This is a genomic window from Pelobacter seleniigenes DSM 18267, from assembly GCF_000711225.1.
Classification (GTDB): Bacteria; Desulfobacterota; Desulfuromonadia; order Desulfuromonadales; family Geopsychrobacteraceae; genus Seleniibacterium; species Seleniibacterium seleniigenes.
Map to the genome: position 1 here is coordinate 516,363 of NZ_JOMG01000004.1, position 115,343 is coordinate 631,705.

Below are 115,343 nucleotides of genomic sequence, written 5' to 3' on the forward strand. Positions count from 1 at the left end.
CGTGCGGTGATCTTGTTGGTCAATAAATGGGACTTGCCGGAAAAAGACGATCAGACCATGGGAAAATTCGTCGAAGAAGTGCGTCGGCGGTTTAAGTTTTTGCCGTTTGCCCCGCTACTGTTTGTTTCCGCCCTGACTGGTCAGCGGGTGAACAAAGTGATGGCCCTGGTTGAAAGTGTTGCTGCCGAGTTCAATCGGCGGATTCCGACTCCGGCGCTTAATCAGGGGCTGGAGGAGATCGTCTCCAAGCATCCGCCGGCTATGGTTCACGGGCGCAGAATAAAATTCTATTATGCGGCCCAAAGTGCCGTTCGTCCGCCGACTTTTGTTCTGTTTACCAACAACCCGGATGACATCCATTTTTCCTATCAACGTTATCTGACCAACGGCTTCCGGGAAAAGTTCAAGTTTAACCAGGTGCCGTTGCGGCTGGAGTTTAAGGGCCGCTGAACCGGACCGGGATGAGAAGGAAACAAAGCGCGAGAAATGACCGATCGACTTGATGGATATTTAGAAGATCTGGGTATCCGCGATATTCTGCAGATCCTCAGCCTCAGTAAAAAGTCGGGAACTTTGCGCCTCGAATCTCAGGGCCATGCCGGGCAGGTGATTTTTCATGCCGGGCAGATCATTCGGGCCTCCTCCAGTCAGACCCCGCTTGAGCTGGGGCAGATGCTGATCGCCGCGGGACTGATTTCCGACAAACAGCTCGAAGATGCCTTGCAGTATCAGCAGGGACCGGGCTGTCATCGACCGCTGGGGGATCTGCTGAGCGAGCTGTATCAGGTTCCTGCCGCGACTATTGAAGAGATCGTCGCTCAGCAGATCGAAAAAATCGTCATCAGCTTCTTCTCCTGGCGTAAGGGGCGCTTTCATTTCAAGCTGGAAGAGCCGCAATCCTTCGGCTCGGCACAGTTGAACCCCCTCGACATCATCCTTGAAACCGGACTCAGCCCACAGCGGCTTGCTTTAAAAGGGCAGCGCTTTATGGAGCATAGTCCGGTCGATGAGGATAGCCTTGAGTTGGAACTGGCTGAAATCAACAAACGCCAGGCGCAGCAGGGGCATCATCTGCTGCGTGGCATGTTGGCGGAATTGCGGCATCCGGAAATGGGCGGGGGGATCATCCTGCTCATTCTCCGCTATGCCAGCGAAATCATGCAGCGGGCGGTTGTTTTTGATGTTCGCGGCACCAATCTGGTCGGACTGGGACAGTTCGGTGTTGACGAGTACAATAATCGGGCTGACGAGATCGTTCGGAAGATGCGCCTGCAGGTTGAGCCAGGTTCCTTGTTTGCTCGAGTCATGATAGAGAAAAAGGCGATTCGGGGGGCACTGGGGCAGAGCCGGGCAGAGTCGATGCTAACCAATTTCCTGGGGCACCCGAAGGAGCAGGTTCTCCTGGCACCTCTGCTTAGCGACGATAAGGTCGTTGCCCTTTTGTACGGCGAGTTAAACGCTGAGGATGGTGATTCCCAGCGCCTGCAGGCCTTTGAAGTTTTTCTTTCCCAGGCTGGTCTGGCCATGGAGCAGGCCTTGTCGGGAAGCTGAGGTTCTTTCGCCTCGGTTGCCATGCCTGTTTGTTTCGTCACCGCGACATGTATAGATCTTCTGTTATACTTGATGCAAAAAAGAATCTGATCTCAGGAGGTCAAGCCCATGCAGAAAAAAATACTCATTGTCGAGGATGAAGAAAGTCTGTTGAAGCTGGAGAGCATCCTGTTGACCACGAAAGGCTATCTGGTGAGGGGTGCGACCACCGGTCCTGCAGCCCTTGAAGCGATTGCCGAAGAACGACCCGATCTCGTTCTTTTGGATATCATGCTGCCGGGATTGGATGGGTTTGAGGTCTGTGAACGCATCAAGGGCAACAAGGAGACCCGGAATATCCCGGTCATCCTGTTGACAGCGAAAAAAACTCCGGAAGATGTGGCCCGGGGTGTTGAGGTCGGCGCTGAGCAGTATATTACCAAACCTTTCAAATCCGCCAAAGTGATGGAAACGATCGAAACCCTCCTGAGCCGGAATTAAGATTCGACAATTCAAAACCTTGCCCGGTTGCTTAACCTGGCCGGCTGCTGAGTTCCGCGACTGGGCATGACTCTCGGTTAAGTATCGTCCCGCTGTTGTTGAACTGAACCTGGAGGACCCGGCAACGGGCCGACCAACGGGCAGTGACGGTTCGCTGCCCGGTTACTTCTTTAACTGGTAATTGTCTGCACTTATTGATAAAATGAGCAGGTTTGCATATCTTAACCCAGTATTGAACGGAGTCCGGACAGATTATGTATGCCGCACGGGTTTTGGTTGTAGATGACTCCCCGACCATGAGACAGTTTGTCATTTTCGCCCTGCAGCGGCTTCCCGGTCTGCAAATTGACGAAGCTGAAGATGGTGTCAGTGCCCTGAAAAAACTGGCAGAAGAAAAATATGATCTGTTATTGACCGATCTGCACATGCCGTTGCTGGATGGACTCCGCCTGATCGGCCTGCTGAGAAACGATCATAGTTATAAAAGTCTGCCGATAGTTGTTATTACCACCGAAAACTCCCAGCTGACCAGGCAAAAGGCCCTGGCTGCAGGCGCCGACGAATACCTGACCAAGCCTCTGCAGACGGCGGGTTTGATCAATGTGGTCAGGAAACTGTTGGATCCGGAAAAGCGCAGGCCTTAGCTGTGGAAGCGCTTCGGGTCGGGACTGGCCTGAGGAGCTATGCGAGAGGGGTTTTTTCGACCGGGTGATGGTTGGCGGTCCGCCAGACTTGACAGCTTGCAGTGAACATGTAATAAGTCGCCAGTATAAAATTATCAGTAACTATTTTCAGGAGGCACAGTTGGCAAAAGAAGAAGCAATAGAAGTCGAAGGGACAGTTGTCGAGCCGCTCCCGAACGCCATGTTTCGGGTTAAACTCGACAATGATCACGTTGTTCTTGCTCATATCTCCGGCAAAATGCGGAAGTATTATATTCGGATTCTTCCTGGTGACCGGGTGACGGTTGAACTGTCTCCTTATGATTTGACGCGCGGGCGTATCACTTACCGGTCCAAATAAACGACCCAGGCTGCGAATCCGGGCGGTAAATACGTAACGCCGGGAAACGGGAGCTGTTTTGCCCCTGAAAATTTTGATTGGATACGATGCCGGCCTGCGCCGGTTTTCGTGTATCTGCTGCAGAGATATTTTTTGAATTTAAGTGGCGAAAGCGAGGCTCGCCACGGAGGATTTATGGAAAATCACTACAACCCCAAAGACGTCGAGGCCAAATGGCAATCATTTTGGCAGGAACAGCAAACTTTTCGTGCCGGCGAAGATCCAGGCAAGAAAAAATACTATCTGCTGGAAATGTTTCCGTATCCGTCAGGCCGTATCCATATGGGGCATGTCAGAAACTATGCCATCGGTGATGTGGCCGCCCGTTTCAAACGGATGCAGGGGTTCAATGTGCTCCATCCCATGGGCTGGGATGCTTTCGGGATGCCCGCTGAGAACGCGGCCATCGAACACGGCATTCATCCGGCCAAATGGACCTATGAAAATATCGACAGCATGCGGCGGCAGCTGAAAAAAATTGGCCTTTCCTATGATTGGAAACGTGAATTTGCGACCTGTGATGCGGACTATTATCGCTGGGAGCAGCTGGTCTTTTTGAAAATGTTCGAGAGGGGGCTGGCGTATAAAAAAGGCTCCTCGGTGAACTGGTGTGATGACTGTCAGACGGTCTTGGCCAATGAGCAGGTTGAGGATGGCTGCTGCTGGCGCTGCCACAACCCGGTGGAGCAGAAAGAGCTCGAACAGTGGTTTTTCAAGATCACCGACTATGCCGACGAACTCCTCGAATGTGCAGACAATCTGCCCGGCTGGCCGGAGCGGGTGCTGGCCATGCAACGCAATTGGATCGGCAGGAGTTACGGGTGTGAGATCGTTTTTACGGTCGTCGACAGCAGCTGTCAGATCAAGGTCTTTACCACCCGGCCGGACACTCTTTTCGGAGCCACCTTCATGAGTCTGGCGCCGGAGCATCCGTTGGCGGAAACTCTGGTGACCGAAGAACAACGCGCAGCGGTCAGCCAGTTCATGGAAGAAGTCGCCGGCCAGGACAAGACTGCCCGGATCAGCGGAGATCTGGAAAAGAAAGGTGTCTTTACCGGCTCGTACTGTTTGAATCCCCTGACCGGCCAGAAGATCCCGGTCTTTTTGGCTAACTTTGTGCTTATGGATTATGGGACCGGTGCGGTTATGGCGGTTCCGGCCCATGATCAGCGGGACTTCGAATTTGCCCGGAAATATGGTCTGCCCCTGCAGGTTGTCATTCAGCCGGAAGGCGAAGACTTAGCTGCCGAGCAGTTGCCGGAAGCCTATGTCGGCTCCGGTGTGCTGGTCAATTCCGGCCAATTCGATGGCCTCGACAATGAGGCGGCCAAGGAGAAGATCGCTGAATATCTCGATTCCCGCGGGGAAGGACGTAAAACCGTCAATTATCGGTTACGCGATTGGGGGGTCTCCCGGCAGCGCTATTGGGGTACACCGATCCCGATCATTTATTGTGACAGCTGTGGTGCCGTGCCGGTCCCGGAAAAGGATCTGCCGGTCACGTTGCCGATGGATGTTGAATTAACCGGAGAGGGTGGATCCCCCCTGGCCAAGCATCAGGAATTCATGCAGGTAGCCTGCCCGAAATGCGGCCAGCCGGCCCGCCGGGAGAGCGATACCTTCGATACCTTCGTGGAGAGTTCCTGGTATTTCGCCCGCTATGCCTGCCCGGACTATCAGGATGGACCGCTGGATAAAGCGGCTGCAAATTATTGGTTGCCCGTCGACCAGTACATCGGCGGGATTGAGCATGCGGTCATGCATTTGCTCTATGCCCGGTTCTATACCAAAATTCTTCGTGACCTCGGGATGATCGATGTCGACGAGCCCTTCACCAATCTGTTAACCCAGGGGATGGTGTGCAAGGAAACCCAACGCTGCAACGAGCACGGCTGGCTGTACCCGGAACAGGTCGTGGATGGGAAGTGTGTGCTTTGCGAACGTCCGGTGAGCTTCGGCCGCACCGAAAAGATGAGCAAGTCCAAAAAGAACGTCATCGATCCCAACCAATTGATCGAGCAATACGGGGCAGACACTGCGCGGCTGTTTTCACTTTTTGCGGCTCCCCCGGAGAAGGATCTCGAATGGAATGAGCAGGGGGTGGAAGGGTGCTCCCGTTTCCTCAGCCGGGTCTGGCGTGCCGTCGGCGACAACCTCGAAGCGATTGCCGCGGCCGATATGCCCGCCGAGGTGTCCGGTGAAGCGGCCGAACTAAAGCGCAAAATCCATCAGACAATTAAAAAGGTCAGTGAGGACATCGACGGTCGGTTCCATTTCAATACCGCTATTGCGGCAGTGATGGAGCTGGTCAATGCCATCTATGCATTCAAGTCGACGGCTAATAATCCCGGGATCATGCGGGAAGCTCTGGAAACGGTGGTGCGGTTGCTGAACCCCTTTGTTCCGCATATCTGTGAGGAGCTTTGGCAGCAGTTGGGGCATACCGATGGTATCGAAGCCGCCGGCTGGCCGAGCTGGGATGACCAGGCGCTGGTCGCCGATGAAGTGACCATGGTGGTTCAGGTCAACGGCAAGGTGCGTGGCAAGCTGGCTGTGGCAATTGATGCCGAGCAGGCCGCTATTGAACAGGCCGCGCTAAGTGAAGCCAATGTCCAGCGGTTTATCGAAGGCAAACAGGTGCGGAAAATAATTGTTGTCCCCGGCCGCCTGATCAACGTCGTGGTCGCTTGATGAGACCCTTCGCGCTTGTTTTTGTTACCCTGTTGTTGCTCAGCGGCTGCGGTTATCATTTTGCCGGGCAAGGAGGACACTTGCCCGGCGGGCTCAGTAAGATTTATGTCGCACCGATCAATAACCTGACCAGCGAACCTTATCTGGAAACGAGACTGATCAGTCGTGTGACCGATGAATTTGCCCGGAGCAGGCAGATTGCCGAGGTTTTTAATTCTGCCGCTGCCGAAGCGATTTTGACTCTGACCATCCGCACATATTCCAGGCAGGCCATCTCCTATGACAGCCATGACGACATCGCCGAATATGATTCTGCCATGACGGTGGATGCCCGGTTAACTCGTGTCAAGTCCAATCAGGAACTTTGGCAACAGCGCATCAGCTGGAAAAGCTCCTATTCCGTTTCCAGTGATAAGGCGGCTCAGGACAGTGCCGAGGCCAAGGCGATTGCAGAAATCTGTCAACGACTGGCGGAAGAGTTGCGTTTTCGTTTGCTGAGTAACTAGCCTATGACAGTTGAGGAATTCAATCGCCTGTTGCGTGAAAAACGAGTTCCAGAACTGCTCTGTCTGTATGGCGAGGAAAGCTTTTTAGTGAACCAGGCCGCCAAGCGGGTGCGCCAGGTTCTTTTTCCGACCGGGGTTGATGATTTTAACGATCATCGCTTCGAAGGGAAAAGCTGTCGGGCCGAGCAGGTTCTTGATGCCGCCGAAACCCTCCCTGTTTTTGCGGCCCGAAGACTGGTCACCATCAGTGATGCTCATTTGCTGCCTGCTGCTGAACAGGATCGGCTGATGGACTACCTGGGTAATCCCGTGCCCGAAACCTGCCTGCTGCTGGTTGCCGAAAAAATCGATGGTCGGCGGAAATTTTTCCAGCAATTCAAAAAAGTCGGTGTTCTGGTTGAATTCAAAGGGCTCTCTGAAAGGGACCTGCCCCGGCATGTGAAAAATTATCTTGATGAGAAGGATATCGAAATCTCGGCCGATGCGCTCAGCCTGTTCTGTGCGACCGTTGGTGAGCGATTGCAGGAAGTCCATTCTGAGCTGGATAAATTGATCACTTACATTGGGCGGGCGCGCTTGATTGACAGTAAGGATGTCCAGGCTGTGGTCTCCAGGGGGCGCGCTGAGAATATCTTCAATCTTGGCAATGCGGTTGGCCGTGGAGATACTGCGGGGGCCCTGGAGCTGGCTAAACGGCTGGGTGGGGCGGGGGAGGCTCCGCTACGAATCCTGGCGCTGCTGGTCAGGCATTTTCGCCAGCTCTGGAAGGTCAGGGAGCTTAGTGCTCAGGATTGTCCCCAGAAAGAGATCGCGAGTATTGCCCGGATTCCCTTTTTTGTGGTCGATGGACTTATTCAGCAAGCCAAACGGTTTTCCCGTCAGGATTTCATGACCGCTTTTGAACTGTTTCTGGAAACCGATCTGGCCATGAAATCGAGCGGCGCGGATGCGGATGCTTTACTGGATAGTTTGATCCTGCGGCTGACCAAACGAAAGACGAACTAAAAAAACAAGGAGATTGAGATCTCCTTGTTTTTCAATCGTTCATTGCGGGACAGCGGCCTGGTGACAGCGCCGAATGTCCCTATGTCATCCCGGTTCAGGCCAGGCTGTTGACCAATTTGCTCAGGCGGGAAATTTTGCGGCTTGCGGTCGCTTTATGGATAACGCCTTTTGCTGCGGTTTTGTCGATATAGGGAATTGCTTTGGCCAAAGCGGCCTGGGCAGCGTCTTTGTCCTCAGCCGCAGCAGCTTCCCGGATATTTTTGACCAGGGTCCGCATGGTTGAGCGAATATGGGTATTGCGGGCGTTACGGATCTGGTTCTGCTTATTGCGTTTAATTGCCGATTTATGGTTTGCCACGAAAAAAATCTCCTTACGCGTTGAAATGGGATATTGTCACAAGTGGCGGCGATATTATGCGTCTTATCTCTTCCTGTCAAGTTAGAAAATTTTTAATTTAAATAAAAAGTAACGCTTCTCCAGGAACTTATCTTCTGTATAAAAAGGATTAAAATAGAATAATGACAAGTCGAAGAACCATAGGCTGGTCGACCGTCACCATGGCGATGGCGACCCTGCTCAGCCGCATCGGCGGTTTGGTGCGGGATGTCCTGGTGGCACGCCTGTTCGGTGCCGGCCTGGCAACGGATGCTTTTTTTGTTGCCTTTACCATCCCCAACCTGTTACGGCGCTTTTTTGCCGAAGGCTCTTTGAGTGCGGCTTTTGTCCCGACCTTTTCCGAAGTTCTGCACCAGCGAGGCGAGGAGGAGGCCCAGCGGCTCGCCAATCGCTGCATGACCCTGCTGTTGCTGGTCATGGTTGCCATTGTTGCCCTGGGGATTATCGGCTCTCCCTGGATCACCAAAGTGATCGGTTACGGTTTTTCCGAAATTCCCGGCAAGCTGGAATTAACGGACCGGCTTAATCGCATCATGTTTCCTTATATCGGGCTGGTTTCCCTTTTGGCTCTGATTACTGGCATTCTTAATGTCCGGGGGCATTTTTTTCTGCCCTCCTTGTCGCCACTGTTTTTGAATCTGATGATGATTATGGCGGCATTGAGCCTGCGCCAGCTGTTCAGCGTGCCGATTTATGCTCTTGCCATCGGCGTTTTGCTGGGCGGGGTCCTGCAGTTGCTGCTGCAATATCCGTTGTTGCTGCGCTATAAGATCGTCCTCAAGCCGGATTTCAGATTCAGGAATGATCCGCAATTGAAAAAAGTCATGACCCTGATGATTCCGGGGATCCTCGGGGTCGCCATTTATCAGATCAATATCATCGTCAGTCGCTTGCTGGCCTCTTTTCTGCCCGACGGCAGTGTCAGCTATCTTTATTACGGACAGCGGCTGTTTGAGTTCCCGCAAGGGATATTTATCGTTTCCCTGGCCCAGGCAGCGCTGCCCATGATGAGCCGGCAAATTGCCGAAAAGGATGTTGCCGGGATGAGGGACTCCCTGGCTTTTTCTTTGAGTCTGGTCACGCTATTTACTCTGCCGGCGATTACCGGGCTGATTCTCTGTGCTAAACCGATCTATGCACTGTTTTTTTTCGGCGGTGAATTCGCAATGACCGATGTCGCCAATACTGCGACGGCATTGGTCTGCTACGCCCCGGGCTTGCTCTTCGTCGGTTTCAGCCGTATTGCCGCACAGACATTTTACGCTCTCCAGGACACCCGAACCCCAGTGATCGTGTCCTTTTGGACGCTTTTGGTCAATGCGGTAGCGGGGTACTTGCTGATGCTGTGGTACGGCTACAGCGGCCTGGCCATTGCCCTGACTATTTCCTCTATATTCAATGCTCTGTTGCTGGTCTGGCTGTTGCAGCGGCGGGTCGGTGGATTTTTACACAAAACTTTCTGGCTGCCGGTGGTCAAGGTGGTTCCGGCCTGTCTGCTGATGGCAATCGCTGTTGATCAGGCGCTTGGCTTTGCGGATTGGCAGGCGGCAGGGAACCATCTTCAGAAGGGGCTGGTGCTTGCTGCCGCGGTCGCTAGCGGCTCATTGGTATATTTCGGTTGTTGCTACCTGTTCAGGATTGAAGAAGTCAGAAGCGGCTTGCAGGCTCTGCGCAGAAAGCGACGCGCCTAATGACCTTTCATAAGTCCCATGGCAGATTGCCCGTCGGGGCGGCACTTAAGTCAACAACTCCTTCCCGGTCGTCAGGGCCTCCTCTTCCCGCGAGGAGACCTCTGTCGGCTGTTAAGGGGAGGCTGTCCGCAAGGTGACGATCAGTTAAGGCGACAGTCTTTCTGCGGCTGGCGGATTCTGAGTTGCCTTGCAAATGCTTTTCCCCGGCCATCAACCGTACCCACGGATGAATCATGTCATGAGCCGGTCAAAGCCGGTTGATACGGATCTCGCCCCGCTGGATTTTCTTGGTAAACCAGTCCATCAGCCATCTTTTAATAAACTTTCGAGTAAAAGGCGCCAATAGGCAAAAACCGAACAGGTCGGTGCAAAAACCGGGAGTGAGCAGTAATAATCCGCCGGCCAGGATAATTGCACCATCGGTGAGTTCATCGGTAGGCAGCCTCCCCTGATTCAGCTCGGTTTGTATCTTTTGTAACAGAGAGAAACCCTGTGACCTGGCCAGGTAAGCGCCTGCAATTCCGGTTAAAAAAATCATGGCGATGGTTGCACCGGCCCCGATCTGCCGACTGGCTTCAATGAGGACGTAAAGTTCGATGGCCGGTATCAGAATGAAGACGCCAAGCAGCTTTATAAACATGTATACACCTTTCATAAAAAATCATAAATTAAGAAATGTACAAATTTTAGGTCATTGTTTTCAGAAAAAGACGACTCCTGTAACTGCCTGGAATTACGCTAAAATAAAATTGAACAAAAAATAGGCAACGTGGTGCCTCATGCAGTTTTTACTAACTCTCGGATAATTTCAACAGGTTTTTATACAGGTTTTCCACAGCCGGTGTGGACGGTGCTCAAAACCGATTGTTTTTCACGAACTTTGCTATTGATGACCTTCTTGGGTTTGTTTTTTGTGGTCAGCGGCAGCGATCAGGGTATTGTTTTTCTGGCGCAGGGCATCCTCTGCGTCGACGCCCAATGTTGTTGCGAGCTGAACCGTTTGATACAAAATATGACCAATGATTGCGGCCGGTGATTCTCCACCGTCCCGAGGTTCGTCTTGCTCCATTTGACCGGATAAGCTGACCCAGCTGTTCTGAATCTGCTCATGCAGCAAGATTGCCGTCGGCAGGGGACTCTTTTTGCTGATTTTCTGGGCCGTTTTCAGGGCCGGCAGTGTCTTGGGAAGCCGCTCGGCCAGGCTGTGCCCCTGACCGCGGGTTTCCCTTTCCTGATGTTTGATGGCTTCCCAGCGTTCGGCATGGTGTGCCTGATCGGCCTCGCCGAAGACATGGGGATGGCGGCGAATCAATTTGTCGGCTATGGATTTTGCCACGTCGGCAAAGTTGAACAGGCCTTGCTCCTGATAGATTTGGGCAAGAAAGACGACCTGGAGCAGCAGGTCGCCAAGTTCGTCGCAAACCTCGGTTGGGTTGTGGTGGTCGATGGCGTCGAGGACCTCGTAGGCCTCTTCGAGCAGGTATCCTTTTAAGCTCTGCGGAGTTTGCTGGCGGTCCCACGGACAGCCTGTTTCAGAGCGCAACGTGGACATGATGTTGATGAGACGGTTTATTTCCATATCGTTTGCGGGGTTGGACATTGATTCGTCAAATCCTTTAAGAGAGTTGATGGCATTTTTGCTGTGATGTTTCGTACTTGGTATAAATTACCAGTCTTCGGCAGTTCCTGGGGGAAAATAAAAAAAACCTTGCAAAACAAAAATGAATGGGCTAGAAAGTGCGCCATTCTGAACAGTTGGGAGCATCCCTTTTAGCTTGACATGATTTGATCGCTCTTTATACTGTTTCTTTCGCCCTGGTGAGGATGGATTGTGCGTCTGGAGTTGAAAGATATCAAGGGCGGAGTCCTTGAACAAGATTATGTTTGCTCGGCAGAGGATTTCCCCGATTTGGTTGCGGTTGCAGAAGAGGGCGGCCCGGTCTATGACGGGCCGATCCGGTTTTTTCTGAGATTGCAACGCAGTGGGCAGATCGTTGAGGTCGATGGGCGGTTTGAAGCTTCGCTCCTTATGCAATGCGGACATTGTCTGCAGCCTTTTCAGCGCGCTCTGGCCGAATCCTTCTCGCTGACCTTTACCCCTTGTGAGGGGCGTGAGCAAGAGTTGGAGGAGGAGGTCGAACTGGAGGCTTTGGAACTGGACATGATTCCGTACCATGATGAGGTGCTTGAGCTGCGTCACCCTCTGCAGGATCAATTAGTCATGACGATACCGATCAGTCCGCTTTGCTCGGAAACCTGCAAAGGACTCTGTCCGGAATGCGGCGCTGATCTTAATCAGAAGCAGTGCGGCTGTACCAAAAAACCGTTTAACAGCAAATTTTCAGTGTTGGCGGGGATTAAACTGAAGGAGTAACAGGGATACAACTTTCGGCAGCGAGGCCGTCAGAAGATCTTTGTTGAATCTACTAGGCATATAACCGCCGGACAGGATGTCAATCCGCTGGATGTCCGGCTGAAGGAGAAAGATCATGGCAGTACCAAAGAAGAAAACTTCTAAAGCGAAAAAAAATATGCGTCGCGCTCATGATGCAGTGACCGCTCCAGGGATCTCCACTTGCCCGCAATGCCAGGAGCCGAAACGTCCTCATCGGGTCTGTTCTAATTGTGGAACTTATAAGGGCAAAGAAATCGTTAGCAGCGACGAAATCTAAGCCGGCCGCCGTCAATGACCGTCAAAATTGCTGTTGATGCCATGGGTGGGGATAACTCACCTGTTGCTGAAGTAACCGGCGCTGTTGCTGCTTGTAAAGAATGGGGATGTCAGGTTGTCCTCGTCGGCGATACGGAAAAGATTCAGGCTGAGCTGGCAAAGCATGACACTGCCGGTTTGAGCTTGGAAATTCAGCATGCCAGTGAAGTTGTCGGCATGCACGATTCACCTTCCGATGCTGTACGAAAAAAAAAGGACTCTTCTATTCGAGTCGCTTTTGATCTGGCCAAGCAGGGAGCGGCATCCGCCGTTGTCAGTGCGGGGAACTCAGGTGCGACAATGGCCGCCGGAATGGTGGTTTTTGGACGGGTCAAAGGCATTGAGAGACCTGCCATCGGCACCTGTCTCCCCAACCTGAATGATCAGACCATGGTCCTTGATATGGGGGCCAACGTCGATTGTAAGGCCTCGCATCTTTATCAGTTCGGACTGATGGGCAGCGTTTATGTCGAACATCTGTTCGGTAAACCGCGACCTCGGGTCGGGCTCCTGTCGAATGGTGCTGAAGAGAAAAAAGGGAATGAGCTGACACGCGAAGCTCATTGTCTGCTCCGGGACTCACAGCTGAATTACCTTGGCTATGTCGAGGGTGGTGATGTCTATAACGGTGCAGTCGATGTTGTCGTCTGTGACGGGTTTGTTGGGAATGTTCTGCTGAAAGTTTCCGAGGGGCTTGCGGTCGCTGTGGGCACAATGCTCAAACAGGAAATTGAAAGACGCTTCCTGGCCAAGGTTGGTTATCTCCTCAGCCGCTCTGCGTTTTCAGCTTTTAAGAAAAGAATTAATCCTGCCGAGTATGGTGGTGCGCCCCTGCTGGGTATCGCCGGAACGGGAATCGTCTGTCATGGCAGTTCCGACCCTGTTGCAATCAGTATTGCAATTCGGCAGGCAGGTGAGTACGCTCAGGTTCGCTTTGAAGAGAGACTGGCAGCGTTGCTGTAAGTTTTACTTTCAGGAACCGAAAACGGAGACTCTAATAAAATGAAAGCTCGAATCATTGGAACCGGTTCTTATCTGCCGGAAAGGATCATGACTAATTTCGACTTGGAGCAAATGGTCGATACCAGTCATGACTGGATTGTCGCCAGAACCGGCATCAAGGAGCGTCGGATTGCCGCTGAAGGTGAGTGTACTTCGGATATGGCGACCATCGCTGCTCAGCGCGCCCTCGATATGGCCGGAATCAAAGCCGAAGATATCGATCTGATTGTCATGGGAACGATTACCGGAGACTATCCCTGGCCGGCCACGGCATGCATCATCCAGGCTAAGCTTGGGGCGCAAAATGCTTTCGCTTACGACCTGTCCGCTGCCTGCAGTGGCTTCCTTTATGCTCTGTCTGCTGCCAATGATTACCTGGCCAATGGCCGCGGTAAGCGGGCGCTGGTTATTGGTGCGGAAACCCTCAGCCGAATTGTCGACTGGACCGACCGGAACACCTGCGTCCTGTTCGGGGATGGGGCTGGTGCGGTTGTGCTGGAAGCTCAGGACGGCGAGTCCGGTATTCTGTCTACCCACCTTCATTCTGACGGCAATTACCTTGAACTGCTTTATCAGCCTGGATTCGGCTCGCGAAATCCTTCCTCTCCTGAAGGAGTTGATGCGCGCTTGCCTTACCTGAAAATGCAGGGGAACGAAGTGTTCAAAGTGGCTGTGCGCTCATTGACTGATGTCTCCAAAGAAGCCCTTGATGCCAACGGCTTTTCCAGCGCGGATGTCGGGCTGTTCATTCCCCATCAGGCCAATCTCCGCATCCTCGAGGCCACGGCCAAACGGCTGGAACTGACTGAAGAGCAGAATTTTATCAATGTTGATAAATACGGCAACACCTCTGGAGCGACCATTCCGATTGCCATGGATGAAGCCTTCCGGCAGGGACTGCTCAAAGAGGGGGATCTGCTGTTGTCTGCAGCTTTTGGTGGCGGTTTTACCTGGGCTTCAGCTCTGATTCGCTGGTAATCTGACTATTTATTTAGGTGTTGAAATGATTGCATTTGTTTTTCCGGGCCAGGGGTCACAGTTTTCCGGAATGGGAAAAGACCTGGCCGATAATTTTGCTGTTGCTAAAGATATTTTTGCCGAAGCCAATGATGCCCTCGGCTTCGATATCGCTGGAATGTGTTTTTCCGGTCCCGATGAGGCTCTGAAGCTGACCGCCAATACCCAGCCGGCCATCTTGACGACCAGTGTCGCGGCATTGCGCGTGCTGCAGCAGGAAAAGGGACTTAAACCAGCCTATGTGGCCGGCCATTCCCTTGGCGAATATTCAGCCCTGGTTGCAACCGGTGCGTTGGCTTTTGCCGACGCGGTTAAAACTGTTCATCAGCGTGGTACTTTTATGCAGGAAGCTGTGCCGGTTGGTACCGGGGCTATGGCCGCGGTCATCGGCATTGATGCTGCCGAACTGGATCAACTCTGCCGAGAGGCCGCACAGGGCGACGCCGTTGCTCCCGCCAACTTTAACAGCCCGGGGCAGATCGTTATTGCCGGCCATGCCGCTGCGGTGGAGCGGGCCCTTGAACTTGCCAAGGAACGCGGGGCCAAAAGAGCCATGCTGCTCCCGGTGAGTGCACCGTTTCATTCCAGCCTGATGGCTCCGGCAGCGCTTCGCCTGCAAGAGGTTCTGGCACCGTTATCCGTCAATCCTCTCAGCGTTCCCTTAGTCAGTAATGTCGAAGCAGCCCCCTACCAGGATCACTCGCGAGTCAAGGAACTGCTGGTCGAACAGGTCTGCGCTCCGGTGCGTTGGGATGAATCAGTACAGTGCATGCAGCGCCTGGGGGTGACCCGCTATGTTGAAATAGGCCCCGGTAAAGTGCTGACAGGTCTTATCAAGCGGATTGATCGCCAGGCTGAACTGGTTAATATCTGCGACCTCGACAGTTTAGCCAAGGCCTAGAAAGAGTGCTATATTTATTCAATATCTTGATTTAGGAGAGTCGATTATGGTTAAAGAAAGAGTTGCTCTGGTGACTGGTGCTTCCCGCGGTATCGGGCGGAGTATTTCCCTGGCCCTTGCTGCTCAGGGTGCAAAGATTGTTGCCGTGGATATCGATCTTGCAGCGACTGAAGCCTTTGTTGCCGAGTTGAAAGCCGCTGGGACCGAGGCGATTGCCGTACAGGGCAACGTTACCGTTGCCGACGATGTCGAGCGGATGGTGAATGCCGCTAAAGAAGCTTTTGACCGTATCGATATCCTGGTCAATAATGCCGGGATTACCCGTGACGCACTGTTGCTGCGCATGAAGGATGAAGATTGGGACGCTGTTCTCAATGTCAATCTCAAAGGGGCCTTCCTTTGTACCCGTGCGGTCGCCAAGGTCATGACCAAGCAGCGCAGCGGGCGGATTATCAATATTGCGTCGGTGGTTGGCCAGATGGGCAACGCCGGACAAGCGAATTATTGCGCCAGTAAGGCCGGCTTGATGGGGCTGACCCGATCGAATGCGCGTGAACTGGCAAAACGCAATATCACTGTCAATGCCGTAGCACCCGGATTTATTGCCACGGATATGACCGATGCCCTGCCGGAGCAGAAGCGCCAGGAATTGGCTGCGCAGATTCCTCTGGAGAGGCTCGGTTCCGCCGATGATATTGCCTATACTGTTCTTTTCCTGGCGTCGGACCAGGCCGGGTACATTACCGGTCAGGTGGTCGGCGTTAACGGCGGAATGTACATGTAAACAAGTTGGCTTACAAAGTTGGGCCGAAATAACACACGAGGAGGAAAGCAAATGGCTTCTATTGATGAAAGAGTTAAGCAGATTGTAGCAGAGCAACTGGGTGTTGATGAAGATCAGGTCACGACCGATGCATCGTTTATGGACGACCTCGGTGCTGATTCCCTGGATACCGTTGAGCTGGTTATGGCTCTGGAAGAAGAGTTTGATGTCGAGATCTCTGACGAGGATGCTGAAAAAATCCAGACCGTCAAAGACGCTATCGAATACATCAGCAAAGCTTCCTGATCTTTTTGATTTGATGGCGCCGGATTGCGGTTCGGCGCCATCTGAAGCTTCCTGCCGTTAAAAACATGTATATTCCATCCAAGCAAACGTCAATGAATTATCAAGGTGAGATGACTTATGCGTAGAGTTGTAGTCACCGGCCTGGGAGTTGTCTCCCCCTTGGGCACCGGTGTTGAGAAGAACTGGGCCGCACTGACCAATGGCCAATCAGGGATCGCTACCGTGACCCGGTTCGATGCCTCTGATCTGGCCACACAGATCGCCGGCGAGGTCAAGGATTTCGTCGCCGAGGATTTTATTGAGAAAAAAGAGATCAAGAAAATGGATCTCTTCATCCAATATGGTCTTGCCGCGGCTGATATGGCGCTGAAAGATTCCGGCCTGGAGATCACCGAAGAGAATGCCGAACGAGTCGGGGTTTTGGTTGGCTCTGGTTTGGGCGGGCTGCCAGCCATCGAGCAATATCATAAAGTCTTGCTTGAGCGGGGCTACAAGCGGATCAGCCCGTTTTTCATTCCGATGCTGATTATCAATCTTGCGCCTGGTCACATTTCTATCAAGTTTGGCGCCAAGGGACCCAATCTTTCCTCGGTTTCAGCTTGCGCGACCGGAACCCACTCCATCGGCGACGCCTACCATATGATTGCTCGCGGTGATGCCGATGCCATGTTTGCCGGTGGCACGGAATCGACGATCACGCCGCTGGGCATCGGTGGCTTCAATGTCATGAAAGCCCTGTCGACCCGGAATGACGATCCGCAGACCGCCAGTCGTCCGTTCGAGAAAAACCGCGATGGATTTGTTATGGCTGAGGGTGCTGGTATTCTTATCCTCGAAGAGTACGAAAGTGCTAAAAAACGCGGTGCAGACATTTACTGCGAGGTGGTCGGTTACGGCCTGAGCAGCGATGCGTTCCATCTGACCCAGCCTGCTGCAGGCGGGGAGGGGGCTGCGCGTTGTATTGCCATGGCTCTGAGAACCGCTGGTTTAAACCCCGAAGATATAGACTATATCAACGCCCATGGGACCTCGACCTATTTTAATGATCTTTACGAAACCATGGCGATCAAATCGGTTTTGGGTGATCATGCCAGAAAAACCCTGATCAGTTCCACCAAGAGTATGACCGGGCATGGGCTTGGTGCCGCCGGTGGTATCGAGGCGGTGTATTCGGCTCTGACCTTGAAAACCGGGGTGGTGCCGCCGACCATCAACTATTTTGAGCCCGATCCCGAATGCGACCTCGATTATGTCCCGAATGAAGCGCGTGAAGCCGATTGCCAGGTCGCGCTGTCGAACTCATTTGGCTTCGGAGGCACTAACGCCACTTTGGCTTTTAAAAAGATCTGAGGCTCTCAATGATTGCAATTGCCAGCGACCATGGTGGGTTGGAACTGAAGACAGCTATTGTTGAACTTCTTCAACAGCGCAACATGGCCTATGTTGATCATGGTACTCATGGTCAGGATTCGGTCGATTATCCGGACTATGCCGCTTTAGTTGCCAAAGCTGTGACCAGCGGAACTGCCGAGGCGGGGATCCTGATTTGCGGCACCGGAATCGGGATGTCCATTGCGGCGAATAAATTTCCGGGGATCCGTGCCGCCCTGGTCCACGATGAGTTCACGGCGCAGATGGCTCATGAGCATAACAATGCCAATATCCTGGTGCTGGGGGGGCGTTTGCTGAGCCCTGAGCAAGGGCGGAAATTGGTTGAAGTCTGGCTTGATGCGGACTATGAAGGAGGACGGCACCAAAACCGTCTGGATAAAATCGCGGCTCTTGAACAGCCGTAAAGGGAAATGGTTCATCACGACGGGGCAGGCTGCAGCGCCCCGTTTTTTTTATCTTTGCCGGCGAGGAGATTTATTTTCCTGGAAGAGTTTTTTCTGCTGGCTTATAAAAGAGCGTACTATTAAAGCATAGTTTTTATGGAGGAAGCATATGACCGGTCCGAATTTAGCATCTTTTGATCCCGAAATTGCCCAGGTTGTGGCGGATGAAACCCGTCGCCAGGAATATAATCTTGAATTTATCGCCTCGGAAAACTTCGTCAGTGAAGCGGTTCTGGAAGCACAGGGTTCTGTCCTGACCAATAAATATGCTGAAGGCTATCCGGCGAAAAGATATTACGGCGGTTGCGAATGTGTTGATGTTGCAGAACAACTGGCGATTGATCGGGCCAAAGAGCTATTCGGTGCTGAACATGCCAATGTTCAACCTCATTCTGGTTCTCAGGCGAATATGGCTGTTTACATGACGGTTTGCCAGCCTGGCGATACGGTTTTAGGGATGAACCTTGCCCACGGCGGACACTTGACTCATGGTTCGCCGGTCAACTTTTCCGGCAAGCTCTACAATATTGTTCCCTATGGACTCAAGGCCGAAACCGGGACCATCGACTATGACGAAGTCGAAAAACTCGCCAAGGAACACCAGCCCAAACTGATCGTGGTCGGAGCCAGCGCCTACCCTCGGAAAATCGATTTTCCGGCCTTTCGCAAAATTGCCGATGCGGTTGGTGCCGTCATCATGGTCGATATGGCACATATTGCTGGCTTGGTTGCCGCCGGGGTCCATCCGAATCCCGTTCCTTATGCAGAATTCGTCACCACCACGACCCATAAGACCCTGCGTGGTCCCCGCGGTGGAATGATCCTTTGCACTGAAGAGTGGGGCAAAAAACTCAACAGCAATATTTTTCCGGGTATTCAGGGGGGGCCGCTGATGCATGTTATTGCAGCCAAGGCCGTGGCTCTGAAAGAAGCCCTCTCTCCGGAGTTCAAAAGCTATGCCGAGCAGGTGGTGAAAAATGCCCAGGCCCTGGCCGGCGGACTGGTGGAGCGCGGCTATAAACTGGTGTCCGGCGGGACGGATAATCACCTGATGCTGGTTGATTTCACCGGTACCGAGATTACCGGAAAGGTCGCCGAGCATACTTTGGAGGAAGCCGGTATCACGGTAAATAAAAACGCGGTTCCCTTTGACACCCGGTCGCCGTTTGTGACCAGTGGAATTCGTATCGGCACCCCGGCGACCACGACCCGCGGGCTGAAAGAGGGGGAAATGGTCAAAGTTGCCGAGTGGATCGATCGCGCCTTGAAAAATATTGATAACCAAGCGGAGCTTGAAAAAATCAGAGGCGAAGTCAAGGACCTGTGCCTGCAGTTTCCACTTTACGCTCATCGCTTGAAGTAACGAGGACCATGATGCACCGACCTGGCTGGGACGAGTATTTTATGGATATCACGCATTTGGTGGCGACTCGCTCCACCTGTATGCGTAGGCAGGTCGGTGCTGTTCTGGTTAAGGAAAGAAATATTCTGGCGACGGGCTATAATGGCGTACCGAGCGGCATTACCCACTGTGACGTAAGCGGCTGTCTGCGGGAGAAGTTGAAGGTCCCTTCCGGGGAACGCCACGAGCTTTGTCGTGGACTGCATGCGGAACAGAACGCCATCATCCAGGCCGCGCGTCATGGCGTCAATATTGCCGGCGCAACAGTGTACTGTACTGATTCGCCATGTATTATCTGTAGTAAAATGCTGATTAATGCTGGGGTCGCCGAGGTTGTTTATGCACGCGGTTATCCTGATGAGTTATCTTTGGAAATGCTTGGAGAAGCGGGAATAAAATTCCGCCTTCATGGGAAGAGTAGCGACGGATGAATTGTCCATTCTGCGGTTATGACGATACCAGGGTTGTTGATTCCCGGCTCGGCAAAGAAGGGAATAACGTGCGCAGGAGACGGGAATGCCCATCTTGTGAACGGCGCTTTACGACTTACGAACGGGTCGAAGAAATTTTGCCATGGGTGATCAAAAAAGATGGTCGTCGGGAGGCTTTCGACCGCTCCAAAATCATTGCCGGAATGCAGCGCGCTTGTGAAAAAAGGCCGATTTCCATTGAAGAGATTGAAGCCATGGTTGACCAGCTTGAGCGTCAATTTCAGGAGTGCGGAGACAAGGAAATCGCCGCCAGCCAGATCGGTAAGGCAGTCATGGATATTCTGCATGATGCCGACGAAGTTGCTTATGTTCGGTTTGCATCGGTCTACCGGCAATTTAAAGATATTAATGAATTTATGGCTGAACTGAACGATCTACTCAAAAACTCCAAATGAATCACCCTGTCCTGTTGCAACAACCGGGATCCCAATTCCTGTACGGTCATTAGGCAGACAGGACTTCAGGGTATTCCGGTTTGTTTTTTTTTGAGTGACGGATAACAATGATGGTTAGCGACCAGCAGTTATATTATATGCAATGCGCCTTGGACCTCGCTTGCCAGGGCGTGGGCAGAACGGCACCTAATCCGGCGGTTGGTGCAGTCATCGTTAAGGATGGCGAAATCGTCGGTCGCGGTTTCCATCCCCGGGCCGGTGAGCCGCACGCTGAGGTTTTTGCGCTCAGGGATGCTGGCGCGCGTGCTCGGGATGCCGATGTCTATGTGACCCTGGAACCCTGTTCCCATTTTGGAAAAACCCCGCCTTGCGCGGAAGCCTTGGTTGCTGCCGGGGTTAAAAGAGTGTTTGTCGGCGTAACCGATCCGAACCCGCGGGTTGCCGGTGCCGGGGTCGCCAGGCTGGAACAGGCGGGTATCGAAGTTCGGGTTGGGGTGCAGGAAGAGCAATGTCGGAGACTGATTGCGCCATTTAAAAAACATATCCTGAGCGGTCTGCCGTTTACCATCTATAAAACCGCCATGACTCTTGATGGCGCGACCGCAACCTGGAGTGGAGATTCGCAATGGGTCTCCTCCGCTGCGAGCCGGCGGCATGTTCACCATTTGCGGGATCGGGTGGAGGCAATCATGGTCGGCATTGAAACGGTCCTCCACGATGATCCGTTGTTGAATACCCGCTTGGATGACGGGGCAGGACGGGACCCGCTCAGGGTTGTTGTCGACAGCCGCTTGCGGATGCCACCCAGCAGCCGGATGTTGAAGCAGTCCTCGGCCGCGGCCACCCTGATCGCCACTGGAGCTGAAGACGCAGCCAAAATCAGGCGACTGGAGGAGGCCGGTGCCGAGGTTTTAGTGCTGCCGTTGAACGGTGCCAAAGTGTCGTTACCGGCGTTGTGGCGGGAACTCGGGCGGCGTCAGGTTCAGCGGTTGCTGCTGGAAGGCGGGGCGACCCTTGCCACGGCGGCATTGAAAGAGCGGCTGATTGATCAACTGATGCTGTTTGCGGCTCCAAAAATACTTGGCGGTTTACCGACCCGGGGCATTTTTGCCGGCCCAGGTTGTGATAAAATGGCAACTGCCGAGGTTCTTACGGATATCCGTTTTGAACAGATCGAAAACGATTTATTGATAACAGGAGACTTGAATCCATGTTTACCGGACTGATTCAAGCGGTTGGAACCGTGAGCAAGCTTGACCGTCGCGGTCATTCAGCCCAACTGCATATTTGCAGCAGTATGGCGGCTGACAACCTGGAATTGGGAGAAAGTATCGCTGTTAACGGCGCCTGTCTGACCGTGGTCAGTTGGAACGCTGAGTGCTTTTGTGTTGATGTCTCGCCCGAAACCCTGGACCGTACGACCCTTGGTCAGCTGCGCCCCGGCAGTGAGGTCAACCTGGAGCGTGCATTGCGCCTGGCCGATCGCCTTGGCGGCCATCTGGTCAGCGGTCACATCGATTGCACTGCTACGGTGCGCCGCCGCTACCAGGATCAGAACTCCATCCGCTTCGAATTTAACGTTCCGCAGTCGGCCCTGCCTTATCTGGTTGAAAAGGGGTCGGTCGCCATTGACGGGATCAGCCTGACCGTCAATAAAGTTGATGGCAATGGCTTTGCGGTTGCGATTATTCCACATTCTCTTGCCCACACCACGTTACGCTCATGTCGGGAAGGGACTTCGGTGAATATCGAAACCGATATCCTTGGGCGCTATGTTGAACGGTTGCTGCGGTTTCAATCTGGTAAGGACGAGCCGCAAGGCGTTAGCCTTGACTTCCTTGCCAAAAACGGATTTCTGTGAGATAACAGCCGACTACGACCGCGGGTCATTCTGCTGATTGAATTCTGCTGCAAAGATGATGGGTGTCGGCGCGCCGGCACAAAAAAAAGGATAACGTCATGCCGATTTCAAAGATAGAAGCTGCTCTGGAAGATATCCGTCAGGGCAAAATGGTGATCCTGGTTGACGATGAAGATCGCGAAAATGAAGGCGATCTGGTCGTCGCTGCCGAGTTGATCACCGCGGAAAAAATCAACTTCATGGCCAAAGAAGGGCGTGGGCTGATCTGCTTGTCCTTGACTGAAGAACGTGCGGACGAACTTGATCTGCCGTTGATGGTCTCGGACAACAATTCGTCTTTTGGGACCGCTTTCACCATTTCCATCGAGGCCCGGCGCGGCGTCACGACCGGTATCTCGGCTGCAGACCGAGCCCATACCATTCAGGTTGCCGTTGCCGATGAGACCACTGCGCGCGATTTGGCCAGGCCGGGACATGTCTTCCCGTTGCGGGCTAAAAAGGGCGGTGTCATGGTGCGGGCCGGGCAAACCGAAGGGTCAGTGGATCTGGCTCGCTTGGCCGGTTTGAAACCCGCCGGGGTGATCTGCGAAATAATGAATGAGGACGGGACCATGGCCAGGATGCCGCAATTGGAAGTTTTTGCGGCCCGGCATGATCTGAAAATCATCTCCATCGCTGAACTGGTGGCTTACCGGATGCGCAAGGAACTACTGGTGCGGCGCGCGGCGGAAACCACCCTGCCAACCCCCTTCGGCGGTGATTTCAAGGCCATTGTCTATGAAAACGATGTTGATCATGCTCAGCATATGGCTCTTGTTAAAGGTGAAATCAATCCCGAGGAACCGGTTCTGGTCCGGGTGCACTCCGAATGTCTGACCGGTGACGTGTTTGGTTCGCAGCGTTGTGACTGTGGCGAGCAGCTGCATGCCTCCATGGCTCAGATCCAGAAAGAGGGCAAGGGGGTGGTCCTCTATATGCGCCAGGAAGGCCGTGGCATCGGCCTGGTGAACAAGCTGAAAGCTTATGCGTTGCAGGATCAGGGGCATGATACGGTTGAAGCCAATCATGTGCTGGGGTTTGACGACGACCTGCGTGATTATGGGCTGGGTGCGCAAATCCTGTCTGAACTGGGCATCCGAAAATTACGTCTGATGACTAATAACCCCAAAAAGATTGTCGGGCTGGAAGGCTACGGCCTGGAAATCGTGGAGCGGGTCGCCATCGAAATGCCGCCCCACAGCAGCAATTTGAAATATTTGAAGACCAAACGTGAAAAAATGGGCCACCTGCTGGAAAATCTCTAGCAGAAGGCAAAGTCTGGAGGAATATATGCCTGAGATTATTGAAGGAAAACTTGATGCCAAGGGCTTTCGGTTCGGCCTGATTGTCAGTCGTTTCAACAGTTTTATCTGTGATCGGCTGGTGGAAGGAGCGCTTGATACCCTGGTTCGCCATGGCGCAGAAGAGACCAGCTTGACGGTCGTTAAAGTGCCCGGTGCTTTTGAACTGCCCTTGGTGGCAAAAAAAATGGCCGGTTCCGGGAAATACGATGCGTTGATCTGCCTGGGGGCAGTGATCCGTGGCGGAACTCCTCATTTTGAATACGTCAGTTCTGAAATGACCAAAGGGATTGCCTTGGCTTCTCTGGAGTCGGGGCTGCCGGTCGCCTTCGGGGTGCTGACCACGGATTCAGTTGAGCAGGCCATTGAACGGGCCGGGACAAAGGCCGGGAACAAGGGCGTTGAAGCTGCTATGAGCGCCATTGAAATGGTTAACCTTCTGGGAGCGGTCTGAGACGATGTCCTATAATCGGCGCGTAGGGCGCGAGTGCGCGTTAAAAATGCTCTATGCACTGAAGTTAGAGCGTGAGCAGGTAGATCCGGGGCGTTTGCTGGATTCTTTTTGGGATCATTTCCGTTTTGCCGATGACGCCCTTGGCGAGCCTCTGGACAGCATAGAGGAGCCCCTGGCCACGTCGACACGGATTTTTGCGGAGACCCTGGTCAAGGGGGTTGTCGAGTATCGGCCGGTTCTGGATCGCAAGATTTCCGAAGTTGCCAAAAACTGGTCCTTGGAGCGAATGACTCCGGTCGACCTGTCGATCCTGCGGATGTCTGCTTACGAGTTGCTCTATCTCCCGGAAATTCCGGTCAGTGTCTCGATCAATGAAGCGATTGAAATAGCCAAGCGCTATGGAACGGAAGAATCGGCAGCCTTTATCAACGGGTTGCTGGACAAGATTGCCAGGAATGTTGAAAAGGGAAGCCTTTAACACGTCCTTTAGACGAGAGAAATTTTCAGAATTGAGGTTGTCATGAAATCCATCAAGGTGGGATTGCTTGGCTTCGGAACGATTGGAACCGGGGTCGTCAGGGTTTTTCAGAACAATGCGGATGTTATTGAAAGTCGACTCGGGCACAGGCTTGAGCTGATCAAAATAGCGGATCTGGATATCACCACCGATCGTGGCGTTCAACTTGATGCTGGTATCCTGACCACGGATGTTGAACAGGTCATCAGTAACCCGGAGGTTGATATCGTTATCGAATTGATCGGCGGTTACGAGCCGGCAAAAAGCTTTATTCTGAAAGCGATCAGCCAGGGCAAGCATATTGTCACTGCCAATAAGGCGCTGATGGCTCTGCATGGTCAGGAAATTGTTGCGGCGGCCAATGAAAACGGGGTCTCGGTCATGTTTGAAGCCGCTGTCGGGGGTGGCATTCCGATTATCTCGGCGATCAAGGAAAACCTCTGTGCCAATCGGTTCAGTTCGGTGCTTGGGATTCTCAACGGTACCTGTAATTTCATTCTTTCCAAGATGACCGATGAGGGGGGCGACTTTGCGCCGGTCCTCAAAGAAGCCCAACAGTTGGGCTATGCTGAAGCCGACCCGACCTTTGACATCGAAGGAGTGGATACGGCCCATAAAATAGCCCTGCTGTCGGCCTTATGTTTCGGCACCACTGTCGATTTCAATCAGGTCTATAGGGAAGGAATCAGCAATATCGACGGGATCGATATTCGCTTCGCCAGCCAGATGGGGTACAAGATCAAGCTGCTGGCCATCGGTAAGAATTATGGCGACCAGATTGAGGTTCGGGTCCATCCCACCATGATTCCCGACACCTACCAGCTGGCGGAAGTCGACGGGGTTTTCAATGCGGTGCGGCTGACTGGAGATTTTGTCGGTCCGACCTTGTTGTACGGCAGCGGAGCCGGAATGGATGCCACCGCCAGCGCGGTGATGGGCGATGTCATGGCGATCAGCCGTGACCAGATTGCCGGGGCGCGTCCCCGAATTCCCATCATGGGCTATTGTGCAGAGCAGATCCGGACATTGCCGGTCAAAGCCATGAGCGAAATTGAAAGCCACTATTACCTGCGCTTTACTACCGTCGATCGTCCCGGTGTGCTGGCCAAGATCGCCGGTTGCCTCGGTCGGCATAATATCAGCATCCAGTCGATGCTGCAGCCGGAAAGCCATGAAGCCGATTCCGTGCCGATTGTGTTGATGACTCATGCTGCATTGGAAGCGGATATCTCTCAGTCCCTTGCTGAGATCGAGGAGCTTGACATTATCGTTCAACCGACCCGCCTGATCAGGGTTGAAAACGACCTCGGGTAAATTGTGGCCGGACAGGCCTGCGGGAATGCGCGGCTTGTCGGCTTCAATCCATGGTTTTGCACACCAAGAGCGCGCTGCACTTCTGTAAATCCAGACCAGCTGAAATCACGTTGCTGTCAAATAAAAAGCCCCGCTTGGAATGAGCGGGGCTTTGGCGTATTTTGGCGACCGGTTACGGTGACGGTCAGGTGGTGGAAATTTCCGGCTCCACAATGTAGCGCTTGATTTTGCGCGTTGTTGTTTTCGGGAACTCATCTTCCCGAAGGGTGAATTTTTTGACCCTTTTATAGTCGGCCAGGGCCTTGCCGTAAGTCAGGATTTCCTTGCGAATCAAATTCTCGATTTCGGCCGCTGACATCGGTTTGTCGTCGCGATCCTTGACCAGGGTGAACAGGGCCTCTTCATCCGGGTAAATGACGGCATAGACCTCTTCCGCGGTCCGCCCGACTTTGTGCCCGTAGACCATGATCTCAGCGATATAAGGGCTTTTCAGAAGTTGGTTTTCCACTTCTTCCGGATAGACATTTTTACCGTTCGGGGTGACGATGAGGTTTTTGACCCGCCCGCAGATGGAAAGCATGCGGTCCTCATCAAAGCGGCCGAGATCTCCGGTGTGATACCAGCCATCGCGCAGCACATCTTCCGTGGCCTCGTCGTTTTTGTAATAGCCGAGCATGACGTTGGGACCTTTGACCAGAATTTCGCCTTCGCCATCCTGGTTGGGATTCTCGATCCTGACTTCTACATCGTCCAGCACTTCACCGACGGTACCCGGTTTCCCTTTAAATGGACTTTCCGCAGAGATGACCGGGGAGGTCTCGGTAATGCCGTAGCCTTGGAGCAGGTTGAGACCGAGTGCTTTGAACCCCTCCGCAATATCAGGATCAAGGGCGGCCCCGCCGCTCACAAAAGTGGTCTCCTCACCAACCGCTTTCTGAACTTTTCCGGCTACGATTTTTCTGGTCAGACTGAATTTGTAGAGCAGCCGTGACGTCGGGTTGGCGTTGATGTTTTTGATGATACGGTCATAGAGCAGGCGAAAAACGGCCGGTACGCCGAGCAGAAAAGTGGGTTTGATTTCGTTGAGATTGTCACCCAGCTTTTTAATGGATTCGGCAAAGGTGACTTTACCGCCCAGGGACAGCGGAAGCAGAACCCCGCAGACCTGCTCGAAAACATGGTTGATAGGCAAAAAGGAGAGGGTTGCGATGTTGTTTTTGAGTTGAAACCGCTGGGTGACAGCTTCAATGTTGCTGACAATATTGCGATGACTGAGCATGGCCCCTTTGGCTCTACCGGTCGTGCCTGAGGTATAGAGGATAATGGCGACATCGGTGGCTTTGACGGTGCTGGGGGGAAGCCTGTCCGGATTGAGGATATCCTTATAGGCAAACAGACGTTTTTCTTTCCGCAGGCGATTGCGCAAGCGTTCGGATTCGGAGAGGAAATTGGGTTTCTTCTTTTCGGTGGCGGTGGTCTCGTCCCTGCGAGTCAGCAATGCGTGGGCGTGAATGACCGCCTCTTCGATTTTATTTCTTCGCGCGGCCGGGATGTCGAGATCAAGCACCAGATCGTGCCAGAGGGTGGACAGGTCTTCAAGGGCCTTGGCGATGTCCCCCTTCTCACTCAATTCGGACAATGGAGTGTCGAGGAGGATGATTTTTTTCAATTGAGGCAGATCGTCGATCACATCAAGCAAGGTCTCAAACTGTGGCTGGGCGACGAATACCGCCTCAGCGTCCGAATCGTTAAGAATATGGCGCAGCTCAGCCGCCTTGAGTTCCTTGTCGACCGGGACGGCGATGCAGCCCGCCCGCATGATTGCCAGGTAGGAGGTCACCCAGCGCGGGGAAGAAGGGCCGAGCAAGGCGATGTGTGAACGTTCCGCTATTTCCAGCTGGCGCAGCCCGGAAGCGATTTTTTCGACTGTGTCCCAGAGCTTTTGATAGGTTAGCGGGGTCCAGCGGTTTTTATGTTTGTGTTGCAGGGCAACTCTATCTTGATGCTGGCGGCAGCTCAGCTGAATCAGTTGGTCGATTGTTTGCACCTTGGTGACTCCCTTGTCTTGTCTGCTTCCCCACAGGTAGAAAGATGAAAAACCGATATTGTTCTATTGCTATTCAGTCAAAACAGTGATTTACTTTATCTTTGTCCTCTAAATCAGGCAAGCGTGAAATGTTTTACTTCGTTAAAGGTTGCGATTCGTTTGGTATGTATAAAAAAACGAAGTGAAGTTAAGAAAACAGCTTGACAGTTTATCTGGCGATTTGATACAAGAACGCCGCAGCTGGTTGCAGGCACGTAGCTCAGTGGGAGAGCACTACCTTGACACGGTAGGGGTCGGCGGTTCAATCCCGCCCGTGCCTACCAGAACCTGGCAATCAGATAAAACTGTCCTGACACGAGGCATCGCTTAGATGCCTTTTTTCGTTTAGGGAGATTGATTATGTCATTACTGGAGATAGAACTTCCAGACGGGACCAAGAAGGAAGTGGCGCCGGGAACCACTCCCTATGATGTGGCCGCCTCTATTGGTGAAGGCCTCGCCCGGCAATCGATTGCAGCAAGATTCAACGGCCGATTGGTTGATGTTGGCAGGCCGCTGGAGGAGTCCGGGAGTTTATCTCTTATCACTCAGAATTCCCCCGAAGCTCTTGAGATTATCCGTCATTCATGTGCTCACTTGATGGCTCAGGCGGTCAAAGAACTTTACGGAGATGAGGTTCAGGTCACCATCGGCCCCGCTATCAAAGATGGTTTTTACTACGATTTTTACAGCGAAACCAAAAAGTTTGTTCCCGAGGATTTCCCGGTTATTGAAAAGAAAATGGCGGAACTCGCCAAGGCCGATCTCCCGGTCACCCGAGAAGTGATGACCCGGGATGATGCCATTGCCATGTTTCGTGGAATGGGTGAGTCCTACAAGGTCGAGCTGATTGAAGACCTGCAGGAACCGACTGTATCGCTGTATCGACAGGGTAACTTTGTCGACCTTTGCCGGGGACCGCACGTGCCGCGTACCGGTGTCCATAAGGCCTTTAAACTGACCAGTCTGGCCGGAGCTTATTGGCGTGGTGACGAACATAACGCGATGTTGCAGCGGGTTTATGCAACCGCCTTTCTCAACAAGAAAGACCTGAACATCCATCTGGAAAGATTGGAAGAGGCCCGTAAGAGGGATCACCGCAAACTCGGTCGTGAATTGGACCTGTTCTCCTTTAGTGAAGATGCCGGCGGCGGGCTGGTGCTCTGGCATCCGAAGGGGGCCATGCTCAGGACCATTATTGAAGATTTTGAGCGCAAAGAGCACTTGAAGCGTGGTTATGACATTGTCGTCGGTCCGCAGATTCTAAAGACCGAGCTCTGGAAGATGTCCGGGCACTATGAGAACTACCGTGAAAATATGTATTTCACGGAAGTGGATGAGCAGGGTTACGGCATCAAGCCGATGAACTGCCTGGCTCATATGCTCATTTATAAGTCCAAGCCGCGCTCTTACCGGAATCTGCCGGTTCGCTATTTTGAGTTGGGCACGGTTCATCGCCATGAGAAGTCAGGCGTTCTTCATGGGTTGTTGCGGGTTCGCGGATTTACCCAGGATGATGCCCATATCATCTGCCGACCAGACCAGATCGACGAAGAAGTCAAAGGCGTCATGCGTTTTGTCCAGGATGTGGCGGCGATTTTCGGCTTCCAGTACACCATGGAGCTGTCCACCCGTCCGGAAAAATCCATCGGCAGTGACAGCGACTGGGAGCAGGCGACCAGTGCTCTGCGCAGTGCCCTTGAGGACAGCGGTCAGCCGTATGATATCAATGAGGGGGATGGAGCGTTTTACGGGCCCAAGATCGACGTCAAGCTGAAGGACGCGCTTGACAGAGAGTGGCAATGTGCTACAATCCAGTGCGATTTTACCCTGCCGGAACGTTTTGACCTGACCTATGTTGGAACTGACGGTGAGAAACATCGACCGGTTATGTTACATCGGGTCATTGTCGGCTCCATCGAACGTTTCATCGGGGTTCTGATTGAGCACTATGCCGGCAGTTTCCCTCTCTGGCTATCGCCGGTTCAGGCGATCGTCGTGAACGTGACCGATAATCAGGCCGATTATGCCCAGCATGTTTACGAACAACTGCGTGCGGCCGGGATCAGGGTTGAAGTCGATCTGCGTAATGAAAAGCTCGGATTTAAAATCCGTGAAGCGCAGGTGGCTAAAATCCCGTACATGCTCGTTATCGGTGATCGGGAAATGGCTGAAGAAACAGTCGCTCCGCGTTATCGTGACGGTAAAAATCTCGATTCGATGAAGGTTGATGAGTTCGTTGATTTTGTCAAAAGTGAAGCGGCAGCGTTCAAGTAATATAAAAAAAGACCCGTTGTGGGTCTTTTGTTGTTGATTTCCAGAACAGCTGTAATAATTCCAATCACGATACGCGAAGGAGTAGAGCCATAGCTAAAGAAGCGAATATCAACGAAGCCATCAGTGCACGGCGGGTCCGGGTGATTGATGATGAGGGTGGCCAACTTGGAATCCTTTCCATTGAGCAGGCGCTGTCCCAGGCTGCAGAGTCTGGACTTGACCTGGTGGAAGTTTCGCCTCAGGCTGATCCCCCGGTCTGTCGGATTATGGACTATGGGAAGTACAAATACCAGCAGGCCAAACGTGCTTCCGAGGCGAAGAAAAAGCAGGTCAAGGTCGAAATCAAAGAAGTCAAGATGAGGCCGAAGACTGAAGAGCATGATTTCTCTTTTAAAATCAAACATGCTCGTCGTTTTCTCGAAGAGGGGAACAAAGTCAAGCTGACCATCATGTTCCGCGGCCGTGAAAATGCCCATCCCGAGCAGGGAATGATGCAACTGGAAAAAGCTGTTGAAGCACTAAAGGATATCGGTCAGGTCGAAGCGCAGCCCAGTAAAATGGGCCGTTTCATGACAATGATGATCGGGCCGTTGAAAAAGTAGGATCATTTTTAACCGAGAAAGAAAATCGTCACAGGAGAGACCAAATGCCTAAAATCAAAACCAACCGTGGTGCGGCTAAGCGTTTTCGCAAGACTGGCAGCGGTAAAATCCGTCGGAACAAGGCCTTTACCAGCCACATTCTGACCAAGAAGACCACCAAGCGTAAGCGTGAATTGCGTCAAGGGGCTCTCGTTGCCAAGGCTGATGCCCGCAACATGGCTCAATTGATTCCTTACCTGTAACACTCGCCTTTCGGGGCGGGTCTGGTTGTGAACTGTGGGGACATCTCCCCCTGCAGATCCGACCGCGGCATAAGCCGAAACAACATTATTTGAGAAGGAGCAAGTGAGATGCCAAGAGTAAAAAGAGGCTTTAAGGCCAGACGTCGTCGTAATAAAATTTTAAAACTTGCTAAAGGTTACCGTGGCGCCCGCAGCAAACTGTTTCGGTCGGCGACCGAAGCGGTTGATCGCGCCTTAAACTATGCTTATCGCGACCGTCGCGTTAAAAAGCGGGATTTCCGTGCTCTCTGGATTGCACGGATCAACGCTGCCGCGCGTGAGAATGGTCTCTCCTACAGTCGCTTGATACATGGTTTGAAGCAAGCTGATGTGGCTCTGGACCGCAAGATCATGGCTGATCTTGCCGTCAATGATCCGAGCGGGTTTGCCGCTGTTGTCGATACAGCGAAAGCACGATTGCAGTAGCCGGGGGATAACCCTTCCTGGGAGATGGAGTTGCTACTTCATCTCCCTTTTTTTTTGGAAACACCTTGTTTTTGATATTCAAACTGTCAGCTGTGATGACAGGCAGGGCAACTCCTCTGCCGCTGTCATAGGATACGGATTGTTTTATGGAAAAGCGTATACAACAATTGCAGGAAGAGGCATTGTCTGCTCTTGATCAGGCGGCTGATCTGAAAACTCTGCAGGATATCAGGGTCAGCATTCTGGGGAAAAAAGGCGCCTTGACGGACGTCATGAAAGGCATGCGTGAGCTGTCTGCCGAACAGCGCCCCCGGATCGGGAGCCTGGTCAATACCCTGAAGGATCAATTCGAGCAAAGCTTCAGCCAGCGGCAGGAGGAATTGCAGCAGCTTGCCATCGCCGAAAAATTGGCCAGCGAGAAGATCGACGTCACCTTGCCGGGGAGACGACAGGTTGCCGGTAGTCATCACCCCATTACCCTGGTGACGCGGGAAATCTGCGATATCTTTTCCCGGCTCGGCTTTTCAGCTGAGGAAGGACCGGAAATTGAGAAGGATTTTTTCAATTTCGAGGCGCTGAACATCCCCAAGGACCATCCGGCCCGTGACATGCAGGACACCTTCTATATTCAGGATGAACTGGTGTTGCGAACCCATACTTCACCGGTGCAGGTCCGGACCATGCTCAAACAGGCTCCGCCGATCAGAATCATTGCTCCTGGGACGGTCTACCGGCGAGACTCGGATTTAACCCACAGTCCGATGTTTCATCAGGTTGAGGGCTTGCTGGTCGATGAAAATGTCACCTTCGGCGACCTCAAAGGCGTGTTGATTCATTTTCTCAACGAATATTTCGGAGCTGATCTGGGCGTTCGTTTCAGACCTTCATTCTTTCCTTTTACCGAACCGAGTGCCGAAGTCGATATTGCCTGTGTCATTTGCGGCGGAAAGGGCTGCCGGGTCTGTGGCGGCACTGGCTGGCTTGAAATTCTCGGCTGCGGCATGGTCGATCCCGCGGTGTTTGATTCAGTGCATTACGACGCTGAAAAATACAGTGGTTTCGCCTTTGGGATGGGGTTGGAAAGAATTGCGATGTTGAAATACGGCGTCAATGATTTACGGTTGTTTTTCGAAAATGACCTGCGTTTCCTTAAGCAATTCTGACTTTCAGCAAGGACTTGGATAAATGTTAGTCACATATAACTGGTTAAAAGATTTCGTCGACTTCGATGATTCGCCGCAGGGCCTCTGTGATCGTTTGACCATGGTCGGCCTTGAGGTCGATTCCCTCGAGGCCATCGGTGCCGACCTTGATACGGTCATTGTTGCCAAGCTGGAAGATGTTGCAACCCACCCCGATGCGGACCGGCTTACGGTTTGCCAGGTCAATAACGGGCAGGAGACAGTGCAGGTGGTCTGCGGGGCAACCAACCATAAGACCGGCGATCTCGTGGCCCTTGCGCAACCCGGTTCGGTTCTGCCCGGTGAGTTCAAGATCAAAAAATCCAAAATCCGTGGCCAGGTTTCCGCCGGGATGCTCTGTTCAGAGAAAGAACTCGGTCTTTCCCATGAATCGGCAGGGATTATGATTCTGCCGGCCGGACTAACGCTGGGGCAACCCGTGTTCGAAGCTCTTGCGCTGAAAGATTATAAAATCGAAATCGGCCTGACTCCTAATCGTCCGGATTGCCTCAGTGTCGTCGGCGTTGCCCGCGAGGTCGCGGCTATCTACGGCAAACCATTGCGACTGCCGAGCAGCGACCTGAAAGCGATCTGTGCCGAACCGATCACTGAGCAGGCTTCTATCTCTATTGAAGATGCGGGCGGCTGTCCGCGCTATGCGGCCCGAATGATTAAAGATGTTGTTATCGCTCCCTCGCCCGACTGGCTGGTGCGGCGCCTGGAAGCGGTCGGGATGCGCTCCATTAATAACGTCGTTGATGTGACCAACTATGTCATGATGGAATTAGGACATCCTCTGCACGCTTTTGACTTCCGTTATTTGGAAGAGGGTCGGATTGTCGTCAAAAAAGCTCAGGAAGGTGACCTCTTCACCACTCTGGACGGTCAGGACAGGACCCTGAGCGGTGAAGATCTGATGATCTGTGATGGTCGCCGACCGGTCGCTCTTGCCGGAGTGATGGGAGGATTGAATTCCGAAGTTCAGGATGATACCAGTACCATCCTGCTGGAGGCCGCTTATTTCAAACCGACCTCCATCCGCAGAACCGCTAAACGGCATGGTTTGCATACCGAATCATCCCACCGCTTCGAGCGGGGCGCTGATATCGATATGATCCCCATCGTTCTTGACCGGGCTGCGGCATTGATCGCCGAGCTGGGGCAAGGGGAGATCCTCTCCGGGATCATCGATAATTATTCGCAGCCGCTGCCAACCCCGGTGCTGGATATCAGCGTCACCAAAACTTGCCAGCTGCTGGATGTCGTCGTGGATCGCGAGACCATCGCCCAGCTGTTGGGATCGATCGGTCTCAGGGTCGAAGTTGGGGCCGATGCGGATGACCTCCGGGTCACCGTGCCCAGCTTCCGTCCGGATATCGAACGTGAAATAGACTTGATCGAGGAAGTTGCCCGGCTTTATGGCTACCATCGGATTCCGGTGACGATGCCGAAAGGGATCGTTGATGCCAAACAGCCGCCCAAGCGGCAACAGATCAAAGATTTGTTGACTCGGTTCATGGTCGGCGCCGGTTTTGCCGAAGCAATCAACTATTCGTTCGTTTCGGCCGATTCCATCAACCGTCTCGGCCTTGCTGCCGATGATGACCGGTTACGGCTGATTCCGCTCAGAAATCCTTTGTCCGAAGATCAGGCGGTGATGAGAACAAGCCTGGTTCCCAGTCTGCTGGAGACGGTGGCGCGCAATCTCAATTACAAATCAACCGATTTGCGGTTGTTTGAATTGCGCCCGGTGTTTCTCGATCTGCTCAACCTGCCTGAGGATGGCTGCGCTGAAAAATTGTCGTTAACTGCAGTGCTGACTGGCCGCCGCGAGCCGGAAGGTTGGTCGCAGTCTCAGGCCAATATCGATTTTTATGATGTTAAGGGGATTGTCGAGGAGTTGTTGACCGGTCTCTCCATAGACCAGGTCAGTTTTGATCCGACGGCTGCTCAACCTTATCTGCATCCTGGCAAATCCTGTGGGTTGATGGTGCGAGACGGTCTCTCGCTGGGAGTCATGGGCGAGTTGCATCCTCAGGTGCTGGGACGGTTTGATATCGACCAGCCGGTCTATCTTATTGAACTGGACGTTGAAGGCCTGATCGCTTGCTGTGAAGATTCCCGGAAATTCGTGCCCCTTTCCAGGTATCCCAATGTCATCAGGGACAGCGCCTTGCTGGTGGCGGAATCTGTCAGTGCCGCTCAGGTCCTTGATATTGCCCGGAGCATCAAACAGAAGACCATCGAGGATGTTACCCTGTTTGACGTCTATACCGGCAAGGGCATCCCGGAAGGGAAGAAGAGTATGGCCATCAGGGTGCGTTATCGGGATTTGGAAAAAACTCTGACCGAAGAAGAAGTGAATAGATCCCATGACAAGCTGATTCGGACCATTTGTCAGCAATTGGGTGCGGAAATTCGCTGATAGGCCTTGCAGTGTATTTTTCTGTATGGTATGAATCTAGAAAAATCAGATAGATAGTAGAACTTTTAACACCTGCTTAAGCGGGAGGGAATATGACCAAAGCAGATCTTATTGAGAGCGTTTACCTGACAACAGGTTTTTCGAAGAAGGAATCGGCAGCGATTGTCGAAATGGTTTTTGATTTGATGAAAAATACCCTGGAGAGTGGCGAAAAAATCAAGATTGCCGGTTTCGGCAATTTTGTTGTCAAAGAGAAAGCTTCCCGGCGCGGACGTAATCCGCAAACCGGAAGCGAAATTGAGATCTCTGCACGGAAGATCTTAACTTTCAAACCCAGCCAGGTTCTTAAGGCCGCCATCAACGAAACCCCATAAGTTCCAGTTGAGCCGAGCGGTGATTGAAATACCTGACAAGCTCTATTATAAAATAGGCGAAGTTGCAGCACTGTTGGAGCTGAAAACTCATGTGTTGCGTTACTGGGAAACCGAATTTTCCGAGTTGTGTCCGGTAAAAAGCCGCAGTAAGCAAAGGCTTTATCGGCGTAAAGACGTTGAAACGGCCCTGCTGATAAAGGATCTGCTTTATCAGCAGGGCTTTACTATTGCCGGGGCAAAGAAGCAACTGCAGAGCGAGCTTCAGGCCTCCCTGCCGTTTGATGCTCCCGAGCAGACAGCCGAGCATCTCCTCAAAGTTATCAAAGCGGATCTTTTGCGCATCCGTAAACGACTTGCAAATCCAGCCAGCAGTGAAGAGTGATTTGTGCTGATTCTTGTGACCAATGATGACGGTATCAGGTCTCCCGGCCTGAAAGCCTTGGCGCAGGCCCTGCAGGATCTGGCCCGGGTAGTGGTGGTGGCTCCTGATCGCAATCGCAGCGCCGTGGGCCATTCGGTGACTCTTGAACGGCCGTTGCGGGCTGACGAACTGAAGGCGGATGTGTTCGCCGTTGACGGTACCCCGACGGACTGCGTGCATCTCGGCATTCACGGGTTGATTCGGCAACGTCCTGACTTGGTTGTTTCCGGGATCAACCGCGGCAGCAATGTTGGCGATGACATTACCTACTCGGGGACGGTTAGCGCGGCCCTGGAAGCGGCTCTAATGGGGCTTCCGGCCTTCGCGGTGTCCCTCGATTCCGACCAGTTTCTGACTGAAAATCTGGACCGGGCGGCTGCTTTTGCCCGGAAGCTGGCCAAGCTTGTCCTGGCACAGGGGCTGCCGCAGGATACCTTCCTGAATGTCAATGTCCCGGCTGGAACCTGTCAGGGGGTTGAACTGACCCGGCAGGGGAAAAGACGTTACGGGGAGGCGGTGGTCTGCAATGAGGACCCCCGCGGACGGAAATATTACTGGATCGGCGGTTCACAGGCTGCTTTTCAGGATATTGCCGGAACCGATAGCTTTGCTTTGCAGCAGGGTCGTATCTCGGTGACCCCGTTACGCACCAACTTTACTCATGAACAATCCTATCACCATCTGCAAGGGTGGTTGGACGCAACGCACAAGGACAACTAATGGACTATTCCGTTGCCCGCCGAAGGATGGTTGAGCAGCAGATTGTCGCCCGTGGCATTGATGATTCGCGGGTGATTCAGGCTTTGCTTGATGTGCCACGGCACCTTTTTGTCGAACCGGGCCTGCAGAGTCATGCTTACAGTGACGGGTCCTTACCGATCGGGGAAAAGCAGACGATCTCACAGCCTTATATCGTTGCAGTGATGACCGCGGCCCTTGGTTTGAGCGGCTCGGAGCGGGTTCTGGAGGTGGGGACCGGTTCCGGTTATCAGACTGCGGTGTTGGCTAAACTGGTCAAACGTGTGTACTCCATTGAACGCATCCCTTCGCTTGCAGCCAAAGCCCGCAGAATCCTTGATCAGCTCAGGTTGTACAATATTAATATCAAAATTGCCGACGGAACCATCGGCTGGCAGGATCAGGCCCCCTTTGACGCTATCCTGGTTGCTGCCGGATCCCCCGAAATCCCCCAGAAGTATTTGGATCAGTTGGAAATCAATGGCAAGCTGATCATGCCGGTCGGAAACCGGGAGACCCAGGAGCTGGTGCTGGTGATAAAGCGAGAAGATGGTCGCTTCGTCCAGCAAACCCTGATGGGATGCCGGTTTGTGCCGCTGATTGGGGAGAATGGCTGGCAATCTGATCCGGTGTGAGCTAGCTGGTTGTCATCCGGAAACACTGGATGATAATAATCAAGTTTTCAGATTGGAAACAAGCTGGATGCTTATGAACCGATTTAGCCAGCTCTGCGATTAGGCTTTGTCCTGATCTGGGACATTTATGAATGGCGTTAGTTTAAGAGTTGCTGGCAGCAAAGCCGGGACTGTCCCTGCACGGGGGCTGTCCCAGGTCTTTGCGGTGTTAACCGCGACAGTTTCATGGCTCGCAAACTCTTGGGACAGCCCCCGATGATCCTGGGGACAGTCCCGAGTTTACTGCAACGTTACTTCACCTAGTGCCATTCTGGACGTTTAAGGTTTTTTCTGGTGGCTGCGCTGTTCTATTATTTTGGCGCCAGCGCCCGCGCATTGATAGAAAAGTACTTTAATCTTTTATCCTTTTTGTTGCTTGTTGTCCTGATCGGAATCATACTGCTGATAAAAATTTTCTGATGACAACTTCCTGTGGCTTATCATGATGGACTATACAGTCACGCTTTTTCGGATATCTGAGCCGGCGATCCTGGCCGGGCAGGTGAGGAACAGGAAAAAGTCATGAAATTTTATATAATTATTGCCGGATTGCTGGGACTGCTGCTGGCTGGTTGCCAAACCGGTGTTTATCATACGGTGACCAAAGGGCAGACTCTCTACCGCATCAGCCGAACTTATCAGGTCAACGAAACCTACCTGGCCAGAGTCAACGGCATCTCCGATCCGAGCCAGCTTCGCATCGGGACTCGGCTGTTCATTCCCGGCGCAACTCGCCAAAGAAGTGTTCCGGTCGTCCGTCCTGACGTCCCTCCGGCCCTTGCGGTTGTCCCGCAGCCCGCCCCGAAGTCTCAAGTGGCCAAACCAGCGGCCCCTGTTGCGCCCGCTGCTCCTGCCAGGCAACCGTCACCCCCCAGGGGAACGGCTCCCGACAATACTCCTGCTGTGTTGGCCAGCAAGGCTCCACCGGCGACCACCGTCAAAAAATTACAGTGGCCACTACGGGGGAAAATTGTCAGAACCTTTAGTGATCAGGGGAAAGCCGGCGGCGGCAAGGGGATTGAGATCGCCGTGCGAGCCGGTTCGGATGTCTCTGCGGCGGAGGCCGGAAAAGTCATTTATAGTGGGGATGGGGTCAAAGGTTACGGTTTCCTCGTCATATTACAACATGAAAATGATCTTTTCACCGTCTACGGCTTCAATCAGCGTAACCTGGTCCGCCAGGGAGACTATGTCAGCAAAGGGGAAAAAGTTGCGCTGTCCGGAATACCGCCAGGCGGCGGCAAGCCGCGACTGCACTTTGAGGTGCGGAAAGGAAAGACCGCGGTCAACCCGATTTTGTACTTGCCTTGAATTATTGGCCTCTCTACACTTGGTTTAATGAGTGACCGTCTTTTCCTGCGACGGATATGAAAGTTCCATTGGTTTACCGAGGAGGTTGTAATGGATGATTTCAGTAAAGATGTAGATTCTGAAGACGATGTCGTCGAAGATCAGGAGGAAATGGACGGTTTTTCAGAGGTTGAATTCGATGATGAAGAGGATGCGAAATCGTCCAAAGAGACCTCTGCTGATGATGAGCAGGCGACGGCTGATGCCATTAAGCTTTATCTGAAGGAAATTCAAAAGAGCAAGCTGCTGACCGCCGAAGACGAACGCTATCTGGCCGGCCTTATCGCCCAGGGGGATGATGCGGCCAGGGAGCGGATGATTGAGTCCAATTTGCGTCTGGTGGTCAAGATTGCCAAGCGCTATATGAACCGGGGACTGCCTTTTCTTGACCTGATTGAGGAAGGCAATATGGGGCTGATCAAGGCGGTTGAAAAATTCAAAGTCAGCAAAGGCTGCCGCTTTTCAACCTATGCGACCTGGTGGATTCGGCAATCCATTGAGCGTGCTCTGGTCAACCAGAGCCGCACTATCCGATTGCCGGTGCATGTTGCCGATGATATCAATAAGTTGGCAAAAGTCAGCCGTGAACTGGTCCATCGCCTGAAGCGCGATCCGGAAATTGATGAGGTCGCCGAGGCCATGGGAACGGATGCCCGCTATGTTAGGCGGATGATGGTGCTGGTCAAAAAGACCTTCTCCATCGAGCATCCGATGGGGGATAATGAGGATTACAGCCTGATCGATACCATTGAAGACAAGAATCTTGTTGATCCCGGCAGTATGATAGAAGATCTCGATCGCTATGCCCATGTGATGGAATGGATGGCAGAGTTGAACGATAATGAACGGGAAATTCTGGCCATGCGCTTCGGGCTGGACGATCGCGAGCCGCAGACCCTTGATACCATCGGCCGAAAATTCGGGGTCACCCGGGAACGCATCAGGCAGATCGAGGCCAAAAGTCTGGCCAAATTGAGAAGAACAGTTCAGGAACGTTTATCTGACGAAAATGAACATTAGTCCGAAGAAAGATTCAGGAGTGAATTGAATGGACGATTTAAAACAGATTATCAGGGATATCCCTGATTTCCCCAAAAAAGGGATTATCTTCAAGGATATTACGACCTTGTTGGCGGACGCGAAAAGCTTTCAGCGTATGGTCGATCTGCTGGCCCATCGCTATATCGGCGAAAAAATAGATCAGATTGTCGGGATTGAGGCGCGTGGATTTATTTTGGGCGCCGCGCTGGCCTATAAACTGGGAACCGGTATTACCTTGGTGCGCAAACCAGGTAAGCTGCCTTACAAGACCCGAAGTATCAGCTATGAGCTTGAGTACGGCAGTGATTCCCTGGAAATTCACGAAGATGCCTTCAAGCCGGGGGACAAGGTGATTGTTGCTGACGATCTGCTGGCCACCGGAGGAACCATGGCGGCTGTTGTCGACCTGGTGGAAAAATTCGGGGCCGAAATTCATGAATGCGCCTTCATGGCGGAACTTGAGTTTTTAAACGGACGGAGTAAACTTCCAGACGGCAAAGTTTTCAGTCTGATGAAATTCTAAATGGGGCAAGGGCAAACTGTCGCTCGTCGGCAAGTCGCTGTAAGGCAACGACTGCGACTGCAGTTGTTGCTTTTATCCAGTGAGAAAGCCCTTATTTATCAAGCTTCGATTGAATCATTTGCGAAGGGGGTTTTATAAAGGATTTGCCGGGAGATTTGTCGTCTTGGTTATTTAGCCGCGAGAAAAATTACCGGCTGGGGCTTGTCAAAAATCGATAGCTGGGTTATAAGCGTGCCCACGGCCCCGTAGCTCAGTTGGATAGAGCGGCACCCTCCTAAGGTGAAGGTCGGAGGTTCAAATCCTCCCGGGGTCGCCATTTCATCGTCCGGAAACAGGCTGGATTCCTTATTTAGATCCCCTTGGTGAGCTTTTTAGGTAGGTTTTATGACTGCAGCTGCTGGCTTGCTGTCGGTTGTTGATTAAAGTTCAATTTTTTGGGCTGCCGACTGGTTTGTCCCAGGAAATGACTATTATCGAATTATTAATACAGGAGAAAATATGAACCTGACAATTATCGGAACCGGGTATGTCGGCCTGGTCAGCGGTGCTTGTTTTGCTGAAATGGGCAATCGGGTGAACTGCGTTGATGTCGATCAGGAGAAAATCCGCGGTCTGCAAAAGGGCAAGCTGCCGATTTACGAACCGGGCCTGGAGGGGATTGTTTCCCGTAATTTTTCCGAAGGGCGTCTGCATTTCACCACCAGCCTGGCGGAAGCGGTCAAAACCTCCAATATCTATTTTATCGCGGTTGGTACACCCCCTGGAGAAGATGGCTCGGCTGACCTGCGCTATGTTCTCGCTGTAGCCCGCGAGATTGGCAGCCTGATCACCGATTATTCAGTGATTGTCGACAAGTCAACGGTTCCGGTCGGTACCGCCGACCTGGTCCGGGCCGCAGTTCAGGAAGAACTCGATAAACGCGGGATCAAGGTCGAGTTTGACGTGGTCAGTAATCCAGAGTTTCTGAAAGAAGGCGCGGCCATTGATGACTTCATGAAACCGGATCGGGTGATTGTCGGTACCGAAAGCGATCGGGCCAGGGAGCTTATGCATCAGCTGTATGCTCCTTTCAACCGGAATCACGAGCGGACCATCTTCATGGGGGTGCGCGATGCCGAGATGACCAAATATGCCGCCAACTCCATGCTGGCCACCAAAATTTCCTTTATCAACGAAATTTCCAATTTATGTGAACTGATGGGGGTTGATGTCGAGAATGTGCGGCGCGGGATCGGTTCGGACAGCCGCATCGGCTTCTCGTTTATCTATCCGGGCTGCGGTTACGGCGGATCCTGTTTCCCCAAGGACGTTCAGGCTCTTATCCGCATGGCCCAGGATTATTCCTATCAGCCGGAAGTCCTGCTCTCTGTGGAAAATCGTAATAAACAACAAAAGCAATGGTTTTCCCGGCAGCTTGAAAAACGCTTTGGCAAAGATCTGAGCGGGCTGCGCTTCGGCCTTTGGGGGCTGGCTTTCAAACCCGGGACGGATGATATGCGCGAGGCTCCGTCCAAGGTGCTGATTGCCGACCTGATTGCCGCGGGCGCCAAAGTGATTGCCTATGATCCGGTTGCCATGGAAACGGCGGTCAAGGAATTACCCGCCCAGTGGTTCGAATCCGGTTCCCTGACCCTTGCCAACAATCAATACGATGCCTTGGTCGATACAGACGCTTTACTGCTGGTGACGGAGTGGAAGCCGTTTCGGAATCCTGACCTGGCGGCGATGCGCAAGAGCATGCGCAAGCAGGTCATCTTTGACGGACGCAATCAGTATGAGCCTGAATACATTGTTCGGGAAGGGTTTGAATATTTTGGTGTCGGGCGTCTGACCCATGGCTGAATCCGGGGAGGTGCTCTACAAGGATGATTCTGCGTGTTTTGTCTGTGGCCGGAATAACCCCCTTGGCTTGCAAGTCGTTTTTCAGACCGATCCCGCGGGTAACACCAGTTATGCGCGCGTGACTCTGGCATCCGAATACCAGGGCTGGCAAGGGGTGGTGCATGGAGGAATTCTGGCCACCTTGCTGGATGAAGCCTGTGTCTACGCCTGCCGCAATCTGGCGGATCAATGTGTTACCGCCGAAATGCAGGTCCGTTATCGCAAACCGGTCCCGGTCGGGGTGGAGGTCGAACTGTTCGGTCAACTGTTGGAGCATAAGCGCAAGATCTGGAGTGCCTGTGCTCAGGTCAAAGTTGACGGGACTCTTTATGCTGAAGCCCAGGCCAAAGTATTTGTTTTGGATAAGCATTAAATCGTTGCGGATAAAAAAGAGCCAAATCTCGCATTGACAGTCCGGTTGGTTATTGCTATATAAGAGCCCTCTTGGGCGTTTAGCTCAGCGGGAGAGCACTGCCTTCACACGGCAGGGGTCACTGGTTCAATCCCAGTAACGCCCACCAAGAAAAAACATGCAGCTATTCGGTCATGACCGGGTCGCGATAATAAAAAAGTCGGCAACTGTGCCGGCTTTTTCTCTTTCCTGAGTTCCTCCCGACATTATTTTTTTCCTGCATCGCTGCTGTCCTTGACTGAATGAAACTGCAACAATTTTGCAACACTGTGTCTTCCTGACCTCTTCCTTTCCGCGACGGTTTCTGCCATGCGAACCATTTCTGGTCAACTCTGGTCGATTTTCTCATTAAATCAGCTGTTTTTTCTTCTGGTCATGAAATGGTCGAATCTGTTATTTCAGGCACTTGTTTTGCACCCATTAAGTGGGAATATATTCCAGATCAAATGTGAGAGGTTTTTTAAATGAAAAGAACGATCGTTGATGCAATGACAGCAGCTATTGTTTTGGTTCTGCTGGTGACATTGCTTGGTGTAGCAGGGCCGGTACAAGCCGATGATTTTACTTTTCAGCAGGTGATTGACCAGGCCAGGCAATTGGCGGGGGAAAGTTATGTTCCGCCGCCGCCTTTACCCGAGTTGCTCCGGAACATGACTTACGATGAATGGAGAACCATTCGACAGCGTCGGGATAAAGCTTACTGGCATGCTCAAAAATTTCCCTTTGAACTGCAGTTTTTTCATCCCGGTTTTGTTTATGATCGGACTGTCAAACTCAATGCCGTTACCCCAACGGGGGTTGTGCCCATTGTTGCCGAGCGCAGCTGGTTTGACTATGGCGGCTTGCCCCAGTCACCACAGATTCCAGAACAGGTCGGTCTGGCCGGATTCCGGGTGCATTCTGCCATAAAAACGACTGACTACCTGGATGAGTTTCTGGTGTTCCTTGGCGGGAGCTATCTACGTGCGGTCGGCAAAGACGATGCGTATGGCCTTTCTGCCCGTGGTCTCGCCATCGATACTGCATCCTCCCATGGTGAAGAATTTCCCTGGTTCAGGGAATTCTGGATCGTTCAGCCCAAGCCGACAGATAGTGCCTTGACTATTTTTGCGCTGCTGGACAGTCAGCGTGTCACCGGGGCGTATCAATATACCGTGGTTCCAGGTCCGAATACGATTATCAATGTTTCTAGTCACCTGTTTTGCAGGGAAGCGGTTGACAAGCTCGGCATTGCCCCTCTGACCAGTATGTATTTTTTCGGTGAGAATAACCGGCTTCCGGGAATCGATGATTTCCGTCCTGAGGTCCATGATTCCGATGGGTTACTGATCCATTTCGGTTCCGGTGAATGGTTATGGCGACCATTGAGTAACGGCAGGTTGCTACAGGTGAACGGTTTCAAGGGCCTTTCCTTCAAGGGGTTTGGATTACTGCAGAGAGACAAGAGTTTTGATCACTACCAGGATCTTGAGGCCCACTATGAAAAGAGACCAGGGCTGTGGATCGAGCCTCTTTCTGAATGGGGTCCGGGGCGGATCGAACTCATTCAGATTCCGACCAAGGATGAAATCCACGACAATGTCGTCGCCTTCTTTGTGCCCGATGCCCCTCCCCAGGCCGGCAGCGAGTTGCAGTTTGACTATCGCATGTGGTGGGGAGGCGGGAACAAGATCGATTCGCCCGGTGCACGTGTGGTCGCCACCCGTATCGGGCGGGAGCAGGATGCTTCCCGGTATCGGTTTGTCATCGATTTTGCCGGCGCGGGCCTCAAGCGATTGTCGGACGAGCAACCTGTTGAGGCGGTTGTCAGCGCCGGGGCAGGAGGGCGGGTTGTCATGCAGACCGTGCAAAAGAACCCGCTTGATCAAAGCTGGCGGTTGGCCTTTGTTCTGGCAACCGAGCCCAAAACGGCGCTGGATAAAGTGCTGCCGGATAATGGCCGCGGCATTGAAGTGAGGGCATTCCTCAAAAACGGCCCTGATGTCATCTCCGAAACCTGGAGCTATCTGCTTGGCAAAAAGGGGGGGCCGTGAGCAATTTTAAACGCCTTCAGAAGGATAAAAGTGCCTGTGCCGATTCCATAGCACAGCGTTGTCTGACCTTTCTACGTTGCTGGCCCATTTCGGAAGTGCGACGCTACGAACTGGTTATGGCGGCATTGCACAGTTTTAAGCATAAGAATGAATTGAGCGATGGCGCAATCCAAGCCGAGGTCCTCCAGGATTTGCGAGCAAAGATCCAGCAGGAAGTCGGTGGTGATGACTTGGCTGCGGTTCCCCGACTCAAGCGGCGCAGCATGTCTGCCAATCCCTGGGCAAGCTTTAAATCCTGGCCGAAAAAGCACACCGGCGGTCAGTCTCAACAACGGTCTGCCGTGGCTGATGGGTCGGCGGCGACCGCGTTGCCAGCGGGACGATTCGCCTGGCAGGGCAGGGCCTTGCGGCGCAGGCTGCTGTTGGCTCTGCTGGTTTTCCCACCGGCCCTGCTGGCAGCCTGGGGGGTATCGACGGTGCTGCCGTTTCATGGTGGCAGTGCTATAGAAAAAGCTCTCATCGTGGTGTCCGGCCTGTTGTTTGCCTGGGTATCGGTCGGCTTCTGGGTGGCCCTGGCCGGCTTTGTCGTGCTGACCAGGCGCTCGGGGCGCGACCTGCTGGGCAGAGACCTGCCTGTACTGCCGACCGCGATTTCCCCGGGCTGCCGGACCGCGATTCTGTTTCCCATCTGTGGTGAGGATATGCGTCGGATCAGTGCCGGCGTCTTTTCCGTTTATCGGTCCCTGCAGGAAACGGGTCAGATGAACGCCTTTGATTTTTTCCTTCTGAGTGATTCCAAAGATCCCGATGCCTGGGTCAATGAAGAAATCCAGTGGCGGCAATTATCTAGCGACCTTGGCGACCCGGGGAATATATTTTATCGGCGCAGGCACCTCAATATTAAGCGCAAGAGTGGCAATGTCGCTGATTTCTGTCGCCGTTTCGGAGCCGCTTACCGGTATATGATTGTTTTTGACGCGGATAGTGTCATGAGTGGCACCAGTTTGGTTAGACTGGTGCAATTGATGGAGCATCATCCGGATGTCGGGATCATCCAGACCCCACCTGCCGTGGTCGGTCGAGAAACCCTTTTTGCCAGAATGCAACAGTTTGCCAGCCGCGCTTACGGACCTCTGTTCGCTGCCGGACTGCATGCCCTGCAGCTTGGGGATGGCAGCTTCTGGGGGCACAATGCCATCTTGCGGGTTGAACCCTTCATGGAGCATTGCAGCCTGCCGAGACTACCGGGGAAAGCCCCGTGGGGAGGCGATATTCTCAGTCACGATTTTGTTGAATCGGCATTGATGCGCCGGGCTGGCTGGACCGTCTGGCTGGCCTACGATATGGATGGCTCTTATGAAGAACCGCCGCCGACTCTGGTGGATGAAATCAACCGGGATCGGCGCTGGTGCAGCGGTAACCTGCAACATTTGCGTCTGCTGTTTGTCGACGGATTCTCGGCGGCCCACCGTTGGTTGTTTATCAACGGGATCATGAGTTATGTTTCGGCCCTGCTGTGGATGGTTTTGTTGCTGCTTTCCTCCGCCGCAGTTATTGTTGAAGCCTTTCGTCCGCCGGAATACTTTCCGTCTGGGCGGGCTTTGTTCCCGCAATGGCCGGTCTGGGATCCTTTTGGCCCGCTTGCGCTGCTGACCGTCACTGCCGTTTTATTGTTTTTCCCTAAATTTTTGGCGCTGCTGACGATCGTTCGGCAAAAGCGCTGCAGCAGGTTTGGTGGGATCTGCGGGATGTTGAAAAGCCTGTTTGTCGAGTCGTTGTTGTCGGTCTGCCTGGCGCCGCTCAGAATGTGGTTTCATTGTAAATTTATCGCCTTCCATTTCCTGGGGATAAAAACCGGCTGGTTGCCGCAGAATAGAGAAGACTTGAGTACCGGCTGGCGGGATGCCACCAGATTTCATGGCTCTGGGGTGCTGTTCGCAGCGCTTTGGACGGTCATCCTGGGGCTGATCAGTCCAGGTTTTTTACTCTGGATGATGCCGATTGTCATTCCGTTGTTACTTGCGGTCCCTATCTCGGTCTTGACCAGCCGAACCAATTTAGGCCAGGCGGCCAGAAAGCACCGGTTGTTTCTTATCCCGGAAGAAACCGCACCGCCTCCTGAACTGGTCGCGCTGATGAACAGGCAGGTTGTCTTGGCTCGTTCCGAATCGCCTCTGCGCCTGAAGCCGACTGACGGATTTGTTCGGGCCGTTTTGAATCCGCGGATAAACCTTCTTCATCGGCGGTTGTCAGGGAACACTATCCAGTCCAGGCTGGCTGCCGGTCGCCGTTTTCTCCTCTTGAGAAAAGCGTTGAATTCAGGCCCGGAGGGCTTGAGTGTTGAAGAAAAGAAACGTATTCTACGGGATAGCCTGACCCTCTGGATGCTGCACAAGGCGGTTTGGTCTTTGCCTGAGGGTCCGTTGACCGCCAAATGGTTTGGCCGTTATACCCAGCGAACACCTTAGCGGATGATTGGCCAATCGTTTATTGAACCTGCGGAGGGGCGATCCAAAACCGCCTAACGATACTTTTCCCGCGGCCGGTTTACTGACCCGGTAATGAGGTGGAAAGCGGCGTCTTGGCAGGATAAAAGGAATGACACATATGGCACCCTCGTTAATGGAAACCCCGCTGGTTGTTGTGGACTGGGGAAGGCTGGAATACGAGACAGCTTTTTCTCGGCAACAGGACATGGTCAGCGGTCTGCTGGCAGGGACGATTCGGGATAACTTGATCTTAGTCGAACATCCGCCGACTGTTACTTTGGGGCGCCGGGCAACCGGTGCCGATCTGCATTGCTCGGAGCAGGCCTTGCGTGCCCAGGGGGTGGTTTTACAGCGGATCAACCGGGGCGGCTTGGCAACGGCCCATGAGCCGGGCCAATTGGTTGCTTATCCCATAACCCGGCTGAAACGGCACGATGTGCGCTGGTTTGCCGACAGCTTTCTGAATGTGGTGGTGAGTGTGCTGGCGGATTTCGGGGTCAAGGGAGAGTTGAAGCAGGGGGAGCCCGGTGTCTGGGTGAACGGGAAAAAAATCTGCAGTTTCGGGATCGCTTTGAAAAAATGGATATCCTCCCACGGCATCGCCGTAAATATCAATAATTCCTTGGCCACGTTCAACCTGATAGTCCCCTGTGGGCGGCCCCGCGAGGTCGTGACCTCCTTGCGGCAGGAGTTGGGGCATGAGGTCGATATGAACCTGGTAAAGAAGCGTTTTGTCGGACATTTCTGCACCGCCTTTGCTTATCGGGCCGCTGCTCATACGGCCAACGAAAAAACAGGAGAAGAATATGCGTTGTCATGAAGTTGATTACCGGATTATCGGTGATGATATGCAGCTTGTCGAGGTTGAGTTGGACCCGGGAGAAACCGTGGTTGCCGAAGCCGGTGCCATGACCTATATGGAAGATGGAATCAGTTTTGAGGCGCGCATGGGAGACGGCTCGGAGCCGGATCAGGGTTTGTTCGGCAAGCTGCTCGGAGCGGGCAAACGCGCTTTGACCGGTGAATCGGTTTTTATGACCCACTTCACCAACCAAAGCCGGGGGAAAAAGCATGTCGCTTTTGCTGCTCCCTACCCGGGGAAAATCGTTCCCTTGGATCTGGCGACCATCGGTGGCGGCGGGATTCTCTGTCAAAAGGACTCCTTTCTGTGCGCCGCTTATGGGACCCGTCTCGGCATCGCTTTTCAGCGTCGTCTCGGAACCGGTTTTTTCGGTGGCGAAGGTTTTATTTTGCAGTATCTGCAAGGTGACGGGATGACTTTTGTTCATGCCTGCGGGACGATCATCGAAAAACAGCTGCAAGGGGAGACACTCCGGGTCGACACCGGTTGCCTCGTCGCTTTCGAGCCCACCGTCGACTACAGCATCGAGCGCGCGGGGAATTTAAAAAGCATGTTCTTTGGCGGGGAAGGGCTGTTTCTTGCGACTTTGCGCGGGACCGGACGGGTCTGGCTGCAGAGTCTGCCGTTCAGTCGCCTGGCGGATCGGATTATCGCTCACGCGCCAGCGGCCGGAGGTACTCAGAAAGGTGAAGGATCGCTGTTGGGAGGGCTTGGCCGGATGCTCGATGGAGATTGACCAGGCGCTTCTGACCTGATCTCGGAGAAGCCACAACCGGTTTAAAATACGCCGCGAGGCCGATGACAACCTGTGGATTTTTTTACCGGAAAGCAAGCCCGTTCTTTTAATCCGCAGCCGGTCCAGCCGGTTCCTGATCCATTGTCACACCATCCTCTTGAAGACCGTCTCTGTATAAAAAAGATCTGCCGCGATTGTTTCACTGTGTCTGGTCATTTTATACATGATTTCATGCCGTGATTTTGCTATTGTTAGCTTATTATCATAATTGGCTGTTAAGGAGAACAAATGTCAAACGATTTTCAAACCGTCGTACGCTCTATTCGCGATTTACCGCCGATGCCGGTGGTTGCTTCGAAAGTCCTTGAATTACTTGGCGACCCGGATGTTGATTATCGAGGCGTTGCACAGGCCATCTCCAGCGACCCCGCTGTTTCGGCACGGTTGCTGAAAGTGGCAAATTCCGCCTTCTACAGCATGAAACGACAAATCAAGACCTTGGACCATGCCATTGCCATCGTTGGGGAGCGCACTCTGCGCAGCCTGGTTCTGGCCGCAAGTCTTGAAGGAATGAATAAATCTTACGGACTGCTGGAAAAGATGCTGTGGGAAGACGCCATGGGCTGCGCTATTGGAGGGCGCATCCTCGCCCGCAAGTTTTCTTCTGCCGATCCTGAAGAAGCCTTTTTGGCTGGCTTGTTCCGCCATCTTGGTAAAATCGTCATGAATTACAGTGACCCTGACACGTATCGTGCGCTGGTTGAGGCCGCTTATTCCGAGGGGGTCAGTACCACTGAGCTTGAAGGTCGTTTTTTCCCCTATTCCCATGAAGTGGTCGGTGCCGCGGTTCTTGAAAAGTGGAACTTCTCCAAATCGCTGGTCATGGCAGTGCTGCATCATGAAGATCTGAATATTGCCAGCGGCGATGATGAAACCGATGATTTTGGTGACTTCGACAGCAAGGCAGTGCTGGCATTGACGGCTACTGTCAATCTGTCGGGACATATCTGCCTTAAATTGGGTCTTGGGCAGCGTGAACCCAATGCGGATTTGAATGCTTTTGCTTGCCTGGGGGCCCAGGCGCTGAATTTAAGTGAAGACCAGGTTGACGATGCCGTTTCTGAAATAAACGAGGTTTTCAGCGAAAACAGAGACTTTTTTATTGGCTGATTTTTCCGATTGTCGGAAGATTACCTGTTGGACGCGCAAAGGGAGCTTAGGCTCCCTTTTTTATTTGTTGACAACTCCCATTTTTGTTTCTTTGGGGAGAAAGTAATCGCGCCTTGGTCATTTCGCAAAGGCACGGATTGAATGGCTTGCAGATTTACTCACCCTTACATGATCAGGTCGACTGAGAGCAACGGTCTGGTCTCCCTTTTATGGGATTAAATGGCTGTTGAGCCGCAAATAATTTGCACAATGGCCCCAGAAAAGGCTATTTTTTATGTTACCGATGGTCATCGTCCTGAAGTTGTCAGCTGGCCGACGGTTTTGGCAATTACTGACTTGGAGTTGATGGCAGTCAATGAAGGAGCGTCTTGATAAATTGATGGTACAGCGAGGCTTGGCCGCATCCCGGGAACGGGCGCGTGCCCTGATTCTGGCCGGGCAAGTGGTGGTTGACGACCATCGGGTCGATAAAGCCGGCAGCCAGGTTTTTGACCATGCGGAGATCCGCCTGAAAGGTGATGATATCCCGTTTGTTTCGCGCGGAGGGTTGAAGTTACAGAAAGCTTTGCGGGAATTCCAACTTGATGTGCATGGGATCATTGCCCTTGATGTCGGAGCTTCCACCGGCGGCTTCACAGACTGTCTGTTGCAGAACGGAGCGGCAAAAATATATGCTGTCGATGTCGGTTACGGACAATTGGCCTGGTCACTGCGGGAAGATCCCCGGGTCGTCAACCTGGAGCGGTGCAATATCCGTCATTTGGACATTGAGCAATTCGATGAAAAGCCATCCCTTGCCGTTATTGACGCATCGTTCATTTCCCTGTCCAAAGTGTTACCGAATACGCTTGCTTTAATTACTGAAAACGGTCAGGTTATTGCACTGATCAAGCCCCAGTTTGAGGTCGGTAAGGGACTGGTCGGTAAAGGAGGGATTGTTAAGGACCGCACCTTGCATGAACAGGTTCTGGAACAGATTCGTCAGGTTGCCGAAGAACTCCACTGTCAGGTCCTGGGTATCATCGACAGTCCCATCCTCGGTTCCAAGGGAAACAGGGAATTTCTGATCCATCTGCGAAAGAGCAGTTGAAATCCTGCTTGCCTTCCTATTATTGTTAAGACAGATAAATTGAAAGACCAGGGCTGCCGATGACAAACTTTTTCTATTGTCAGTGCGCTGCGAAGTTAACTATAGGGGGTGCCTCATGAGCTCAGATTGTTTATTTTGCAAAATTGTTTCCGGGGAGATTCCGGCAAAAGTCCGTTATCAGGACGAGCTGGTTATGGTGATTGAAGATATCGATCCTCAGGCTCCAGAGCATATGCTGATCATCCCGAAAAAGCACATCAGAACGACTCTGGATCTAACCACGGCTGACAATTCCCTGGTTGGTCATGTTTTTCAGATTGCCGGGAAAATGGCTCATGACTACGGGTTTTCCGAAGACGGGTTCAGGGTCGTCAATAATTGTAACCAGGCAGCTGGGCAAACCGTCTGGCATTTGCATTTTCACTTATTGGGCGGGAGAGAGCTGACCTGGCCGCCAGGATAGATCAGTCACTGGATGGTATGACAGAATTCGACAGTAAAACAGAACAACGCCTGATGACCGACATTATGGAGCTTTTGGTCACGCATCATGCTGCCGAGCTATCGGAAGATGATCTTGACCGTGAATTGATACAGGTTCAACAGGCCTTGCAGGACGCACGTACGTCTCATAAGGGACAGCTGCGCAAATCGGGCGAGCCCTATATTTTCCACCCGCTTCGGGTCACGCACCTGGCCGCCCGCCATTGGATGGACTTCCCTTCCGTGATCGCTGCGCTCTTGCATGATGTCGTTGAAGATACTCCGGTGACGTTGGCCCAGGTGAGAAAAAAGTATGGTGAGGAGGTCGCCAACCTGGTTGACGGACTGACCAAGGTCACCTCCGAACTGATGAGCCGGGAAGACCTGAAAAAGGAAACTTATAAAAAAACCCTGCTGGTTGCCATTAACGATATCCGGGTTTTATGTTTGAAATTCTGGGATCGGATAGATAACCTCTGGACCATCGATGCGCTGCCGATGCATAAGCAGAAGCTGATTGCCGAGGAGACCCGTATGGTTTATGTTCCTCTCGCCCAGCACCTCGGCATGGGTTATGTCGCGACCGAGTTGGAATCCCTTTCTTACTCATTGTTATATCCAAAACGCGCTAAGAGTTACGGTGACAAAATTGCCCAGCTGCAGGAACAAAATCTGGAATTTCTGCGCAAACTCCGGGCGAAAATTAATAATTCCTGTGAAAAACATAAAATTTCAGTGCTGCTCAAAGACCGCTGGCGACCGTTTTCCGTCGCTGCGGCACAGGGGATGAGCCGGGGGTTTTCCACTCTGTTTACTCTGGAAGTTCAGGTTGATCGGATGATGGACGCCTATCTTTTTTTGGGGATTCTTCACGGACTCTTTCCGCCCATTCCGGGGAAATTGCGTGATCATCTGAACATGACGTCAAAGTACGGTTATCAGGCATTGAAGACTACCGTTCAGGCTGGGGAACATCGCTTGCGGGTCGAAATCACCACCCGGAAACTGGCCCGCTTCAACGAATCGGGTGTGCTTGCTCCCGGCTTTAAATTTCGTCACGAGAATTTTCGGGAGCTGATGCGATCGCTTATGGAAGGGGAATCGGCGTTTGATACCGAATCCCTCAAGCTCGCTTCGGCGACGATCCAGGTTTACACTCCGCAAGGCGAGATCCGAACGCTGCCGGAAGGGAGCAGTGTTCTTGATTTTGCTTTTGAAATTCATGACTCTCTCGGTTTGCATGCCCGGCGCGGAATCATTAACGGGCGCACCCGACAATTAAAAACCCGCTTGATCGATGGCGACCAGATCGTTGTGGAAACCGCAGAGCAGCCGGAAGTTTTACCAAAATGGCTGGAGTGGGCCATCACCCCCAAGGCCAGGAACAGCATCCGTCGGTATCTGCGGAATAAAGTCAGGGCCGCATGATGAAACGATTTTGCTGATGAAACACAACCTCTTCTGGCTCGTATTTGCGGCTATTTTTCTTTCCTGCTTACCCGGAAACGTATTCGGAGGGCAGGTCAATACCTTTATTTATCATCGTTTCGATGAAACCCGATACCCTTCGACCGATATCTCTTCCGATATTTTCCGCCGCCAGCTTGAGTATGTCAGAGCTCATAATATTCAGGTCCTCTCCCTGGATGAGATCGCCCGTCGCCTCGCCGCTGGAGAGCCGTTACCCGATCAGGCGGTGGCTTTTTGTGTTGATGATGCTTTTGAATCGTTCTACAAGGTTGCCATGCCGATCATCCGTGAGTTCGGCTACCCGGTCACTCTCTTTGTCAACAGTGACTCGGTTGGGGGCAAAGGGTATATGGGCTGGGATCAATTGCAGGATGTTGTCAGCCAAGGCATCACGATCGGTAATCACACGGCAACCCACGCTTATCTGGTTGAAAAACAGCCAGGGGAGTCGCAAGAACAATGGCAACAGCGGGTCCGGGCGGATATCCTAGCCGCACAGACAGCCTTTCAGAAGCACCTGGGCCGCGTTGCGACCCTGTTTGCGTATCCTTACGGGGAATATTCGGCCAGTCTCGTCGATATCGTCAAAGACCTTGGGTTTAGCGCGGCTTTTGCCCAGCAGTCGGGCGTTATTCATTCCGGTTCCGACCGTTTCACCCTGCCGCGATTCCCGATGGGAGGGCCGTTTGCAACCATCGCCGGGTTTATCAGCAAGTTGAATATGACCCCCCTGGTCATTGCTGACCAAAAGCCCTTTGACCCGGTGGTGCGGAACAACCCGCCCGAATTAAAATTACAGCTTCCTGCGGATTCAGCTTTTCGTCTGGGCTCGGCAAACTGTTTTGTGCAAGGGGAAAATAGCTGCCATATCGAAAAATTACTGGACCTGGGTGAAGGCTGGTATCGGGTTGTCGCTGAGAAACCTTTGAGCGGGCGGCGGAATAAATATACCGTGACCTACCTGGATGTTCAGGGGCATTGGCACTGGTTCAGCCACCCCTGGATTCTGGCCGATCGTCCGGCTGATTAATCTTCTTCACCAACGCAGTCTGCTGAGTTTTCGCTGATCGTCTTGATGGATTTGCTTTGCTGCTCCGGCGAGCGGTCGCAGAACCGGCATCCGCTTCAACCGAGTGAAGTACGCCCGGGTTTAAACGATCAGCAGGCGGTTTGAGCGCGACGACAGTGATCAACGGCGGGGGGAGGTTGGCTTGTTGCTCTCAGATGCTTGTGATTCGCAGTTTTGCCTGCGCCAGGCGATCCAGCCGGTTCTTGCGAATCATTGCCTTTAATTCGTTGACGTATTCCTCGCCCCTGACCGAATAACGCAACAAGCCTTCAGCCAGAGCCAGCCCGTTGGGTTTCTTCCCCTCTTCGCGCAGCTGTTCGCGGATGTTACGGAGATCCCGATAGGCCGGGTGGGTGTTTAGATTGTGCAGGTAAGAGCGGACTGAATCGTATACGGTGTTAAATTTCTGCACCTCGTAAGTTTCGCCCTCGGGTCGGCCCAGAGGCACAATCCCTTGCCCGGGTTGGAACGTCCATTCCCCGAACAGGTTGTTGGCGACTCGTGAAAAGCGAGAGGTGCCCCAGGCTGATTCATTGGCCGCCTGGGCCAGGGCCAAGTCAGCAGGGATGATGTCGATCCGGCGCTGGAGTATCTCCAGGGTGGATTCGGTATCCTCCTGAGTAAACTTGACATCATAGCGGTCTGCCAGGGAGGCGAGGATATGTTCCTGGGCTGAATCGAGTTGCTGATGAGCTGTATAGGCCCTGCTGATTTTTTCCAGTTTCTGCCGCTCGTAGTGAATTTCGTTGTTGGCCAATAGGACCATCGGCAAAAGGGATTTAAGGAAGATGCTTTTTCTTTTCCTGCTGGAGTTGATTTCGGAAAGATCATCGGGCAGACTACGCAATATCAGCGGGGGGATGCCGTTTTCAATATTGTCAAGTCGATAACTGTAACGGTTGAATTTGGTTTCAAGATCCCGATAGGAGGTTTCCCCTAAAATCTGGACCTCGGGACCTCGGTAAACCGGAGCCGAACTCTCTGTGCAGCTTGCCACCAGCAGGCCGATGACGAAAACCAGTGGAAGCAGATATGTGTTTGATTTTATTCGTTTCATAATGTAATGAGTGGTACGCCGCTATGCAGCGACAGCGGATTTTTATATAGAAAATAACGACATCTGTCAACTCTCGAATGATCTTTTTCTTTATATTTTACAATAACTTTAGTAAAAATCGATAATTCCGGTTATTTTTTCAGCGGAGGCTTAATATGAGGTCATTTAGAAAGGAGCTGTCTTTCAATATTCCCAGCCGGCGAGGCTTTGTCAACATCACCGCACGGGTCCGGGAGTGTCTGCAGGAAAGCGGGATCCGCGAAGGCCTTTTGCTGTGCAATGCCATGCACATCACCGCGTCTGTTTTTATCAATGATGATGAGTCCGGGCTTCATCATGACTTTGAGCGTTGGCTCGAACAGCTTGCTCCGCATCAGCCCCTCGATCTTTATCGGCATAATAATACCGGTGAAGATAACGGTGATGCTCATTTGAAAAGAACGGTCATGGGGCGTGAGGTTGTCGTTGCGGTGACTGGGGGACAGCTCGATTTCGGTCCCTGGGAACAAATTTTTTATGGCGAGTTTGACGGGCGCAGAAAAAAAAGAGTCCTGGTGAAAATTATTGGCGAGTGACTCCGGAATCATGGTTGTGCTAACATTCAGAAAATGAAATATTGTTTTATGGAGTGAGGGAATGGAGACGATCAAAACTGCAAGTTTCGAGTATCTCATCAGTCTTGCCAAGGAGAATCCGGGCGGCGGATTTACGTTTGCCCTGGACGGGGAGACTTATCAAATCCAGGACGTATTGGAAATTTCCAGAATCGCCGAAAAGCATGGCTACATCGTGATCTATTGATCATGGTTCCTGGTTTGATGGGGCGATGACTGAAGTGTATGCATCGACCTGAATAGCTGATTTCGTATTTCATGAACCTCTTAATGATATCGACTAAAGGAGAAGGCGATGAGCAGTGATCAGGGAAGCGGAACGGAGTCTGTTAAAGCGGTATGTTACACGCTTGAAGTTGCGTTGGAAAAGGCGATTGCCATGGAAGAGCGTGGCTTTCGCAATTATTTGAAAGCTATCCAACTGGTTAAAGACCGTCAAGGCAAAGCTATTCTGAGGGATGCGGCCAAGGAAGAGCTTGACCACAAACAACGCATTGAACTTGCCTTACTGGAAGGGCATGACAGCAATGCCGCCATCCTGCATCAAGAACTGCCGACCATGAACCTTGACTACGTTTTTGAGCAGAAGGAGATTTCCCCGGATGCCGATGCCAGGACTGCTCTGGCATATGCCATTCATTTGGAAAAACAGGCGGTTGATTTTTATAAGGCCTTGATCAGCGGTTGCGAGGGCGCACCCATGGCTGGCCTGTTCAAGCGTTTGCTGGCCGACGAAACGCGCCATTTGAAAAATCTTGAGGATTTTTATGAGCGCTATTTTTTGACTGAGAACTGAACCAAGGATTGTTCAGCCAAGCTTATTATCAGTACAGCTCCCGGAGTGTTTCCGCCGGGAGCTGTGTTTTTATCCGTAGCGACAAAATATTTTCCATTGACCAGGGCCGCATTGCGGGGGACTTGAAGGCAGCGCAAGGGAGGGTACACTTTATAAAGAAGGGGATCGCGGAAGGTAGTTGCTATGGATACAAATCTGGTCATGGCCATATTTGCCGTTTATATTGTTTGCGTCTCCTTACTGCGCCTGTTGTCCGAACGGGAATATTTTCGCCTCACCGCCATGAAGAAAATCTGGGGCCGCAGTCGCGGCCTGCTCCTGCACTTTCTCACCAATGTGATCCTTCCTCTGTTGTTCGCGCTGATTTATTTTTGCCGTGGGATTTTGGCGCTAGCAGCGGTTTCGTTCTGAACTCGCTCGTTGGTGTTCTTTCTCGCCGGAAATCTTTGCAATTCTCATCTCCTGCTGCTTTGATCCCATAATACCCACCTTGACAAAGTTCCCTTCAATTCTTATTCTTATTGATTGCTTAATCAAAACAATTATTTAAACAAGGAGGACGACATATGTCAGAAGAGATGAACAGGGAAGAAGGCAGTATTTCCATTCATACGGAAAATATCTTTCCGATCATCAAGAAATGGTTGTACAGCGACAAGGATATCTTTCTCAGGGAATTGGTTTCCAATGCCGTTGATGCGATCCATAAGTTGCAGAATATCAACCTTATCGAAGGGCTCAAGCTTACGGATGAGTACAAAGTTGATATCCATATCGACAAGGACGCCGGAACCCTGACGATCAGCGATAACGGGATCGGCATGACGGCGGATGAAGTCCGCAAATATATAAATCAGGTTGCATTTTCTTCTGCCGAAGACTTTGTTGAAAAGTTCAAGGATCTTGAAGATAAAAACCAGATTATCGGTCATTTTGGCCTCGGGTTTTATTCCAGTTTCATGGTGGCCAATCAAGTTGAAATTAAGACCCTGTCTTATCAGCAAGATGCCGAGGCTGTGCACTGGACCTGCTCGGGTACGACCAGCTATACCTTGGAAAAGACCGAGAAAAAGGGGCGTGGAACCGACGTTACCCTGAAGCTGAACGACGATGAAAAAGAATTTCTCGACCCTGCCAGGGTTCGGGAAATCCTCAAGAAATTCTGTAATTTCCTGCCGGTATCCATCTCTTTGGAAGGTGCTGAGGTCAACGACAAAAATCCGCTCTGGACCCGTGCGGCTTCCGAGGTGAGCGAAGAAGAATATAAAGAGTTCTACCGCAAGCTGTATCCGATGTCGGACGAACCCTTGTTCTGGATTCATTTGAACATCGATTTTCCTTTCAATCTGAAAGGGATCGTTTATTTCCCGCGCCTGCATAATGAGTTTGACCTGACCAAGAGTCATATCAAGCTGTTCTGCAACCAGGTGTTTGTGTCCGACAACACCCCGGAACTGATCCCGGAATTCCTCACTCCGCTGCAAGGCTGTCTGGATGCCCCTGATCTGCCCCTCAATGTGTCGCGCAGTTATCTGCAGAACGAACCCCAGGTCCGGAAGATTCGCGAAGTCATCAGCGGGCGGGTGGCCGCGAAGATTGTTGAGCTGGCCAAAATGGAGCGTGAGCAGTTTGTGCCGATTTGGGAAGATATTCATACCTTCGTCAAGTATGGCATGATGCGCGAAGACAAGTTCTATGACAAAGTCAAGGATCGGGTCATTTACCGGACCACGGCAGAAGACAAGTACACGACGCTGCCGGAATACCTGGAACGGGCCAAGGACAATCACGAAAACAAGGTTTATTATGCCAATGATGAAGGGGCGCAGGCCACCTACCTGAAGCTGTTCAAGTCACAGGGGATGGAAGCCTTGATCCTTGATTCGATGATCGATAGCCACTTTATCCAGTTTTTGGAATCGAAAAATACCGATCTCAAGTTTGAACGGGTCGATTCCGACATCACTGAAAACCTGCTTGAACAGGATGCCGGTAAGAAGATCGTCAGCGGACCGGACAATAAAACCAAGGAAGAGCGGATTGAGCAGGTTTTTAAAGACAAGCTTGATATCAAAGGGCTGTCGGTGCGGGTTGAGACCCTCAAGGATGATTCTGTGCCGGGGATGATCCTGCTCAACGAGCAGTCGCGGCGACTCAAGGAAATGATGCGGACCATGGGGCAAGGGGAGATGCCGGATATGTTTTCCGAGCACACCCTGATGGTGAATACGGCCAGCCCGGCGGTTGCAAAAATCCTGAAACTGCAGGACGAAGGCGATGCCGAAACTGCAGGATTGCTGATTGAACAGATTTATGACCTGGCCATGTTGTCCCATCAGGCGATCAGCAAGGAGCGCATGGCCGGCTTCCTGGAACGCAGCAGCAAGCTGATCGGTATGATCTGATTCCTGGTTAAATGTGCTTATGGCAGGCTGTTGAAAAACAGCCTGCCAAGCCTCAGCTTGGACTTTTTCAGCAACCCGCCAAGGGGGGGATTATGCAGGGTCGGCAAGCTGCCCGGTCTGGCGGAGCGCTTCATAGAGAATAATCGCTGCAGAGTTGGCCAGATTCAGGCTGCGCACAGCAGAATTGAAGATAGGGATTCGTAGCGCGTGTTCCTGCTCCGCTTCGAGCAGATCCTCTGGAAGACCCTTGGTCTCCTTGCCGAATACCAGAAAATCTCCCGTGGAAAATTCCACCTGCGTATAATTCCGGCTGGCTTTTTTGGAGGTGTACCAGAACTTTGCATCAGGATGCTGTTGTTTTAATTCCGCAAAGCTATCCCAGCGGGACAGCTTCACTTCCGGCCAGTAATCCAGCCCGGCCCGTTTCAGATGTTTGTCATCCAAAGAAAAACCGAGGGTTCCCACCAAGTGGAGATGGGTGCCGGTGGCGGCGCACAGGCGACCGATATTCCCGGTGTTGGGGGGGATTTCCGGCTCGATCAGAACAATATGAAAAGGGGTAAGGTCTCGCATAGCGCGGAACCATAGCATAAACAGGTCAACCGGGGGAAGAAAATGCTGCGATCGATTTATGAGAAACCGATAGAGGCCTCAAGCTCAAGATTCCGCCGCCGTCGTTCCGGGCCGGCATAAGACGGCCGCCATCTTTTGCCGCGGACCTGGTCCGAATCGACATCCACCCAGCCATCGCTGCGCTTGAACTTCTCGATCCTGTTCTCTTCAATCAGTTTGGTTAGGAGGAATTCTTTCACCATATCGTGTCTGCCGTCTGGATAGATCACTGGAATTAGCATCAATTGCTCCTTGGCCGGGACATATATACACACCAAACGCGGCATCAAAAATATAAAAAAATACTGTTTGTGATCAACTATGCAATATTGTTGCCTTCTTTTTAACATGCTGGGATCGCGAATGTTTTTGTTATGGAATAGACTTTTGTCGGAAAAACTTACAGATGAAAAGCCTAAACGGTATATCCTTGGCAGGCCGTCGAAAGCAGCCCGCTGAATCTATGGATAGTTGGGGAATTTAATGGCAGATAATCAACTCATTGATTTTGTGAGGTCGAGGCAATCGCATTTCGCCCGATTGTGTTTAACGAAGTCTCCCAGCGAACTCTTCACCAACCCGTTACGGGCAACGGGTAATTGCAGCGGTAGACCCGCCTCCCGGCGCCGGAACCAGTTGCAGGCTGTTCTTAATGCAGGGGATCCGGTCTTCCGGATGATGGGTCACGTATAAAATCTGGGTCCGACCTGTGGAACCAAGGATGTCAATCAGTTTCAGGACCATCTCCCGGTTGATCTCATCCAGCCCCTGGCAGGGCTCGTCCAGAATCAGCAGTTGCGGCTGTTTGATCATGGCCCGGGCGAGCAGAACCAGACGTTGCTCGCCGAAAGATAACCTTTGAAATGGAGTCCTGGCCAGTTCTTCCATGTGAATGAGCTGTAGCCATTGGTCCGCCAGCTGTTGTTGTTTTTTCGACACGTCGTGATAGATGCCGATGGAATCAAAGAAGCCTGAGAGCAACACCGCTGAAACCGTACCCGGGACCCGGTAGCTGCGCTGAAAAGCGGTTGAAATATAGCCAAGCCGTTGTTTGATCTCCCAGATACTTTCACCGGAGCCTTTTTTTCTGCCGAACAGGGTGATGTCATTGGCATAGGCCTGAGTATTTTCTCCGCTGATAAGGTTCAGCAGGGTCGTTTTGCCGGACCCGTTCGGCCCGGAGATGCTCCAGTGTTCACCAGGCAGAACCTGCCAGGATAGATCCGCCAGGATCGGTTTGTCGCCATAGCGGACCCAGACCCTGTTCATGCGGATGAGCGGCTCCTGGTTGTCGTTTGTCGGCATGGGCTGTTCTGTAGGGGGGGAGGGGAGTTGTACCGACCCTTGGCTGTGAAAGTGGTGAACCCGATTCAGCGCTGTCGATGCAAGCATTTTTTCCCGCGGGCCCCAAAGCACAATACGGCCGGACTGCAGGTAGGCCAGATCGGTAATTTCCGGGACAATTTCACTGAAACGGTTGAGCAGCAGCAGGATCTGGGTACCGGCCCTGGTTATTTTGCTGATCAGATCTTTGAGGATGGCGCAGGAGGATTGGTCCAAACCGTCAAAGGGCTCATCGAAAACGATCAATTGCGGTTTCTTTAAGAGAGCTTTGCAGATAACCGCTTTGCGCATTTCCCCGGTGGAGAGGAACTTGATCCCTCGCTCAAGCAGACCTGAAAAATCAAACTCTTCGGCCATAACCGCTAGCGCCGGTGCCAGTTCCGGTTGGCCGTTGAGGATGAAGTCACGGGCGGGCGTGCCTGGATCGGCCCCGCCACAGACATTGGAATCGTCGTTGTAACGTTCCTGGTCAAGGGCTTCGGTGACGGATTCGAAGGACACAAAGGCGGTTTTCTCGGGTAACGTGGCCGTGCCCTCCTGGGCTTTCAACTGCCCGCAGAGCAAACGGCCTAATGCGGATTTTCCGGAACCGTTGGCGCCGATTATTGCCCATTGCTGATTTTGGGTTACGGTGAAATTGATGTCACTGAGGCAGGTTTTTTTGCCGATTCTGCTGGTGATGTTGACGAGGCTGATAAGTGGCAAGGTGATGTCCCCTGTGTACTGTTGCGAAGTGCCCGTATTCAGCGGGCGGAAAGAGCGATTGTCGCCCGCTTTGGCGGCGCGGTTTTCAGTCTGCCATGGATGAAGGCTTATTGGTCCGCCAGGGGCGTTCCAAGGGAGGGCATTAAGGGGAAGGCTCCACCCTTAATGCCCTTGGCTAATTGTTACTGCTGACTTGCAACAATGGCCTGCTCAATGTCGGCCCAAAGATCATCAATATGTTCGATCCCGACCGAAATACGGATCAGCCCGGGGGTGACTCCGGCCGCTTTTTGCTGCTCTTCATCCAACTGCTGATGAGTCGTCGAAGCCGGATGGATCACCAATGTCTTGGCATCGCCGATATTGGCAAGATGACTGGCCAATTTCACATTGTCAATGAATTTTGTCCCCGCTTCAAGCCCTCCGGCGATTTCAAAGCAGATAATTGCTCCCTGTCCTTTGCCAAGATACTTTTGGGCGTTTTTAAAATCCCGATGGGTCTCAAGGCCGGGATAGTTGACCGCCTCGACCAGCTTGTGCTGCTCCAGTTTGCGCGCGAGTTGCAGGGCGTTTTCACAGTGGCGTGGCATGCGGACATGCAATGTCTCCAGTCCTTGCAAAAATTGGAAAGCATTGAAGGGCGACAGACAGGGGCCCATATCACGCAGCAAGGTGAGTCTCATCTTCAGGATATAGGCCAACTCTCCCAGGGCCTCATGGTAAACCAGACCGTGATAGCTGGGGTCCGGGTTGGTGAACTCTGGGAAGCGGCCACTCGACCAGTCAAACCGGCCGCTGTCGACGACGGCTCCGCCAATACTGGTGCCGTGCCCACCGATGAATTTGGTCAACGAATAGCAGACAATATCGGCGCCATGCTCGATGGGCTTGAACAGTACCGGCGTTGCGACCGTGTTATCGACGATCAAAGGGACTTTGGCCGCATGGGCTATCGCTGCGACAGCTTCAAAATCATCGACATTATTTTGCGGGTTGCCGATGGTTTCCAGATAAACGGCTTTGGTCCTGTCATCAATGGCCGCGGCAAAATGATCAGGGTTGGAGCTGTCAACAAACTTGACAGTGATCCCCATCCGTTTGAAGGTGTGATTGAACAGGTTGTAGGTCCCGCCATAAAGGGAACTGCTCGACACAATATTGTCCCCGGCCTGGGCGATGTTCAGGATTGCCAGGGTGATGGCCGCCGAACCCGATGCCAAAGCCAATGCCCCAACTCCGCCATCCAGTTCAGCCAGGCGTTTTTCCAGCACATCTGTGGTCGGATTCATCAGCCTGGTATAAATATTCCCCATTTCTTTCAGGGAAAACAGGTTGGCGGCATGCTCAGCTGAATTGAAGGTGTAGGAACTGGTCTGATAAATCGGCACAGCACGGGAGTTGGTGGTCGGGTCCGGGATTTGCCCGGCATGTAAGGCCAGGGTATCGTCACGATATGGTCTCTCATTCGGCATAATTTACTCCTTGATATGCGTGTTGAAAGAAATGATTATGTAGTAAATTGGTAAAGAATGAATTATCTATATCAACTCATAACGAAGTTGGCAAGGGATAAAAGAGATTTAGGTCAGAAGAAGCCAGTTGTCAGGAATGGTTCTAGTTTGAGCAACTTTGCAGTAAACTCGGGACTGCCCCCAGGGTCATCGGGGGCTGTACCAAGAGGTTGCGAACCATGAAACTGTAGCGGTTAGCACCGCAAAGACCTGGGACAGTCCCCGTGCGGGGACAGTCCCGGTTTTGCTGCTATCTACTCTTTAAACTACCGCCATTCCCAGTTGTCCCCCCATCAAGTACTTGATAAAGGGACAACTGGCGAGCAGGCAGGGTGTCAGCGGCTTGCCGCCAAGGCCTGATCGACATCCGCAATCAGGTCATCAATATTCTCGATGCCGACGGAAAGTCGGATCAGATCCGGGGAAACCCCGGAGGCAATCTGCTGCTCTTCCGTCAGTTGTCGGTGGGTGGTGCTGGCCGGGTGCAGCACGCAGGAACGCGCATCACCGACATGAACCACCATGGCGATGAGCCGGCAAGCTTCCATGAATTTAATACCACTGTCACGGCCGCCTTTGATACCGAAGGTCAACACTCCGCTGGCTCCTTTGGGCAGATACTGCTGAGCCAGGGCGAAACTGGAATGGCTTGCCAGCCCCGGGTAGTTGACCCAGGACACGCTCGGGTGAGCGTCCAGGAACTTGGCCAGGGCCAGGGCGTTGCTGCTGTGTCGCTCCATGCGCAGGTGCAGGGTGGTGAGCCCGTGATTGAACAGGAAAGAGTTCTGGGGGGCGGGGGTGACGCCCAGGTCACGCATGTATTGAGCCCGTGCCTTAACGATGTAGGCCAGCGGACCGAATTTCTCCAGATACTTCAGCCCGTGATAGGACGAGTCGGGTTCGCAGATTTCCGGGTACTTTTCGGGCGTCCAGGCAAAGCGGCCGCTGTCGACGATAACTCCGCCAACGCAGGTGCCGTGGCCGTCAATGTACTTTGTGGCCGAATGAACGATAATGTCGGCACCATGCTGCAATGGCTGGCAGAGGTAAGGGGACGCCAGGGTGTTGTCGACAATCAACGGAACCGCCATCTCCCGGCTCAGGGTGCTGAACTTCTGGAAATCAAGGATATTCAGGCCAGGGTTGCCGATGGTCTCTGCGAACAGGCAACGGGTTTGCGGGCGAAATGCTTTTTGCATCTCTTCCAGGGAGCTGTTGGGATCAACGAAAGTGACCTCAATGCCGAGCTTTGGAAAGGTATTGGCGAACAGTGAAAAAGTTCCCCCGTAAAGGGTGCTGGCGGCAACGACATGTTGCCCGCTGCGGCAGATATTTAATATGGCCAGTGCCGTTGCCGCCTGGCCGGAGGAGGTGGCGAGCGCGGCGACGCCCCCTTCCAGCAAGGCTATTTTTTCTTCGAAAACACTGGTCGTCGGATTCCCCAACCGGGTATACATGGGGTCTGGACAATCCAGGTCAAACAATTGTGCCATATGCTCGGCTTTGTCATATTTAAAAGTTGTGCTCTGATGAATGGGAGGGGTTCTTGACTCCGCCGCTTTGGGCTGATAGTTCCCCTGGACCGCCTGAGTTTCGATGTGCCAGCTTTTCTGCATGAGTTTCTCCTGTTGATGGCATAAAATATGCCGGATATTAGCAGATTGAACAGTCAAGTGACAATTATCTCCTGAATCTGAAAGTCTGTTTTGATGGAATATTTGCTTCTCCAAAAAGTTGTCGCTGAATTAAGCGATCGAATCTGTCCGTCCAAAGTGGCCAAAGTCTACCAGCCCGATGCCGATATGGTGATCCTGCGTCTCTGGAATGGCAGGGAAACGCTGCGCTTGTTGCTGAGTGCTGAACCCGGCCGCAGCCGCATTCATTTGAGCGACCAGGATTTTTTGAACCCGCAGCGGCCGCCGCGCTTTTGTCAGTTATTGCGAGCCAGGCTGGCACGGATTGAGGCAATCACTCTGGTTGACAACGATCGGATTGTTTTTGTCGAGGGGAGCGGTGGGGCCGGCCCCTGTCGTTTAATTGTTGAATTGATCGGCGGGAGCAGTAACCTGATCCTCTGTGGTCCGGAGGGGATGATTATCGATGCGCTCAGGCGTTCGCCCGCGGCTGGTTCCGGGCGAGCAATCATGGCCGGCCAGCCTTACCAGTTGCCGCCGGAACGTCGTCAGGACAGGGATAAGGCTGGAAACATTGAAGTTGAGCTGGAGGCCGGGCAGTCGTTTAACCAATATGCTGCGAAGTGCTATGGAGGTACGGGAGACTCCGATGGGGGGAAGGTTCGGCAGGATATTCATGAACAGTTACTGAAAACCGTTCAGCGGCAGAGGAAAAAGCTGGAAAAACGGCTGCAGAATATCCGTGCGGATTTTGCAAAACAGCAAAATCCGGACAGCTACAAAATTCGGGGTGAGCTGCTGCTGGCCAATCTTTACCGGCTCAAACGGGGGATGGATCAGGTTGTTCTAGAAGACTATTATCATGACCCGCCACAATCCATCACCGTCACCCTGGATCCGAAACTGGATCCGCAGAGCAATGCCGAAGGGTATTTTCGGACCTATAAAAAGCTGCGGCGGGGTTTTGAGCATACCCGCAGGAGATTGGAGGAGACAGAGACTGAATTGTCCTGGCTTGGCGATCTTGAATATCAACTGAAAGAAAGTGTAAGTAAATCCGACATTGAGGATTTGGCCCAGGAACTGAAAGATGTCGGCCTGTTCAGGGAATCCGGTAACCTGCATGCAAGGCGGACGACTGTAGCCTCCGTTCCTCGTCAACTGGCCAGCCCGGGTGGCTTTGATATCCGTTGGGGGAGGAATAACCGGCAGAACGACGAGGTTTCGACCAGGATTCTGAAAAAAGGTGATCTATGGTTTCATGCGCATAATATTCCCGGGGCTCATGTGGTTCTAAAAGCCGGGGAGAAGAATGTCCCGGTTCCCGAAGCCGACCTGTTGTATGCCGCATCCCTGGCTGCCGGCTATTCAAAAGCCAGGAATGATTCCAAAGTTGAGGTGATGATGGCCGAGGCGGGGCAGGTGAGAAAACCTCCCGGAGCCAGGCCCGGGCAGGTTTTAGTCAAACACTTCAAGACCCTTTTGGTTGAACCGCTGCGGGTGGATTGAAAGAATTTTTTTTTAAGTGATATTTTTTGTTGCAAAGGGAAATCCCATTTGCTATAAACACCCTCGCTTCACGCCGAAGTGGTGGAATTGGTAGACACGCTAGGTTCAGGGTCTAGTGTCCGTAGGGACGTGGGAGTTCGAGTCTCCCCTTCGGCACCAAATAAATTATATAACCCGGTTACTTTACTTGAGTAACCGGGTTTTTATTTTCAGGCGCTTTGGCTGGAATTCGAGGGTCTACACCAAAGAAAGGGGCAGGTAACTTTATCCCACCACTAAACTGATCAAACTTCTGCTATTTTTTAACCGCACAATACCTTGACGCGCAACCTGTAATTTTCAAAATTCCTAAAGCCGTATGCTCGCCGTTGAATCAACTTCATCTTGCGATGAAATCCTTCCACAATTCCATTGCTCCGATAATATCGAAACATACAAGCTATCGGCTCTAGCCAACTGGTCAGAGTTTTGTGTCGGTGATTTTTACAGTAGAGGGGGATTGTTTTGAAAGTGACATTAAATCAATGTGTTGAAATGTTGGTACAGGCTGTGCATGAACTGCGATATAAGTTATCTGGCTAATCTACCTTGCAGGAGGATTCAATGAAAAAATTATTAGTTTTAACGGTTCTGATCGCTCTTTGGGCCGTTTCAGCCACAGCCAGCACAATACCCTATTGGTCTTCAGCATCTTCAAATTCAGAGTTTCTGCTGTTGGATAACGATGCCGCTTTAGCTTTCGGCATCTATACTGTTGATGATTTTAATAACCCTGATCTGGAAAGTATTCAACTGACCACACTGTTTAGTGCCGGTTCTTCTCTTTTTGCCAACAATCAGATTGATGCCGCGGATTATAATGTTTTTGGGTTCTATGTTTATAATGTTACTAATAATAGGATCTGGTTGTCTGATACAACCCTTTCCGGCAATGCTGCTTCCGGAGACCTGTACGGTTTGACTGTGAATTTGCAAACTGACAGATGGATAATGGATGCAACGAATTCAGAAAATGTTTGGTATCTTTCCTTTACTAAACTTGATGGTGCAACGGTCAGGCTTAAGGTTTACAGCACTGATATTGCTCCGGTTCCAGAGCCTGCAACGTTGCTGCTTCTTGGCTCGGGTTTGATAGGGCTCGCATTTCTTAAAAGAAAAAAATAGATTATTTGTAATATTTAAAATCTAATAATAAATAACAAAGAAAGAGCGAAGGCAACAAAGTCTTCGCTCTTTCTTTGTTAGGAACAATATATAATTTTGTCGAAAGCTTGCATTTTTAGGCTTATAAGTTATAAATTATAACCTGATTATAATATTCAGGTAGGCAGGCTTCAATAGAATGATTTCTGTTAAATCCTTATTGATTTTAAACATTTTTCTCTCAGGCGGGGGCCATGATGCGCTATCTTCTTCTATTCACTTTTCTTTTTGTTGCAGCTTGTAGTGGCCAAACCAAGGAAGAGTTGGCCCAGGAGGGTGCCGATTTAGCTGCTGCAGGAAACTACCGGGGGGCGATCGTCCTTTACCGGAACGCTTTAGAGAAAGATGCCGATTATCTGGCTGCCCGCAAGGGGCTTGCTGATGTTTATCTAAAGAGTGGAAAATTCTCCCAGGCAGAAAAAGAATATCAAAAAGTTCTATTACAAAACCCCTCAATGGCAGAGATCCGTCTTGATCTGGCCAGTGCTTATATTCAACTCAAGGAACCTGAAAAAGCTCTTTTAGAGTTGGACGCCTACCATTCTTCCGGCAAAGAGACCGTTGAATCGCTGGTTCTTTATGGCCGTGCCCACGGTGCCGCAGGTGATCTTGCCACCGCCGAAAAATTTTTCCAAAAGGCCATGGCTTTGGACCCTCAGGCAGTCGATCCGTATCTTTACCTCGGCCGAATGTCTGTCCAAAGACATGATTTTGATAAAGCAAAACAATACCTGCAGAAAGCTATCGAAATTGATAAGAAGGAAGATCAGGCTTATTATCTGCTTGCAGATATTTATGTCACGGAGGGGGACCGGCAGAATGCCTTAAAGACCTACTTGAGCCTTTCTCACGAAGTTCCCCAGCAATTACAGGCTTACTATATGGCCTGTATTCTGCAGATCGATTTGAATGACATCCCCGGTGCCGAAGATACCCTGCAAAGGTTGAGGGAAAAATTCCCTTCAGCTGCTGAGTCGTCACGCTTAAAAGGGATTTTGCTCTACAGGCAGGGGGATTTTGAGCAGGCCAAGGTGACCCTTGAGGAGTCTCTCAAAAAAGAGCGACATGTCCTGTCTTATTTTTTCCTGGGGTTGAGTTACTATGCTCAGGAGCAGTATGAGCTTGCCTTGAATCAGTTCCAGAATGCGCTTGACTTAAATCCTGATTTTGAACGAGCCAGGCTTCTTGTCGCGACAACGTTAGTGAAGCAGAAGCGGCTCGATGATGCGGTCATAGAGGTTCAGAAAGTCCTGCGCGCTGACCCTAAGAATGCCTATGCCCATAACATTCTTGGCAGTGCCTATCTTGCCCAGGGCGAATACGATAAAGGGATGACTGAGCTGGACAGGGCGATTGATCTCGATCCGTCCCTCGCGGATGCACACATCCGGCGAGGGCTGTTTCATTTGTCCAAAGGAGAGGGGGCCAAAGGGGAGGCTGACCTGGTCAAGGCGGTGGAAGCTGCTCCCGAAATCCTTAATGGCAGGTTGATGCTGGTTTCACACTATTTGCGGAAGAAGAACTATTCGGCGGCGATTCAGGCTCTGCAGGATGGTTTGAATGGATCAAAAGAAGACGCGCTGCTTTATAATTATCTTGCCGCTGCTTATTTTTCACAAAAGAAGAATGACTTAGCCGTTTCGGCGCTGGTGAAGGCAAAACAGGCGGATAGTCATTATCTGACTCCCTATTTTACTTTGGCTGCTTTTTACTCTTCTCAGTCGCAGTACGGGAACGCCATTGATGAATACCGGCAGATTTTAACGACTGATGGACATAATATCCGGGCGCTGTTGGGGCTTGCAGGGATTTACCGTATCCAGGGACAAAAAGTTGAACTGGAAAACATTTACAAATCTTTGGAAAACACAAGAACGGAAGAAGGGTTTTATTATGCTGCGCAATATCAGTTTAAAATGGGTCAAAAAGATGAGGCCTTGGCTGTCATTGATCGTGGGCTGCAGGTCTTTCCCGACTCTCTCCCTTTGCTGGAAATAAAAGGGGCTCTTTCTTTTGAAATGAAGGATGTGGCGCAGGCGCAAGCGGCTTACGAGAGGATGGCGTCTGTTGATCCGGAGAGAGGCTACGGTTTGCTGATGCGTCTTTATCTTTCTACCCGGCAGCTTGGACAGGCCGAAAAAATGGTTCAGGATTTGATGGCGTCTGATCCAGGTAAAGAATACCCTTATCTTCTTAAGGCCGGGTTGCTGCGCAGTCAGCAGAAAACAGATGATGCCCTGGCTGTTTTACAGACGGGTATCAACACTCTTATCAATCCGGTACGGCTAAAGATGCAATTGGCGCGTCTTAAAGAAGAACAGGGACATGCGGCTCAGGCCGAGCAGATTTATCTGCAGGTTATAGACCAGGAAGACAACTACGCTCCAGCCTACGTTGCCCTCGGAGTGCTTAGGGAAAGGTCGGGCGACAAGGCTGCCGCGCTTGATGATTACCGCAAGGCGGTCAAGTATGATCAGAAGAATGTTCCTGCGCTTAATAATCTTGCTTATCTCTTGGCCGATAACTTTGGGGAGTCTGAAGAAGGGCTCAACTATGCGTTGATGGCTTTTCGCCTGGAGCCGAATGACCCCCGGATCATGGATACTTTGGGCTATCTGCTATTGCTGAATGAACGCTCTGATGATGCCGTCAAAGTTCTTGACCGGGCTCATCAGATGTTGCCGAAGGAGAACGCAGTAGCGCTTCATCTGGCCCAGGCTTTGTTGGCGACAGGGAAGAAAGAAAAAGGGCGGGAGGTGCTCCAGGACGTTTTGAAAAATGGCTCCCCCCAGGAAAAGGCCCAGGCAAAAACGATTTTAAGCAAACAGTAGGCTTTTTGTATGATCAGACCTAAATATTTATTGCTGTGCCTCGATTTATGGTGTGCCTATCTTTGTCTGGTTGCGGCATATGTTTTGAGATTGGGTCTGCAAAGTGATTACCAGGAACTCTGGACCACCGGCATTTTGAAGGCAGCGTTGCTACTCGCAGTCATTGCCTTCTCGAGTTATTTTTTCGAGCTCTATGACAGTCAAAAATTCTTTGCAAAGAAATTCCTTCTTTATCGCGAGGGGGCAAACTTACTGACCTTGTTCTTTTTGCTGTCCGCGCTCTTTTACCTCTTTCCATCTCTGCAATTAGGCAGAGGGGTCATGTTTTTAACACTATTGATGTTTGTTGCGGTTCAGCTCGGAATCAGGGGGCTGATCCGGAGGTTTTCAAGTAGCGCACAGTTTGCTTCGCGTATATTTATCATCGGAGCAGGGCAGTTGGCCCAACGTATTTATGATATTGTCCCCAAAGATCATAATATTCATAGCTATATCAGATTTGTTTCTTGCACTGAGCAAAAGCCGTTTGTCGATTCCAGTCTGGTCGTGGGCGATATCAAAAGTATCGATGACCTGATTCGTGATTATCGCCCTCAAAAAATCATTACTGCCTTGGCTGAGCGCAGGGGAAATCTACCGCTGCGGGAATTCATGCACAGTAAATTGAAGGGAATTGATGTTATTGAGGCAACCACTTATTTCGAACAGGAGAAGGGTTGCCTGCTGGTGGAGCACATGCAACCCAGCGCCTTCGTTTACACCCATCGTTTTCGAATGACTCCGTTTATGCGCAGTTATAAGCGGATTTATGATGTGGTCTTTTCTACCATAGGACTGATTTTAACCGCGCCGTTGTTTCCATTATTGTCCGTTCTGATCAAGCTGGATTCTCCAGGACCGGTTTTTTTCAGGCAACTTCGTGTCGGAGAGGGAGAAGTTGAATTTTTTGTTTATAAATTCAGAACGATGGCCCAGGATGCCGAAAAGAAGACCGGAGCTGTTTGGGCACAGAAAAACGATCCCCGGGTAACCCGTTTGGGAAAGTTTATGCGTAAAACCCGGCTGGACGAAATCCCGCAGCTGTATAATGTTTTGAAAGGTGACATGAGCTTTATCGGCCCCAGGCCTGAACGGATGGCTTTTGTTGAAAGGCTTAAAGAGACCATTCCTTTTTATTCAACAAGACACTTTGTCAAGCCGGGTGTCACCGGCTGGGCCCAGGTTTGCTACCCCTATGGCGCATCGGATGAAGATGCCCTTGAAAAGTTGCGTTATGACCTGTTCTATATAAAAAACTACTCAATTTTGTTGGATTTCAGGATTATTGTCGACACTATTCGGGTGGTTACTTCCGGTTTTGGAGGGCGTTAGTTGTGAGACGAATTATTGTTTTTATTCTTTTAGTGCTTCTTGTTGTCCCTGCGGTTGCTTTTGCTGAAGATTATCTGATCGGCAAGGGCGATATCCTTGAGGTTTCTGTCTGGGGCGTTCCGGAGATGAGCCGATCGGTCACTGTGCGGCCAGATGGCAAGATTACTCTTCCCGCCGTTGGCGATGTTCTGGCGGACAGGAAAACGCCTGAAGAGCTGAGCCGTCAGCTTTCTGCGCGGATGAAAGAGTATGTTAAGCAGCCGATCGTCACGGTCTCCGTGCAGCAGATTATCAACAACCGAATTTATATTACTGGTAGCCAGGTTTCCCGTGTTGTTGATATGGTCAAAGAAACGACCCTTCTTAAGTTACTCAGTGAAATGGGGGATCTGTCAGGCACCGATTTGCATAAAGCCTACCTGTTGCGCAACAAGAAGAAAATCTCCACTGATTTTTTTGCCCTGTACTACAAAGGGGATATCAGTCAGGATATTGAATTGCAGGCCGAAGATATCATTTTTCTCCCCAGTAACCAGTTAAATGTCGTCTATGTCTTGGGGGCTGTCAAGACTCCGAAGACTTTGCAGTTTTATGATGGCATGCGCATTATGGACGCTATCCTTGAAGCAGGTGGGTTTACCGAATATGCCAAGGAAGATTCAGTTTTTGTCATTGATGCCGAAAAGAAGAAAAAAAAACTTGATCTTAAACAGCTGATTCGCGGTAAGGATATGGAATCCAATATTCTGTTGAGACCGGGGGATTATGTTATTGTGGATGAAAGTCTTTTTTAAGGAAATTTGGGATGGAAAATTTTAAAGAGATTTTTCGGTATCTCAGGGCTCTTTATCGATACAGGGTTTTGTTTGTCACGGCCTTTCTGCTCGTTATGACCGGTATCGGGGTGTACAGCCTGACCCTCCCCAAAATCTATAGTGCTGATACCACGGTTTTTATAGAAAGAAACGTTATTGACAGCCTGGTCAAGGGGATCGCCATATCTCCCAGCATTGACGACCGTCTCAAAGTGCTGCGCTATGCTTTGTTGAGCCGGGACCTTGTTACCAAAACTCTGGAACAACTGAATTCTCAGATTTTTACTAAGTCTGAGGCGGAACAGCAGGAGTATATTTCAAAGCTGATCGACCGGACCAATTTGCGCGTTCGCGGGCAGGAATTGTTTATGGTTTCAATCAAGGACAAATCTCCACGATTTGCCCGGGATTATGTCAACACTCTGGTCGGCAAATACGTTGAAGAGAATATCTCTGCCAAAAGGGAAGAAACTTACGGGGCAAACCGTTTTCTTGCCGAACAGATCGAGGTCTTCAAAGGAAAGCTTGAGGCGGCTGAAGATAAAATTATTCAATTCAGGAAAAAAAATGGGGTGTATTTCTCGGTCGATGAGGGGACCACTCTGGCGAATATCCGGGAGTTGGAAAAACAGATTGAAGATATCGGCCTTTCCCAGGATACCTTGCGAGCGCAAAAAAAGCAGATTGAGCAACAACTCAGTAATCTGCCGGAAACCATCGACACGGTTACTGAAGCCGCAGACAATAACCGTCTTACCGAGATGGAAAGCCGGCTGAATACACTTCTGCTTCGTTATACGGAGAATTATCCTGAAGTGATCAGGCTCAGGGCTGAAATCGACAGTTTGAAACAGCGGCTTGAGCAACCGGGAAACCAGGAAAAAACCTCGGGGACAACACGTTTGACGTCCATGAATCCCCTCTATCAGGAGTTGCAGGGGAAGGCTTTTCAGATCGATGCCGAACTGTCTTCACTGGCCGCTCGCAAGCTGAATTTACAGAAAACGATTGCGAAGCGTGAAAATGAATTGCGGGATGTCCCGACGACCCGCAAAGAGCTGGGGTTGCTTGTTCAGGAAAGAGATTCCATCAAAAATATCTATGATGATCTGTTGGGCAGGATGAGTCAGTCGGAGGTCTCCAAGCAGATGGAGATCAGCAATAAGGCTGACACGTTCCGTATTGTTGACCCTGCTGTTCTGCCGAAGGTCCCGGTCTCGCCAAATATGCTGAAAATGTTTCTCCTTGCCGTTGCCGGCGGGTTGGGTTGTGGTCTGGGGCTGGTTTTTTTGCTTGAAAACATGGATAACCGGATTCGGGATATTGAATTTTTAGAGGATGCCGGTTATGAGGTTTTGGCGATTGTTCCCAATATTGTAGACCCTGCAGTCGCCAAAAAACAAAAGTTCGGAAATGTTATGCTCTTCGCTGGTTCAGGTCTGTACTTCCTGTGCTTCTCCGGTGTTTTTGCCTATCTGATTTTTGTCAGCTAGGCCGCTTGAAACGTCATCCATTACCCATAGTTGGTTGCCATCCGGAAACTCCGAAGGGCAACGGCTAAGTTTTCAGATTGGAAACGAGGAATTTTTCGTTGTGGCTAAAAAATAAAGGGGTTGCGCGGAGGCGTAGTCCTTTACGCCGCACAAGAAAACCCGCAGATTGGCACCGCCACAGCGGAAAAGGGCCGTTTCCGGATGAAAACTAGTTGATAGCAGATAGGTTTAAAAACGATATGAGCCGTATTGAAGAAGCGTTAAAGAAAGCTGCACATAAGAGGCAGATGCCTGCCAGTGAAGGGGGAGAGAGGCCGGCACCTTCCCCTGCTTTTTCCCGAACAGCTCAGCCATCACAGCGAGTTGATGTGCTGCTTGAGGTCGACCCTTTAGAGATCGAAAACGTGCTGATTGCAACGGCCCGCGAGGAAAAAACCGTGGTCGTTGAAGAGTACAATAAGCTGCGTTCTGCGATCATTGCCTTGACCAAGGGAGACAAGGCAATGAATACCCTGCTGGTGACGAGTACCGCAAGCCAGGAAGGGAAGTCGATGACCTCTCTCAACCTGGCCATCTCCTTGGCCAAAGAACATGACCATACTGTTCTTCTGGTTGATGCGGATTTGCGGCGCCCTTCCTTGCATCGGTACCTGGGAATCAAACCGGAAGTTGGTTTGGTGCATTGTTTAAGGGATCAACTCCCGCTGGAAAAAGCGCTGATCAAGACCGGGATCGGCAAACTGGTCGTGCTGCCTGCGGGTGAAGCTATCAAGGACCCGTTGGACATGCTCTCTTCTAATCAGATGAAGGATATCGTTCGGGAATTAAAAGAACGTTATTCTGATCGTTATGTCATTTTCGACACTCCCCCTGCTTTGCCGTTTGCCGATGCGGGGGTTTTATCCGGAATGGTTGACTCAACGCTGTTCGTTGTTCGGGAAGGTGTTGCCAACCGAGACGACCTGCTTAAGACGCTGGCTGATTTTAAGGATCATAATCTGTTAGGTATTGTTTATAACGACGCCCATGCTTTTATGAAAAAACAGGATTATTACTATTACTGATTCATAACGAAGGGGTTGCCAATGAAGATGATCCGATTGATGCATCTGCTTTTAGTTGTGTTATTTGTCTGCTGTACCTCCTCGCTCGCTATGGCGGCTGCTGAGTTCCATCCCAGGGTGACTGTTGAGGAGGAATACAACGATAATATTTATCTGAGTGATTCAGGTGAAGAAAGTGATTGGATAACCACCATCGAGCCTGGTATCCAACTGCTTTACAAGGGGCGTTCGATTGATGCGACAATCGATTATTCTCTTCATTATCGATTCTATCTGGATAATAACCAGGAAAATGAGGAATCTTTCAAGGATGTGCAGCGCGCCAATGCTTCGGTGCTGTTTTTTGAAGGTCGGCCATTTACCTTGCAGCTCAATGAAACCATCAGTCGCGAAACCTTGGATGAGCGCCGCAACAGCGCAGCCTATAATGATATTGTCAACCGGACAACAGCCTACCATACAGTTGTGAGACCTCAGTATCGTCTTGAATTCGACCCAACCCTGGCGTTGATTTTAGGATATAGCTATGACCGTAAGGATTATGTTGACCCTCGTGGTAGCGATACTGAAGAGCACTCCGGGGATGTCACCCTTGAGAAAATTCTTTCCTCGGCTACAACTATTTATGGTGGTTACGCTTATCGCGTCTTTAATTCAGATGACCCGGCCGAAGATTTTGACCGCCAGGACTATCATTTGGGATTTCGCCACCACCTCGGCGCCAGAACGACGCTTGCGTTGCAGGGTGGTTTCAGCAATATCGACTATGACAGCGGCTATAGTACTGACAGCACCACCTGGCTGGGCGAGCTTTCCTACCAGCTCACTCCTGCGGTTCAGTTGGCTCTGACCTATTCCCAGGATTTTACCGTGACGGTGACCGAAGGCGTTACCAAAGCCCAGGAAGCTGCTTTTGCGGTGAATTATGTGAAAGACCCATTTACCGCAGAAAGCAAGCTGTATTGGACTAACTCTGATTATGTCCGCCAGAATAGAACCGATACCGCTTACGGCTGGAGTGTCGGTTTTTCTAACCATTATTCTCGGGCGTTCACCTTCAATGTCGATACGGAACTTGAATACGCTCAATATGAAGAGGCCGGGATGGCCGATGAAGACGTCTATCGGCTGACCCTGGAAACGTCCCTTGATTATGAATATCGACGTTTTCTGGCTTCCTGCGGATATCGGTATCGCATCAATAATTCAGATGTCGATGGCAATGATTACACCAATAACGTTATTTTTCTGAGTGGGACAATGCGGTTTTAATTTATGTATACAGAGTTTTTTGGCCTCAGCGCCAAACCGTTCGACCTTTTGCCCAATCCCAAATTTCTTTATTTAAGCAAAGGGCATCGTAAGGCATTAAGCTACCTGCAATACGGAGTTCAGGAACATGCCGGCTTTACTTTGCTGACCGGGGAGGTTGGCTCGGGGAAGACCACCCTGTTGCGTGATATCATTAACAAAATCAGTCATGATACTACTCTGGCAATGATTTTTAACACCCGGGTTGAATCTCAGCAACTCATTGCCATGATCAATGAGGACTTTGGCCTGCAGGTTGATGGTAAAAACAAAGCCCAGCTGCTCAGTGACCTGAATGACTTTCTCCTTAAAGAGTGCAGCGAGGGGCGACAGCCGATTATCATCGTTGATGAGGCACAAAATCTTTCCGAGGACGGTCTTGAAGAAATTCGCTTGCTGTCCAATCTCGAGGCGGACAGTTTTAAGTTGGTGCAGATCATTCTGGTTGGACAGCCAGAATTGAAACAGCTGATTGCCAAGCCGTCGTTACGGCAATTGCGGCAGCGCATCAGTATCAGCTGCCATCTCAATCCCCTCAACCGGGAGGAGACCGAAGAGTATATTTTCCACCGTCTGGCCACCGTAGGAAACCGGAATTGTGTCACCTTTCTCGACGGTGTCATTGATCGTATTTATCGCTTCAGTGGCGGCGTGCCACGTCTGATCAATCTGATCTGCGATTTTCTGCTGTTGTCGGCATTCGTTGAAGAGTCACGTGAAATTGACCTCGAACTGGTCAATGATGCGGTCAGTGAACTCTCTTTTGAAGATGCTTCCCTGCTGTCGGGAGATTTTGAAAAAGAAGCGCAGCCGCATCAAAGACTGCAGAACGCTTCCAGTACTGATGAGCGCCTGGCGCGCATTGAAGAGAATTATGCCAAACTGAATGCAACACGTTCAGAACAGGAGGCGATTCTTGAAAGGCTGTCCAGTCAGGGGAGCATCCTTGAATATCTGATCAACCAGCAACAGAGTCAGTTCGGTCGAATTGAAGAGCAACTGAAGAAAACAGCAGCCCAGATAGATCGCTTACGGGCCGCTGTGCTAAGCGATGGGAAAAGGTCGGTTCAGCAGGAACCGCTGCATTTTGATGAGGTGTTGAAGAAAAATTGTTAATTGGCTACAGATTGACGCAGATGGACACGGATCTGGACGGAAATTCATTTGTTTTGTCAGGATATGGATCTTGATTTGTAACTATCTGCGTTTATCAGCAGCAAAAATTGAAATTTCACATTTTATGAACTAATCAGGATTAAAAATAATGCTTGTTGATAAATTATTAAAAAAAGAGGCGACTTTAGCCGTTGTTGGCCTTGGTTATGTCGGTTTGCCGTTGGCAGCAGCGTTTGGTAAAAAAGTGCCGGTCATCGGTTTTGATATTCACACTGGCAAAGTTGAACAATTAAAGCAGGGTTTTGATGCGACCGGCGAACTGACCTCCGCGGATCTGGCTGCGACGACCATCCAGTATACGACGGACGCTGTGGCACTGAGGGCTGCCGATTTTGTCATTGTGACCGTGCCGACCCCGATTGATCAGAATAACAACCCCGATTTGACTCCCGTGGAGAAAGCCTCACGGACAATCGGTCAAAACCTAAAATCCGATGCGATCATCGTTTATGAATCAACAGTGTATCCAGGAGTGACGGAAGAAATCTGTGTGCCGATTCTTGAAGCCGAATCCGGCCTGAAATGTGGTGATGATTTCAGGGTTGGCTATTCGCCCGAACGAATCAATCCCGGAGATAAGGTTCATACGGTCGATAAAATTACCAAGGTGGTATCCGGCATGGACGCAGAGACCCTGGACCAGGTCGCCGATGTTTATAGCCTGGTGGTCACTGCCGGGGTGCATCGGGCCTCCTCTATCAAAGTTGCGGAAGCGGCCAAGGTGATTGAGAACACCCAGCGTGATTTAAATATCGCCTTGATCAATGAACTGGCTCTGATTTTCAATAAACTCGGCATTTCCACTCGTGACGTTTTGGCCGCGGCCGGTACCAAATGGAATTTCCTCAAGTTTACCCCGGGCTTGGTCGGTGGGCACTGCATCGGTGTCGACCCTTATTATCTGACTCACAAGGCTGAACAGATCGGTTACCTCCCCCAGGTTATTCTGGCCGGCCGGCGGATCAACGATGGTATGGGGAAATATGTCGCTGAGCATACGGTCAAAGAAATGATCAAGGCCGGAAAAGTCATCAAAGGATCGCGGGTTCTGATTCTGGGACTGACATTCAAGGAGAATGTTCCTGATATCAGAAACACCAAGGTTGTGGATATCATCCATGAGTTGTCCGATTACGGTATTGAAGTCATGGTTCATGACCCGATGGCAGACGCTGAAGAGACCAGGCATGAATATGGCATTGAGTTGATCAATCTGGATCAGGTTGACCATGTCGATGCTATTGTTTATGCCGTCAGTCATAAGGCCTTTAGTGACCTAAGTGCGGCAAGACTTGCAACCATATGCTCAAATGGGTCAGGTCCAGGGGTGTTGATTGATGTGAAATCTGTTTTTAACCAGGACGAGGTGGAAGCTGTTGGGCTGAGTTATTGGTCTTTGTAAGAATTATGTCCACGGAATTCACTGAAAACACAGAAATCAAAACAAAAGGACGACAACTTCTTGAAAAGGAAAGTAACGCTCTTCGTGGTGCTGTTTTTGAGGGCTGTCGGGAGCTTGGATATGATCTCCTGGTGAATTTCGGTTGTTATCCAAAAGTAACAGTCGAAAGAATAGTTTTGTAAAATGATTTTTCCGATTCGAGCTTATTTCGTCAGGTGAATGGGTGCTTTTCACTTATCTTCCGGGACTTCAGTGTTTTCCGTGGACTTGGGTAATATGAAAAATTTCATGACCATTGATGTCGAAGACTATTTCCACGTATCGGCATTTGAAACTATTTCCAAGCCCGCCAGTTGGGCGACGCGCGAAAGCCGGGTTGAGCGAAATACCGACCTGGTTCTGGAGCTTCTGGCTGAGCACAATGTGCTGGCAACCTTTTTCATTCTCGGTTGGGTCGCTGAGCACTTTCCGGGGGTGACCAGAAGAATTGCAGAGCAGGGGCATGAAGTGGCCTGCCACGGCTATCTGCATCAACGGGTTGCGGTTCAGGATCGCCAGATCTTTCGCGAAGATATTCGTAAAGCGAAAGCAATTCTTGAAGAGCAGGCCGGACAGCAGATTATTGGTTACCGTGCTCCCAGCTACTCCATCACCAGATCAACGGATTGGGCTTTTGATGAACTTCTTGAGGCCGGTTTTCAGTACGATTCAAGCATTTTCCCGATGAAGCATGATTTCTACGGTATCCCTGACTGGCCCCGTTTCGCAGGGTATGCGGTTAAAGAGAACAGTGGCTGGAAGGCGGAAGATGAGCCCTCAAGCCGTGAACGCTCAATCCGGGAGATTCCGATTACAACCCTGCGTTTGGGCGGGAGGAATCTGCCTATTGCCGGTGGCGGCTATTTTCGTTTGCTTCCTTATAATTTGACTCGCTGGGGGCTGAGCAGAATTAATCGGGTGGAGAAGAAGCCTTTTGTTTTTTATCTTCACCCCTGGGAGTTTGACCCGGCCCAACCGCGCATGAAGGGGGCTAGTGCTAAAAGTCGATTCAGGCATTATCTGAATCTGAGCAAGACGGAAAGCCGTTTCAAACGGCTGCTGCAGGACTTTCATTTTGAACGAATGGGGGCTTCTTTCGGCTTGTAGCCAGTTTCTTTTTCACTATTTCGGCTGAGCTCGAAGCAACTCTCAGAATGGGCCTTTTCAATGGTCTGTTCACCTAGTGTCCTGTTCGGTTCGTTGTTTGTATAAATTCTGAGTCATTTTTACTGCTGTCAAGGCGTGCCGCCGCAGGCCTGGCCGAAGCCAAGCCGAGAAGGCAGAACGTAGACAGCAGTAAAAAGGGCCAGAATTGGACTATAGAACTAACCGCACAGGACACTAGGGACAAACAACATTGTCTCTTTGCTATGACCAAGGTGCCACAGATGCAGATCAGGAAAGCGGGCAAAGCGGATCAGGATGTTTGGGATAAGTATGTCCTGCAGCACAAGGATGGACTTGCCTATCATCTGTTTGCCTGGAAACTGGCTGTCGAGCAAAGTTATGGTTGGCACGGTGTTTATTTGTTGGCCGAACAGGATGGGGTTGTTCGTGGCGTTCTTCCGGCTGTAGATTTTAGAGGCTTAAAAGGGCGCAGCTCTTACATTTCCCTGCCGTATTGCGATGCCGCCGGTCCTTTGGCGGATAGCCCCCTCATTGAAGACATGCTGATTGAGCATTTACGTTCCCTGGCGTTTCCGCACAAAAGACCCTGTGAAGTCCGCTATCCTATCGTCCGAGAGAACTCACCTCAAGCGCAGGGGGGCAAAGTCCGGATGCTTCTGCCGTTGCCGGATGACTCCGCCTCCCTGTTGGCCGGGTTTAAATCAAAATTGCGCAGTCAAGTCAGAAAGCCGATAAAGGACGGGTTGACGGCTCAACTTGGCGGGGCTGAGTTAATCGATTCCTTTTATACTGTGTTTACCCGCAACATGCGAGATCTTGGCTCACCTGTGCACAGCCGGGCCTGGATCGAATCGATCCTGTCTCATTACGGTTCGCAGGCGCGGGTTGCGATTGTTTGCGCTCCGGATGGAGCGGTTGCCGCCGCCGGTATTATCCTCCTTCACAAGACAACGGTCTCCATCCCCTGGGCATCCTCGTTGCAGGACTATAATCGGCTGAATCCGAATATGTTGCTGTATTGGACTTTTCTGTCTTTTGCTGCGGACAATGGCTACGCTTTTTTTGACTTTGGCCGGTCGACTCCCGGAGAAGGAACCTATCGCTTTAAGGAACAATGGGGCGCTCAGCCGCAGCCATTGCAATGGCTGCATTATCCTATCGCACAGGCTGATCCGGAACCAATCCTGCAAATAAAGCCGTCCAAACTGCGCACAACTATCGCGGGGGTATGGCAGAAATTGCCTTTGGTGGTCTCTGATACTGTCGGGCCAATACTGCGAAAGCGGATCAGCTTATGACAGAAAGGTCGCTCGGGTTAGGTATGAAATCAGTCAAAAGAATCGGCATCTTTGGCCACTATGGCAACAGAAACCTGGGGGATGAGGCGATTATTCAGGCCGTTATGCAGAATTTAAAAAAGCGCCTGCCCAAAGCCGAGCTGGTAGGATTTTCACTAAACCCAGAAGATACTGCTTCGCGCCATGGGGTCGAAGCGTTTCCGATCAGGCGGCGATCCTCTCATCAAAAGATGACTGCAACGGAAAAGGACGATGCTGTTTCAGAGCGGGTTTCTTCTGCATCTACAGATTCTTCTGTCGATAGAGTCAAGGCGTTGATCAAGAGAATTCCTCTGCTTAGACATCTCGCTAGACTGTGTTTGTCACTCCTGGCAGCCTTGAAAACTTTCTTTCTTGAGGTTCGTTTTCTTTTTCATGCATTTCAATACATGAAAAAGATTGACGTGCTGATAGTGACCGGCTCCAATCAATTTCTTGATAATTTTGGTGGACCCTGGGGATTCCCATACACATTGCTGAAATGGGCCTTATTAACCAGACTCGTGAGGGCTCGACTTTTATTCGTGAGTGTTGGTGCTGGCCCTATTGCCGGGATGTTGAGTTGCCGGTTTCTCCGTTGGACCTTACGCTTCGCTGACTATGTTTCGTTGCGGGACTATTCTTCACAGCAATTGCTGCGTGAACTGGTTGGCTTTAAAGGAAAAACACATGTTGCACCTGACCTCGCGCATAGCTTGTTGACCGAACAGGTGAAACCGGTTTGTTTGCCTCAAAGCAGGAGGCTAAACGGTTTGCCTGTTGTTGGTATCAATCCCATGCCATTGTTTGATCCCCGCTACTGGTGTGAACCTGTGGATTCCAAATACAAGCAATATATCGGTAAGGTCGCTGATTTCTCGCAAAGGCTTTTGGAAAATGATTATCCCGTATTTTTTTTTCCGACCCAGGAAAAGGACCAGGGAGTCATTATTGACATTCTTGATATCTTGCAAGAGAGGGGATCGTTGAGCGCACCCCGGGAAGATTATGTCCTGACCAGCGACTCTGTCGACGACTTGCTTGCCAACATCGCTGCCTGTGACCTCACCGTCCCGACCCGCTTTCACGGGACAGTTCTTTCCTTGCTGCTGGAAAAACCGACGCTGGGCATCTGTTATTATCAGAAAGCTAAAGAGCTGTTGAGTGTTGCAGGGCAGGCCGAGTTTGCCTATGACCATGAGCAGTTTCAGGCAGAGGATTTATGGTGCGGGTTCACCAAACTGGCGGGAGATATTGATCATGTTAAAGGACAAATACGGCATAGGAATTCAGAACATACTATTGCTCTTGAGCGGCAATATCATGAAATTATTGAGTTAATAGCATAGTCTCTTCAAAAAAGGATATTCATGGCCTCGACGTCATTTAAAATTAGTGTCGGAATGCCTGTCTATAATGGTGAGCGGTATTTAGAGTCGGCCATCAAGGCAACTCTGCAGCAAACCTACAGTAATTTTGAACTGATCATCTCCGATAATGCTTCGACGGATAAAACGGAAGTTATATGTCGTGACTTCGCGGCTTCAGATCCTCGCATAAAATACATTCGTAACTCTGTAAATATTGGCGCTGCTGGCAATTACAATCAGCTTTTTCATTTGGCCGGAGGGGAATATTTTCGCTGGTTCAACGCCGACGACCTCTGCTCGGAGCATCTGCATGAACGCTGCCTGAAAGTTCTCGAATCGCGACCGGACGCTGTGATGTGTTATGGCAAAACCGATATTATCGACGGGGAAGGGCGTCTGCTTCAGCACTATGATGACAATCTCGATCTGCAGCATGATGACGTTGTCACGCGTTTTAAAACCTATTTCGAAGTCGTCGGTCTGACCAACGCCATTTATGGCCTGATGCGCCATTCAGCCCTTAAACATACCGCGCTGATGGGCAATGGCAGCTTTCATGCCGCCGATACCAACCTCATGGGGGAACTGACCTTGTATGGAAAAATCGTCGAGATTCCCGAAACCCTGTTTTTTCGTCGCATGCATGAAGACGCCAGTTCCTGGGATCGCAAGAATACCAGTGTTCAACAGACTTTCTGGACGGGACAAAATAAAAAATTCGTCCTGCCAACCCTGAAGAAACACCTGGCCTATATCAAGGCCATTCAGAAATCCCCCAATGGTTTCATGGGAAAGTTGCAGATGGATCTTTACATTCTGCGCAGAGTTGTCTGGCACAGGCAGTTGATCGGAGCTGAAATCTCCCAGTTTTTGAAAACCCGAGGTGAACAGCAGACATGAAACCGATTTATCTGTCAGTTCTGCTGATTCTAGTTTTTTCCGGCCTCGCCGTCGTTTTTCACGAGCGTTCCGGTGGTTCTGAATCGTTTGCCAGGATCCCCGTCGATGCACACGGCCCCAGGGATCTGTGGGGCAAGTCGGTTGGGGATGAATATCATGACGGAGCACAGGCTGTTGATATCGATAATGATGGGGGCCTTGATATTGTTTCCATCGGCTGAGGGCATGATCGGTTGGTCGTTTATGGAAATACCACTTCATAACAAAAATGGCTGGGGTAAGCTAAACTTATAGTCGAGAAAGGGAACATCAGATTTAAGATTTTTCAGGATCAGGAGGTTGTTATGGGCTATCTCCCCGAAGGCTACGAAAGCAGAACTGGAATAACGTCGTCTATTCCGTCGATGTCAGAACAGAAGGATTACTGGGACGATCGCTGGGAAAACTCCCAGACTCCCAACTCCTGGCAGTTGCGGCAGGGAGAAAAAATCCTGGAAATCCTCAATGAGTATAGCGTCAGGGATGTCCCCATCCTTGATGTTGGGTGCGGCACTGGTTGGCTCACCGAGGAACTTCAAGACTACGGAGACGCTGCAGGGATCGATCTCTCCAAAACCGGCATCGATATTGCCCGGATGAATCATCCGGACATTGAGTTCATCGCTGATGATTTTCTGGAGGTCCCGTTTCCGGAAAACCATTACGGTCTGATTGTCGCGCAGGAAGTCATTGCTCATATTTACGACCAGGAGGCGTTCGTTCAAAAGCTTTACCGAATGTTGAAACCCCGCGGTTACCTGATCATCACCACCGCCAACAGTTTTGTCATCAAACGGCTGGAGCTGGGTTACGAACGATCCGGGCATATCAAGAAGTGGCTGAGTCTTCATGACTTGAAACGGCTGCTTGACCCGTCTTTTCAGCAGTTGACGCGAAGAACTGTTTTGCCCATGGGGCACAAAGGGGTACTGAGGCTGGTCAACTCCTACAAACTGAACCGTGGTCTGCAGTTATTCCTTGCCGAGAAGAAATTGATCGGCCTGAAAGAAAAGCTGGGACTGGGCTATACACGCGTCATCCTGTATCAGAAAAGGACGCTGCACTGACAACTGATTGAAGCTCCCCGTAGGGGGAAGGCGAAGATCGGCGGAAAAGCGCAGGTCGCAGCGAGGAGAACTTTTTAACGTTATTTCCACGGGAGTGCCATTGGAACGCAGGACGCTTTTCAATGGTCTACCGGGGAGGGCGGGTTTCATTCTTTTTAAAAATGAAGGCCTGATTTCAGCAGGCTTTCACCTGTGTGCTATCGTGTCATCATGAAGATAACGGCCAGGGAACATTCACTCAATCAGACTGGTGAGATTTTATGAGAATTTTAATTGTCGGTAATCTGGGGTATGTCGGCCCTAATGTTGTGAATCAGCTTCGCATGACCTATCCCGATGCTGAAATTGCAGGGTTTGATATCGGTTACTTTGCTCACTGTCTGACCAACGCGGGGGTTTTGCCGGAAGTCAAACTGGATATGCAGTATTTTGGTGACCTCAGACAGTTCCCTGAACAGTTGCTTCATGGTGTTGACGTGGTCATCGACCTTGCCGCGATTTCCAACGATCCCATTGGCAACCTGTTCGAAGAGGTGACCATGGATATCAATTACCGTTCGGCTGTCAACCTGGCAAAACTGGCCAAGCGCAACGGGGTGAGGTCCTTCGTATATGCCTCCAGTTGCTCCATGTACGGCCAGGCGGACGATTCTCCTCGCAAAGAAGGGGATCGCCTGAACCCGCTGACCGCCTACGCGCGTTCCAAGGTGGCCGCAGAAGAAGGGCTGGAAAAGCTGGCGGATGAGAATTTTACCGTCACCTGCAACCGTTTCGCCACTGCCTGCGGCTGGTCGAATCGGCTGCGGCTGGATCTGGTTCTCAACGACTTTGTCGCCGGGGCTCTGGTCAATCGCCATATTTCCATACTGAGTGACGGAACCCCCTGGCGGCCGCTGATCAACACCAAAGATATGGCCCGCGCCATCGACTGGGCCGTCGCCCGCCCGGCCGCCAACGGAGGGTCCTTTTTGGCTATCAACTGCGGCAGCAGCGCCTGGAATACCACCATGCTCGAGTTGGCGGAAGCCACTGCAGAAGTGATCCCTGGTGTCGATATTTCCGTCAATCCCGACGCCCCGCCAGATAAGCGCTCCTATCGAGCCAACTTTGATCTGTTCAAGCAACTGGCTCCCGATCATCAGCCCCTGGAGGATTTGCGTTCCACCATCAGCGAGATTCGCGACAACCTGGCGGCCATGTCATTCAATGACGGCAATTATCGAGAATCCCAGTTGATCAGGCTGCACGTCATCAGGGCTCACCAGCAGGCCGGGAGGCTCAACAACAATCTGCAATGGCAAAACGGGGGGCAGGGAGCATGACATTTACCGAAACACCATTGGCGGGCGCCTACACCATAGATATCGATAAAATCGGTGATGAGCGTGGTTTTTTCGGCCGATCTTGGTGCCGCCGGGAAATGGACGAAGCCGGTCTGAACGCGAATATCGCCCAGATCAATACCTCGCTGAGCCGCTACCAGGGAACCCTGCGCGGCCTTCACTACCAGTTGGCGCCCTATCAGGAAAGTAAAATGATCCGCTGTACCCGAGGGTCAATCTTTGATGTCATCGTCGACTTGAGGCCCGATTCAGCGACCTTTCTGCAGTGGTTCGGAACCGAGCTGACGGCCGACAATCATCGCGCTCTTTATTCGCCGGAAGGTTTTGCGCAGGGATTTATCACCCTTGAGGACCATTCTGAAATTACCTACTTCACCAGTGAATTTTATGCGCCCGGCATGGACCGGGGGGTCCGCTACGACGATCCCCAGATCGGTATCATTTGGCCTTTAGCTCCGGTCGTCATGTCCGACAAGGACAAGGCCTGGCCGGACTTCTCCATCGACCAGTTACCCTGAAGAGGTTGTCATCATGATCCGTCATGCCAGCTGTCCATCCTGTCATGGGCAGAATCTCAATGATTTCTTTCAGATCAAAAATGCCCCAATTTTCAGCCTGGTGACGGTCACCAGCAAGGACGAGGCTCTGGCTGTTCCGAAACAGGATATCCAATTGTCCTTCTGCCAGGATTGCGGTTTTATTTTTAACCGCAGCTACGATACCGGAATCGACTATTTCACTATGGGCTACGAAGACCAGCAGGGTTTTTCCGCCACCTTTATGGCTTATCTCAAACGTATTTCCGAAACTCTCATCGACAAATATCAGCTTCAGGGGAAAACTCTGATGGAAATCGGTTGTGGCAAGGGGGATTTCATCAACCTGCTTTCCGATCTGGCCCAGGGGGACGGCATCGGTGTCGATCCGGCCTACGTGGAAGGTCGCCAGAACAATCCGCGCCTGACGTTCTACAAGGATTTTTACGATCATAGGCACGGCCTTCTGAAGCCAGATTTTATCTGCTGCCGTCACACCATGGAGCATATCTTCGACACCTATGGCTTTCTTCGCCAGCTGCGCAAGAGTATTCCCGACGGGCAACGGCCGGTGCTCTTTTTCGAAGTTCCTCAGATCAATCGGATTCTGGACATCCAGGCCTTCTGGGACATTTATTACGAACATTGCAGTTATTTCAATGCGACCTCTTTCGCCGCCCTGTTCCGGCGCTGCGGATTCGCTGTTTGCGATGTCAGGTTGGATTATGGCGATCAGTACCTGCTCCTCGAAGCCGTTCCCGCCGCACAGGAGCCAGAGCAGGAACAGTTTTTTGACCTTGAGGAACCGGTGGCCAGAACCGCTGAAAGGGTCGCCCGATTCCAGGTGGAGATTAGTCGCCAGTTGGGTGAATGGCGTCAGCGGCTCGAGGCTGAAAAACAGTCCGGGAACAAAGTGGTCATCTGGGGGGGAGGGTCCAAGTCGGTTGGCTTTCTGACCAATTTTGCGGACCTCGATCTCATCCACTATGTCGTCGACATCAATCCCAACATGGAGGGGAACTTTATCCCCGGCATCGGCAGTCAGTATGTCCGGCCAGAATTTCTCAAGCGATATCAGCCTGATACTGTTATTATCATGAATGGTATCTATCGCGATGAAATTACCAAGACAATGACTGATATGGGAGTCACTCCCCAAATATTCACCCTGTAAAAGAGGTGGCCTATGAAAGTTGTGCTTTTTTGTGGCGGTCAGGGGATGCGGTTGAGGGAATATTCTGAAAAAATTCCAAAACCGATGGTCCCTCTAGGGTATCGTCCCATTCTGTGGAATATCATGCGCTATTACGCCTATTTCGGTCATAAGGATTTTATCCTCTGCCTGGGGCATATGGCGGACACCATTAAGAGATACTTTGTCGAGTATGATGAGACCATTTCCAACGATTTCGTTTATACCAAGGGGGGCAAACAAATTGACATGCTCAATACCGATATCGATGACTGGCGCATTACTTTTGTCGATACCGGCATCAGCTCAAATATCGGCATGCGCCTGATGCAGGTCAAGGAGCATCTGGAAGGGGAAGAAGTTTTTCTGGCCAATTACAGTGACGGATTGTCCGATCTTAACCTCAATCAGATGATCGACTGGTTTGCCCCGCAGTTGGATAAAGTCGCCAGTTTTGTCGCCTATCAGCCATCACAAAGTTTTCATGTTGTAACCAGAGAGAATGACGGTCTGGTCAAGAGTATCAGCCACATCGGGGCTTCCGGACTTTTCATAAATACCGGCTACTTCGTGCTCAGAAATAGTATTTTTGATTATTTGAATTGGGGAGAAGAACTCGTTGAAGAGCCATTTCAACGCCTCATTGGCGAGCAGAAGTTAACATCATGGGAACACCGGGGGTTCTGGGCAAGTATGGATACTTACAAAGATAAACAAAAACTTGATGAGGCCTACGCCAAGGGAGAAGCCCCCTGGGAGCTCTGGCTTAAAAGCAGCCGAAAGAATGGAGTCTGAAATGCTTGGACTGACATTAGGAACCGAAGGACAAACACTGAAGGTCCTTTGCCTTGGCGCTCACTGCGATGATATCGAAATTGGCTGCGGCGGGACCATTCTTGAATTAACAAAGAGTCGCAATATCGATTGCAGCTGGGTGGTTTTTTGCTCGAATGAGATCCGGGCGAAAGAAGCTCAAACCTGTGCAACCGCTTTTTTAAAAGATGCAACCCACCGCGATATTCGAATAAACAGTTTCAGGGACGGTTTCTTGCCATATGTGGGCTATGAAGTTAAGGATTATTTTGAGGCCCTTAAGAAAGATATTAATCCGGATGTTATTTTTACCCATTATCGGAATGACAAGCACCAGGATCACCGATTGCTGTCTGAACTGGCTCTAAATACTTTTCGTGATCACCTGATCCTGGAATATGAAATTCCCAAATATGACGGTGATATGGGACAGCCCAACCTGCATGTCGAAATCTCCCAGGATATGGTGGATAAAAAAGTGGACCTGATCTACCGGAATTATGTATCCCAGCAAGGGAAAAAATGGTTTGATAAAGACCTGTTCCGGTCTCTGATGAGAATACGCGGGATGGAAATCAATTCGGTTTCCGATTTTTCGGAATCTTTTTACAGCTATAAAGTACTGACCAATATTCTGTAGTCTGTCGTCGTAAACGTTTAATTCAATTTTGAGAAATTAAATGGATATATCTTTCGTCATACTTACCTGGAACTCCAGCGGGTATCTGCGTAAATGCTTTCGGTCCTTAATGCGGGTGTTATCTGACAGCTCATATTCGTATGAAATATTCGTTGTCGATAATGGTTCTACAGATGATTCTGCCAAGATTATCGATGAGTTCTGTCGTGAAGACAACAGTATTCACCTTATTCAACTTGAACAGAATATTGGTACCACGAAATCAAGAAATATCGCTTTGCGGCGATGCCGTGGGGAATATATCTGCATCCTCGATTCTGATATCGAATTTGAAGGCAACGTATTTCCCGACCTTCTTCAGGTGTTAAGTCGGTCTGATGATATCGGCATGGTCGTTCCGCAGTTGATCTACCCAAGTGGTAAATGGCAGAAATCGGTCGACCGTTTTCCGACTCTTCCGCATAAAATTCGCCGGTTTTTTTTCCTTCGGCAAATTGAAGCAGGGGAATGGGCGGAGGTGGGGAATAATGGTTTTTCCTGTGAAAAAACGGTTGATTATGCTATTTCTGCCTTTTGGCTACTAAAAAGGGACGTTCTGGAAAAAATTGGGCTTCTTGATGAAAAAATCTTCTATGCGCCCGAAGACGTCGATTTCTGTCTGCGGGTCTGGAAAGGGGGGAACTCGATTGTTTATGTCCCTTCCAGGCGCGCTATTCACCATACCCAGGAAATTTCAAGAGGAATGAACTTAAATAAAGCTAAAATGGAGCATATCAAAGGTCTGTTTTATTTCTTTGTGAAACATAAATATCTATTCAGGGCCCCCTGTTTTTTAAAGTAACTGACATGCATATTTTGTTTCTTGCCTATTACTTCCCACCAGAATCGAGCAGCGGATCATTCAGGCCTCTGTTTTTTGCAAATGAATTGTCGGAGAAGGGGCATCAGGTTACGGTTGTTACGGCCAAGCAGGGCGCCTACCTGCCTGATCAACCACTTGATCCCGACCTGGTCAAGCAAGTCTGCCCTTCTATTGAGATTATTCGGTGCGCGGTATTCAGACCAAGGGAACTACTGATACGAATAAAGACGTATCTTTCCCGAAATCTAAAACCTGGCGCGGTGGCCTCATCAACAGCGGTTCAGGATTCTCAATCCCGTACCGGGAAATTTCAGCGGTTGAAGGACTTTATTACTGATATCCTGGCGACTCCGGATCCGCATGTCGGTTGGCTGCCTTTCGCGGTATGGGGTGCCTCGAAAGTTGTTCGCAAAAACCGTTGTGATGTCATCTACGCGACAGGAAGCCCGTGGAGCGGGCTTTTGTCCGGTGTTGTCCTGAAACTGATGTCTGGCAAACCTCTGATTGTGGATTTCAGAGACCCCTGGGTCAGCAACCCTAATTTTTCAGTCCGGACTGCCCCGGTTAAAATCATTGATCGATTTTTTGAAAGACGGGTGGTAAAGCATGCGGATATCGTTATCGCCAATACTCAGGAACTGCAAGAGGACTTCAAAAAACGATATCCGGAGTTCTGTAAAAACAAAGTTACCGTCATCACCAACGGTTTTGAAGATTACGCTGTCACTAATAAGCCTGGAAGCGTTGACACTGAAGTGTTTACCATCACCCATGCAGGGGCCCTGTATTTTTCCAGAAACCCCTCTTTCCTGTTAACCGCGTTGCGGGAATTGATTGCTGACGGGGCGATCTCCGCGCAAAAAATTCAACTAAAATTTGTCGGTGGCATCGATGTCGCCGACCCGAACCTGTCTCTGCTGTTGCGGGATCCTTTGCTTGCAGACTCCATCAGGATTATACCCAGGGTGTCATTTGAAGAAGCGAAACAATACATGACAAAAAGCCATGTTCTGCTGTTGATTCAGCCTGATTTTCCTCTACAGATACCCCGCAAGCTTTATGACTATATGTCGGTCCGTAAACCCGTATTCGCCATCTGTGAAAATGACAGCGCGACTTCGAATATCATAGGGCGATTCTCCCTCGGCTATCAGTGCCAGAATGTCATCATGGACATCAAAGAGACCCTTCTGTCCATGTATCAAGACTGGGAAAATGACAGGCTCAGGGATTTTTCTGATGCCCGTTGTGATAAATTCATGAACAAGCACCTTGCCGAGGAACTTCACTCCGTCATGACAGAAACGCTGGCGGTGAAATCATAGCTTATGAAGAAAAATATTGCTCATGTCACCTTATCCATGGGGCAGGGAGGGATTGAAAACCTGCTCGTCAATCTTATTAAGCATGGAGACAGGTCTTCCTTTACTCCATTTCTCTACTGTCTGGATGCCGGCGGGGAGCTTCTTGAGTTTATTTCCGGTGATTTGGCGGGGTGTCGTATTTTCAACCGGCGGCACGGAACTGACTGGCGTTTAATTTTTTCATTGGCCAAAGCGTTCAGTGAGGATAGCATTGATTTGGTTCACGCCCACAACCAGGCGTCATTTTTTTACAGTGGTTTGGCTGCCTTTATCGCTCGGAAGCCTATTGTCATTAACACCGAACATAGCCGTCATTACATTGATGGCAGTTGGGTCCGCAGGCTCGAAAAAAAACTGCTATCTTTCATCACTTACAAAATTATCGACGTTAGTGAAGAGCTCCATCATTTTTCCGTCAATAAGGACAAGATTTCAGGGCGTAAAGTGACAGTTATTGAAAACGGAATAGATCTGGCGTCTTTCCAGGTTGAACAGGATAAAGAAACCATAAAAAGGGCTCTTGGTTTTCAATCCAGCGATAAACTCGTGACTATCGTCGCACGGCTTGATCCTATCAAAAATCATCGCCTGCTCCTCGATGCCTTCGCAATACTCGCCAGGGACATCACTGATCTGAACCTGCTTATTGTCGGGGATGGTGACTTGCGGGATCCCCTCGAGTCATGGGTTTGGAATTCTGATTATGCTGACCGTATTCATTTTCTGGGAAACAGGACGGATGTTCCGGCCATTCTCTGCGCCTCGGATGTTCAGGTTCTCTGCTCCGAGCGAGAGGGGTTGCCCCTTGTCCTACTCGAAGGCATGGCCGCAAAAGTTCCCCTGGTGGTCAGCCAGGGCGCAAACCGGAGCGGCCTGGTGCAGGATAATGTCACCGGATTTATTGCCGACAGCCGTCCGGAGTCCGTTGCCGCGAAAATTCTTAAAGCACTGTCAGGTGACGATGTCGGTAGGGTTGTTAACCAGGCGTTTCGCTTTGTGGTGGCAAACTATTCGATCGCGACGACCCTGAAGAATTACGAGAAGATTTACCTGGACGCGCTTGGTTAGGGGGGATTTTGGTTAAGTTTTTATTTGGCATTGCCCTGATTAGCTACGGTTTTTTTCGCACCCTTGTTCACGATCCGGTGTGGGGGCTGTACCTGTTTGCCGCATTGACTCATATCCGTTTGGCGCAACTTTCCGAGAATTATTACCTTCCTCTCCAGATACCGATCGTTATAGCGTCCCTGACCGTTCTTCTGTATTTGAGCAGTGCAAAATACCCGAAAAAATTCAATCGCTGGCCGTTAGAGGTGTGGCTACTGGGATTTATTGTCGTCGGTATGGCCTACAGCTCAAGCAAGGCCGCCTTCAACCCCCAGCTCAGCTGGGATATGACCGTTACCTATTTTAAATACTGGGTATTCTTCCTGCTGTTCATCCAGCTGGTCGACAGTTTCGAAAAAATCAAGAATTTCCACAATGTATTGATTCTGAGTGCCTGTTGGCTGGTGTACCGCTGTTATGATCTGCGCGGCACCACCGGTGCCCGTTTTGAAAATATCAACGGTGGGTCGATCGGTGATTCAAATCATTTTGCTGCGGCTCTGGTTCTGTTGTTTCCGTTTGTTTTTCAGCGGGTTTTGTCAAAAAACAAAACTGAAGCACTGTTTGCCGGAGTTCTGTGTTTTGGAATCATCATGTCGGTTGTGATAACCGGTTCCCGGGGTGGGCTTCTCGGGCTGGGAGTATTGTTCCTGCTACTGTTCATGAATCTTAAGCAATACCGGAAAAAAATGCTTATGGCGCTGGTTGTGCTCTGTCTTACTGTTTCGCCCTTTATTAATGACTATCATATTTCACGTTTCAAAAGCCTTGTTGAAGCCACTCAGGAAGATACCAGGGAAAGGTCTGCTCAAAGCCGTCTGGATTTTTGGAGATATTCTTTTGAGCTGTTCAAAAACAATCCTGTCAGTGGTATAGGGCTGGCCAATTTCGGATATTATTCCGGACCGGCCCTCGAGGGGATGGAGCCAGGCCAAAGGGGGCATGTCGCCCATAGTACCTGGTTTGAAATTCTTGCCGAAGGCGGTGCCCTGGTGTTTATCCCCTTTGTTGTCCTTTTGGTTATTTTCTTTCGAAAGACAAAGCGGATACTAAAGGTCTATCTTGCCAACAACCTTATTCAGGAAGCGCAACATGTTATTGCCCTGCGGGTTGGATTGGGAGCTTTTCTGGTCAACGCAACGTTTCTCAACAGGTTGATATACGAGCCGATATACTGGTGCATCGCTTTGGGTATCGCCCATGGTTACCTGGTGAAAAGCCGTGAAGCTGCCTTGATCCCAGTAAATTGCGACCATGCGGAAACGCCGAATGCTCACAAGACGGTTTCCGGGTAGCAACTAAATAACTGATAGCGAGTGGATTGACAATTATGTGTGGTATAGCCGGGATCCTTTCTCAAGAACCGAATATCGATACAGATATCCTTAAACAAATGACCTCCGTTATTGAATACCGTGGCCCGGATGGAGCCGGGCATATGGTTCTGGAAAATGGAACCGTTGGCCTTGCCCATCGCCGATTAAGTATCCTGGATACCCGTGAAATCGGGGGGCAGCCAATGGTTTCCACCTGCGGAGGCTACTGGATTGTCTTCAATGGTGAAATTTACAACTACATCGAGCTGAAAAATCAGCTCAATGCTGTCGGGTATACCTTCAAGACCGCAACCGATACGGAAGTTTTGTTAGCTGCTTATGGTTATTGGGGGGAGGACTGTCTCGAACATTTCATTGGGATGTTCTCTTTTGCAATTTGGGATATGCAGAAGAAAACCCTTTTCGCTGCGCGCGACCGTCTCGGGATCAAACCTTTTTATTACCGCTTTGACCGAAACCGTTTGTTGTTTGCCTCAGAAATCAAATCGCTTCATGTTGTTGAAAACAGTACCCCCAGTGTGGATCCAACCCTTATCGACGCTTATATGGGGTTTGGTTATGTTCCCGGTGAGAACACCTTGTTTGCGTCAGTGAAACGCCTATTGCCCGGGCATAAGTTGACGTGTCGGCCAGGCGAAGCGCCACGGATTGCACCATATTGGTCCCTTGATTTTACTCAGGATCGCTCTCTTGGATTTGATGATCATGCTGATTCCATTGACAAGCTGCTTCAGGACTCCGTTGCCTTGCGTTTGCGGAGCGACGTTCCCCTTGGGGTCTTTTTAAGCGGTGGCCTTGATTCCAGCGCCGTGGTCGCCCTGCTTGCACCCGGTGCCGCTAAGGGACTGAAAACCTTTTCCGTGTCCTACGATTTTGGTCCCGCTTACGACGAGACACCCTATGCCAGGGAGGTGTCTCAACGGTTTCAGACCGATCATCATGAAATCAGGATGACTCCTCAGGGTTTTGTCGACTTCATTCCTGATTACATCAGGCATATGGATGAGCCGGTGACCGAGGCTGCCGCTATATCTCTGTACTATGTTTCAAAACTGGCCCGTGAGCAGGTTGTTGTGTGCCTGAGCGGCGAGGGGTCGGACGAGTTGTTTGCCGGTTATGATTTTTACGGGTATAACCTAGCGATCGAACGGCTGCGCAATGTTTTCGGGAGTCATCTTTCCGGGGTGTTGGCCAAGCTGGGTCGGCGGCTTTCCCGGTCTCAGAAATTGCATAAATACCTCAAGATGGCCGAAGTTCCGCTTGATGAGCGTTACAAGGGTATTTCAAGCTATGACGGTTCTGCCAAAGACGCACTCTATCATCCGGAATTTCAGGCGACTGCCGCGAATGGAAATTCCGAGCTTGAGTTTTTTATCGAAGGACTATTCAAGACCAGCCGGAATTGGGATCCCCTGAGCCGGATGCTCTATTTTGATACCCGCACCTGGCTGGTCGATGACCTGCTCATCAAGGCCGATCGCATGAGTATGGCAACGTCCATTGAGCTGCGTGTGCCCTTCCTTGATCACCGGTTGGTTGAGTACGCAGCGACTCTGCCATCCGAATACAAGCTCAAGGGGCGCAACCCCAAATATATCCTGAAAAAAATACTTGAAAATCGTATTCCGCAGACGATCATCAACCGAAAGAAAATGGGCTTCCCGACACCGTTGGAGATGATGTTTCGTGGGGACCTGTATGATTATGCACGCGATACTCTGTTATCCGCAAAAGCGTTGCAAAGAGGATACTTTTCAGGCGAAGCTGTTGCGCGGCTACTGGATGACCATAAGCAGGCGAAGGTCGATAGACACCGCGAAATATGGCAGCTGTTGGTCCTGGAAGAGTGGCATCTGCAGCATAACCTGAATTGAGGACGCCGGTATCCCGATGAATATTCTCGCATTGAGTTACCTGTTTCCCAACCGAACCCAGCCCAGTTACGGGATTTTTGTTTTCAACAGACTGAAAGCCGTAAGCCGTCACTGTGAATTGACCGTGATCGCTCCCCTGCAATGGCTGCCGGGGTTGCGTGAAAAAAAGGACGTGGATTTGAGCTCCACGTATCATGGCCTGAAGGTCTATTATCCCCGATTCCTTGCCATCCCGCGGGTTCTCAAGTGGCTGGACTTTGCTTTTTATTTCCTGTCGGTTCTGCCAGTTGTTGGATACCTGAGATTTGGCAAAAAAATTCGGTTCGATCTGGTTGATGTCCATTGGACCTGCCCGGACCTGCTTGCCGGATGGCTGTTGGCGAGGTTTTTGGGAACAAAATGCTGTGTCACCATTCGCGGCAAGGAAGCTCTTTGCCTGCAGGAGAGAAGTCTGCGAAAAAAGCTGCTGGACTGGTTGCTGAAACACACAGATCAGCATGTCTGTCTCAGCACGGAACTGCAGCAGGATCTTCTGGATATCGGAGTTCCCGCTTCCAGAATACAGGTAATCCTTAATGGTGTTGACAGCGACCAGTTTTCTTTCCGGGATCAGATTTCTGCCAGGAATCAACTGGGCCTGCCCCGGGATAAAAAGATTATCATATCCGTCGGGTCTTTGATTGCCCGGAAAGGTCACCACCACCTGATCAGGCAATTGCCCCGGCTGGCACAGGATCATAGTATAGAGCTCTACATCATTGGCGGCGTGAATCCGGAGGGGAACTGCAAGGCTGAATTGGAAGGACTGGTTGCCGAGCTGAGTCTTGACAACGTATTCTTTGTCAATGATCTCAGCCATGCGGAACTGGTACAATGGTATTGCGCAGCCGATTTGTTCTGCCTTGCAACGTCCGGAGAAGGGTGTCCCAATGTTGTCATGGAAGCTCTGGCGTGCGGCTGTCCCAGTATTGTTTCGGCCGTTGGCGCCGTCCCAGATCTTATTACTGACAAGGTGAACGGGTTTATTATCCCGTTGGAGGGTGATTGGCATTACTCTATTGATGAGGCATTGAAAACTGACTGGGATCGTCAGCAGATTTCCTCCCAGATGGAGGGGTGGAACTGGGCGGTCTGTGCACAACAGGTTGTCAACATGTATCAGAAACTGCTGGAATCTGAAAGAGTATTACCATGAAATTGATCTACCACCACAGGACGCTTGGAGACGGTGCCGAGGGTATTCATATACGCGAAATGATTGCCGCGTTCCGCTCTCTTGGTCACGAAGTTAAGGTTGTTGCTCCGGTGGGTGAAAATTATCCGAATGATAAAGGGGGGGGGAGCCAGAATACAAGTCGGGGAAGGATGTTGGCTACCATAAAAAGTAGATTGCCGGGTCTTGTCTTCGAGCTGTGCGAAATGGGTTATTCTCTTTTTATTTTCCTTGTTTTGACTTGGAAGTGCTTGTTATTAAGACCAAACTTTATCTATGATCGCTACATCACTTTTAATATTGGTGGAATTCTGGCAGCCAAATTAACCGGGACACCCCTTTGTCTTGAGGTTAATGCACCGTTGGCTCTTGAACGGAGCGAGCAGCCAGACGAGAGGCTGTATTTCAAGAAATTCGCTTTCTGGTTTGAGAGGCTGGCCTGCACTTATGCAACCAAAACCATCGTTGTGTCGACGCCTTTAAAAAAATATTTATTGGATCAGGGCGTTCCAGAAGATAAGATTGTCGTCATGCCCAACGGTGTTAATCCTGATAAGTTTTACCCACATCCTAAAAATCAGGATTTGCTACTCGAATTAGATATTCCAATAGATCATATTGTCATCGGATTTACCGGAGTGCTGCGTGCTTGGCATGGACTTGATCTTTTGCTTGAGGCGTTCAGGCAGGTTGTCGAAAAGCATGAGAAGGTTTTTCTGTTGATAGTAGGTGATGGGCCGATTAGGGGTGAATTGGAACGTTTGATAAAGAGTTATTCTTTGGATGAGAAAGTGTTGATTACGGGTCGTGTTGCCTATGAGAAAGTTCATGAGTATGTCAACCTGTTTGATATCGCAGTGAGCCCTAAGGCGACATTCTATGCATCACCGATGAAGGTTGTTGAATATATGGGATTAGGGAAAATTGTTGTTGTCCCTAACAACCCCAATTTTCTTGATCTAATAGATAGTGACGTTGATGGTATCGTTTTTGGCGATCAAGATACCCCTAATCTTGTCGATGGACTGCTAGCTGTATTTGAAAATCATCAGCGTTTTAAGATACTTGGGGAAAATGCTGTAAAAAAAGTCGAAAATCGATTAAATTGGCAATGGAATGCTAAGTACATTTGTAGTATGATCAAATGACTTTTATTAGAGAGGGCTTAAGGTCGGTTTTGTAGTAAACACGTTATTAGAAAGTGAGAATTTTAAATGAAAAGAATAATTTTTACCCCTGCTGTATTTGTTGAAAACCTACTAACAATCCTCATTTTTTTTATTTCAGCCTCCTATGCTTTGGGAGCTGGCCCACTCGTAGAATTTGATAATATTACACCATCGTCAAGCAGTACCTCTAGAACATCGAATACCAGTTTTACATACGCCGAAACAGGTAGTGGTACAGACGGTTGGACTTCAAAGACTGAGATTGGCTCAACAGGTAATTACGTTGAATTTTATAGATATTTGAACACTTACAATAATTCTCATTTGGGCTGGGAAGCATGGGGATATTTAGATATATCTTCCATTTTTTCACATAGTGGTAACAGTTTACATGCTCACATAACAGGCGGGAAAAGTGATAGCTTTCCGAATGGATCTGGTGCTGTTATATATAGTAAACAAGATTTCATTGATTATGTAGGTGACCCTAATTCCGGAGAAAACCTGGGGCAACCTTATATTTATTTCTCTACTACTGACGGCACACACACAACTGTTTTCCCCGGAGCTTCAGGGGCTGATGAATTATCTGCCTATATCTATATGCCTTCTGACATAGCGGTTGATACCGGGGCAAATTACCCAACAAAGAACATCAGCTTTGGCCCTTATCTTTATGACCAATCTGGGCATTATTATAACCGCTTTGGGCTCAATGGTGGGGGCTGGATACATACTATAGTTGATAATCATCCACAACATAATAATGGATGGTCGAGTGACAGTGCTACTCCTTATGACGGATATGCAATAAGGACTTTTACTTCAGCTAATTTTATCCAGAAAATTAGTCACATGTATATTGCTCTCAACACTGCAATAACGCCTGCTGATTATTATATTGATGAGCTAACGTTTAGAACTTTGACCGGTGAAGCCTCTCAGAACTTTGAGACGTTAAATAGCCCTGCCATCGGATATTATTCAGATGGGCATTTTGAAGTTTCATTTATGGATAAGTACGTAAATCTCAAATCTGGGTTGACGATTGAGGGAAGGTATTCATTCAGTCCAATTACAAACGCTAATTGGGATAGTGCGACTCTGATTGATGTCCAAGAATATTCTGGCGGCTTTACAATCACAGAGTCAGTAGCTGGTCAGTTTAAGAAACCGAACAGATTCTACCGTGAAACGTGGGCGCCATTTAGGGTCCAGAGTTTTGACGAGCCTAGACTGAAAGCTGGCACAACGATCTATTTTGCATTTAAAGATGTCGGGAATCTTGATAGCAATGGCAACCCAATAAAATCTTGTAGTACATCGGGATGCCGCGATTATGCCTCTGGCAATTTTGATTGGAATGGTGATTCAGCAGCGTTAACGAAGATCAGAACTATTGAATATGTTATCAATTCGGCTGGTCAGAAGATTCTCCAACCTGCAGGTAATTTAAAAATAGTAGATTGATTTACTGATTTACCGTGCTTGTATGCAGGCGGATTTTACTTAAAAGCCAAAATATAGAAGTATAAATACTGACCATGTTTCTGGGGTAGCACAGCTAATAAAGGGGGGGCATTTGGCAATGATAAGAAATGAACTATTCTATTGCAAACATAGGGATAGTTCATTTCTTATTTTGTGGTTCTTTTCCATTTTGTGTGGGGGAATCGACCCCATTTACTGAAGCACAAGAGATAGAGAGGTGGCCCTCTTTGTTAGGATAGATTGGCGGCGGGAATGAGGTGGATAGCCTTCATGGTTATGCCGCCAGTCAGATGGCCGGACCGACATAATCGGGCCGGGGTTTTTGCCAATTTCCCTCATATGGTGTTCTGTCGTCCAGACTGGAATGGGGACGCTGGCTGTTGTAGCGGTCAATCCATCGGCCGATTCCTGCTCTCGCTTCGCTTAATGTTTCGAATGCATTGAGATAGATCCATTCGTACTTGAGAGACAGCCAGAGCCTCTCGATCATGACATTGTCCATCCAGCGATTTTTGCCGTCCATCGAAATTTTGATGCCGGAATCCTTGAATATGCTGGTAAACGCATAGCTGGTGAACTGACTGCACCGATCGGTGTTAAAGATCTCGGGCCGGCCATAGCGTTGCAGGGCCTCTTCAAGGACGGCAACACAAAAATCGGCATCTTGGGTATTGGACAACTGCCAGGTGAGAACCTTGCGGGTTGCCCAGTCCATGATCGCTACCAGGCAAAGAAAGCCTCGCCTTATCGGGATATAGGTCGTCGTCCCCTGAAAAATTATAAATACCTGCAATTATTAGTTAAAATTGCAGTATAAAATTGTTAAAATCACCAGAAACAGTACTTCAGCCCTTAAAACATGGTGATTTTATGAAGCCAAAAGTGCCGCAAAAAAAATCAAGCCGATCTGTTTCGTGCTCGCCTCGATCAGATTTGGAACCGCGATCATCCTCTGTTCGTGCTGGCCAACCAGATCAAGTGGTCGGTCTTTGATAACAAGTTCGGCGTTCTCTACTCCGAGAAAGGTCGATCTGGCAAGTCAACTCGGTTGATGGTTGGTCTGTACTATTTGAAGCACGCCTTCAACGAGAGTGACGAATCAATTGTGGCTAGACTGCTAGAGAATTCGTATTGCCAGTACTTTTGCGGTTTCGAATATTTCATCCATGAGCTGCCGGTTGATCCGACCTCTCTTGGCCGTTGGCGCAAGCGGATCGGCCCGAAGCACATAGAGCAGTTGCTTCGCGAAACGCTGGAAACAGCTAAACGTGGGAACCATTTGACCCAGAGTCATATGGAACGAGTTAATGTCGATACGACGGTGCAGGAAAAGGCGATTGCCTATCCAACCGATTCTCGGCTTTACCACAAAGCTCGGGTGTTGCTGGTCAAAGCTGCAAAAGATCGTGGCATCCCATTACGGCAGAGCTACCTGCGGCTCGGCAGGCGCGCACTGATCATGAACAGTCGCTATGCGCATGCCCGGCAGATCAGATGTGCCAGGCGGGAGCAGAAAAAGCTAAAGAACTACTTGGGCCGCGTGTATCGCAATATCCTGCGAAACTGCCCGCAGCCCGATAAGCAACTGGCTGAACTTTTGGTAAACGCCAAGCGGTTGATGCTGCAACAGCGCAGTGACAAGAACAAGCTCTACAGCCTGCATGCTCCCGAAGTGGAATGCATCGGCAAAGGCAAGGCGCATAAGAAATATGAATTCGGTTGCAAGGTCTCGGTTGTGACCACCTCGAATGACAACTGGATCGTCGGTGTCGAAGCTTTGCACAACAACCCGTTTGACGGTCATACCCTCAAAGGGGCACTGAAACAGATGAAGCGAGTTGTCGGCTGGGATGCTGATCATGCCTATGTTGATAAAGGCTATCGAGGCAACCCAAAGCAGCTAGGCCAGACCAATATTCATCTGGCGAACCGGCGCAAGAAGAGCATGAAGCCGAGCGAGTGGCGCTGGTCCAAGAGACGCAGTGCCATTGAACCGGTGATCGGCCACATGAAGAGCGACAACCGGATGGATCGCAACTATCTCAAAGGACCCGATGGCGACAAGATGAAGCCATTCTGGTCGCATGTGGTTTCAACTTGAGAAAGCTCCTGCGAGCATTCTTTTGGCTTATTTTCAAAGAGCTGGAACGGCTAAAATCACCCCTTCAGCAGTTCAAAATCATCGTCTGGCAATCTGCTGCGATGAGCTGAAAGTTTAACGTTTGATTCGGCACTCCGGAGTTGAGGTCACGGGAGTGTCAAATCCGACTTTTGCAGGAACGACTATAAAGCCTCGGCTTTGCCGGAGGATAGTTACTTAACTGTAGAATAGTGGCATTCAGAATGCCCCAGGGGTTTTCTTTGATTGTCCTGGCAACCTTTGTTATCGGGCCTACATGGCTGTGAACGTCCTAGGGTAGCCATTTTTTCCAATAACGTAAAATATTTTCGCTTTTTTAGAAAGGCACTGTAGTGCCCTTAAGGTTAGAATTGTGTTGCCAAACGCAAACCCAAGCCAAAAGGAGAACACTGCCGTGGACAAGGATTGTAGCTCAAAATCGGACAAGATTATTCACCTGAATGAAATCATCTGGGACGGCTCCTATTGCATTGCTGAGTTCAAAATATTCATCAGGCAGCCCGCCGCGACGATTTGAAAATTTAAGGCTGGGCTGCTCTTTGAGGTTTCTTGCCTCTGAAGCGCCAAATCCAATTTTTTCATGGACGACTATTTATTCGCCGGATCAATAATTAACGCTATATATTACCACTAGACCCGGACTTTCAAATGAACTATCGAAAAGAAATTGATGGCTTACGAGCTTTTGCGGTAATGCCAGTTGTGCTGTTTCATGCTGGATTCGAAACATTTTCAGGTGGTTTTGTTGGAGTTGATGTGTTTTTTGTAATAAGTGGGTACCTCATAACGTCTATTGTCCTATCCGACATGGAGCAAGGTAAATTCTCTATAATTAATTTTTACGAAAGACGTGCGCGTAGAATATTACCTGCTCTCTTTTTCGTAATGCTATGCTGTTTACCATTTGCATGGTACCTGCTAACACCTGCAAGTTTAAAAGACTTTTGTCAGAGTTTAATAGCTACCTCAGTTTATTCTTCCAACATTTTATTTTGGCAAGAAAGTGGCTATTTTGGAGTTGATTCTGAGCTAAAACCATTGATACATACATGGAGCCTAGCAGTCGAGGAGCAATACTATTTGTTTTTTCCACCTCTCTTGATGCTTCTGTGGGTATTTAGAAAACGTTTTATTTTTTTAACACTCATAATAATTGGAGCAATAAGTTTATTGTTTGCCCAATGGTCTACGATACATTTTCCTTTAGGAAATTTTTTCCTTCTTCCCTCTCGCATCTGGGAGCTTTCTATAGGTGCACTAAGCGCTTTCTATTTACTCTATAGTTCTAATAATATCCATAGAAACAAAATCGTTTGCAATTTCTTAAGCTTTATCGGTCTCATGCTTATTGTTTTATCAATAATTAAAATTGATGACCATACTCCCTTCCCAGGAATATATGCATTGTTTCCGACTTTAGGGACGGCTCTCATAATATTAGCTGCAACAAAAACAACAATAACTGCAAAATTTCTTAGCCTCAAACCGATCGTGTTCATAGGCTTACTAAGCTACAGTATTTACTTGTGGCATCAGCCCTTATTTGCATTTCTTAGACATTATCAGATTAACGCTCCCAGCACTGCTGCCCTTCTCGGTTTGTCTCTACTCTCTATAGCTTTAGCCTATTTAAGTTGGAAATACATTGAAGTACCATTCAGAGACAAGCAGAAGATTCCAAAGAGGAAAATATTTATTCTGACAGGGATTGGAAGTCTGTGTTTTATGAGTATCGGTGTGGTGGGACATTTAACAAATGGATTTTATGATTACAGGGTTATGCCCGACAAAAGAAAAATGTTCGCAACTTCCCTGCCCAGTCCAAAGCGAGAAGAGTGCCATACCAGCGGTATAGACTATCGTAGACCCCAAAATACTTGCATGTACAACAACAATAACACGACATGGGCTACCTTTGGAGATAGCCATACCGTAGAGCTAGCATATGCCCTAGCCCAAAAACTAGAACCCTTCGGTGAGGGGATTAGACATTTTTCGTTTAGCGGATGTAGGCCTTCATATCCGGGTAAGAGTCCAGAAACCCCTTGTGCGAAATGGACTAATGAGGCAGTTAACTACATTATTACAGCCCCAGAGATAAAATCAGTCGTCGTTTCATACCGGATCAATCAGTATCTATCAGGGAAGCAAGATGGATATTATCCAAACATTCCGCCATTAAAGTCTGAACAAGAAATAGACGAAATAATTAGTAATTACATAGCAATCACTGATAAATTTGTCCAAGCTGATAAAAATGTTTACTTAGTAATTCAAGCGCCAGAACTACCAGTAAGCATTGATCGATTAATAATGAAAGAGAGAGGAGAATCTTTAAATATATTAGGAAGTACCACCGAATGGTGGAAAAAAAGAAACAAACCTTTTATGTCCAGGCTTTCGTTATTTAACCCTAAAATTAAGATTATAGATCCTAAAGATATATTCTGTGGCACCAAGCTTTGCTATGCAACTATAAACGGTGAATCTATGTATTTTGACAGTGACCATATGTCAATATATGGCGCGAAAAAAGTAGTCGATATGATAATTAAAAATTAAGGTCATGTCTAGTTAAGCTACCATTTGGATATCGTAAGCATTCCTTGAGATTGGGGCAGAAATTTTTAGGGTTTTTCCATATACGCAGTCTACCATAGGGGGTATGATAAACATAGAGCTGGCCCCAGTCAGCAGGACAAATTGGCAGCGGGAATAAGTTGGAAATCCTTCATGGTTATGCCGCAGGATGGAGTCTTGCTGGTGAGCCAGTCCATAATTTACACGAAATATAGAGAACCTCGCGCTGCATCGGGAACTAGGTCACATCGGCACAGCAGATCTGATTGGCTTGTCGATTTCCAGCACCCCCAACATGTAAGGATAGTCTTTGTGCTGCTGAGGCGGTTTTGATATGTTCGGCTTCTGGATGATTGGCGACGGGTCTAGTGGCCTCATCGGCTGGGCAACCCTCTTTCGGCCGAGAGTTTAGCACTGGCGGTGCAGGTGTCGCGCCATTTGTCGGGCTCTTTAGTAAGGTGTCTCAAGAAACTGCTCGTCAATTAGACGCATGGGTTTCAGGTTGAGTGGATTTTTCCCGGTCGCATCGCCGTAATAGTGCGATCGACTGATGATTAACAGCTCACATTGCCGGGCAATATTCATGCTAGCAACCTGGCCGGGTTCGACCAGGCTTTCCCTTTGAGCGTGGTTCAGCGTCCGAAGGTTTATGACGAAAAATCAATTGTCAGCTGGCCGATTTTGAATGTCGCTTCTGCTTGATTTTATTCATGGTGATTCTCCTTTGTCAGTGTCCGGCATTCTATCTATGCCACACTGTCCAAATTCTGGGGACCTCCTCCGAGGGTATAGTTTTATTGGTTGGCTATTGGCTATTATTTCTATCGCTAATGTTGATATGGGTTTCTCTGTAGAGGAGGTGTCAATATGTTTTTGGGAATTATTATTCCGATTAAAGCTAAGCAGGTTTCACGAGATTGGAATATTACTTGTCACTCTTTAGAAGCAACATTGGCCTCTCTTTATAACCAAGCAGATCATGATTTTGTTGTAGTTATTGCTGGCCACGACGTTCCTGATTTTTTAGAAAAAAATAAGCCTTCGAATATTGAATTTTGTAGAGTTAATTTTCCTTCTCCTGAACGAGTTGATGGTCTTTTCAATCCTCAAGACCTTATTAATGACAAAAATCTAAAAATTATTTCTGCTCTCAAGGAAATAAATAAATACAGCCCCGAGTATGTTTTTCAATTGGATTCTGATGATTTATTACATAAGGACTTTGTGAAGTTATTAAAAATGAAAGGATCATTTGATTTCTTAACGATTGATGGCGGCTATATTTTGTTTGAGTCCTGTCAGAGATATATTATAACGAATGAACTTAATCAATATTGTGGGTCCTCTGTTGTCATTAAATCATCTCATTTGAACTTTCCAAACTCCGTTGATCTTGAATTTAGGCTTGAGGTTCCTTGGACAAAGCATAGGCATATGAATATCCATAATTTTTATAAAGGAACTCCTTCTTTTAAATTTTTAAGAACGTCTGATCGATTGGTAAGCTATGTTGTTGCTAGTGGCGATAATTTTAGTGACCGTTGGCGTAATAGCTTTTTTAAAAAACTACGTTGGAAGGTTAAGCCATATCTTTTTGGTAAGAGAATAGACCGGATATTTAGAAATAATTTTGGTCTTTTGTAACTTTATTTGTATGAGTTTTAACTGTATATCTTATATAATTATTTTTTATAGATTTTGTGTTTTTGGGTTAGCTTTACTCTGAACAAGAATCAGCTATCGCAAGAGCTTATCTCTCTAGGCTATAAACCTTTTGCGATTGCTAAGATATAATTGCGCTTACTGAGATAAGCGTTTCGTAAAAAGTCTTCTTTGAGAAAGTATAAGCAGAGGGGTGATTGGTTTGTATTTCGTGGTGATTTTATGAAGCCAAGAGGTGCTCAGCGTAACCAGTTAGAACTGTCTCGGATCCGTCTCGACCAGATTCTCAATTGGGAGCATTCGCTATTTGTTCTAGCCAAGCGGATCGACTGGTCGGTCTTTCGTGAAAAGTTCAAGGACCTCTATATCGAGAAATCGCCCTACACGACTGATGGTCGGCTTGCACCGCCTCAAGCGTGCGTTCGTTGAAGGCGATGGGGCGGCCGTCGCCCGCTTGGTGGGGAATGGTTGCTGGCAGTATTCCTGTGGCTTCGCATATTTTATCCATTACCTTGTAGAACGTAATACGGAAGCCAGGCCAAGTCAAGCAGGGGGGGGGGGGGGCTGACCTTGAAGCCGTCTTCTGTCTCAGCGGTGGCACAACAAATACACGTTTTATGGCCTGCAAAAACTGTATGAGACCTGTGTCAACAAAGGCAAGGCTCCTCCAAAAAAAATAATACTAGTTCGTTACAGGATTAGCCCCTGTATCGCCAACAAAGATGGCTTTATTCTTGGTGCTCAGCGTTTTAAGGGCAACCCTTATGACGGCCATGCCCTCAAAGGGGGCCCCGATAGAGTCGCCGACCTTATAGGCACAATGCCTGATTGCTGCTATATTGATCGTGTTTACCGAGGTCATTGAGTGGCGAAACTCAGGTGTTTCTCTCCGGTTAAAAGTGCAACGTGATGCTGGCAATCAAAAAAGGAACTGAAGCGGCGCAGTGTCCTTGAGGCCGTCATTGGTCATCAGAAATTCAAAGATTGTTTGGGGTGGAAGCGGTCGACCTCGGTCGTCAATAGTGGACAGTAAGATATTAACCGACTGACCGCTCTTTGGAATATTGTTCTCATGGGTGCTAGCAAAAAGATAGGCAGGCCTCTTCCGCTTCCGGTTGTAGAAGGCTTCCATGCAAGTCCTGATCTCCTGTATTGCTTCGCATCTAATGTATTCGACGGTGATGCATGAGAAAATTCCCCAGAAGTTTTCAGTCGGCGCATTATAAAGCAGTTGCCTTGCCGGTTCATTGATACTCGCATTTCGAACTGATCGAGATGCTGGCGAAGCTCCTCCGCGTAGTGCTGGCTGCCGCGTTTGGAATGATGGATCAAGCCAGCACACTAACCTTTTGGTCGCGGCGGCACGGAACAGAGATTGGGAGACGAGATTCTTTGCCATTTGCTCTCCCATGGCGTAGCCTATGACTTCTCCGGTATAGAGGTCTTTGTGGCCGGCAAGATATAGCCAGCTTTCGGCCGTGGGGATATGGGTGTCCCATGTCGGGTTCGGGACGGCCTTGAAAAAAATAGTTTAGAGGGCTCCTTGTGGTCAGTCACTAAGTATTGCGAATTTTTCGTTGCCTTGAACTTCTTGATTTTTTGATTTGCTTGCAGTGCTGGCCACCTTTCTGCCTATTCGCTTGATCTGGTGAACACCAACATGAATGTTGTGGTCAGTAAGGTCCTCTTTTAGGCGCTCTGGGCCGTAGGCTTCTTTGGCTCTTTTATGAGCCACAATAATTTCAAGTTCGAGCCGTTTTTCTTTTTTCCAGGAGAGGTTCTGTTCGTTTCAATTAGGTATATAATAGCCACTTATTGAAAGCTCCAAAAGGCAGCATAGTAGAGGAGTCGGATGCTCAAAGCGAAGCTGTTTTATTAGCGCGTATCGTGCAGCGACTCCTTGTCAAAGCCAGCTGGTGGCCTTTTTGAAAATATCTCGCTCCTGCTTGAGCTGGGGCCGCTCTCAGTTGACGCGAGCGAACTCTTTCTCAATCTCGGTCAAGGGGAACTGCTCACTGCCGATATCGCCAAGTTTGCCTGTTCTGTGAGTCCTGTCCAGCTTTCAGGGATCGATTTAGGAGTTGTTGGATGCTTCATATGCAGTTAAGCCTCCTCTGTCACCATTTTCACGGCTTCGTTACGAATTTCTTTCGAATAACGAGCGTTTGATCTTTTTGATATTGTGGCATCTCCGCTCGGAGTAGATTGTAAACTTTGGTATCTGATATTTTTCAACTTATCTCTGGTTGTGTGGTGTCTTGGGCGATAAAATCAACGCTCGGATGGCTGCGATTGGTTAAGACCTCAGGGTGATCCTGAGAACTTTTAGTTTTCTTGAAAATTTTAAAAGAACAAATTGGCAGAATGACAAATTGAGTTAAGTCACAAGAGAAGCGATTGCTTCAGTCTGAAGAACAGGCTTTGGAACTATCAACTATTTAAGGAGATGTAGTTTTTGAATCATGTTGCTAAAGGCATTATGAAAGGATCTATTTGGCTGCTTTCTCTAAGAATGTTGATGAGAGGTTTAGGTGTTATTAGCACCTTAATCCTTGTCCGGCTTTTGACTCCTGAAGATTTTGGCCTCAATGCTATTGCGATGTCTATATTTTCCTTGATTGATTTGTTTTCTAGGTTTGGTTTTGATACTGTTCTTATTCAAAAGCAAGATTCAGATATGGATGATTACAATACAGCTTGGACTTTGAATATTTTTTTGGGCTTATTTTCTTTTGTTTTTATAATTATATTGAGCCCTTATGCTGCAATTTTTTATAATAATAAAAATATTAAATATATTCTTGTTGCAACAGCATTTTTATTTTTAATAAATTCTTTTTCTAATATAGGTGTTGTTGATTTTAGGAAAAATTTGACTTTCCATAAGGAGTTTATACTTCAGATAATACCAAAAATAATTAGTTTTTTTTGTACTATTGCTTTGGCAATTACTTTTAAAAATTATTGGGCTCTTATTATTGGTAGTTTGGTTTGGAAGTTTTCTATCGTCGTTGTCAGTTATATTATGAGCTCTTTTAGGCCAAGAATTTCTTTTAGTAAAATCAATGATCTCTTTAATTTTTCTAAATGGTTGTTTTTTAACAATGTTATTCAATTTTTAAATACAAAATCTCCAGAGCTTGTTATTGGGAAAATGATAAACCCTAGTGCTGTTGGGCTCTTTTCAATCTCTACTGAAATATCTAATATGGCGTCTTCTGAACTTGTTTCGAGTGTTAATCGGGCGTCTTATCCGGGCTATTCAATTGTGGCCAAAGATCCTGAACAACTTAAAGAGTTGTATCGTGGCGTAATGGGGAGTATCGCTATTTGGGTTTTGCCCGCGGGAATTGGCCTAGCATCAGTTTCGAAAATTTTTGTTTCTTGCTTCTTTGGTGATAAGTGGGTGGGGATGGAGCACGTGATTGTTTACTTGGCATTGGCCAGTATGCTGTTCGCTTTAAATTCTAATTCTGGATATGTTTTTTTAGCAACAGGGAAACCTAAAATTACTACTTTTATTTCACTGGCAAGAGTTCTCTTATTTATTCCTCTTTTTATTGTTGGAGTAAAATATAATGGTGTCGTTGGTGCAGCACAGGCAGCTCTTTTTTCATCACTTTTTGTTTTTATAACGTATAGTTTTGTTCTGTGCAAATACCTTTCTTATTCTTTTGTAGATTTTTTTAATATTTTTATTAAGCCTTTGCTTGGATCTCTTTTAATGGCTTTTTTACTGAGATGGTTTATAAGTTTTGAATTGAATATTTCTGAATACTTTTTGTTGTCTGTATTGGTAATTGGTGGTGCTGGCTTTTATTTAATTATGGAAATTTGCCTTTGGGTCATCTTTGGGTCTAATGATGGTCCTGAAAAAAAAGTTGTTGATTATTTTTTATCTAAAATACGCATATCTTAAAAACTATCTGTTTTTAATAATTTTAATTATGGCGATAATATGGCTATAAAAAAGATTCTCTCAATTTTCGGCACTCGCCCTGAAGCCATTAAAATGGCTCCTGTTGTTAAGGCCCTTGAAACGTCCGATCTGCTGGAGTCAGCTGTTTGTGTGACGGCTCAACATCGGCAAATGCTGGATCAGGTGTTGAACCTGTTTCAGATCAGGCCACAGTTCGATTTGAATATCATGGCGCCCGGGCAAGACCTGTTTGACGTGACCAGCCATGTTTTACTTGGCCTGAAGCCGGTGTTGGAGGGCTATCGGCCTGACATGATTCTGGTCCATGGTGACACGACGACGACAATGAGTGCAGCGCTGGCGGCTTTTTATCTGCGTATCCCGGTTGGGCATGTCGAAGCGGGGCTGCGGACCGGCAACAAGGCCGCACCGTTTCCTGAGGAAATCAACCGCTGCCTTACCGGTCATATTGCTGATCTGCATTTTGCACCAACTCTCACGGCCCGAGAAAACCTGCTTCGTGAGGGTATCCCGACGGAGAACATTCACATTACCGGAAATACGGTCATCGACGCCTTGCTTGAGGTGGTCAGTTCTATTCGTGAGGACAGACTGCTCCAAGGGCGGTTCGCTGAACAATTTTCTTTTCTTGATCCTGAAAAAAGACTGATTCTGGTTACCGGACATCGGCGGGAAAATTTTGGAGCAGGGTTTGAGAATATTTGTCAGGCCCTGGCCCGAATCGCGGAAACCTTTCCGGATACGGAAATTGTCTACCCGGTGCATTTGAATCCGAATGTTCAGGCTCCGGTGCGACGGATTCTTGGCGCGACCCCCGGCAATAATGTGCACTTGATTGATCCTTTGGATTACCTGCCTTTCGTGTATTTAATGGATCGATCCTACCTGATTATCACTGATTCTGGCGGTATTCAGGAAGAAGCCCCATCATTGGGCAAGCCGGTGTTGGTGATGCGTGACACAACTGAGCGGCCCGAGGCGGTTGTTGCCGGCACTGTTGAGCTTGTTGGCACTGACGCAGAGCGAATTTATTCCGCTGCCGCGGCTTTATTAACGGATCAGAACAAATATCGGCGTATGAGCGAAGCGCATAACCCGTATGGAGACGGACATGCGAGTCAGCGGATTGTAACGTTGCTTGAAAATTATTTTGCCTGATTTTTTATCTTCAACTGGGAACGGGACTGACATATGCAAAATTATCAAAAAATAGTTGTCATGGGACTTGGTTATATCGGCTTGCCGACAGCATCGATGCTGGCTACCAAAGGGTTGCAGGTCTTGGGAGTGGACGTTAATGCTTCAGCGGTTGATACCATAAATCACGGTAAAATTCATATTGTCGAACCTGATCTCGATATCCTGGTCAAATCAGCGGTTAACAGCGGGAACCTGAAAGCGTCCATGACTCCTGAACAGGCCGATGCTTTTATTCTGGCGGTACCGACCCCTTTTGTTGCCGATGCAGAAGCCCACGAGAAAATTCCGGATTTGAGTTATGTTGAAGCTGCGACCAAGGCAATTTGCCCTTATCTGGAAGAAGGGAACCTGGTGATTCTTGAATCAACTTCCCCGGTTGGAGCGACAGAGATGATTCGGGACATTATTTACCGGGAACGTCCTGACCTTGCCGAAGTTGATCCGCAAAAGAAGCATGGCCGCATTTATGTGGCCCATTGTCCGGAGCGGGTTTTGCCCGGCAGTATTCTCCGTGAACTTGTTGATAATGATCGCATTGTTGGTGGCGTAGATAAGGAGTCGGCCCAGAAGGCTCAGTCTCTGTATAAATCGTTTTGCAGCGGGAAGATTTTTCTGACCGACAGCCGGACCGCTGAAATGGCCAAGTTGGTCGAAAACTCTTTTCGTGATGTCAATATCGCTTTTGCCAATGAGCTGTCCCTGATCTGTGATCGGTTGTCGATCAATGTCTGGGAATTGATTGAGTTGGCTAACAAGCACCCTCGTGTTAATATTTTAAGCCCTGGGCCTGGCGTCGGGGGACATTGTATCGCTGTCGATCCTTGGTTTGTCGTCCATGCTGCCCCTGAGACCGCGCGATTGATTCGTACCGCCCGCGAGGTGAATGATGGAAAACCACACTGGGTGCTGGAGAAAATCAAACAAAAAGCGGATCGCTTCAGAGATCCTGTCATCGGCTGCCTGGGGCTTGCATTTAAAGCAAATATTGATGATTTAAGGGAGTCTCCGGCGTTGCAGATTGCTCAGCAGCTGGAACGCATGCAGATCGGTAAGGTCATGGCTTGTGAGCCGAATGTGGTCAATGGTCATAGCCCGCTTCCGCTTCATGATCTTCATGATGTGCTTAAGGAAGCGGATATCCTGGTTCTGCTGGTCGATCATGATGAGTTCAAGGAAATCGATCATGAACTGCTGAAGGCCAAAGTTCTTATAGATACGCGTGGCTGTTGGCGGTAAAAGGCTATCTGCATTTAATTACCATACGGAAAACTCCGAATCGTAATTAGTTGGCATCCGGAAACTCCGGACGTCAACGCATAAGTTTTCAGATTGGCAACGAGCAGTTTCCGGGGAAAATCATTGAGTCGGTAGTGAAAATAGACGGTTATTATGAGATCTTTCTATACCGAATTATTTACTAAGCAATCAAGGCAGTCTATTTTTAGTTATCGCTGCTTTCTAATCATTATTTGTTTACTTCTGCTTTCGGGTGGATGCAAACGTGCGGTGGAGGCCTCCGGTACTAAAATATCAACACCGGTACCGGTTGCATCAATTCAAGTGTCTCCAGCCGAGGTCTCTTTAGCGGTTGGGCAGAAATTGCAGTTGTCTGCCACCCTTGGTGATGCTGCCGGAAATATGTTGCCGCATCGAAAAGAGGGTGCGAGCCATATCGTTGGTTCTGAAGTTAAAACAATGACAGTTATTGCCGATACTAAGGGCAGGGCCGGTAGATCTGTCAGTTGGAGTTCAAACCGTCCTGATCTTGTCAGTGTCGATGCAAAAGGGCAGGTAGTCGCTCATGCGATTGGTATGGCTGAGATTACTGCAATAAGTGAAAAATGCAGTGAGACTGTAACTGTTCATGTGGTTGAGTCGAAGCATAGTGGGTTTTCCATTTCACCGTTATCCGGAAGTTTGATGGTGGGAGAAAAACTCCCGCTTGTTGTTTCGTTGGCGAGCGGCAAAAAGAACCTGCCGATAGTCTGGAAAACGGAACAGCCATCTCGGGCAACCGTTTCTCAAGACGGTGTCGTTAGCGCACTTGCGCCGGGTAAGGTTTTGGTCCAGGCCAGTAATGGCGAGCAGAAAGCTGAAGTTCTCTTGGTGATTACTCCGCTGGAACTGATCAGCGGACTTGATTTTCCTGGAAACGCAGGGGTCAACACAACATTGCGGTTCGAGTTTGCCGTACCGTTAGCGGCCTTTCCTGCAACCTACATCTGGCGAGCTTATCCACGCCAGCAACAATCGTATTACACCTCATTTTTTTGGGGAAATAACGGCGTATTTCATCCTTCAAATACTTATTATGGTTTTCACCCTTATCCGGATTGGAATACCGATCAGCAACAGTTTTGGGAAGTTGCCGCACCACCCGGCGGAGATCATCTTAGTTTAGAGTACGTTGTGTATGACCGTTGGTATGTGCAGGTGGCAATCTGCCGAGAAATTGGTGATACTGCGGTTTATGAATTTTTTTGGGATTGGCCCGACCGGTCCAGGGTGATTCGCTATACAGGTAAGCGCTACGCTAATCCGCCGGCGCCTGTTCTGGTTGTTGGTGATGCTCCTTGGAACCAGGGAAATGAGGTTTGGAATGGAGTGCTTCGTGGCTTTCAATTTTACGATTCAGCAATGACTTTGGACGAAATTACCAAGGAGATCAGTTCGCCTGCATCTGTGCGCAAACCCTGGTACCAGAATCTGAATCCAACCCCTGACGATATTTCTGATAAGAGTGGTAATGGACATCATCCGGTCTGGGTCGGCTATGAACGCCCCGTGTTGTGGAAAGCAATGGTCAATGCAGGTGGGAATAAAATTATCAGAACGCCTATTCCCGCATGCTATGAATAAAGAAATATTCCTTGTAGATCAGATGTTGCCCCGTTGAAACTGCTGGATGAAAATTTGATTCATATGGATATGTTTGTGGTACGATTTGAATGTTTTTTTGAAGGGGGTTGACTGTCTTGCAAACAAATCTGAATTCCCGTCCATTTATACTGATTGGTTGTGCCATTCTTGCATTTGTGGCTGTCTATTTTCAGATTTTGAATGGGTTGTATCTGGACTGGTCAAATGATCCAAATTATTCACACGGCTTTCTGGTTCCATTTATTTCCGCTTATTTCATCTGGCAACAGCGTGAACGACTTCAGCAATTGCCGGCAAAACCGGCAAACTCGGGTCTTGTGCTGATTGCTTTTTCATTGTTTGTGCTGATGGTTGGCATTGCCGCCCAGGAATATTTTACCCGGCGTGCCTCAATGGTTTTTTTGCTTGCCGGCATCGTGCTTTTTTTGCTGGGCTGGCAGTGGCTAAAATCTTTGGCATTACCAATTGCATTCCTTTTTTTTATGATCCCCCTGCCATACATCATTTATGATGCCATGGCCTTTCCTCTCAAACTGTTTGTTGCCAAGTTCTCTGTTCTCGCTCTTAAGCTGATGGGAGTTGTGGTTCTGCGCGAAGGCAACATCATCATGTTTCCTAATACCGTGTTGGAAGTGGCTGATGCCTGCAGCGGTTTGCGCTCGTTGATGTCCTTGCTGGCCTTGGGGGTCGCTCTGGCCGTGTTGACCCAAAGAAGAAAAGTCGCGATGATTTTGCTAGTTGCGCTGACAGTGCCGATTGCGGTTGTGACCAATATGTTCCGGGTCATCGGGACTGGCTATCTGGCCCAATATTACGGAACTGCCGCCGCAGAAGGTTTCTTTCACGAATTTGCCGGTATGGGTGTGTTCCTGCTCGCGATGGTGCTGTTGTTTGTGGCAAGCGGAGTGTTGAGAAAGATTCTTAATTAGCCGCAGATGTATATGCAGATGGGCGGTTTTCTATAGGGGGAAGGGAAAATGTCCACGGAAGACACTGAACGCACGGAAAATAGACCTGAAATTAAACTTTTATTTGAGAGTCAGACCTACGAAATACGTGGCGCTGTTTTTGAAGTGTACAGGGAGCTAGGCTGTGGTTTTCTTGAATCTGTATATCAAGAATGTCTGGAAATTGAATTCCGGAAAAGAAAAATCCCTTATTTGGCTCAGCATCGACTGAATTTGACCTATAAAGGTCAGGTGTTGAAGCAAACCTATATCCCTGATTTTATCTGTTTTGACGATATTATCGTCGAGATAAAGGCCGTTTCAAACGTCACGGGCGAGCATCAGGCTCAAATCATGAATTATCTTAAAGCAACAAGTAAAAAGCTTGGGTTGTTGGTCAATTTTGGTTCATTCCCAAAAGCAACTGTAGAGCGAATTGTCTTTTGATTTTTGTCCGTGAGTTCTGTGCTTTCCGTGGAGTATGATAAAGGTTCTTTTATGTCTAACATCAAAACCTGGCGATTTATAATCCTTTACCTTCTCCTCGGGATGACGG

The 115,343-nt window shown here is 49.9% G+C and carries 105 protein-coding genes, 4 tRNA genes and 3 pseudogenes (2 of these 112 cut by a window edge); 99 read left to right on the forward strand and 13 right to left on the reverse strand.

The features are described 5' to 3' along the window. From der to holA, 8 genes are all read left to right on the forward strand, one after another. Nucleotides 1-450 carry the 3' portion of a ribosome biogenesis GTPase Der gene (gene der, locus N909_RS0119305; RefSeq protein ID WP_029917779.1) on the forward strand. 858 nt of this gene lie to the left of the window's left edge, so the window shows 450 of its 1,308 coding nt (coding positions 859-1,308); the start codon falls outside the window, past its left edge; its stop codon occupies nucleotides 448-450. Nucleotides 451-486: 36 nt separating this feature from the next. Further along, entirely contained in the window at nucleotides 487-1,551 is a 1,065-nt protein-coding gene (locus tag N909_RS24910) for a DUF4388 domain-containing protein (protein ID WP_051689968.1), read from the forward strand. Nucleotides 1,552-1,659: 108 nt separating this feature from the next. After that, nucleotides 1,660-2,031: a response regulator gene (locus N909_RS0119315; RefSeq protein ID WP_029917781.1), complete on the forward strand. Its 372-nt coding sequence runs from the start codon at nucleotides 1,660-1,662 to the stop codon at nucleotides 2,029-2,031. 254 nt (nucleotides 2,032-2,285) lie between these two features. Further along, on the forward strand, nucleotides 2,286-2,675 hold the full coding sequence (locus N909_RS0119320) for a response regulator (RefSeq protein ID WP_029917782.1): 390 nt from the start codon (nucleotides 2,286-2,288) through the stop codon (nucleotides 2,673-2,675). A gap of 160 nt (nucleotides 2,676-2,835) precedes the next feature. Further along, on the forward strand, nucleotides 2,836-3,054 hold the full coding sequence (gene infA / locus N909_RS0119325; RefSeq protein ID WP_029917783.1) for a translation initiation factor IF-1: 219 nt from the start codon (nucleotides 2,836-2,838) through the stop codon (nucleotides 3,052-3,054). A gap of 174 nt (nucleotides 3,055-3,228) precedes the next feature. Continuing rightward, complete coding sequence (gene leuS / locus N909_RS0119330; protein ID WP_029917784.1) at nucleotides 3,229-5,784, forward strand: leucine--tRNA ligase; 2,556 nt, start codon at nucleotides 3,229-3,231, stop codon at nucleotides 5,782-5,784. Further along, nucleotides 5,784-6,290 (forward strand): LPS assembly lipoprotein LptE, encoded by a 507-nt coding sequence (lptE, locus tag N909_RS0119335; protein WP_029917785.1) that lies wholly within the window; start codon nucleotides 5,784-5,786, stop codon nucleotides 6,288-6,290. The genes leuS and lptE overlap by 1 nt, the downstream gene beginning before the upstream one ends. A gap of 3 nt (nucleotides 6,291-6,293) precedes the next feature. Further along, nucleotides 6,294-7,295 carry a DNA polymerase III subunit delta gene (holA, locus tag N909_RS0119340; protein ID WP_029917786.1) on the forward strand — a complete coding sequence of 334 codons (1,002 nt, stop codon included), beginning with the start codon at nucleotides 6,294-6,296 and terminating at the stop codon, nucleotides 7,293-7,295. A gap of 94 nt (nucleotides 7,296-7,389) precedes the next feature. Here holA and rpsT read toward each other — a convergent pair whose 3' ends face one another. Beyond that, nucleotides 7,390-7,653: a 30S ribosomal protein S20 gene (rpsT, locus tag N909_RS0119345; protein WP_029917787.1), complete on the reverse strand. Its 264-nt coding sequence runs from the start codon at nucleotides 7,651-7,653 to the stop codon at nucleotides 7,390-7,392. 161 nt (nucleotides 7,654-7,814) lie between these two features. Here rpsT and murJ point away from each other — a divergent pair, with 161 nt between their 5' ends. After that, complete coding sequence (gene murJ, locus N909_RS0119350; RefSeq protein ID WP_029917788.1) at nucleotides 7,815-9,383, forward strand: murein biosynthesis integral membrane protein MurJ; 1,569 nt, start codon at nucleotides 7,815-7,817, stop codon at nucleotides 9,381-9,383. Between the two features lie 247 nt (nucleotides 9,384-9,630). On the opposite strand, the gene N909_RS0119355 is transcribed toward murJ, so the two are convergent. Together N909_RS0119355 and mazG are read right to left on the reverse strand one after the other, a co-directional pair. After that, nucleotides 9,631-10,023 (reverse strand): FxsA family protein, encoded by a 393-nt coding sequence (locus N909_RS0119355; protein WP_029917789.1) that lies wholly within the window; start codon nucleotides 10,021-10,023, stop codon nucleotides 9,631-9,633. Nucleotides 10,024-10,266: 243 nt separating this feature from the next. Next, nucleotides 10,267-10,983, reverse strand: coding sequence for a nucleoside triphosphate pyrophosphohydrolase (gene mazG, locus N909_RS0119360; RefSeq protein WP_029917790.1), 717 nt, complete (start codon nucleotides 10,981-10,983; stop codon nucleotides 10,267-10,269). A gap of 231 nt (nucleotides 10,984-11,214) precedes the next feature. Here mazG and N909_RS24915 point away from each other — a divergent pair, with 231 nt between their 5' ends. From N909_RS24915 to N909_RS0119445, 18 genes are all read left to right on the forward strand, one after another. Next, on the forward strand, nucleotides 11,215-11,757 hold the full coding sequence (locus N909_RS24915) for a YceD family protein (RefSeq protein WP_051689969.1): 543 nt from the start codon (nucleotides 11,215-11,217) through the stop codon (nucleotides 11,755-11,757). A 115-nt stretch (nucleotides 11,758-11,872) separates the two neighbouring features. Continuing rightward, complete coding sequence (gene rpmF / locus N909_RS25395) at nucleotides 11,873-12,055, forward strand: 50S ribosomal protein L32 (protein WP_084167830.1); 183 nt, start codon at nucleotides 11,873-11,875, stop codon at nucleotides 12,053-12,055. A gap of 14 nt (nucleotides 12,056-12,069) precedes the next feature. Further along, nucleotides 12,070-13,056 (forward strand): phosphate acyltransferase PlsX, encoded by a 987-nt coding sequence (gene plsX, locus N909_RS0119370; protein ID WP_036684158.1) that lies wholly within the window; start codon nucleotides 12,070-12,072, stop codon nucleotides 13,054-13,056. Nucleotides 13,057-13,095: 39 nt separating this feature from the next. Continuing rightward, nucleotides 13,096-14,073 carry a beta-ketoacyl-ACP synthase III gene (locus N909_RS0119375; protein WP_029917793.1) on the forward strand — a complete coding sequence of 326 codons (978 nt, stop codon included), beginning with the start codon at nucleotides 13,096-13,098 and terminating at the stop codon, nucleotides 14,071-14,073. Between the two features lie 25 nt (nucleotides 14,074-14,098). Beyond that, entirely contained in the window at nucleotides 14,099-15,013 is a 915-nt protein-coding gene (gene fabD / locus N909_RS0119380) for an ACP S-malonyltransferase (RefSeq protein ID WP_029917794.1), read from the forward strand. A gap of 46 nt (nucleotides 15,014-15,059) precedes the next feature. Beyond that, a complete protein-coding gene (gene fabG, locus N909_RS0119385) occupies nucleotides 15,060-15,797 on the forward strand; it encodes a 3-oxoacyl-[acyl-carrier-protein] reductase (protein WP_029917795.1) in 738 nt (245 codons plus the stop codon). Between the two features lie 51 nt (nucleotides 15,798-15,848). Then, nucleotides 15,849-16,082, forward strand: a complete 234-nt coding sequence (acpP, locus tag N909_RS0119390) for an acyl carrier protein (RefSeq protein WP_029917796.1) — start codon at nucleotides 15,849-15,851, stop codon at nucleotides 16,080-16,082. Nucleotides 16,083-16,199: 117 nt separating this feature from the next. Continuing rightward, nucleotides 16,200-17,432, forward strand: a complete 1,233-nt coding sequence (fabF, locus tag N909_RS0119395; RefSeq protein ID WP_029917797.1) for a beta-ketoacyl-ACP synthase II — start codon at nucleotides 16,200-16,202, stop codon at nucleotides 17,430-17,432. 8 nt (nucleotides 17,433-17,440) lie between these two features. Then, nucleotides 17,441-17,878 (forward strand): ribose 5-phosphate isomerase B, encoded by a 438-nt coding sequence (gene rpiB / locus N909_RS0119400; RefSeq protein WP_029917798.1) that lies wholly within the window; start codon nucleotides 17,441-17,443, stop codon nucleotides 17,876-17,878. A gap of 148 nt (nucleotides 17,879-18,026) precedes the next feature. Next, entirely contained in the window at nucleotides 18,027-19,280 is a 1,254-nt protein-coding gene (gene glyA, locus N909_RS0119405) for a serine hydroxymethyltransferase (protein WP_029917799.1), read from the forward strand. A gap of 11 nt (nucleotides 19,281-19,291) precedes the next feature. Further along, nucleotides 19,292-19,750: a deoxycytidylate deaminase gene (locus N909_RS0119410; RefSeq protein ID WP_029917800.1), complete on the forward strand. Its 459-nt coding sequence runs from the start codon at nucleotides 19,292-19,294 to the stop codon at nucleotides 19,748-19,750. Then, nucleotides 19,747-20,205 (forward strand): transcriptional regulator NrdR, encoded by a 459-nt coding sequence (gene nrdR / locus N909_RS0119415; RefSeq protein ID WP_029917801.1) that lies wholly within the window; start codon nucleotides 19,747-19,749, stop codon nucleotides 20,203-20,205. The genes N909_RS0119410 and nrdR overlap by 4 nt, the downstream gene beginning before the upstream one ends. A 110-nt stretch (nucleotides 20,206-20,315) precedes the next feature. Next, on the forward strand, nucleotides 20,316-21,431 hold the full coding sequence (gene ribD, locus N909_RS0119420) for a bifunctional diaminohydroxyphosphoribosylaminopyrimidine deaminase/5-amino-6-(5-phosphoribosylamino)uracil reductase RibD (protein ID WP_342672713.1): 1,116 nt from the start codon (nucleotides 20,316-20,318) through the stop codon (nucleotides 21,429-21,431). Further along, the gene (locus tag N909_RS0119425; RefSeq protein WP_029917803.1) at nucleotides 21,416-22,066 is read left to right on the forward strand and encodes a riboflavin synthase; all 651 of its coding nucleotides are present in this window, start codon (nucleotides 21,416-21,418) and stop codon (nucleotides 22,064-22,066) included. Before ribD ends, N909_RS0119425 begins: the two co-directional genes overlap by 16 nt. Before the next feature lie 98 nt (nucleotides 22,067-22,164). After that, nucleotides 22,165-23,370 carry a bifunctional 3,4-dihydroxy-2-butanone-4-phosphate synthase/GTP cyclohydrolase II gene (locus N909_RS0119430; protein WP_029917804.1) on the forward strand — a complete coding sequence of 402 codons (1,206 nt, stop codon included), beginning with the start codon at nucleotides 22,165-22,167 and terminating at the stop codon, nucleotides 23,368-23,370. A 25-nt stretch (nucleotides 23,371-23,395) separates the two neighbouring features. Continuing rightward, a complete protein-coding gene (ribH, locus tag N909_RS0119435; protein WP_029917805.1) occupies nucleotides 23,396-23,860 on the forward strand; it encodes a 6,7-dimethyl-8-ribityllumazine synthase in 465 nt (154 codons plus the stop codon). Between the two features lie 4 nt (nucleotides 23,861-23,864). Next, nucleotides 23,865-24,338: a transcription antitermination factor NusB gene (gene nusB / locus N909_RS0119440; protein WP_029917806.1), complete on the forward strand. Its 474-nt coding sequence runs from the start codon at nucleotides 23,865-23,867 to the stop codon at nucleotides 24,336-24,338. 42 nt (nucleotides 24,339-24,380) lie between these two features. Continuing rightward, nucleotides 24,381-25,691, forward strand: coding sequence for a homoserine dehydrogenase (locus tag N909_RS0119445; RefSeq protein WP_029917807.1), 1,311 nt, complete (start codon nucleotides 24,381-24,383; stop codon nucleotides 25,689-25,691). Nucleotides 25,692-25,875: 184 nt separating this feature from the next. Here N909_RS0119445 and N909_RS0119450 read toward each other — a convergent pair whose 3' ends face one another. Continuing rightward, nucleotides 25,876-27,738, reverse strand: coding sequence for an AMP-dependent synthetase/ligase (locus N909_RS0119450; RefSeq protein ID WP_029917808.1), 1,863 nt, complete (start codon nucleotides 27,736-27,738; stop codon nucleotides 25,876-25,878). Nucleotides 27,739-27,986: 248 nt separating this feature from the next. Here N909_RS0119450 and N909_RS0119455 point away from each other — a divergent pair. The 27 genes from N909_RS0119455 (at nucleotide 27,987) to N909_RS0119590 (ending at nucleotide 53,746) form a co-directional block, all read left to right on the forward strand. Then, nucleotides 27,987-28,061, forward strand: a tRNA-Val gene (locus N909_RS0119455). Between the two features lie 76 nt (nucleotides 28,062-28,137). Next, nucleotides 28,138-30,054 carry a threonine--tRNA ligase gene (thrS, locus tag N909_RS0119460; protein WP_029917809.1) on the forward strand — a complete coding sequence of 639 codons (1,917 nt, stop codon included), beginning with the start codon at nucleotides 28,138-28,140 and terminating at the stop codon, nucleotides 30,052-30,054. An 89-nt stretch (nucleotides 30,055-30,143) separates the two neighbouring features. Next, the gene (gene infC / locus N909_RS0119465; RefSeq protein ID WP_029917810.1) at nucleotides 30,144-30,656 is read left to right on the forward strand and encodes a translation initiation factor IF-3; all 513 of its coding nucleotides are present in this window, start codon (nucleotides 30,144-30,146) and stop codon (nucleotides 30,654-30,656) included. Between the two features lie 44 nt (nucleotides 30,657-30,700). Continuing rightward, a complete protein-coding gene (gene rpmI, locus N909_RS0119470) occupies nucleotides 30,701-30,898 on the forward strand; it encodes a 50S ribosomal protein L35 (RefSeq protein ID WP_029917811.1) in 198 nt (65 codons plus the stop codon). A 108-nt stretch (nucleotides 30,899-31,006) separates the two neighbouring features. Continuing rightward, nucleotides 31,007-31,363, forward strand: coding sequence for a 50S ribosomal protein L20 (gene rplT, locus N909_RS0119475; RefSeq protein WP_029917812.1), 357 nt, complete (start codon nucleotides 31,007-31,009; stop codon nucleotides 31,361-31,363). A 146-nt stretch (nucleotides 31,364-31,509) separates the two neighbouring features. Continuing rightward, nucleotides 31,510-32,526, forward strand: a complete 1,017-nt coding sequence (pheS, locus tag N909_RS0119480; RefSeq protein WP_029917813.1) for a phenylalanine--tRNA ligase subunit alpha — start codon at nucleotides 31,510-31,512, stop codon at nucleotides 32,524-32,526. A 22-nt stretch (nucleotides 32,527-32,548) separates the two neighbouring features. Continuing rightward, the gene (gene pheT / locus N909_RS0119485) at nucleotides 32,549-34,969 is read left to right on the forward strand and encodes a phenylalanine--tRNA ligase subunit beta (RefSeq protein ID WP_029917814.1); all 2,421 of its coding nucleotides are present in this window, start codon (nucleotides 32,549-32,551) and stop codon (nucleotides 34,967-34,969) included. 92 nt (nucleotides 34,970-35,061) lie between these two features. Then, nucleotides 35,062-35,343 carry an integration host factor subunit alpha gene (locus N909_RS0119490; protein ID WP_029917815.1) on the forward strand — a complete coding sequence of 94 codons (282 nt, stop codon included), beginning with the start codon at nucleotides 35,062-35,064 and terminating at the stop codon, nucleotides 35,341-35,343. Between the two features lie 19 nt (nucleotides 35,344-35,362). After that, nucleotides 35,363-35,725 (forward strand): MerR family transcriptional regulator, encoded by a 363-nt coding sequence (locus N909_RS0119495; protein ID WP_051689970.1) that lies wholly within the window; start codon nucleotides 35,363-35,365, stop codon nucleotides 35,723-35,725. A gap of 3 nt (nucleotides 35,726-35,728) precedes the next feature. Further along, the gene (gene surE / locus N909_RS0119500; RefSeq protein WP_029917817.1) at nucleotides 35,729-36,484 is read left to right on the forward strand and encodes a 5'/3'-nucleotidase SurE; all 756 of its coding nucleotides are present in this window, start codon (nucleotides 35,729-35,731) and stop codon (nucleotides 36,482-36,484) included. Beyond that, nucleotides 36,484-37,137 carry a protein-L-isoaspartate(D-aspartate) O-methyltransferase gene (locus N909_RS0119505; RefSeq protein WP_029917818.1) on the forward strand — a complete coding sequence of 218 codons (654 nt, stop codon included), beginning with the start codon at nucleotides 36,484-36,486 and terminating at the stop codon, nucleotides 37,135-37,137. Before surE ends, N909_RS0119505 begins: the two co-directional genes overlap by 1 nt. Nucleotides 37,138-37,698: 561 nt before the next feature. Next, nucleotides 37,699-38,487, forward strand: coding sequence for a M23 family metallopeptidase (locus N909_RS0119515; protein WP_051689971.1), 789 nt, complete (start codon nucleotides 37,699-37,701; stop codon nucleotides 38,485-38,487). Nucleotides 38,488-38,577: 90 nt separating this feature from the next. Beyond that, entirely contained in the window at nucleotides 38,578-39,546 is a 969-nt protein-coding gene (locus tag N909_RS0119520) for a sigma-70 family RNA polymerase sigma factor (RefSeq protein ID WP_029917820.1), read from the forward strand. Between the two features lie 28 nt (nucleotides 39,547-39,574). Further along, complete coding sequence (locus N909_RS0119525; RefSeq protein ID WP_029917821.1) at nucleotides 39,575-40,090, forward strand: adenine phosphoribosyltransferase; 516 nt, start codon at nucleotides 39,575-39,577, stop codon at nucleotides 40,088-40,090. Nucleotides 40,091-40,329: 239 nt separating this feature from the next. Then, nucleotides 40,330-40,406, forward strand: a tRNA-Arg gene (locus N909_RS0119530). Nucleotides 40,407-40,588: 182 nt separating this feature from the next. Further along, complete coding sequence (locus tag N909_RS0119535; protein WP_029917822.1) at nucleotides 40,589-41,932, forward strand: UDP-glucose dehydrogenase family protein; 1,344 nt, start codon at nucleotides 40,589-40,591, stop codon at nucleotides 41,930-41,932. Next, nucleotides 41,925-42,344 (forward strand): PaaI family thioesterase, encoded by a 420-nt coding sequence (locus tag N909_RS0119540; RefSeq protein ID WP_029917823.1) that lies wholly within the window; start codon nucleotides 41,925-41,927, stop codon nucleotides 42,342-42,344. Before N909_RS0119535 ends, N909_RS0119540 begins: the two co-directional genes overlap by 8 nt. 73 nt (nucleotides 42,345-42,417) lie before the next feature. Continuing rightward, nucleotides 42,418-42,492: transfer RNA gene (locus N909_RS0119545), tRNA-Val, on the forward strand. Nucleotides 42,493-42,847: 355 nt separating this feature from the next. Continuing rightward, a complete protein-coding gene (locus N909_RS0119550; RefSeq protein ID WP_029917824.1) occupies nucleotides 42,848-44,416 on the forward strand; it encodes a glucan biosynthesis protein G in 1,569 nt (522 codons plus the stop codon). Continuing rightward, nucleotides 44,413-46,884, forward strand: a complete 2,472-nt coding sequence (gene mdoH / locus N909_RS0119555; protein ID WP_211254000.1) for a glucans biosynthesis glucosyltransferase MdoH — start codon at nucleotides 44,413-44,415, stop codon at nucleotides 46,882-46,884. Before N909_RS0119550 ends, mdoH begins: the two co-directional genes overlap by 4 nt. A gap of 139 nt (nucleotides 46,885-47,023) precedes the next feature. Continuing rightward, nucleotides 47,024-47,725 (forward strand): lipoyl(octanoyl) transferase LipB, encoded by a 702-nt coding sequence (lipB, locus tag N909_RS0119560; RefSeq protein WP_162179142.1) that lies wholly within the window; start codon nucleotides 47,024-47,026, stop codon nucleotides 47,723-47,725. Continuing rightward, nucleotides 47,712-48,503 carry a TIGR00266 family protein gene (locus N909_RS0119565; protein WP_029917827.1) on the forward strand — a complete coding sequence of 264 codons (792 nt, stop codon included), beginning with the start codon at nucleotides 47,712-47,714 and terminating at the stop codon, nucleotides 48,501-48,503. The genes lipB and N909_RS0119565 overlap by 14 nt, the downstream gene beginning before the upstream one ends. A 288-nt stretch (nucleotides 48,504-48,791) precedes the next feature. Then, on the forward strand, nucleotides 48,792-49,673 hold the full coding sequence (locus N909_RS0119570) for an HDOD domain-containing protein (RefSeq protein ID WP_029917828.1): 882 nt from the start codon (nucleotides 48,792-48,794) through the stop codon (nucleotides 49,671-49,673). A 379-nt stretch (nucleotides 49,674-50,052) separates the two neighbouring features. Then, nucleotides 50,053-50,763, forward strand: coding sequence for a TlyA family RNA methyltransferase (locus N909_RS0119575; RefSeq protein ID WP_245613651.1), 711 nt, complete (start codon nucleotides 50,053-50,055; stop codon nucleotides 50,761-50,763). A 115-nt stretch (nucleotides 50,764-50,878) separates the two neighbouring features. Then, nucleotides 50,879-51,226, forward strand: a complete 348-nt coding sequence (locus tag N909_RS0119580; RefSeq protein ID WP_029917830.1) for a histidine triad nucleotide-binding protein — start codon at nucleotides 50,879-50,881, stop codon at nucleotides 51,224-51,226. A 17-nt stretch (nucleotides 51,227-51,243) separates the two neighbouring features. Further along, a complete protein-coding gene (locus N909_RS0119585) occupies nucleotides 51,244-52,674 on the forward strand; it encodes an HD domain-containing protein (RefSeq protein WP_029917831.1) in 1,431 nt (476 codons plus the stop codon). 16 nt (nucleotides 52,675-52,690) lie between these two features. Next, nucleotides 52,691-53,746: a polysaccharide deacetylase family protein gene (locus N909_RS0119590; RefSeq protein ID WP_051689973.1), complete on the forward strand. Its 1,056-nt coding sequence runs from the start codon at nucleotides 52,691-52,693 to the stop codon at nucleotides 53,744-53,746. A 190-nt stretch (nucleotides 53,747-53,936) separates the two neighbouring features. Here the strand turns inward: N909_RS0119590 and N909_RS0119595 are convergent, their stop codons facing one another. Further along, entirely contained in the window at nucleotides 53,937-54,842 is a 906-nt protein-coding gene (locus N909_RS0119595; RefSeq protein WP_051689974.1) for a glucosaminidase domain-containing protein, read from the reverse strand. 155 nt (nucleotides 54,843-54,997) lie between these two features. On the opposite strand from N909_RS0119595, the gene N909_RS0119600 reads away from it, so the two are divergent. The 5 genes from N909_RS0119600 (at nucleotide 54,998) to htpG (ending at nucleotide 58,657) form a co-directional block, all read left to right on the forward strand. Further along, nucleotides 54,998-55,417 (forward strand): secondary thiamine-phosphate synthase enzyme YjbQ, encoded by a 420-nt coding sequence (locus N909_RS0119600; RefSeq protein WP_029917834.1) that lies wholly within the window; start codon nucleotides 54,998-55,000, stop codon nucleotides 55,415-55,417. A 61-nt stretch (nucleotides 55,418-55,478) separates the two neighbouring features. Beyond that, nucleotides 55,479-55,643: a hypothetical protein gene (locus N909_RS25955; RefSeq protein WP_169739566.1), complete on the forward strand. Its 165-nt coding sequence runs from the start codon at nucleotides 55,479-55,481 to the stop codon at nucleotides 55,641-55,643. A 108-nt stretch (nucleotides 55,644-55,751) separates the two neighbouring features. Next, nucleotides 55,752-56,252: a ferritin family protein gene (locus tag N909_RS0119610; protein ID WP_029917835.1), complete on the forward strand. Its 501-nt coding sequence runs from the start codon at nucleotides 55,752-55,754 to the stop codon at nucleotides 56,250-56,252. A 183-nt stretch (nucleotides 56,253-56,435) separates the two neighbouring features. Continuing rightward, nucleotides 56,436-56,663, forward strand: coding sequence for a hypothetical protein (locus N909_RS0119615; RefSeq protein ID WP_029917836.1), 228 nt, complete (start codon nucleotides 56,436-56,438; stop codon nucleotides 56,661-56,663). Nucleotides 56,664-56,818: 155 nt separating this feature from the next. Continuing rightward, nucleotides 56,819-58,657, forward strand: a complete 1,839-nt coding sequence (gene htpG, locus N909_RS0119620) for a molecular chaperone HtpG (protein WP_029917837.1) — start codon at nucleotides 56,819-56,821, stop codon at nucleotides 58,655-58,657. Between the two features lie 90 nt (nucleotides 58,658-58,747). On the opposite strand, the gene N909_RS0119625 is transcribed toward htpG, so the two are convergent. From N909_RS0119625 to N909_RS0119645, 5 genes are all read right to left on the reverse strand, one after another. Further along, complete coding sequence (locus tag N909_RS0119625; RefSeq protein ID WP_029917838.1) at nucleotides 58,748-59,230, reverse strand: tRNA (cytidine(34)-2'-O)-methyltransferase; 483 nt, start codon at nucleotides 59,228-59,230, stop codon at nucleotides 58,748-58,750. Between the two features lie 56 nt (nucleotides 59,231-59,286). Beyond that, nucleotides 59,287-59,511: a GSU3473 family protein gene (locus N909_RS0119630; RefSeq protein WP_029917839.1), complete on the reverse strand. Its 225-nt coding sequence runs from the start codon at nucleotides 59,509-59,511 to the stop codon at nucleotides 59,287-59,289. Between the two features lie 340 nt (nucleotides 59,512-59,851). Then, complete coding sequence (modF, locus tag N909_RS0119635; RefSeq protein ID WP_029917840.1) at nucleotides 59,852-61,318, reverse strand: molybdate ABC transporter ATP-binding protein ModF; 1,467 nt, start codon at nucleotides 61,316-61,318, stop codon at nucleotides 59,852-59,854. A 182-nt stretch (nucleotides 61,319-61,500) separates the two neighbouring features. Continuing rightward, nucleotides 61,501-62,790 (reverse strand): homocysteine synthase, encoded by a 1,290-nt coding sequence (locus tag N909_RS0119640; RefSeq protein WP_029917841.1) that lies wholly within the window; start codon nucleotides 62,788-62,790, stop codon nucleotides 61,501-61,503. Between the two features lie 374 nt (nucleotides 62,791-63,164). Further along, nucleotides 63,165-64,445: an O-acetylhomoserine aminocarboxypropyltransferase/cysteine synthase family protein gene (locus N909_RS0119645; protein ID WP_029917842.1), complete on the reverse strand. Its 1,281-nt coding sequence runs from the start codon at nucleotides 64,443-64,445 to the stop codon at nucleotides 63,165-63,167. Between the two features lie 93 nt (nucleotides 64,446-64,538). On the opposite strand from N909_RS0119645, the gene N909_RS0119650 reads away from it, so the two are divergent. Beyond that, complete coding sequence (locus N909_RS0119650) at nucleotides 64,539-65,972, forward strand: Rqc2 family fibronectin-binding protein (RefSeq protein WP_029917843.1); 1,434 nt, start codon at nucleotides 64,539-64,541, stop codon at nucleotides 65,970-65,972. Between the two features lie 72 nt (nucleotides 65,973-66,044). Then, a tRNA-Leu gene (locus N909_RS0119655) sits at nucleotides 66,045-66,131 on the forward strand. Nucleotides 66,132-66,274: 143 nt separating this feature from the next. Here the strand turns inward: N909_RS0119655 and N909_RS25400 are convergent. Then, a pseudogene (locus N909_RS25400) lies at nucleotides 66,275-66,391 on the reverse strand (transposase); the annotation flags it as partial. A 184-nt stretch (nucleotides 66,392-66,575) separates the two neighbouring features. On the opposite strand from N909_RS25400, the gene N909_RS0119660 reads away from it, so the two are divergent. The 28 genes from N909_RS0119660 to N909_RS25810 all read left to right on the forward strand — a co-directional run bounded on the left by N909_RS0119660 (nucleotide 66,576) and on the right by N909_RS25810 (nucleotide 99,417). Next, nucleotides 66,576-67,136, forward strand: coding sequence for a PEP-CTERM sorting domain-containing protein (locus tag N909_RS0119660; RefSeq protein WP_029917844.1), 561 nt, complete (start codon nucleotides 66,576-66,578; stop codon nucleotides 67,134-67,136). A 233-nt stretch (nucleotides 67,137-67,369) separates the two neighbouring features. Then, nucleotides 67,370-70,006, forward strand: a complete 2,637-nt coding sequence (gene prsT, locus N909_RS0119665) for an XrtA/PEP-CTERM system TPR-repeat protein PrsT (protein WP_029917845.1) — start codon at nucleotides 67,370-67,372, stop codon at nucleotides 70,004-70,006. Between the two features lie 9 nt (nucleotides 70,007-70,015). Then, complete coding sequence (locus tag N909_RS0119670) at nucleotides 70,016-71,377, forward strand: TIGR03013 family XrtA/PEP-CTERM system glycosyltransferase (RefSeq protein ID WP_029917846.1); 1,362 nt, start codon at nucleotides 70,016-70,018, stop codon at nucleotides 71,375-71,377. A gap of 2 nt (nucleotides 71,378-71,379) precedes the next feature. Continuing rightward, on the forward strand, nucleotides 71,380-72,171 hold the full coding sequence (locus N909_RS0119675; protein WP_029917847.1) for a polysaccharide biosynthesis/export family protein: 792 nt from the start codon (nucleotides 71,380-71,382) through the stop codon (nucleotides 72,169-72,171). A gap of 11 nt (nucleotides 72,172-72,182) precedes the next feature. Beyond that, nucleotides 72,183-73,685, forward strand: coding sequence for an XrtA system polysaccharide chain length determinant (locus tag N909_RS0119680; RefSeq protein ID WP_029917848.1), 1,503 nt, complete (start codon nucleotides 72,183-72,185; stop codon nucleotides 73,683-73,685). A 239-nt stretch (nucleotides 73,686-73,924) separates the two neighbouring features. Next, entirely contained in the window at nucleotides 73,925-74,749 is an 825-nt protein-coding gene (locus N909_RS0119685; protein ID WP_029917849.1) for an XrtA-associated tyrosine autokinase, read from the forward strand. Between the two features lie 21 nt (nucleotides 74,750-74,770). Then, nucleotides 74,771-76,021, forward strand: a complete 1,251-nt coding sequence (locus tag N909_RS0119690; protein WP_029917850.1) for a porin family protein — start codon at nucleotides 74,771-74,773, stop codon at nucleotides 76,019-76,021. 3 nt (nucleotides 76,022-76,024) lie between these two features. Further along, nucleotides 76,025-77,176 carry an XrtA/PEP-CTERM system-associated ATPase gene (locus N909_RS0119695; protein WP_051689976.1) on the forward strand — a complete coding sequence of 384 codons (1,152 nt, stop codon included), beginning with the start codon at nucleotides 76,025-76,027 and terminating at the stop codon, nucleotides 77,174-77,176. 148 nt (nucleotides 77,177-77,324) lie between these two features. Next, a complete protein-coding gene (locus N909_RS0119700; RefSeq protein ID WP_029917852.1) occupies nucleotides 77,325-78,638 on the forward strand; it encodes a nucleotide sugar dehydrogenase in 1,314 nt (437 codons plus the stop codon). Nucleotides 78,639-78,914: 276 nt separating this feature from the next. Continuing rightward, nucleotides 78,915-79,784: an XrtA system polysaccharide deacetylase gene (locus N909_RS0119705; protein ID WP_029917853.1), complete on the forward strand. Its 870-nt coding sequence runs from the start codon at nucleotides 78,915-78,917 to the stop codon at nucleotides 79,782-79,784. 281 nt (nucleotides 79,785-80,065) lie between these two features. Beyond that, nucleotides 80,066-81,103, forward strand: coding sequence for a GNAT family N-acetyltransferase (locus tag N909_RS0119710; RefSeq protein WP_029917854.1), 1,038 nt, complete (start codon nucleotides 80,066-80,068; stop codon nucleotides 81,101-81,103). Continuing rightward, nucleotides 81,100-82,470 (forward strand): polysaccharide pyruvyl transferase family protein, encoded by a 1,371-nt coding sequence (locus tag N909_RS0119715; RefSeq protein ID WP_029917855.1) that lies wholly within the window; start codon nucleotides 81,100-81,102, stop codon nucleotides 82,468-82,470. Before N909_RS0119710 ends, N909_RS0119715 begins: the two co-directional genes overlap by 4 nt. A gap of 21 nt (nucleotides 82,471-82,491) precedes the next feature. Beyond that, entirely contained in the window at nucleotides 82,492-83,391 is a 900-nt protein-coding gene (locus N909_RS0119720; protein WP_036684166.1) for a glycosyltransferase family 2 protein, read from the forward strand. Further along, nucleotides 83,388-83,612 carry a hypothetical protein gene (locus N909_RS0119725; protein ID WP_029917857.1) on the forward strand — a complete coding sequence of 75 codons (225 nt, stop codon included), beginning with the start codon at nucleotides 83,388-83,390 and terminating at the stop codon, nucleotides 83,610-83,612. The genes N909_RS0119720 and N909_RS0119725 overlap by 4 nt, the downstream gene beginning before the upstream one ends. Nucleotides 83,613-83,735: 123 nt before the next feature. Then, nucleotides 83,736-84,497, forward strand: a complete 762-nt coding sequence (locus N909_RS0119730; protein ID WP_029917858.1) for a class I SAM-dependent methyltransferase — start codon at nucleotides 83,736-83,738, stop codon at nucleotides 84,495-84,497. Between the two features lie 260 nt (nucleotides 84,498-84,757). Continuing rightward, nucleotides 84,758-85,819, forward strand: a complete 1,062-nt coding sequence (locus N909_RS0119735) for an NAD-dependent epimerase/dehydratase family protein (protein WP_029917859.1) — start codon at nucleotides 84,758-84,760, stop codon at nucleotides 85,817-85,819. Next, the gene (gene rfbC / locus N909_RS0119740; protein WP_029917860.1) at nucleotides 85,816-86,358 is read left to right on the forward strand and encodes a dTDP-4-dehydrorhamnose 3,5-epimerase; all 543 of its coding nucleotides are present in this window, start codon (nucleotides 85,816-85,818) and stop codon (nucleotides 86,356-86,358) included. Before N909_RS0119735 ends, rfbC begins: the two co-directional genes overlap by 4 nt. A 13-nt stretch (nucleotides 86,359-86,371) precedes the next feature. Further along, on the forward strand, nucleotides 86,372-87,550 hold the full coding sequence (locus N909_RS0119745) for a class I SAM-dependent methyltransferase (RefSeq protein WP_036684169.1): 1,179 nt from the start codon (nucleotides 86,372-86,374) through the stop codon (nucleotides 87,548-87,550). A gap of 12 nt (nucleotides 87,551-87,562) precedes the next feature. Continuing rightward, on the forward strand, nucleotides 87,563-88,363 hold the full coding sequence (locus tag N909_RS0119750; protein WP_029917862.1) for a sugar phosphate nucleotidyltransferase: 801 nt from the start codon (nucleotides 87,563-87,565) through the stop codon (nucleotides 88,361-88,363). Then, a complete protein-coding gene (locus tag N909_RS0119755; RefSeq protein WP_211254001.1) occupies nucleotides 88,293-89,021 on the forward strand; it encodes a PIG-L deacetylase family protein in 729 nt (242 codons plus the stop codon). Before N909_RS0119750 ends, N909_RS0119755 begins: the two co-directional genes overlap by 71 nt. A 40-nt stretch (nucleotides 89,022-89,061) precedes the next feature. Next, entirely contained in the window at nucleotides 89,062-89,862 is an 801-nt protein-coding gene (locus N909_RS0119760; RefSeq protein WP_029917864.1) for a glycosyltransferase family 2 protein, read from the forward strand. A gap of 5 nt (nucleotides 89,863-89,867) precedes the next feature. Next, a complete protein-coding gene (locus tag N909_RS0119765) occupies nucleotides 89,868-91,208 on the forward strand; it encodes a glycosyltransferase (RefSeq protein ID WP_084167833.1) in 1,341 nt (446 codons plus the stop codon). Between the two features lie 3 nt (nucleotides 91,209-91,211). Continuing rightward, on the forward strand, nucleotides 91,212-92,315 hold the full coding sequence (locus tag N909_RS0119770; protein ID WP_029917866.1) for a glycosyltransferase: 1,104 nt from the start codon (nucleotides 91,212-91,214) through the stop codon (nucleotides 92,313-92,315). 8 nt (nucleotides 92,316-92,323) lie between these two features. Then, nucleotides 92,324-93,649, forward strand: coding sequence for an O-antigen ligase family protein (locus N909_RS0119775; protein WP_029917867.1), 1,326 nt, complete (start codon nucleotides 92,324-92,326; stop codon nucleotides 93,647-93,649). Nucleotides 93,650-93,684: 35 nt separating this feature from the next. Next, nucleotides 93,685-95,565, forward strand: coding sequence for an asparagine synthase (glutamine-hydrolyzing) (gene asnB / locus N909_RS0119780; protein WP_029917868.1), 1,881 nt, complete (start codon nucleotides 93,685-93,687; stop codon nucleotides 95,563-95,565). Between the two features lie 16 nt (nucleotides 95,566-95,581). Further along, nucleotides 95,582-96,760: a glycosyltransferase gene (locus N909_RS0119785; protein WP_029917869.1), complete on the forward strand. Its 1,179-nt coding sequence runs from the start codon at nucleotides 95,582-95,584 to the stop codon at nucleotides 96,758-96,760. Beyond that, nucleotides 96,757-97,926 (forward strand): glycosyltransferase family 4 protein, encoded by a 1,170-nt coding sequence (locus N909_RS0119790; protein ID WP_029917870.1) that lies wholly within the window; start codon nucleotides 96,757-96,759, stop codon nucleotides 97,924-97,926. Before N909_RS0119785 ends, N909_RS0119790 begins: the two co-directional genes overlap by 4 nt. Before the next feature lie 66 nt (nucleotides 97,927-97,992). Beyond that, nucleotides 97,993-99,417 carry a hypothetical protein gene (locus tag N909_RS25810; protein WP_155006018.1) on the forward strand — a complete coding sequence of 475 codons (1,425 nt, stop codon included), beginning with the start codon at nucleotides 97,993-97,995 and terminating at the stop codon, nucleotides 99,415-99,417. Between the two features lie 307 nt (nucleotides 99,418-99,724). On the opposite strand, the pseudogene N909_RS0119805 reads toward N909_RS25810, so the two are convergent. Next, a pseudogene (locus N909_RS0119805) lies at nucleotides 99,725-100,198 on the reverse strand (transposase); the annotation flags it as partial. A gap of 147 nt (nucleotides 100,199-100,345) precedes the next feature. Between N909_RS0119805 and N909_RS24070 the strand changes: the two are divergent. The 3 genes and pseudogenes from N909_RS24070 (at nucleotide 100,346) to N909_RS0119830 (ending at nucleotide 105,802) form a co-directional block, all read left to right on the forward strand. Beyond that, a pseudogene (locus N909_RS24070) lies at nucleotides 100,346-101,649 on the forward strand (IS5 family transposase). A 577-nt stretch (nucleotides 101,650-102,226) separates the two neighbouring features. Beyond that, nucleotides 102,227-104,140, forward strand: coding sequence for an acyltransferase family protein (locus N909_RS24075; RefSeq protein ID WP_036684172.1), 1,914 nt, complete (start codon nucleotides 102,227-102,229; stop codon nucleotides 104,138-104,140). 885 nt (nucleotides 104,141-105,025) lie between these two features. Continuing rightward, nucleotides 105,026-105,802, forward strand: coding sequence for a glycosyltransferase family A protein (locus N909_RS0119830; protein ID WP_029917874.1), 777 nt, complete (start codon nucleotides 105,026-105,028; stop codon nucleotides 105,800-105,802). 937 nt (nucleotides 105,803-106,739) lie between these two features. On the opposite strand, the gene N909_RS25815 is transcribed toward N909_RS0119830, so the two are convergent. Further along, the gene (locus N909_RS25815) at nucleotides 106,740-107,219 is read right to left on the reverse strand and encodes a hypothetical protein (RefSeq protein ID WP_155006019.1); all 480 of its coding nucleotides are present in this window, start codon (nucleotides 107,217-107,219) and stop codon (nucleotides 106,740-106,742) included. Between the two features lie 1,056 nt (nucleotides 107,220-108,275). On the opposite strand from N909_RS25815, the gene N909_RS0119850 reads away from it, so the two are divergent. From N909_RS0119850 to N909_RS0119880, 7 genes are all read left to right on the forward strand, one after another. After that, nucleotides 108,276-109,739, forward strand: a complete 1,464-nt coding sequence (locus N909_RS0119850) for a lipopolysaccharide biosynthesis protein (RefSeq protein WP_155006020.1) — start codon at nucleotides 108,276-108,278, stop codon at nucleotides 109,737-109,739. Between the two features lie 39 nt (nucleotides 109,740-109,778). Then, nucleotides 109,779-110,918 carry a non-hydrolyzing UDP-N-acetylglucosamine 2-epimerase gene (gene wecB, locus N909_RS0119855; protein ID WP_029917878.1) on the forward strand — a complete coding sequence of 380 codons (1,140 nt, stop codon included), beginning with the start codon at nucleotides 109,779-109,781 and terminating at the stop codon, nucleotides 110,916-110,918. A gap of 33 nt (nucleotides 110,919-110,951) precedes the next feature. Next, nucleotides 110,952-112,196, forward strand: a complete 1,245-nt coding sequence (wecC, locus tag N909_RS0119860) for a UDP-N-acetyl-D-mannosamine dehydrogenase (RefSeq protein WP_029917879.1) — start codon at nucleotides 110,952-110,954, stop codon at nucleotides 112,194-112,196. 153 nt (nucleotides 112,197-112,349) lie between these two features. Beyond that, entirely contained in the window at nucleotides 112,350-113,819 is a 1,470-nt protein-coding gene (locus N909_RS25405; protein ID WP_084167835.1) for an Ig-like domain-containing protein, read from the forward strand. A 116-nt stretch (nucleotides 113,820-113,935) separates the two neighbouring features. Beyond that, on the forward strand, nucleotides 113,936-114,769 hold the full coding sequence (xrtA, locus tag N909_RS0119870) for an exosortase A (RefSeq protein WP_036684175.1): 834 nt from the start codon (nucleotides 113,936-113,938) through the stop codon (nucleotides 114,767-114,769). 48 nt (nucleotides 114,770-114,817) lie between these two features. Beyond that, on the forward strand, nucleotides 114,818-115,234 hold the full coding sequence (locus N909_RS0119875; protein WP_036684177.1) for a GxxExxY protein: 417 nt from the start codon (nucleotides 114,818-114,820) through the stop codon (nucleotides 115,232-115,234). Between the two features lie 51 nt (nucleotides 115,235-115,285). Next, nucleotides 115,286-115,343, forward strand: the 5' portion of a protein-coding gene (locus N909_RS0119880; RefSeq protein WP_029917883.1) for an exosortase C-terminal domain/associated protein EpsI. It continues 581 nt past the right edge of the window; 58 of the gene's 639 nt are visible here — the first part of the coding sequence; the start codon lies at nucleotides 115,286-115,288; the stop codon falls past the right edge of the window.

What these genes read in the sequence shown, in the direction of transcription:
- N909_RS0119710 (WP_029917854.1), top strand. Translation starts at nt 80,066, where the DNA reads ATGCAGATCAGGAAAGCGGGCAAAGCGGATCAGGATGTTTGGGATAAG.
- ribH (WP_029917805.1), top strand. Translation starts at nt 23,396, where the DNA reads ATGCCTGAGATTATTGAAGGAAAACTTGATGCCAAGGGCTTTCGGTTC.
- rpiB (WP_029917798.1), top strand. Translation starts at nt 17,441, where the DNA reads ATGATTGCAATTGCCAGCGACCATGGTGGGTTGGAACTGAAGACAGCT.
- N909_RS0119430 (WP_029917804.1), top strand. Translation starts at nt 22,165, where the DNA reads ATGCCGATTTCAAAGATAGAAGCTGCTCTGGAAGATATCCGTCAGGGC.
- pheT (WP_029917814.1), top strand. Translation starts at nt 32,549, where the DNA reads ATGTTAGTCACATATAACTGGTTAAAAGATTTCGTCGACTTCGATGAT.
- N909_RS0119565 (WP_029917827.1), top strand. Translation starts at nt 47,712, where the DNA reads ATGCGTTGTCATGAAGTTGATTACCGGATTATCGGTGATGATATGCAG.
- N909_RS0119515 (WP_051689971.1), top strand. Translation starts at nt 37,699, where the DNA reads ATGAAATTTTATATAATTATTGCCGGATTGCTGGGACTGCTGCTGGCT.
- lipB (WP_162179142.1), top strand. Translation starts at nt 47,024, where the DNA reads ATGGCACCCTCGTTAATGGAAACCCCGCTGGTTGTTGTGGACTGGGGA.
- N909_RS0119745 (WP_036684169.1), top strand. Translation starts at nt 86,372, where the DNA reads ATGATCCGTCATGCCAGCTGTCCATCCTGTCATGGGCAGAATCTCAAT.
- fabD (WP_029917794.1), top strand. Translation starts at nt 14,099, where the DNA reads ATGATTGCATTTGTTTTTCCGGGCCAGGGGTCACAGTTTTCCGGAATG.
- fabF (WP_029917797.1), top strand. Translation starts at nt 16,200, where the DNA reads ATGCGTAGAGTTGTAGTCACCGGCCTGGGAGTTGTCTCCCCCTTGGGC.
- asnB (WP_029917868.1), top strand. Translation starts at nt 93,685, where the DNA reads ATGTGTGGTATAGCCGGGATCCTTTCTCAAGAACCGAATATCGATACA.
- N909_RS0119315 (WP_029917781.1), top strand. Translation starts at nt 1,660, where the DNA reads ATGCAGAAAAAAATACTCATTGTCGAGGATGAAGAAAGTCTGTTGAAG.
- prsT (WP_029917845.1), top strand. Translation starts at nt 67,370, where the DNA reads ATGATGCGCTATCTTCTTCTATTCACTTTTCTTTTTGTTGCAGCTTGT.
- N909_RS0119595 (WP_051689974.1), bottom strand. Translation starts at nt 54,842, where the DNA reads ATGAAACGAATAAAATCAAACACATATCTGCTTCCACTGGTTTTCGTC.
- N909_RS0119320 (WP_029917782.1), top strand. Translation starts at nt 2,286, where the DNA reads ATGTATGCCGCACGGGTTTTGGTTGTAGATGACTCCCCGACCATGAGA.
- N909_RS0119615 (WP_029917836.1), top strand. Translation starts at nt 56,436, where the DNA reads ATGGATACAAATCTGGTCATGGCCATATTTGCCGTTTATATTGTTTGC.
- N909_RS0119690 (WP_029917850.1), top strand. Translation starts at nt 74,771, where the DNA reads ATGAAGATGATCCGATTGATGCATCTGCTTTTAGTTGTGTTATTTGTC.
- leuS (WP_029917784.1), top strand. Translation starts at nt 3,229, where the DNA reads ATGGAAAATCACTACAACCCCAAAGACGTCGAGGCCAAATGGCAATCA.
- N909_RS0119790 (WP_029917870.1), top strand. Translation starts at nt 96,757, where the DNA reads ATGAAATTGATCTACCACCACAGGACGCTTGGAGACGGTGCCGAGGGT.
- N909_RS0119610 (WP_029917835.1), top strand. Translation starts at nt 55,752, where the DNA reads ATGAGCAGTGATCAGGGAAGCGGAACGGAGTCTGTTAAAGCGGTATGT.
- rpmI (WP_029917811.1), top strand. Translation starts at nt 30,701, where the DNA reads ATGCCTAAAATCAAAACCAACCGTGGTGCGGCTAAGCGTTTTCGCAAG.
- N909_RS0119410 (WP_029917800.1), top strand. Translation starts at nt 19,292, where the DNA reads ATGCACCGACCTGGCTGGGACGAGTATTTTATGGATATCACGCATTTG.
- N909_RS0119785 (WP_029917869.1), top strand. Translation starts at nt 95,582, where the DNA reads ATGAATATTCTCGCATTGAGTTACCTGTTTCCCAACCGAACCCAGCCC.
- N909_RS24075 (WP_036684172.1), top strand. Translation starts at nt 102,227, where the DNA reads ATGAACTATCGAAAAGAAATTGATGGCTTACGAGCTTTTGCGGTAATG.
- glyA (WP_029917799.1), top strand. Translation starts at nt 18,027, where the DNA reads ATGACCGGTCCGAATTTAGCATCTTTTGATCCCGAAATTGCCCAGGTT.
- N909_RS0119695 (WP_051689976.1), top strand. Translation starts at nt 76,025, where the DNA reads ATGTATACAGAGTTTTTTGGCCTCAGCGCCAAACCGTTCGACCTTTTG.
- N909_RS0119375 (WP_029917793.1), top strand. Translation starts at nt 13,096, where the DNA reads ATGAAAGCTCGAATCATTGGAACCGGTTCTTATCTGCCGGAAAGGATC.
- wecC (WP_029917879.1), top strand. Translation starts at nt 110,952, where the DNA reads ATGCAAAATTATCAAAAAATAGTTGTCATGGGACTTGGTTATATCGGC.
- N909_RS0119705 (WP_029917853.1), top strand. Translation starts at nt 78,915, where the DNA reads ATGAAAAATTTCATGACCATTGATGTCGAAGACTATTTCCACGTATCG.
- N909_RS0119770 (WP_029917866.1), top strand. Translation starts at nt 91,212, where the DNA reads ATGAAGAAAAATATTGCTCATGTCACCTTATCCATGGGGCAGGGAGGG.
- N909_RS0119670 (WP_029917846.1), top strand. Translation starts at nt 70,016, where the DNA reads ATGATCAGACCTAAATATTTATTGCTGTGCCTCGATTTATGGTGTGCC.
- N909_RS25815 (WP_155006019.1), bottom strand. Translation starts at nt 107,219, where the DNA reads ATGGCAAAGAATCTCGTCTCCCAATCTCTGTTCCGTGCCGCCGCGACC.
- N909_RS0119640 (WP_029917841.1), bottom strand. Translation starts at nt 62,790, where the DNA reads ATGCCGAATGAGAGACCATATCGTGACGATACCCTGGCCTTACATGCC.
- N909_RS0119720 (WP_036684166.1), top strand. Translation starts at nt 82,492, where the DNA reads ATGGCCTCGACGTCATTTAAAATTAGTGTCGGAATGCCTGTCTATAAT.
- N909_RS0119535 (WP_029917822.1), top strand. Translation starts at nt 40,589, where the DNA reads ATGAACCTGACAATTATCGGAACCGGGTATGTCGGCCTGGTCAGCGGT.
- ribD (WP_342672713.1), top strand. Translation starts at nt 20,316, where the DNA reads ATGGTTAGCGACCAGCAGTTATATTATATGCAATGCGCCTTGGACCTC.
- N909_RS0119875 (WP_036684177.1), top strand. Translation starts at nt 114,818, where the DNA reads ATGTCCACGGAAGACACTGAACGCACGGAAAATAGACCTGAAATTAAA.
- N909_RS0119575 (WP_245613651.1), top strand. Translation starts at nt 50,053, where the DNA reads ATGGTACAGCGAGGCTTGGCCGCATCCCGGGAACGGGCGCGTGCCCTG.
- N909_RS0119725 (WP_029917857.1), top strand. Translation starts at nt 83,388, where the DNA reads ATGAAACCGATTTATCTGTCAGTTCTGCTGATTCTAGTTTTTTCCGGC.
- N909_RS0119735 (WP_029917859.1), top strand. Translation starts at nt 84,758, where the DNA reads ATGAGAATTTTAATTGTCGGTAATCTGGGGTATGTCGGCCCTAATGTT.
- N909_RS0119760 (WP_029917864.1), top strand. Translation starts at nt 89,062, where the DNA reads ATGGATATATCTTTCGTCATACTTACCTGGAACTCCAGCGGGTATCTG.
- N909_RS0119765 (WP_084167833.1), top strand. Translation starts at nt 89,868, where the DNA reads ATGCATATTTTGTTTCTTGCCTATTACTTCCCACCAGAATCGAGCAGC.
- lptE (WP_029917785.1), top strand. Translation starts at nt 5,784, where the DNA reads ATGAGACCCTTCGCGCTTGTTTTTGTTACCCTGTTGTTGCTCAGCGGC.
- N909_RS0119585 (WP_029917831.1), top strand. Translation starts at nt 51,244, where the DNA reads ATGACAGAATTCGACAGTAAAACAGAACAACGCCTGATGACCGACATT.
- nusB (WP_029917806.1), top strand. Translation starts at nt 23,865, where the DNA reads ATGTCCTATAATCGGCGCGTAGGGCGCGAGTGCGCGTTAAAAATGCTC.
- N909_RS0119645 (WP_029917842.1), bottom strand. Translation starts at nt 64,445, where the DNA reads ATGCAGAAAAGCTGGCACATCGAAACTCAGGCGGTCCAGGGGAACTAT.
- rfbC (WP_029917860.1), top strand. Translation starts at nt 85,816, where the DNA reads ATGACATTTACCGAAACACCATTGGCGGGCGCCTACACCATAGATATC.
- N909_RS0119650 (WP_029917843.1), top strand. Translation starts at nt 64,539, where the DNA reads ATGGAATATTTGCTTCTCCAAAAAGTTGTCGCTGAATTAAGCGATCGA.
- murJ (WP_029917788.1), top strand. Translation starts at nt 7,815, where the DNA reads ATGACAAGTCGAAGAACCATAGGCTGGTCGACCGTCACCATGGCGATG.
- N909_RS0119490 (WP_029917815.1), top strand. Translation starts at nt 35,062, where the DNA reads ATGACCAAAGCAGATCTTATTGAGAGCGTTTACCTGACAACAGGTTTT.
- htpG (WP_029917837.1), top strand. Translation starts at nt 56,819, where the DNA reads ATGTCAGAAGAGATGAACAGGGAAGAAGGCAGTATTTCCATTCATACG.
- N909_RS25405 (WP_084167835.1), top strand. Translation starts at nt 112,350, where the DNA reads ATGAGATCTTTCTATACCGAATTATTTACTAAGCAATCAAGGCAGTCT.
- N909_RS0119505 (WP_029917818.1), top strand. Translation starts at nt 36,484, where the DNA reads ATGGACTATTCCGTTGCCCGCCGAAGGATGGTTGAGCAGCAGATTGTC.
- acpP (WP_029917796.1), top strand. Translation starts at nt 15,849, where the DNA reads ATGGCTTCTATTGATGAAAGAGTTAAGCAGATTGTAGCAGAGCAACTG.
- N909_RS25810 (WP_155006018.1), top strand. Translation starts at nt 97,993, where the DNA reads ATGAAAAGAATAATTTTTACCCCTGCTGTATTTGTTGAAAACCTACTA.
- N909_RS0119700 (WP_029917852.1), top strand. Translation starts at nt 77,325, where the DNA reads ATGCTTGTTGATAAATTATTAAAAAAAGAGGCGACTTTAGCCGTTGTT.
- rpmF (WP_084167830.1), top strand. Translation starts at nt 11,873, where the DNA reads ATGGCAGTACCAAAGAAGAAAACTTCTAAAGCGAAAAAAAATATGCGT.
- mazG (WP_029917790.1), bottom strand. Translation starts at nt 10,983, where the DNA reads ATGTCCAACCCCGCAAACGATATGGAAATAAACCGTCTCATCAACATC.
- fabG (WP_029917795.1), top strand. Translation starts at nt 15,060, where the DNA reads ATGGTTAAAGAAAGAGTTGCTCTGGTGACTGGTGCTTCCCGCGGTATC.
- N909_RS0119355 (WP_029917789.1), bottom strand. Translation starts at nt 10,023, where the DNA reads ATGTTTATAAAGCTGCTTGGCGTCTTCATTCTGATACCGGCCATCGAA.
- N909_RS0119580 (WP_029917830.1), top strand. Translation starts at nt 50,879, where the DNA reads ATGAGCTCAGATTGTTTATTTTGCAAAATTGTTTCCGGGGAGATTCCG.
- N909_RS0119680 (WP_029917848.1), top strand. Translation starts at nt 72,183, where the DNA reads ATGGAAAATTTTAAAGAGATTTTTCGGTATCTCAGGGCTCTTTATCGA.
- rplT (WP_029917812.1), top strand. Translation starts at nt 31,007, where the DNA reads ATGCCAAGAGTAAAAAGAGGCTTTAAGGCCAGACGTCGTCGTAATAAA.
- N909_RS0119625 (WP_029917838.1), bottom strand. Translation starts at nt 59,230, where the DNA reads ATGCGAGACCTTACCCCTTTTCATATTGTTCTGATCGAGCCGGAAATC.
- N909_RS0119520 (WP_029917820.1), top strand. Translation starts at nt 38,578, where the DNA reads ATGGATGATTTCAGTAAAGATGTAGATTCTGAAGACGATGTCGTCGAA.
- plsX (WP_036684158.1), top strand. Translation starts at nt 12,070, where the DNA reads ATGACCGTCAAAATTGCTGTTGATGCCATGGGTGGGGATAACTCACCT.
- thrS (WP_029917809.1), top strand. Translation starts at nt 28,138, where the DNA reads ATGTCATTACTGGAGATAGAACTTCCAGACGGGACCAAGAAGGAAGTG.
- N909_RS0119550 (WP_029917824.1), top strand. Translation starts at nt 42,848, where the DNA reads ATGAAAAGAACGATCGTTGATGCAATGACAGCAGCTATTGTTTTGGTT.
- N909_RS0119730 (WP_029917858.1), top strand. Translation starts at nt 83,736, where the DNA reads ATGGGCTATCTCCCCGAAGGCTACGAAAGCAGAACTGGAATAACGTCG.
- N909_RS0119425 (WP_029917803.1), top strand. Translation starts at nt 21,416, where the DNA reads ATGTTTACCGGACTGATTCAAGCGGTTGGAACCGTGAGCAAGCTTGAC.
- N909_RS0119660 (WP_029917844.1), top strand. Translation starts at nt 66,576, where the DNA reads ATGAAAAAATTATTAGTTTTAACGGTTCTGATCGCTCTTTGGGCCGTT.
- N909_RS0119715 (WP_029917855.1), top strand. Translation starts at nt 81,100, where the DNA reads ATGACAGAAAGGTCGCTCGGGTTAGGTATGAAATCAGTCAAAAGAATC.
- N909_RS0119600 (WP_029917834.1), top strand. Translation starts at nt 54,998, where the DNA reads ATGAGGTCATTTAGAAAGGAGCTGTCTTTCAATATTCCCAGCCGGCGA.
- N909_RS24910 (WP_051689968.1), top strand. Translation starts at nt 487, where the DNA reads ATGACCGATCGACTTGATGGATATTTAGAAGATCTGGGTATCCGCGAT.
- N909_RS0119630 (WP_029917839.1), bottom strand. Translation starts at nt 59,511, where the DNA reads ATGCTAATTCCAGTGATCTATCCAGACGGCAGACACGATATGGTGAAA.
- holA (WP_029917786.1), top strand. Translation starts at nt 6,294, where the DNA reads ATGACAGTTGAGGAATTCAATCGCCTGTTGCGTGAAAAACGAGTTCCA.
- N909_RS0119755 (WP_211254001.1), top strand. Translation starts at nt 88,293, where the DNA reads ATGAGGCCTACGCCAAGGGAGAAGCCCCCTGGGAGCTCTGGCTTAAAA.
- N909_RS0119590 (WP_051689973.1), top strand. Translation starts at nt 52,691, where the DNA reads ATGAAACACAACCTCTTCTGGCTCGTATTTGCGGCTATTTTTCTTTCC.
- N909_RS0119540 (WP_029917823.1), top strand. Translation starts at nt 41,925, where the DNA reads ATGGCTGAATCCGGGGAGGTGCTCTACAAGGATGATTCTGCGTGTTTT.
- N909_RS25955 (WP_169739566.1), top strand. Translation starts at nt 55,479, where the DNA reads ATGGAGACGATCAAAACTGCAAGTTTCGAGTATCTCATCAGTCTTGCC.
- wecB (WP_029917878.1), top strand. Translation starts at nt 109,779, where the DNA reads ATGGCTATAAAAAAGATTCTCTCAATTTTCGGCACTCGCCCTGAAGCC.
- pheS (WP_029917813.1), top strand. Translation starts at nt 31,510, where the DNA reads ATGGAAAAGCGTATACAACAATTGCAGGAAGAGGCATTGTCTGCTCTT.
- N909_RS0119685 (WP_029917849.1), top strand. Translation starts at nt 73,925, where the DNA reads ATGAGCCGTATTGAAGAAGCGTTAAAGAAAGCTGCACATAAGAGGCAG.
- nrdR (WP_029917801.1), top strand. Translation starts at nt 19,747, where the DNA reads ATGAATTGTCCATTCTGCGGTTATGACGATACCAGGGTTGTTGATTCC.
- N909_RS0119525 (WP_029917821.1), top strand. Translation starts at nt 39,575, where the DNA reads ATGGACGATTTAAAACAGATTATCAGGGATATCCCTGATTTCCCCAAA.
- N909_RS0119830 (WP_029917874.1), top strand. Translation starts at nt 105,026, where the DNA reads ATGTTTTTGGGAATTATTATTCCGATTAAAGCTAAGCAGGTTTCACGA.
- N909_RS0119750 (WP_029917862.1), top strand. Translation starts at nt 87,563, where the DNA reads ATGAAAGTTGTGCTTTTTTGTGGCGGTCAGGGGATGCGGTTGAGGGAA.
- N909_RS0119445 (WP_029917807.1), top strand. Translation starts at nt 24,381, where the DNA reads ATGAAATCCATCAAGGTGGGATTGCTTGGCTTCGGAACGATTGGAACC.
- N909_RS0119570 (WP_029917828.1), top strand. Translation starts at nt 48,792, where the DNA reads ATGTCAAACGATTTTCAAACCGTCGTACGCTCTATTCGCGATTTACCG.